Source organism: Rhizobium leucaenae USDA 9039, from assembly GCF_000426285.1.
Taxonomy (GTDB): Bacteria; Pseudomonadota; Alphaproteobacteria; order Rhizobiales; family Rhizobiaceae; genus Rhizobium; species Rhizobium leucaenae.
This window is the reverse complement of the sequence record NZ_AUFB01000007.1, coordinates 169,159-284,125: the sequence shown is the minus strand read 5'-3', so window position 1 is coordinate 284,125 and position 114,967 is coordinate 169,159. Positions and strand designations below refer to the sequence as shown.

General features: G+C 59.5%; 104 protein-coding genes, 1 other RNA gene, 2 pseudogenes and 1 riboswitch (2 of these 108 running past the window's edge). Of the genes and pseudogenes, 71 read left to right on the top strand and 36 right to left on the bottom strand.

Annotation, left to right across the window (positions count from 1 at the left end; translation table 11 throughout):
- The 3 genes in view from K290_RS0113710 to K290_RS0113700 are tightly spaced (at most 50 nt apart) and all read left to right on the top strand, a layout consistent with a single transcriptional unit that may run on beyond the window.
- Positions 1-201 carry the 3' portion of a hypothetical protein gene (locus tag K290_RS0113710; protein WP_028752465.1) on the top strand. Its footprint begins 90 nt before the window's first position, so only the last 201 of its 291 coding nucleotides appear in the window; its start codon lies beyond the left edge, outside the window; it ends in the stop codon at positions 199-201.
- Positions 202-251: 50 nt separating this feature from the next.
- Positions 252-674, top strand: a complete 423-nt coding sequence (locus K290_RS0113705; RefSeq protein ID WP_037135404.1) for a hypothetical protein — start codon at positions 252-254, stop codon at positions 672-674.
- Positions 649-1,314, top strand: a complete 666-nt coding sequence (locus K290_RS0113700) for a DUF6362 family protein (protein WP_028752463.1) — start codon at positions 649-651, stop codon at positions 1,312-1,314. Before K290_RS0113705 ends, K290_RS0113700 begins: the two co-directional genes overlap by 26 nt.
- 40 nt (positions 1,315-1,354) lie before the next feature.
- Here the strand turns inward: K290_RS0113700 and K290_RS0113695 are convergent, their stop codons facing one another.
- On the bottom strand, positions 1,355-2,074 hold the full coding sequence (locus K290_RS0113695) for a class I SAM-dependent methyltransferase (protein ID WP_051264048.1): 720 nt from the start codon (positions 2,072-2,074) through the stop codon (positions 1,355-1,357).
- A 292-nt stretch (positions 2,075-2,366) separates the two neighbouring features.
- Here K290_RS0113695 and K290_RS34200 point away from each other — a divergent pair, with 292 nt between their 5' ends.
- The 4 genes and pseudogenes from K290_RS34200 to K290_RS38940 all read left to right on the top strand — a co-directional run.
- A complete protein-coding gene (locus tag K290_RS34200; RefSeq protein WP_037135402.1) occupies positions 2,367-2,714 on the top strand; it encodes a hypothetical protein in 348 nt (115 codons plus the stop codon).
- Positions 2,671-4,155 carry a phage terminase large subunit gene (gene terL / locus K290_RS0113685; RefSeq protein WP_172831014.1) on the top strand — a complete coding sequence of 495 codons (1,485 nt, stop codon included), beginning with the start codon at positions 2,671-2,673 and terminating at the stop codon, positions 4,153-4,155. The genes K290_RS34200 and terL overlap by 44 nt, the downstream gene beginning before the upstream one ends.
- A gap of 50 nt (positions 4,156-4,205) precedes the next feature.
- Positions 4,206-5,204, top strand: a pseudogene (locus K290_RS34195) (DUF1073 domain-containing protein); the annotation flags it as partial.
- Positions 5,189-5,545: pseudogene (locus K290_RS38940) on the top strand (sugar phosphate isomerase/epimerase); the annotation flags it as partial. The pseudogenes K290_RS34195 and K290_RS38940, both read left to right, overlap by 16 nt.
- A gap of 139 nt (positions 5,546-5,684) precedes the next feature.
- Here K290_RS38940 and K290_RS0113675 read toward each other — a convergent pair.
- The 3 genes from K290_RS0113675 to K290_RS0113660 form a co-directional block, all read right to left on the bottom strand.
- Entirely contained in the window at positions 5,685-5,891 is a 207-nt protein-coding gene (locus K290_RS0113675) for a hypothetical protein (protein WP_028752460.1), read from the bottom strand.
- Positions 5,892-6,193: 302 nt separating this feature from the next.
- Positions 6,194-6,490, bottom strand: a complete 297-nt coding sequence (locus tag K290_RS0113665) for a hypothetical protein (protein WP_028752459.1) — start codon at positions 6,488-6,490, stop codon at positions 6,194-6,196.
- Positions 6,491-6,624: 134 nt separating this feature from the next.
- Positions 6,625-7,596: a polysaccharide lyase family 20 protein gene (locus K290_RS0113660; RefSeq protein WP_037135359.1), complete on the bottom strand. Its 972-nt coding sequence runs from the start codon at positions 7,594-7,596 to the stop codon at positions 6,625-6,627.
- A 315-nt stretch (positions 7,597-7,911) separates the two neighbouring features.
- Between K290_RS0113660 and K290_RS0113655 the strand changes: the two genes are divergently transcribed.
- Positions 7,912-9,084, top strand: a complete 1,173-nt coding sequence (locus tag K290_RS0113655; protein ID WP_028752457.1) for a GumK N-terminal domain-containing glycosyltransferase — start codon at positions 7,912-7,914, stop codon at positions 9,082-9,084.
- Here the strand turns inward: K290_RS0113655 and K290_RS0113650 are convergent.
- The gene (locus K290_RS0113650; protein ID WP_028752456.1) at positions 9,081-10,589 is read right to left on the bottom strand and encodes a lipopolysaccharide biosynthesis protein; all 1,509 of its coding nucleotides are present in this window, start codon (positions 10,587-10,589) and stop codon (positions 9,081-9,083) included. The two genes, K290_RS0113655 and K290_RS0113650, sit on opposite strands and share 4 nt — an antisense overlap.
- Positions 10,590-10,681: 92 nt before the next feature.
- Here K290_RS0113650 and K290_RS0113645 point away from each other — a divergent pair, with 92 nt between their 5' ends.
- Both K290_RS0113645 and K290_RS0113640 read left to right on the top strand, forming a co-directional pair.
- Positions 10,682-11,620, top strand: a complete 939-nt coding sequence (locus K290_RS0113645) for an ATP-grasp fold amidoligase family protein (protein WP_028752455.1) — start codon at positions 10,682-10,684, stop codon at positions 11,618-11,620.
- A gap of 59 nt (positions 11,621-11,679) precedes the next feature.
- The gene (locus K290_RS0113640; protein ID WP_028752454.1) at positions 11,680-12,168 is read left to right on the top strand and encodes a heme-degrading domain-containing protein; all 489 of its coding nucleotides are present in this window, start codon (positions 11,680-11,682) and stop codon (positions 12,166-12,168) included.
- Between the two features lie 43 nt (positions 12,169-12,211).
- On the opposite strand, the gene K290_RS0113635 is transcribed toward K290_RS0113640, so the two are convergent.
- Positions 12,212-13,468 (bottom strand): AGE family epimerase/isomerase, encoded by a 1,257-nt coding sequence (locus K290_RS0113635; protein ID WP_028752453.1) that lies wholly within the window; start codon positions 13,466-13,468, stop codon positions 12,212-12,214.
- Between the two features lie 242 nt (positions 13,469-13,710).
- Between K290_RS0113635 and metH the strand changes: the two genes are divergently transcribed.
- Positions 13,711-17,487, top strand: coding sequence for a methionine synthase (gene metH / locus K290_RS0113630; protein ID WP_028752452.1), 3,777 nt, complete (start codon positions 13,711-13,713; stop codon positions 17,485-17,487).
- 75 nt (positions 17,488-17,562) lie between these two features.
- Here metH and K290_RS0113625 read toward each other — a convergent pair whose 3' ends face one another.
- Both K290_RS0113625 and K290_RS0113620 read right to left on the bottom strand, forming a co-directional pair.
- Complete coding sequence (locus K290_RS0113625; RefSeq protein ID WP_028752451.1) at positions 17,563-18,327, bottom strand: GntR family transcriptional regulator; 765 nt, start codon at positions 18,325-18,327, stop codon at positions 17,563-17,565.
- Complete coding sequence (locus tag K290_RS0113620) at positions 18,324-19,208, bottom strand: glucosamine kinase nucleotide-binding domain-containing protein (protein ID WP_028752450.1); 885 nt, start codon at positions 19,206-19,208, stop codon at positions 18,324-18,326. Before K290_RS0113620 ends, K290_RS0113625 begins: the two co-directional genes overlap by 4 nt.
- A gap of 543 nt (positions 19,209-19,751) precedes the next feature.
- Here K290_RS0113620 and K290_RS0113615 point away from each other — a divergent pair.
- The 7 genes from K290_RS0113615 to phnF all read left to right on the top strand — a co-directional run bounded on the left by K290_RS0113615 (position 19,752) and on the right by phnF (position 26,778).
- Complete coding sequence (locus tag K290_RS0113615; protein WP_028752449.1) at positions 19,752-21,011, top strand: ABC transporter substrate-binding protein; 1,260 nt, start codon at positions 19,752-19,754, stop codon at positions 21,009-21,011.
- Between the two features lie 304 nt (positions 21,012-21,315).
- On the top strand, positions 21,316-22,269 hold the full coding sequence (locus K290_RS0113610) for a carbohydrate ABC transporter permease (protein WP_028752448.1): 954 nt from the start codon (positions 21,316-21,318) through the stop codon (positions 22,267-22,269).
- A 12-nt stretch (positions 22,270-22,281) separates the two neighbouring features.
- Positions 22,282-23,121 (top strand): carbohydrate ABC transporter permease, encoded by an 840-nt coding sequence (locus K290_RS0113605; protein WP_028752447.1) that lies wholly within the window; start codon positions 22,282-22,284, stop codon positions 23,119-23,121.
- Entirely contained in the window at positions 23,118-24,182 is a 1,065-nt protein-coding gene (locus K290_RS0113600; protein WP_028752446.1) for a Gfo/Idh/MocA family protein, read from the top strand. Before K290_RS0113605 ends, K290_RS0113600 begins: the two co-directional genes overlap by 4 nt.
- A 13-nt stretch (positions 24,183-24,195) precedes the next feature.
- Complete coding sequence (locus tag K290_RS0113595) at positions 24,196-25,200, top strand: ABC transporter ATP-binding protein (RefSeq protein WP_028752445.1); 1,005 nt, start codon at positions 24,196-24,198, stop codon at positions 25,198-25,200.
- Positions 25,201-25,361: 161 nt separating this feature from the next.
- Positions 25,362-26,048 carry a class I SAM-dependent methyltransferase gene (locus tag K290_RS0113590; RefSeq protein ID WP_028752444.1) on the top strand — a complete coding sequence of 229 codons (687 nt, stop codon included), beginning with the start codon at positions 25,362-25,364 and terminating at the stop codon, positions 26,046-26,048.
- Position 26,049: 1 nt separating this feature from the next.
- Positions 26,050-26,778, top strand: coding sequence for a phosphonate metabolism transcriptional regulator PhnF (gene phnF, locus K290_RS0113585; protein WP_028752443.1), 729 nt, complete (start codon positions 26,050-26,052; stop codon positions 26,776-26,778).
- 5 nt (positions 26,779-26,783) lie between these two features.
- Here phnF and K290_RS0113580 read toward each other — a convergent pair whose 3' ends face one another.
- The 7 genes from K290_RS0113580 to K290_RS0113550 form a co-directional block, all read right to left on the bottom strand.
- Complete coding sequence (locus K290_RS0113580) at positions 26,784-27,134, bottom strand: VOC family protein (RefSeq protein ID WP_028752442.1); 351 nt, start codon at positions 27,132-27,134, stop codon at positions 26,784-26,786.
- 57 nt (positions 27,135-27,191) lie between these two features.
- Positions 27,192-27,668: a 6,7-dimethyl-8-ribityllumazine synthase gene (locus K290_RS0113575; RefSeq protein ID WP_028752441.1), complete on the bottom strand. Its 477-nt coding sequence runs from the start codon at positions 27,666-27,668 to the stop codon at positions 27,192-27,194.
- 90 nt (positions 27,669-27,758) lie between these two features.
- A riboswitch (FMN riboswitch) is annotated at positions 27,759-27,907 on the bottom strand.
- Between the two features lie 90 nt (positions 27,908-27,997).
- A complete protein-coding gene (locus tag K290_RS0113570; protein WP_028752440.1) occupies positions 27,998-29,059 on the bottom strand; it encodes an ABC transporter ATP-binding protein in 1,062 nt (353 codons plus the stop codon).
- Positions 29,060-29,070: 11 nt separating this feature from the next.
- Positions 29,071-29,859 (bottom strand): ABC transporter permease, encoded by a 789-nt coding sequence (locus tag K290_RS0113565; protein WP_028752439.1) that lies wholly within the window; start codon positions 29,857-29,859, stop codon positions 29,071-29,073.
- Positions 29,856-30,746 (bottom strand): ABC transporter permease, encoded by an 891-nt coding sequence (locus K290_RS0113560; protein WP_028752438.1) that lies wholly within the window; start codon positions 30,744-30,746, stop codon positions 29,856-29,858. The genes K290_RS0113565 and K290_RS0113560 overlap by 4 nt, the downstream gene beginning before the upstream one ends.
- A gap of 72 nt (positions 30,747-30,818) precedes the next feature.
- Complete coding sequence (locus K290_RS0113555) at positions 30,819-31,922, bottom strand: ABC transporter substrate-binding protein (RefSeq protein WP_028752437.1); 1,104 nt, start codon at positions 31,920-31,922, stop codon at positions 30,819-30,821.
- Positions 31,923-32,091: 169 nt separating this feature from the next.
- Positions 32,092-32,982, bottom strand: a complete 891-nt coding sequence (locus tag K290_RS0113550; protein WP_028752436.1) for a MurR/RpiR family transcriptional regulator — start codon at positions 32,980-32,982, stop codon at positions 32,092-32,094.
- A 178-nt stretch (positions 32,983-33,160) separates the two neighbouring features.
- On the opposite strand from K290_RS0113550, the gene K290_RS0113545 reads away from it, so the two are divergent.
- The 8 genes from K290_RS0113545 to K290_RS0113510 all read left to right on the top strand — a co-directional run bounded on the left by K290_RS0113545 (position 33,161) and on the right by K290_RS0113510 (position 41,594).
- Positions 33,161-33,928, top strand: coding sequence for an N-formylglutamate amidohydrolase (locus tag K290_RS0113545; RefSeq protein ID WP_028752435.1), 768 nt, complete (start codon positions 33,161-33,163; stop codon positions 33,926-33,928).
- 125 nt (positions 33,929-34,053) lie between these two features.
- Complete coding sequence (locus tag K290_RS0113540) at positions 34,054-35,625, top strand: amino acid permease (protein ID WP_028752434.1); 1,572 nt, start codon at positions 34,054-34,056, stop codon at positions 35,623-35,625.
- Positions 35,626-35,769: 144 nt separating this feature from the next.
- Entirely contained in the window at positions 35,770-37,140 is a 1,371-nt protein-coding gene (locus tag K290_RS0113535; RefSeq protein WP_028752433.1) for a glutamine synthetase family protein, read from the top strand.
- A gap of 214 nt (positions 37,141-37,354) precedes the next feature.
- Entirely contained in the window at positions 37,355-37,642 is a 288-nt protein-coding gene (locus K290_RS0113530) for a hypothetical protein (protein ID WP_245276529.1), read from the top strand.
- Complete coding sequence (locus K290_RS0113525; RefSeq protein ID WP_028752431.1) at positions 37,635-38,051, top strand: type II toxin-antitoxin system VapC family toxin; 417 nt, start codon at positions 37,635-37,637, stop codon at positions 38,049-38,051. Before K290_RS0113530 ends, K290_RS0113525 begins: the two co-directional genes overlap by 8 nt.
- 21 nt (positions 38,052-38,072) lie before the next feature.
- Entirely contained in the window at positions 38,073-39,458 is a 1,386-nt protein-coding gene (locus K290_RS0113520; RefSeq protein WP_028752430.1) for an aldehyde dehydrogenase family protein, read from the top strand.
- Positions 39,455-40,603, top strand: a complete 1,149-nt coding sequence (locus K290_RS0113515) for an iron-containing alcohol dehydrogenase (protein ID WP_028752429.1) — start codon at positions 39,455-39,457, stop codon at positions 40,601-40,603. The genes K290_RS0113520 and K290_RS0113515 overlap by 4 nt, the downstream gene beginning before the upstream one ends.
- Before the next feature lie 274 nt (positions 40,604-40,877).
- Entirely contained in the window at positions 40,878-41,594 is a 717-nt protein-coding gene (locus tag K290_RS0113510) for a ParA family protein (protein WP_028752428.1), read from the top strand.
- A gap of 69 nt (positions 41,595-41,663) precedes the next feature.
- Here K290_RS0113510 and K290_RS0113505 read toward each other — a convergent pair whose 3' ends face one another.
- Positions 41,664-43,121, bottom strand: a complete 1,458-nt coding sequence (locus K290_RS0113505; RefSeq protein WP_028752427.1) for a L,D-transpeptidase — start codon at positions 43,119-43,121, stop codon at positions 41,664-41,666.
- 227 nt (positions 43,122-43,348) lie between these two features.
- Here K290_RS0113505 and K290_RS0113500 point away from each other — a divergent pair, with 227 nt between their 5' ends.
- From K290_RS0113500 to K290_RS0113490, 3 genes are all read left to right on the top strand, one after another.
- The gene (locus tag K290_RS0113500; RefSeq protein ID WP_028752426.1) at positions 43,349-44,188 is read left to right on the top strand and encodes a DUF4432 family protein; all 840 of its coding nucleotides are present in this window, start codon (positions 43,349-43,351) and stop codon (positions 44,186-44,188) included.
- 74 nt (positions 44,189-44,262) lie between these two features.
- The gene (locus K290_RS0113495) at positions 44,263-44,601 is read left to right on the top strand and encodes a protein tyrosine phosphatase family protein (protein ID WP_028752425.1); all 339 of its coding nucleotides are present in this window, start codon (positions 44,263-44,265) and stop codon (positions 44,599-44,601) included.
- Between the two features lie 92 nt (positions 44,602-44,693).
- Positions 44,694-45,038 (top strand): RidA family protein, encoded by a 345-nt coding sequence (locus tag K290_RS0113490; RefSeq protein WP_028752424.1) that lies wholly within the window; start codon positions 44,694-44,696, stop codon positions 45,036-45,038.
- 43 nt (positions 45,039-45,081) lie between these two features.
- Here the strand turns inward: K290_RS0113490 and K290_RS0113485 are convergent, their stop codons facing one another.
- From K290_RS0113485 to K290_RS0113470, 4 genes are read right to left on the bottom strand one after another with little or no spacing between them, the layout of a single operon-like run.
- Positions 45,082-46,740 carry a thiamine pyrophosphate-binding protein gene (locus tag K290_RS0113485; protein WP_028752423.1) on the bottom strand — a complete coding sequence of 553 codons (1,659 nt, stop codon included), beginning with the start codon at positions 46,738-46,740 and terminating at the stop codon, positions 45,082-45,084.
- Complete coding sequence (gene caiB / locus K290_RS0113480) at positions 46,737-47,939, bottom strand: succinate--glutarate CoA-transferase (protein ID WP_028752422.1); 1,203 nt, start codon at positions 47,937-47,939, stop codon at positions 46,737-46,739. The genes K290_RS0113485 and caiB overlap by 4 nt, the downstream gene beginning before the upstream one ends.
- Positions 47,940-47,957: 18 nt before the next feature.
- Positions 47,958-48,917 carry a DMT family transporter gene (locus K290_RS0113475; protein ID WP_028752421.1) on the bottom strand — a complete coding sequence of 320 codons (960 nt, stop codon included), beginning with the start codon at positions 48,915-48,917 and terminating at the stop codon, positions 47,958-47,960.
- Between the two features lie 19 nt (positions 48,918-48,936).
- Positions 48,937-49,869, bottom strand: coding sequence for an alpha/beta fold hydrolase (locus K290_RS0113470; protein ID WP_028752420.1), 933 nt, complete (start codon positions 49,867-49,869; stop codon positions 48,937-48,939).
- A gap of 171 nt (positions 49,870-50,040) precedes the next feature.
- Between K290_RS0113470 and K290_RS0113465 the strand changes: the two genes are divergently transcribed.
- The 4 genes from K290_RS0113465 (at position 50,041) to metF (ending at position 54,719) form a co-directional block, all read left to right on the top strand.
- Positions 50,041-50,790 (top strand): ribonuclease T2 family protein, encoded by a 750-nt coding sequence (locus tag K290_RS0113465; protein WP_028752419.1) that lies wholly within the window; start codon positions 50,041-50,043, stop codon positions 50,788-50,790.
- A 125-nt stretch (positions 50,791-50,915) separates the two neighbouring features.
- Positions 50,916-52,565, top strand: a complete 1,650-nt coding sequence (ettA, locus tag K290_RS0113460; protein ID WP_028752418.1) for an energy-dependent translational throttle protein EttA — start codon at positions 50,916-50,918, stop codon at positions 52,563-52,565.
- Between the two features lie 224 nt (positions 52,566-52,789).
- Positions 52,790-53,815 (top strand): ArsR/SmtB family transcription factor, encoded by a 1,026-nt coding sequence (locus K290_RS0113455; protein ID WP_037135355.1) that lies wholly within the window; start codon positions 52,790-52,792, stop codon positions 53,813-53,815.
- A gap of 1 nt (position 53,816) precedes the next feature.
- Positions 53,817-54,719 (top strand): methylenetetrahydrofolate reductase [NAD(P)H], encoded by a 903-nt coding sequence (gene metF, locus K290_RS0113450; protein ID WP_028752416.1) that lies wholly within the window; start codon positions 53,817-53,819, stop codon positions 54,717-54,719.
- A gap of 445 nt (positions 54,720-55,164) precedes the next feature.
- Here metF and K290_RS0113445 read toward each other — a convergent pair whose 3' ends face one another.
- The 5 genes from K290_RS0113445 to K290_RS0113425 all read right to left on the bottom strand — a co-directional run bounded on the left by K290_RS0113445 (position 55,165) and on the right by K290_RS0113425 (position 60,507).
- Positions 55,165-56,091, bottom strand: coding sequence for a DMT family transporter (locus tag K290_RS0113445; protein ID WP_028752415.1), 927 nt, complete (start codon positions 56,089-56,091; stop codon positions 55,165-55,167).
- A gap of 162 nt (positions 56,092-56,253) precedes the next feature.
- Positions 56,254-57,498, bottom strand: coding sequence for a lytic murein transglycosylase (locus tag K290_RS0113440; RefSeq protein WP_028752414.1), 1,245 nt, complete (start codon positions 57,496-57,498; stop codon positions 56,254-56,256).
- Between the two features lie 79 nt (positions 57,499-57,577).
- Positions 57,578-58,369 (bottom strand): glycoside hydrolase family 25 protein, encoded by a 792-nt coding sequence (locus K290_RS0113435; RefSeq protein ID WP_028752413.1) that lies wholly within the window; start codon positions 58,367-58,369, stop codon positions 57,578-57,580.
- 219 nt (positions 58,370-58,588) lie between these two features.
- Positions 58,589-59,263 carry a class I SAM-dependent methyltransferase gene (locus K290_RS0113430; RefSeq protein ID WP_028752412.1) on the bottom strand — a complete coding sequence of 225 codons (675 nt, stop codon included), beginning with the start codon at positions 59,261-59,263 and terminating at the stop codon, positions 58,589-58,591.
- Positions 59,260-60,507: a BtaA family protein gene (locus K290_RS0113425; RefSeq protein ID WP_028752411.1), complete on the bottom strand. Its 1,248-nt coding sequence runs from the start codon at positions 60,505-60,507 to the stop codon at positions 59,260-59,262. The genes K290_RS0113430 and K290_RS0113425 overlap by 4 nt, the downstream gene beginning before the upstream one ends.
- Positions 60,508-60,698: 191 nt before the next feature.
- Between K290_RS0113425 and K290_RS34190 the strand changes: the two genes are divergently transcribed.
- Positions 60,699-62,111, top strand: coding sequence for a serine hydrolase domain-containing protein (locus K290_RS34190; RefSeq protein ID WP_051264047.1), 1,413 nt, complete (start codon positions 60,699-60,701; stop codon positions 62,109-62,111).
- A gap of 10 nt (positions 62,112-62,121) precedes the next feature.
- On the opposite strand, the gene K290_RS0113415 is transcribed toward K290_RS34190, so the two are convergent.
- The 3 genes from K290_RS0113415 to K290_RS0113405 form a co-directional block, all read right to left on the bottom strand.
- Positions 62,122-63,315, bottom strand: coding sequence for a transglycosylase SLT domain-containing protein (locus K290_RS0113415; protein WP_028752410.1), 1,194 nt, complete (start codon positions 63,313-63,315; stop codon positions 62,122-62,124).
- 114 nt (positions 63,316-63,429) lie between these two features.
- Entirely contained in the window at positions 63,430-64,065 is a 636-nt protein-coding gene (locus tag K290_RS0113410) for a LysE family translocator (RefSeq protein WP_028752409.1), read from the bottom strand.
- 66 nt (positions 64,066-64,131) lie between these two features.
- Positions 64,132-65,337 (bottom strand): pyrophosphate--fructose-6-phosphate 1-phosphotransferase, encoded by a 1,206-nt coding sequence (locus tag K290_RS0113405; protein ID WP_028752408.1) that lies wholly within the window; start codon positions 65,335-65,337, stop codon positions 64,132-64,134.
- 287 nt (positions 65,338-65,624) lie between these two features.
- Between K290_RS0113405 and K290_RS0113400 the strand changes: the two genes are divergently transcribed.
- From K290_RS0113400 to murB, 17 genes are all read left to right on the top strand, one after another.
- Positions 65,625-66,332: a J domain-containing protein gene (locus K290_RS0113400; protein WP_028752407.1), complete on the top strand. Its 708-nt coding sequence runs from the start codon at positions 65,625-65,627 to the stop codon at positions 66,330-66,332.
- Positions 66,329-67,090 (top strand): N-acetylmuramoyl-L-alanine amidase, encoded by a 762-nt coding sequence (locus K290_RS0113395; RefSeq protein ID WP_028752406.1) that lies wholly within the window; start codon positions 66,329-66,331, stop codon positions 67,088-67,090. The genes K290_RS0113400 and K290_RS0113395 overlap by 4 nt, the downstream gene beginning before the upstream one ends.
- A gap of 265 nt (positions 67,091-67,355) precedes the next feature.
- Positions 67,356-67,913 carry a lytic transglycosylase domain-containing protein gene (locus tag K290_RS0113390; RefSeq protein ID WP_028752405.1) on the top strand — a complete coding sequence of 186 codons (558 nt, stop codon included), beginning with the start codon at positions 67,356-67,358 and terminating at the stop codon, positions 67,911-67,913.
- 82 nt (positions 67,914-67,995) lie between these two features.
- Positions 67,996-69,189, top strand: coding sequence for an NAD(P)/FAD-dependent oxidoreductase (locus tag K290_RS0113385; protein ID WP_028752404.1), 1,194 nt, complete (start codon positions 67,996-67,998; stop codon positions 69,187-69,189).
- A gap of 67 nt (positions 69,190-69,256) precedes the next feature.
- An RNA gene (rnpB, locus tag K290_RS35865) (RNase P RNA component class A) lies at positions 69,257-69,656 on the top strand.
- Positions 69,657-70,085: 429 nt separating this feature from the next.
- Entirely contained in the window at positions 70,086-70,526 is a 441-nt protein-coding gene (mraZ, locus tag K290_RS0113380; protein ID WP_028752403.1) for a division/cell wall cluster transcriptional repressor MraZ, read from the top strand.
- Positions 70,527-70,540: 14 nt separating this feature from the next.
- Positions 70,541-71,566: a 16S rRNA (cytosine(1402)-N(4))-methyltransferase RsmH gene (gene rsmH / locus K290_RS0113375; RefSeq protein WP_028752402.1), complete on the top strand. Its 1,026-nt coding sequence runs from the start codon at positions 70,541-70,543 to the stop codon at positions 71,564-71,566.
- Between the two features lies 1 nt (position 71,567).
- Entirely contained in the window at positions 71,568-72,110 is a 543-nt protein-coding gene (gene ftsL / locus K290_RS0113370; RefSeq protein WP_028752401.1) for a cell division protein FtsL, read from the top strand.
- The gene (locus K290_RS0113365) at positions 72,110-73,858 is read left to right on the top strand and encodes a peptidoglycan D,D-transpeptidase FtsI family protein (RefSeq protein ID WP_028752400.1); all 1,749 of its coding nucleotides are present in this window, start codon (positions 72,110-72,112) and stop codon (positions 73,856-73,858) included. Before ftsL ends, K290_RS0113365 begins: the two co-directional genes overlap by 1 nt.
- Before the next feature lie 64 nt (positions 73,859-73,922).
- A complete protein-coding gene (locus K290_RS0113360; protein ID WP_028752399.1) occupies positions 73,923-75,389 on the top strand; it encodes a UDP-N-acetylmuramoyl-L-alanyl-D-glutamate--2,6-diaminopimelate ligase in 1,467 nt (488 codons plus the stop codon).
- Positions 75,386-76,846, top strand: coding sequence for a UDP-N-acetylmuramoylalanyl-D-glutamyl-2,6-diaminopimelate--D-alanyl-D-alanine ligase (locus K290_RS0113355; protein ID WP_028752398.1), 1,461 nt, complete (start codon positions 75,386-75,388; stop codon positions 76,844-76,846). The genes K290_RS0113360 and K290_RS0113355 overlap by 4 nt, the downstream gene beginning before the upstream one ends.
- Positions 76,847-76,857: 11 nt before the next feature.
- Positions 76,858-77,979, top strand: coding sequence for a phospho-N-acetylmuramoyl-pentapeptide-transferase (gene mraY, locus K290_RS0113350; RefSeq protein WP_028752397.1), 1,122 nt, complete (start codon positions 76,858-76,860; stop codon positions 77,977-77,979).
- Positions 77,980-77,986: 7 nt separating this feature from the next.
- Positions 77,987-79,399 carry a UDP-N-acetylmuramoyl-L-alanine--D-glutamate ligase gene (murD, locus tag K290_RS0113345; RefSeq protein ID WP_028752396.1) on the top strand — a complete coding sequence of 471 codons (1,413 nt, stop codon included), beginning with the start codon at positions 77,987-77,989 and terminating at the stop codon, positions 79,397-79,399.
- Position 79,400: 1 nt separating this feature from the next.
- Complete coding sequence (gene ftsW / locus K290_RS0113340) at positions 79,401-80,555, top strand: putative lipid II flippase FtsW (RefSeq protein WP_028752395.1); 1,155 nt, start codon at positions 79,401-79,403, stop codon at positions 80,553-80,555.
- A gap of 177 nt (positions 80,556-80,732) precedes the next feature.
- Entirely contained in the window at positions 80,733-81,854 is a 1,122-nt protein-coding gene (gene murG / locus K290_RS0113335) for an undecaprenyldiphospho-muramoylpentapeptide beta-N-acetylglucosaminyltransferase (RefSeq protein WP_028752394.1), read from the top strand.
- Complete coding sequence (gene murC / locus K290_RS0113330; protein WP_028752393.1) at positions 81,851-83,266, top strand: UDP-N-acetylmuramate--L-alanine ligase; 1,416 nt, start codon at positions 81,851-81,853, stop codon at positions 83,264-83,266. The genes murG and murC overlap by 4 nt, the downstream gene beginning before the upstream one ends.
- A complete protein-coding gene (murB, locus tag K290_RS0113325) occupies positions 83,263-84,237 on the top strand; it encodes a UDP-N-acetylmuramate dehydrogenase (RefSeq protein WP_028752392.1) in 975 nt (324 codons plus the stop codon). Before murC ends, murB begins: the two co-directional genes overlap by 4 nt.
- Before the next feature lie 92 nt (positions 84,238-84,329).
- Here murB and K290_RS0113320 read toward each other — a convergent pair whose 3' ends face one another.
- Positions 84,330-85,661 carry an MFS transporter gene (locus K290_RS0113320; protein WP_028752391.1) on the bottom strand — a complete coding sequence of 444 codons (1,332 nt, stop codon included), beginning with the start codon at positions 85,659-85,661 and terminating at the stop codon, positions 84,330-84,332.
- A 255-nt stretch (positions 85,662-85,916) separates the two neighbouring features.
- Here K290_RS0113320 and aqpZ point away from each other — a divergent pair, with 255 nt between their 5' ends.
- From aqpZ to ligA, 9 genes are all read left to right on the top strand, one after another.
- A complete protein-coding gene (gene aqpZ / locus K290_RS0113315; RefSeq protein WP_028752390.1) occupies positions 85,917-86,603 on the top strand; it encodes an aquaporin Z in 687 nt (228 codons plus the stop codon).
- A gap of 298 nt (positions 86,604-86,901) precedes the next feature.
- Positions 86,902-87,828: a D-alanine--D-alanine ligase gene (locus tag K290_RS0113310; RefSeq protein ID WP_028752389.1), complete on the top strand. Its 927-nt coding sequence runs from the start codon at positions 86,902-86,904 to the stop codon at positions 87,826-87,828.
- Entirely contained in the window at positions 87,816-88,748 is a 933-nt protein-coding gene (locus K290_RS0113305) for a cell division protein FtsQ/DivIB (protein ID WP_028752388.1), read from the top strand. Before K290_RS0113310 ends, K290_RS0113305 begins: the two co-directional genes overlap by 13 nt.
- Complete coding sequence (gene ftsA, locus K290_RS0113300) at positions 88,745-90,076, top strand: cell division protein FtsA (RefSeq protein WP_028752387.1); 1,332 nt, start codon at positions 88,745-88,747, stop codon at positions 90,074-90,076. Before K290_RS0113305 ends, ftsA begins: the two co-directional genes overlap by 4 nt.
- A gap of 110 nt (positions 90,077-90,186) precedes the next feature.
- Entirely contained in the window at positions 90,187-91,941 is a 1,755-nt protein-coding gene (gene ftsZ, locus K290_RS0113295; protein WP_028752386.1) for a cell division protein FtsZ, read from the top strand.
- Between the two features lie 330 nt (positions 91,942-92,271).
- Positions 92,272-93,228 carry a UDP-3-O-acyl-N-acetylglucosamine deacetylase gene (gene lpxC / locus K290_RS0113290; protein WP_028752385.1) on the top strand — a complete coding sequence of 319 codons (957 nt, stop codon included), beginning with the start codon at positions 92,272-92,274 and terminating at the stop codon, positions 93,226-93,228.
- 288 nt (positions 93,229-93,516) lie between these two features.
- Positions 93,517-94,386, top strand: coding sequence for an outer membrane protein assembly factor BamD (locus K290_RS0113285; RefSeq protein WP_028752384.1), 870 nt, complete (start codon positions 93,517-93,519; stop codon positions 94,384-94,386).
- A gap of 12 nt (positions 94,387-94,398) precedes the next feature.
- Complete coding sequence (recN, locus tag K290_RS0113280) at positions 94,399-96,072, top strand: DNA repair protein RecN (protein WP_028752383.1); 1,674 nt, start codon at positions 94,399-94,401, stop codon at positions 96,070-96,072.
- A 230-nt stretch (positions 96,073-96,302) separates the two neighbouring features.
- Positions 96,303-98,456 (top strand): NAD-dependent DNA ligase LigA, encoded by a 2,154-nt coding sequence (ligA, locus tag K290_RS0113275; RefSeq protein WP_028752382.1) that lies wholly within the window; start codon positions 96,303-96,305, stop codon positions 98,454-98,456.
- Positions 98,457-98,494: 38 nt separating this feature from the next.
- On the opposite strand, the gene K290_RS0113270 is transcribed toward ligA, so the two are convergent.
- A complete protein-coding gene (locus tag K290_RS0113270) occupies positions 98,495-99,031 on the bottom strand; it encodes a GNAT family N-acetyltransferase (protein WP_028752381.1) in 537 nt (178 codons plus the stop codon).
- Between the two features lie 388 nt (positions 99,032-99,419).
- Between K290_RS0113270 and K290_RS0113265 the strand changes: the two genes are divergently transcribed.
- The 5 genes from K290_RS0113265 (at position 99,420) to K290_RS0113245 (ending at position 103,186) form a co-directional block, all read left to right on the top strand.
- Positions 99,420-100,631 carry a glycosyltransferase family 4 protein gene (locus K290_RS0113265; RefSeq protein WP_028752380.1) on the top strand — a complete coding sequence of 404 codons (1,212 nt, stop codon included), beginning with the start codon at positions 99,420-99,422 and terminating at the stop codon, positions 100,629-100,631.
- 17 nt (positions 100,632-100,648) lie between these two features.
- The gene (locus K290_RS0113260) at positions 100,649-101,638 is read left to right on the top strand and encodes an NAD-dependent epimerase/dehydratase family protein (RefSeq protein ID WP_028752379.1); all 990 of its coding nucleotides are present in this window, start codon (positions 100,649-100,651) and stop codon (positions 101,636-101,638) included.
- Positions 101,639-101,757: 119 nt separating this feature from the next.
- Positions 101,758-102,081 carry an ArsR/SmtB family transcription factor gene (locus K290_RS0113255; protein ID WP_028752378.1) on the top strand — a complete coding sequence of 108 codons (324 nt, stop codon included), beginning with the start codon at positions 101,758-101,760 and terminating at the stop codon, positions 102,079-102,081.
- A gap of 52 nt (positions 102,082-102,133) precedes the next feature.
- Positions 102,134-102,580, top strand: a complete 447-nt coding sequence (locus K290_RS0113250) for an SRPBCC family protein (protein ID WP_028752377.1) — start codon at positions 102,134-102,136, stop codon at positions 102,578-102,580.
- Between the two features lie 111 nt (positions 102,581-102,691).
- Complete coding sequence (locus tag K290_RS0113245; RefSeq protein WP_028752376.1) at positions 102,692-103,186, top strand: CreA family protein; 495 nt, start codon at positions 102,692-102,694, stop codon at positions 103,184-103,186.
- A gap of 266 nt (positions 103,187-103,452) precedes the next feature.
- Here K290_RS0113245 and K290_RS0113240 read toward each other — a convergent pair whose 3' ends face one another.
- Positions 103,453-103,917 carry a chemotaxis protein CheW gene (locus tag K290_RS0113240; RefSeq protein ID WP_028752375.1) on the bottom strand — a complete coding sequence of 155 codons (465 nt, stop codon included), beginning with the start codon at positions 103,915-103,917 and terminating at the stop codon, positions 103,453-103,455.
- A gap of 429 nt (positions 103,918-104,346) precedes the next feature.
- On the opposite strand from K290_RS0113240, the gene K290_RS0113235 reads away from it, so the two are divergent.
- From K290_RS0113235 to K290_RS0113215, 4 genes are all read left to right on the top strand, one after another.
- Positions 104,347-104,949, top strand: a complete 603-nt coding sequence (locus K290_RS0113235) for an SCO family protein (RefSeq protein ID WP_028752374.1) — start codon at positions 104,347-104,349, stop codon at positions 104,947-104,949.
- A gap of 9 nt (positions 104,950-104,958) precedes the next feature.
- Positions 104,959-106,107 (top strand): FAD-dependent oxidoreductase, encoded by a 1,149-nt coding sequence (locus K290_RS0113230; RefSeq protein ID WP_028752373.1) that lies wholly within the window; start codon positions 104,959-104,961, stop codon positions 106,105-106,107.
- 20 nt (positions 106,108-106,127) lie between these two features.
- On the top strand, positions 106,128-107,006 hold the full coding sequence (locus tag K290_RS0113225) for a 50S ribosomal protein L11 methyltransferase (protein WP_028752372.1): 879 nt from the start codon (positions 106,128-106,130) through the stop codon (positions 107,004-107,006).
- A 686-nt stretch (positions 107,007-107,692) separates the two neighbouring features.
- Positions 107,693-109,528, top strand: coding sequence for an aminopeptidase P family protein (locus tag K290_RS0113215; protein ID WP_028752371.1), 1,836 nt, complete (start codon positions 107,693-107,695; stop codon positions 109,526-109,528).
- A gap of 151 nt (positions 109,529-109,679) precedes the next feature.
- Here the strand turns inward: K290_RS0113215 and K290_RS0113210 are convergent, their stop codons facing one another.
- Complete coding sequence (locus K290_RS0113210; RefSeq protein WP_028752370.1) at positions 109,680-109,991, bottom strand: AzlD family protein; 312 nt, start codon at positions 109,989-109,991, stop codon at positions 109,680-109,682.
- Between the two features lie 2 nt (positions 109,992-109,993).
- A complete protein-coding gene (locus tag K290_RS0113205) occupies positions 109,994-110,716 on the bottom strand; it encodes an AzlC family ABC transporter permease (RefSeq protein ID WP_028752369.1) in 723 nt (240 codons plus the stop codon).
- Between the two features lie 140 nt (positions 110,717-110,856).
- Here K290_RS0113205 and K290_RS0113200 point away from each other — a divergent pair, with 140 nt between their 5' ends.
- Positions 110,857-111,126, top strand: coding sequence for a DUF2164 domain-containing protein (locus K290_RS0113200; protein WP_028752368.1), 270 nt, complete (start codon positions 110,857-110,859; stop codon positions 111,124-111,126).
- A 52-nt stretch (positions 111,127-111,178) separates the two neighbouring features.
- Here K290_RS0113200 and panB read toward each other — a convergent pair whose 3' ends face one another.
- Positions 111,179-112,000 (bottom strand): 3-methyl-2-oxobutanoate hydroxymethyltransferase, encoded by an 822-nt coding sequence (gene panB / locus K290_RS0113195; RefSeq protein ID WP_028752367.1) that lies wholly within the window; start codon positions 111,998-112,000, stop codon positions 111,179-111,181.
- A 1-nt stretch (position 112,001) separates the two neighbouring features.
- Positions 112,002-112,877 (bottom strand): pantoate--beta-alanine ligase, encoded by an 876-nt coding sequence (gene panC / locus K290_RS0113190; protein WP_028752366.1) that lies wholly within the window; start codon positions 112,875-112,877, stop codon positions 112,002-112,004.
- 183 nt (positions 112,878-113,060) lie between these two features.
- Here panC and K290_RS0113185 point away from each other — a divergent pair, with 183 nt between their 5' ends.
- Entirely contained in the window at positions 113,061-114,458 is a 1,398-nt protein-coding gene (locus K290_RS0113185; RefSeq protein WP_028752365.1) for a polysaccharide biosynthesis protein, read from the top strand.
- Here the strand turns inward: K290_RS0113185 and K290_RS0113180 are convergent, their stop codons facing one another.
- Positions 114,459-114,967: the 3' end of a glycosyltransferase family 4 protein gene (locus tag K290_RS0113180; RefSeq protein WP_028752364.1), read on the bottom strand. The gene runs 577 nt beyond the window's last position; the window shows 509 of its 1,086 coding nt (coding positions 578-1,086); the start codon falls outside the window, past its right edge — the gene reads right to left on this strand; the stop codon is at positions 114,459-114,461.

Here is a 114,967-nt window from a genome sequence, read left to right as displayed (position 1 = left end):
AGGGATCATCGCGGCGAGCCCATCGTCTTCTCGACTGAGGATGCGGCCAAGGCGGCAGCCGGTGAGGCGATGGTTGCCTACCTCAACACGCCGATGCTGCGCGACGGGGCGAGGGTGGAGAGGATGTCAAAGGCGGAAGCCCTCTTCAAGCCGAGGCACCCTTTTGCCGACGCCGGTGCAGCGAGCGGGAAGGTGGCGTGACCAAGCGGTCGCCGTTGATTGCGTTCATTTTTCTTCCGAAAGAGGTCAATATGCCTACGACCAAAGGCAGGCTCGATATTCTTCTCGACGGGCTCGGCATCAAGCTCGTGCCAGTTCATCGCCGCCGCGCGCCGGCGCAAAGCCATGCTCGGGGCACCATGCAGGAAATTCGCGGACAGCACGGTGACGGACATTTGGTGTTCGTATTGCGCTGTATTCGCCAGACGGGCAACAACCGCGACGAACTGTGGTCGGATACGATCGGAGCCGTATCCGACATCCTGGTCCAGCGCCAGGATTGGGCGCTGGCCCGGCCCGGTGATCTGCTCGTCGCCTTCGACGATATCGCGCTTGGCGCTTTGCGCGCCGATGCCGTGGCGCGTCGGCCATGGCCGGTGCGTGCCACACTTCGGATTTTGATCTATCGGGAATTGGAGAAGCGACTTGATGCACCGCAGCGCCTTGCAGTTTGACGATCTTTCCGAACGCGCGGCCGAGATCGCCGATCTGAGCCTCGTCGTTCGTGCCCGCTTCGTCGAGGCTGCCGACACGATGATTCATCTCCATGTGCGGGGCGTGCGCCCGGATCGGGTGCGCACGCTTTGGCCTGATGTTCTTCCGGAATTGACAGACCACGCCGATACCCGCATCCGTTATCGTCCGAACGCGGCGGCTATCAGCCGCTCGGAAGAAGTGCTGCAGGATTGGTTGCTGACCTATGTCAGGGATCAGGAGCGCCGCATCCTGCTTTCCCGGTGGTCGGTCTGTCTTGCCGCGCCTCACATTGTCGGTTCTTTCCGAGATTTCTGCGTTAGGACCGGCCGGGTGAGGCGAACGGCGGAACGACGCATCCAGAGCGAATTTCAAAATGTCGCCAATGCACTGCTTGCAGTTTCGCCCTCGCTGCAGGAGCCCGATTGGTCACGCATATCGCCGATGATGCCGAATTCAGCAGGGAGTTTTGAGCGAGTGAAAACGCCGCCCGTAAAGCACGAGACGCATTGGCTGCCGGAAGATTCAAAGCCGGTCTTCGATGCGGCCAGCCCGGAGCTGGCAGCCTTGGCCAAACGCCTGGAACGAGAGAACCGGCGGCGTGCGAAGATGAAAGCTTAAGTTGGCTATCGGCCACGGTCCACGGCCAGGGTTTTCGTCGTCAGGACTGATCTTCATCGCCTCGGCATTGCCGGGGCGTTTTGCTTTCAAATGCAAAGACCCCGCTCGGTCTCGAGCTGGTTGCGGCGCCAAAATCCGGGACAGCATATTCCGCCAGCAACCGCAGCCGCGACTGCGGCAGATGGGCACGCCAGGGATCGCCGATCAGGACCTCGATGCCTCTTGTCAGGCAACGGTCAAGGAATGCGGTCATGCGCTGGGCAAGCGCTGCTTCATAGAAGAGATCGCCGACGCAGATAATGTCCGTGACGGGAGGCTCGCCCGTCGTCAGATCGGTGAGGATAGGTAGAACCGTCACGCCATTGATGGCGGCGTTCAGCCCTGTCGCTGCGATAGCATAGGGATCCACGTCGGCCGCGATCACCTCCGCTGCGCCCGCCTTTGCCGCTGCGATGCCGACAATACCGGAGCCCGCGCCGAGATCGAGCACGCGGCGGCCAGAGACGACTTCGGGCTGATCGAGAAGATATCGCGCCAGCACCAATCCTCCACCCCAATGATGCGCCCAGTAGGGTGAACCAAACTCCTGATCCTGCTCGGCAAGCCGCCACAAACCGCTTTGCGGTCCGGCCTTGTGCAGGCGAATCTCTTGAATTGAAGGGACCGGCGCGATGGGAAGATTGGCAGAGATGAAATTCTGCGCCGCGGCGATCTTCGCATGATTATGATCGGGCTGATATCGATCTTGCTTCTTAGTCATTCGCTTTGTCTGGCGTTGAAGCCTTTTGAAGGAAAAAGGGGAGCAATCTTGCTCTGATCGTCGGACGACAGAGTGCGATATTTTGATGTAATTTCAAGTGATTATCCGTGGCATCGTCAAAGATTTCCCAATCCTTGCAGCCGCCTCATCGATCAAGGGTGTCGCCAACTGCGACGAATTAGGGTATTGATTTTGGCATGATGAGAACAGTTGCAGCGACGCACTGTTGACCGCAAGCGGCTCCGTTGTCAGCTGCTTTCTTTCTTTCAACGTTCCATCGGAATTCCAAAGCATGTCCACTGCCGACAAGCCTGTCGTGCCGCGCAAGCCGCGTGCGCGCCGGCGAAAAACCGCGTCCGCCGGCGATACGCCGCTCGACTATATGCTGAAAGTCATGCGCGATGACGAGGCGGATCAGAAACGGCGGGATGAAATGGCGAAGATCGCCGCATCCTATGTTCATCAGAAACCAAGTGAACGCCAGAGTGGCGGCGCCAAGGGCGGCCAGAGTTTCACGATCGACTTAACCAACGCCACGGATGAGCAGCTTGCGACACTCGAATCCCTCTTCGGTCCACTTGCCGGATCCGGCGGCGATGATGGCCGCGATACGCGAGGAGAAGACGAGACGGAAAGCTGAGGCGGAGCGGGCGGAACTCGCCCGGCAGATTGCCGAGAATGCCGAGGGTATTCGGGCGCGCTGTCAGTCGCTTGCCGGTTTCGTTCGCGAGGCCTGGCATGTCGTCGAGCCTTCCGTCGAATATGTCTATGGTTGGCATATCGACGCTATCAGCCGGCATCTCGAGGCGGTGACGTCAGGCGAGATCACGCGGCTGCTGATCAACGTGCCGCCCGGCACGATGAAGTCGCTGCTCTGCGGAGTCTTCTGGCCCGCCTGGGAATGGGGGCCGAAGAACATGCCAGAGATGCGCTATCTCGGCTCCTCCTACTCGGAACACTATGCCAAACGCGACAACAGGCGCATGCGCGATCTCGTCGCCTCGGAATGGTATCAGACGCTTTGGGGCGACCGGGTGAAGCTGACGCGAACGGGCGAAATGGCCTTTGCGAATACGCGTACCGGCTTTCGCCAGGGCGTGCCGTTTTCAAGGCTGACAGGTGGGCGCGGCGACCGGGTGATCATCGACGATCCGCATTCGGTCGATGGCGCCGAATCCGAAGCGGAGCGTCTATCGACCATCCGTACCTTCCGCGAATCTGTGCCGACGCGGCTGAACGATCCGCAGCGCTCGGCGATTGTCGTGATTATGCAGCGGCTGCACGAGGCGGATGTCTCCGGCACGATCGTGGCGCTTGGGCTCGGTTATGAGCATCTGATGCTGCCGATGGAATTCGAGCCGGAGCGCCGATGCCGAACGTCGATCGGTTTTGAAGACCCGCGAAGGGAAGAGGGCGAGTTGCTCTTTCCCGAACGCTTTCCGCGCGCGGTGGTGGAGCGGGACAAGGTGCCGCTCGGCTCCTACGCCGTCGCCGGCCAATTTCAGCAGCGGCCGTCGCCACGCTCGGGCGGCTTGTTCCAGCGTGGCGATTTTGAAATCGTCGATGCCGTACCGGCAGGCGCAAAGCGCTGCCGCGCCTGGGATTTTGCGGCCTCCAAGGAACGCCCGGGCCGCCAGCCGGACTGGACAGTCGGCCTGCGCATGGCGCAAGCCAATGGCATCTTCTATGTGGAGACTGTCGCCCGTGGCCGCTGGTCGCCGGCGGAGGTCGAACGCAATCTGAAGAACCTGGCGACGCAGGATGGACCGACGGTGATGATCCGCATGCCGCAAGACCCTGGCGCCGCCGGCAAGGCCGATGCGGAGACGAAGATCAAGCTGCTTGCCGGTTTTCCTATCAAGGTCATGTCTATTACCGGTGATAAGGCGACGCGCGCCAAACCGGCTTCCGCGCAGGCCGAGGCTGGAAACGTCAAATTGTTGCGCGGCGATTGGAACGAGGCGTTTCTCGATGAGATCTGCGCCTTTCCGAATGCGCAGTTCGACGATCAGGTGGATGCCTTTGCCGATGCGCTGAACGAGCTGGCATTGGGTTCCTCCTTCAGCTTCAAGAATTTCTAGACCCCTCTGAACAAGGGTCTCTCCTTCACATAAATGCTAAAGGATACTCCATGGGACACGTACTCTCGATGGTTCGCGATGGGCTGATGAGCCTTGCGTCTCGGATGGGGACGGAGCGCGACAAGGCCGCATCGGCCTTCTATACCCAGCCGATCCTCACCGACGAACAAATCATTGCCGCCTATCGTGGTTCGTGGCTGCCGCGCAAGATCGTCGATATCCCGGCGCTGGACAGTTGCCGCAAATGGCGCAACTGGCAGGCCGAGAGCGACCAGATCGGGGCAATCGAGGCCGAGGAGCGCCGCCTAAACCTGCGTGGCAAAGTGTTGGAGGCATCCAAAAAGGGGCGGCTCTTCGGCGGCGCGGCCTTGTTCATCGGCACCGGCGATACCGATCCCTCGCTGCCGCTCGAGGTCGAGCGTGTCGGAAAAGGCGGGTTGAAGCATCTGACCGTATTGACGCGTCGTCAACTTGCCGCGGGAGAGATCGATCGCGATCCGACGTCGGAATGGTATGGCAGGCCGAAATGCTACACGCTGACGGGGGCGAACGGATCGCAGGTTGCCATTCATCCGTCGCGATTGGTGATCTTCAACGGCGCGATGGCGCCGGACGAAGATTTTGGCGGCACGTTGGGGCAGCGCGGTCACGGCTGGGGCGAGAGCGTGCTCACGGCGACCTTCGATGCCATCAAGAATGCTGACAGCACGGCAGCCAATATCGCCAGTCTCATCTTCGAGGCGAAGATCGACATTATCAAGGTACCGCAATTCTCGGCCAATATCGGCAATCAGGCCTATGAGGATGCTGTACTGCGCCGCTATACGCTGGCCAACACTATCAAGGGCGTCAACGGGACGCTGATCCTCGACAGTGAGGAAGAGTACGATAGCAAGAGCGCGCCGCTGGCGGGGCTGACGGACATCCTCATGGCCTTCATGCAGATCGTCTCCGGTGCCGCCGATATTCCGGTCACTCGCCTGCTCGGCCAATCCCCTGCCGGTCTCAACGCTACCGGAGATGGCGACATGAAGAAAACTGGTTCTCACTGTTACCGGGACCGGTCGAGGTCCATCGTGTGCTTGATGCGCTTGATGGAAAGCTTGGTCTCAACGGCGATTTCGGCAATTGGAGCGGCGCGGGCAAATATGGCGATCTGGCCAACATCATGGGCCGTGCCGAACTCTGTCATGCCAAGGCGCATTATTCGGAAGCCGGCCTCGATGCCGAGGATTATATTCGCTGCGTCGAACTTTCCATTGCCGCCGGCTATAAAGGCCCTTTCACGTTGATCTACGACTCTACGTTTTATGAGGACGAATGGTCGGGCATATTGGAGGAGCGGGATTATATCTTGGGCGTATTGGGAAAGGCCAACGCGGCGGCGTGATCGCACCGTGATCGTGGCGGAGAGCCCTCTTCGGTGCAGGCGTGCTTTTCGTAGACCGAAATCCCGCGCTGCCGCTAAGTGCAGCGAGGCCGCCTTCGACGATGAAGCGCTGATGGCTGTTTGAACCGGCGCTACGATTTCAATGAAATTCGTAGTTGTGAAGGGCGCCGAGCAGTTGATCCTGAGTGTGATAGCCAGCGTCATAGAGGCTGATTGCGACGTTCGCCGCAAACAAGCCTTCCTGGCTTTGCAGTTTGATGCTGCGTTCAGCACACCAGGCATAGAGGGCGCCGGCGAGGATATCGACATCATCTGGATATAGGGGCGAGTTGACCATCATAGACATTCGCTGCACCGTGGTTGGAAGTTCGAACTTGAGCGGAGGCGGAGCAAAGAGTGCTTTGATTCCAAAAGTTTGCAACCGGCTTTTATCGCCGGCGTTAACGGCAGCCTGATATGATACAGGGATAGTTCCGTATCGGCACAGGTGCTTGCTCGAAGGGGATTATTGCGGCGTCTGATCCGGTGCGTGTGGGGCCGGATTTTCGATCTGATCCTTGCCGCTGTGTGGCACAGCGAATAAGAGGGCGCCCAGCGCAAGAGCGAGCGCCACCATGATCAAAAGGATCAGTCTTGGCCGCGAAGGCATCATTGATGAACCGGGTGCGATGCCTCCACCGCCGCTTCAATCAATTCCTCTGCATAAGATAGGGCGGAGGCGGTATCTTCGCCATCAAGTTTCAATTCCCGGCATTTGCGATGCATGGCCCTCCGGATCTCAGAAAGCAAGGTCGCATCGACATCGACATGGCCTTCGAAGAAGACATGCGTCAGGGCAGATTGGGCTACGACTTCGAGGACTGCGACACGCCCTTCGATTTCACCAAGCGAAGGAATGGCATTTTTCTCCACATGGTGTTTGCAGTCACGATGAGTGGTGAGCATTTCAGTGGTCTCCTCTGCTGAGGCAGATAACCAATGACAGGCAAAAAAGTTCACGCAAATCTTACGAAAATCTGGACCGGTGGCAACCGGCTTTTCGCAGTGGTGTCATGGTGGGTAAAACGCTCAGACATCGGTCATTTCAATGGGCAGAGATTTGCATCGGACAAGACATCAGCGCAACGGGGTGAGCGGCGAAAATCGTCGTAATAGAGCGTCCATTCCGTCGTATCGGCAGCACGATAGGGGCCGAACTTGAAATACTGGTTTTTGCCTAGACCTTTGTCGGCATGACCGATGTGTCCCTTGACGGTGACAATCCATTTATCATTGGCGAAGATCTCGATATGGCCTGTGCCGTCAGGGCCAGGCTTGCTGTAGATGGCAAAGTCGATCCAGCCGGAATCTGGCGTCGGCAACTTGTTGCCACGGTTGGTGATGGTAATGGCGCCGGTGCAGCCGGTAAATTCCTTGCCATCCTCCTTGCCCCAATTGCGGTCGGTAGCGACAAGGGCTCGCATCTGGTTGGTGTCCGAGCGGAACCAGACCGGTGTCTGACTGTCGTCACATTTTTTTGTCGCGTCACTCACCTCTGTCGTCGGCGGCGCGACATAGTTGGTTTCGACCGTGGCGAAGAGTTTGCCGTTGTTCAGTCGTAGCGCCAGGAAAGGGCTGAAATCACCCTTTGCCTTCGGCCCGATTTCGCGTTTCCACTGCGCAATCAGATAGCGGTGATCGCCGGCGGGAATGGGGCTGGCGAATTTGACCGAGAAGCCGTACCAGACGCCTTGATCATAAGGGACGCGATACTTGGTGCGTTCCCAAATTTCCGCTCGTTCACTGCAGTTCGCCTTGTCCGGTTGACAGAGCGGTTTGACGCTGAGCTTCAGCGCGCCAGTACCGGTGCGCTTTACTTCCGATTGAAATTCAACCTTGCCAGCTTTCTGTTCGGAATTGTCGCGATAATAGAGACGGCCGGAGGGGGCGAAGTCGGTACCGTCGAAACCGTCGTGCAGAACCAATTGAGCTGGATCCTCGGCCATAGCGGGAGTCAAGACGCAGGTGCAAGTGCAGGCCAGGATGGCGGGCAGTGCATATCTTGCGTTCATGAAAGTAGGCTCCTTCGGCGGATGATTTTGGAACACTATCAATGACCTGTTCGTCTTCGCTGGGCAAGAGGAGGCAGCATTGGTAAGTGATCACCGGCAGACGCCGAAACGGGGATCAATTCACATCGTTACATGAATTGACAATTCCACTTTAACCCCCTGTTAGACGCTTTCCGGTTCAATTTGATACAAATTGGGCTTTGCCTGCGGAAATCCGCGCCCCGGACATGAACGTTCGCCGCCGCAGCTTGAATCAACGTTTTCAATGTCGGTCATGAATGAGGCCGGCCATGAAGCGCCTTTTTGGGGTCGGCCATGACAGACCTGGAGCCAAGGGTCAAGACGGCAAGTGCCGTCGAGCCACGACGAAAGATTGTCATTTTGACATCTCATGTTTTTGTGCGCGGTTATCGCAAGGCGTCGATCCATTTCGTTGCGTCCCAGTGGGCAGAGCAGGGGCACGACGTCCATTTCGTCACCATAGGCCATAGCTGGCTGACATTGCTCAAAGATCGTCCACGGTTTCGAGCGCTGTCGCGGTGTCAAGCGAACCGATTCGAGACAATTGCGGCAAATCTTCAAGCAGGCGCCTACCTGCCGCCGCTGCATGCCTTCAGTTCCGGCAATCGTGTACTCAACGCCGCAAACGAGTTGCTTTTCCAGCTCTACGGCAACTATTTGCCGGGCTTCGCGCGGCGCGTCCTTGCCGCAGCCGACTTGGTGTTGATCGAAAGCGGCTCGGCACTCGCCTTCTTCAAATATGTCAAGAAGCTCAATCCGAAGGCGCTGACCCTCTATTTCTGCCGTGACCTGCTACGAAGCGTCGGTGCTGCCCCTGTATTGCAGCGGATCCAGGCCGCTGCGATCCATCAGTTCGATACTGTTTGCGTGCCATCGGAACGGCTCGGGGCATTGCTGCCGCCGGGTGGGCGCGTACGGGTCATTCAACAGGGCATCGACGCGGTTCTGTTCGACCGCAAACAACCTTCGCCCTATCCATCCGGCAGTCAGAACGCCATCTCGATCGGCAATATGCTGTTCGACGAGGCCGCTGTCGCTGCAATGGCAGCCGCGGCACCGGATGTAGATTTCCATATTTTCGGCGCTGACTGGCGCGATCCGCCGCAATCGAATGTCAAAATCTACGGGGAACGTGATTTTGAAAGCATCGTGCCGTATCTCCAGCATGCGGATTTCGGCATCGCGCCCTACCGCCTGACGGCGGACGAGATTTATCTGGCGGAGTCGAGCCTCAAGCTTGCGCAATATAGCTATTGCGCCCTGCCGATCCTCCTGCCTGATTTGATCCCTTTTACCCGCTCCAATGCCATCGCTTACCGCATGGACGGCGAAACCGCTTGGCGTGAGAAGATCGATGCGGCGCTGTCGATGCGGCGTTCACCATCTTTTCGCAAGGGAATTCTGACGTGGGATGATGTCGCTCTGCAAACGCTGAATGCAGCCTTTGAGGTTAAGCTTGCGCCTTAACCTGGTGCGAGGAAAGCGAGTAGGCCGTTGATCAGCGGACGGGATGGTCCCGGAAGCTTGCCGCCGATCGTGTCCATCAACAGCCGGCTGTCGCCCGATTCCACCAGATGCAAGAGCCGGACTGCAAGCATATAGGCAATGGCGCCGGCGGGAATGGCGCTCGCGATCGCAGCCAGGCCGTCGAGACAGTAGACGGCGAGACCCGCCGCAGCCGCACAAAAAGCTGCCGCAAATATCGTCTTTGCCACTGCGACGAGCGGCACGACGGTGTGGACGTTCTTCCAGGCGGTTCGAGCCAGCAGCAGAAAGGTCAGCGTCGCAATTGTTGCGCGAGCGAGTGCGGCGCCTTCCAAGCCGGCCAGTGGCACCATGGCAGCGAGCAGCAACATCGTCAGCAGACCGCTGGTGATCTGCACGCGTAGTAGCAGATCGCTGCGACCTGAGGCGCTGATCATGCCCCAAGGGATGACCGAGAGACCGGCGAGCCAAACAAACGCAAGCAGCGTGGCTGCAGCCGGGATGGCGGGCTCAAAAGCGTCGCCGAAAATCAGCGGCATCAAATCGGGCATGATCGCCGCGCCACCGAAGCTGATCGGCAGCATGACGAGCGCGACCATGCGGATGACCCGCCCATAGGCAGCCTGCAGTGCCCGTTGATCGCCCTTCGCGTGGGCGTCGGCGAAGCTGACGATCAGGGCCGGCGAGATCTGCAGCATGACTTGCTCGATCAACCCCGCAAGGCCGAGGCCGGCGGCAAAATAGCCGATGCCGGTGGACGAGAAGAAAAAGCCGAGGAAGAGAAATTCGACGCGCGACAGCACGAGGATTTCGATGAGATCACTCAGCCATATGTAGCGGCCATATCGCTGCATTTCCGGCGTCAATGCGTTGCTGGAGGCTGGAACGCTCCGATCGATATAGCCGCGCAATTGCAATGCCTGGGGTAGATAACGGGCGACGTATCCGATCAGCGCCCCGGTCGGGCCGAGGAGCCAAGCCCCGGCGAGAACCAATGGAACCTGCAGCAGGCCGGCAAGCGCTGTGCTGCGGGCAGTCTGTCCAAAGCGATGGCGGCCGCGGGCGACGGCAGTCGAAAGGACGTAGAACGCGTAGCTCAAGAACAGCAGGGCCGTCACGATCCAGAACCAGGCATGTCGCGCATCGCGATACACATAGGTGATGGCTGCGAAGACAAGGATGGCGGCGCCGACCATTGCAACGGATATCAAGAAGCTGCGAAGCGCTGCCCGCACCAATGCCTTCCAGGCATCACCTTCGCCTGAAAGACCACCGGCATTGCGCAGCAATGTCTGCGGCAGGCCCATATCCGCAAGCGCCGTGGCTGACGTCGCGACCCACAGCGCATAGGCGACCTTGCCTGAGCCTGCGGGACCAAGCAGGCGCGCGGCGATGATGCTGCTGGCGAAACCGGCGGCAAGCGAGATCACCGTAGCCGCCAAGCTGATCAGCGAGCTCTTGAGAAGGTTGGATCCAGAGGTACTCATGACTATCAATCATGAGGGTAGTCTCATAACCTTGTGTTAAAGGCGGACTGATACTTCTCACTAGCGTGAAAGTTGAAATTCGAGACGACCACATGACGGACAAAATCGCCGATCGAGACGGATTTCTCATTCCTGGATATTTGCAAAAGGGATTGAGCGAACGCGTGCACAACCTGCTCTGGCGGCTGATGTCGCCATTGCCGGATCGGCCTTATTGCGCGCTCAAATACTTCGTCATCCGTGGCAAGTTTCCGAACCTGAAATCGCCGCAGACTTTCACGGATAAAATTCAGGCCCGCAAGCTTTATGACCGCAACCCCTTGTTTTCGCGCTTCGTCGACAAGGCTGACGCCAAGGCGCTGATAGCGGAGCGTGTCGGCGACCAATATGTCATCCCGACACAATGGGTCGGCACCGATCTGGCGGCGGTTGATTGGTGCCGCATTACTCTGCCGGCCGTCGTCAAACCAACGCATGCAAGCGGGGTCGGCCGGCTTCTCTACGAGCAAAGCGATGTCGGCCGTTTGCTAAAGGATAACCCTTCGGCCGAGTGGCTGGCGATCGATCATGTCATCTATAATAGGGAATGGGCCTACAGCCAACTCGAGCGCCGCATTCTCATCGAGACCATGTTGCTCGCTGACGGGCGCGTTCCCTGGGATTACCGGCTTTTCACCTTCAACGGCAAAGTCTCGCATATCGAGATCGACATTCGTGAAGGTCAGCAAGGCTATTCTTGTAACTACACACCGGACTGGCAGAAATTGCCGTTCTACGATCCGGACTATCTCAGCCTCTATCCCGGCGAAGTGGCTCGCCCGCCGCGGCTCGACGAGATGATTCATATTGCCGAGACGATCGCTCGCGATATCGATTTCGTCCGCGTCGATCTCTATGCCGCGGCCGATTGGGTCTATGTCGGGGAGCTGACCTTCTATCCGGGCGGTGGATTCGAAGCGTTCGAGCCTGAGGAATACGATCTTATGCTCGGCCAAAAATGGCGGCTCGGCTTCGACATACCGAAGAGATAAGTGGACAAATCATCTCGTTCGCGTTTGATAAGCCGGCCAATTTCGGAGGAAGGATTTTCATGACGATCGAACACGACCTCAGCCGCATCGCGCTACAGGAGGAGACGCTGCGCTTCGATGCTTTCGATCTTTCGACCGCCTGGGTGCTTGGCAAGTTGCTGCACGATCTTGCCAGCGAACGCAATTTGGGTGTCGCGATCGATATCACGCTGCATTCTATGCCGGTCTTCTACATCGCGCTACCCGGTTCCACGCCGGATAATTCCAACTGGATCCGCCGTAAGCGTAATATGGTATTGCGCTATTTTCGCAGCAGTTATGCGAGCACCCTGCGGCTGGAACAGCAAGGCAAAAGTATTGAGGACAACGGGCTTTCGAGCGCCGACTATGCTGCATCCGGCGGCAGTTTTCCGATCTTCGTCCACGGCACGGGTTGCATCGGCGCGGTCACCGTGTCGGGACTTCCGCAGCGTGAAGACCACAATCTTGTCGTCGAGGCTCTGGCGCTGACGCTTGGCCACGAACTGCACAATCTCAGCCTGTCATAAGAGAGGATCGCGGCGTCCGGCTTAGCGGACGCCGCCTTTCATCTCAGATTTTGCCGCCAGCCTCGGCGATGACTTTGGTCAGGCTGCCCGTTGCAGGGAAGAGAGGGATGAGGCAGGCCTGTAGGGCGTGATAAATATCGCCCTTGCCCGGGAAAATCGTATGGGCGGGAGCCAAGTCTTCCGTTAGCTCCTCATGCCAGCCGCCGTTTTTGTGGTCGATGAAGTGGCGGCCGATGGTGCCCCAGATCTTGCGATAGCTCTCCTCGTGGAAATCGCTCGGCACGTGTTCGTTGAGATAGTGCGCCGCACCGGCGCCCTCGCATGCCGGCCACCAGAGCTTGTTGCGTTTGGCCGGCACATCAGCCCAATCGAGCGTATAGAAGAAGCCGCCTTTGTCGCTGTCCCAACCTAGTGACATCGATTGGGAGAACAGACCCCTGGCGGCGTCCGGCATCCAGTCGTGCTGCTCGCCGCCGAGAGACCAGAGCTGCAGGATAAGGCGCGCCCATTCCAGCCAGTGGCCGGGCGTCGTGCCCGAGGGGCGGAACATCTCGTTGCCGCGATAGTCCTTGTCCAGCGACCAGTCGGTAGCAAAATGCTCGGCAACGCGCCAACCAACGGATCCTGCCGAGCGGCGGATGACGAGATCGGCGATGCTCTCGGCTTTATCGAGGTACGTTTTGTCGCCAGTCGCCTCGAAGGCCGCCATCAGCGCTTCGGTCAAATGCATATTGGAATTCTGGCCGCGATAGCTGCCGCCGTCGATCGGCGACCAATCCTGGTTGAACTCTTCCGCGATGGCGCCGTGTTTTTCTTCCCAGAATTTCGTGTTCAGAATTTCGGTAACATCGGCAAGCATACCGTCGGCGAGCGGATGGCCGATGGTCTTTGCAGACGAGGCCGCGAGTAGCACGAAGGCGTGGCCATAGCCTTGCTTGCTGGCATCGACGGGGCCGTCATTGTTGAGCGACCAGACATAGCCGCCATGGGTGGCATCGCGGTGATGTTTCCAGAGATAGTCCATGCCGTGATCGACGATATCCTCGGAGCCGGGACGGCCGAGCAGCGAGGCGATCGAGAAGCAATGAACCATGCGTGCGGTCGAATGAATTCCCCGCACGGGATTGACTGCATCGAGCGGCCCGCCTGCGTCGTCCATATCGTAGAATCCCCCCTTGGGATTGATGCCGCGATACTGGAAGAAATCGAAAAGCCCATCAGCCTGATCAAGCAACCAGCGGCGGTGATATGCCCGCGAGCTCCAGTTGCCGAGTGCTGCCGCTTCACGCTGTATGCTCATGCTATCCTCCCAAGACTCTTTGCCATAAGCCCTATAGCGCCGCCTTAAAGTGCTGTCATGGCTTTAATCGACCTGTAGCGTCCGCGCCCGAACGAAGCGGAGTCCCCTCGATAATTTTTGGGAGACAAACCAGAGCGGCATTATCCTTGCATCCCGTCTCGCGAAGATATAGATATGTTGACATAAAGATATCTTTATGTGATCTGAATGCGAAGTCGCAATCAGGCCAATGGAGTTCGCTTATGTTTGACAATCTTTTTGGCTCAAAAACAGCGAAACGCGATGATCGCGAAGTGTTCGCGGCCCTGAAGCAGGCAGCGAGCGAGCGAATCCTTGTGCTTGACGGCGCTATGGGCACGCAGATCCAAGGGCTGGGCTTCGATGAGGATCATTTCCGCGGCGATCGCTTCATTGGCTGCGCCTGTCATCAGAAGGGCAATAACGACCTTCTCATTCTCACCCAGCCCGGCGCGATCGAGGAAATTCATTACCGCTACGCCAAAGCCGGGGCGGATATTCTGGAGACCAATACCTTCTCTTCGACCCGCATTGCCCAGGCCGATTATCAGATGGAGGGCGCGGTCTACGATCTCAACAAGGAGGGTGCGGCCGTTGCCCGCCGGGCGGCAATCCGTGCTGAACGCGAGGACGGAAGGCGCCGTTTTGTAGCTGGCGCAATCGGCCCGACCAACCGTACCGCTTCAATTTCCCCCGATGTCAATAGTCCCGGCTATCGCGCAGTGAGCTTTGATGATTTGCGTCTGGCCTATGGCGAGCAGATCGACGGCCTGATCGACGGCGGCGCCGATATCATCCTGATCGAAACCATCTTCGATACGGTGAACGCCAAGGCGGCGATTTTCGCCTGCGAGGAGCGATTCGAAGCAAAAGGCGTCCGCCTGCCGGTGATGATCTCGGGAACGATCACCGATCTTTCCGGCCGGACGCTCTCCGGCCAGACGCCGTCGGCCTTCTGGAACTCGGTGCGGCATGCCAATCCCTTCACCATCGGTCTCAATTGTGCCCTCGGCGCCAATGCCATGCGGCCGCATCTGCAGGAGCTTTCGGCTGTTGCCGATACCTTCGTTTGCGCTTATCCCAATGCCGGCCTTCCGAACGAGTTCGGCCAATATGACGAAACGCCTAATATGATGGCAGCGCAGATCGAGGAATTCGCGCGCGAAGGTCTCGTCAACATCGTCGGCGGCTGCTGCGGCTCGACGCCGGAACATATTGCCGCGATCGCGCAAGCGGTTTCGAAATACCCGCCGCGCCCGCTTGCGGCGCACCGCCCGTTCATGTCGCTCTCCGGCCTGGAGCCCTTCGAGCTGACCAAAGACATTCCGTTCGTCAATGTCGGCGAACGCACCAATGTCACCGGCTCGGCGAAATTCCGCAAGTTGATCACCAATGCCGACTACACGGCAGCGTTAGCAGTTGCGCGCGACCAGGTCGAGAACGGCGCGCAGGTCATCGATATCAACATGGACGAAGGCCTCATCGATTCCGAAAAGGCGATGGTCGAGTTCCTCAACCTGATCGCCGCCGAGCCGGATATCGCGCGCGTGCCCGTCATGATTGACAGTTCGAAATTCTCGATCATCGAAGCCGGCCTGAAATGCGTTCAGGGCAAACCGATCGTCAACTCGATCTCGCTGAAAGAGGGCGAAGAGAATTTTCTCAAGCAAGCCCGATTGCTGCGCAATTACGGTGCCGCGGTCGTCGTCATGGCGTTCGACGAGCAGGGGCAGGCCGATAGTTATCAGCGCAAGGTCGACATCTGCGCGCGCGCCTATAAGCTCCTGACGGACGAAGCGGGACTGCCGCCAGAAGACATTATCTTTGATCCGAATATCTTCGCGGTCGCGACCGGCATCGAGGAGCACAACAACTACGGCGTCGATTTCATCGAGGCGACGCGGACGATCCGCCAGACGATGCCGCTGGTTCATATCTCGGGCGGCGTGTCGAACCTCTCCTTCTCCTTCCGCGGTAATGAACCGGTGCGCGAGGCGATGCATGCCGTGTTCCTCTATCACGCCATCCAGGCGGGCATGGATATGGGCATCGTCAATGCCGGCCAGCTTGCGGTCTACGACAACATCGATCCCGAGTTGCGGGAAGCCTGCGAAGATGTGGTGCTCAACCGTCGTCCCGATGGCACAGAGCGGTTACTCGATATAGCCGAGCGTTTTCGTGGCGCCGGCGGTCGCGAAGCCAAAGCGCAGGATCTCGCCTGGCGCGAATGGCCGGTCGAAAAACGGCTGGAACACGCGCTGGTCAACGGCATTACCGACTATATCGAAGCGGACACCGAGGAGGCGCGGCAAAAGGCCGAGCGGCCGCTGCATGTCATCGAAGGCCCGTTGATGGCCGGCATGAATGTCGTCGGCGATCTCTTCGGCTCGGGCAAGATGTTCCTGCCGCAGGTCGTGAAGTCGGCGCGCGTCATGAAGCAGGCCGTTGCCGTGCTGCTCCCCTTTATGGAGGCGGAAAAGCTTGCCAATGGCGGTGGCGGTGAACGTCAGGCCTCGGGCAAGGTGCTGATGGCGACCGTCAAAGGCGATGTCCATGATATCGGCAAGAACATTGTCGGCGTCGTGCTTGCCTGCAACAATTACGAAATCATCGATCTCGGGGTCATGGTGCCGGCGATGAAGATCCTGGAAACGGCAATCGCGGAGAAGGTTGATATTATCGGCCTCTCCGGCCTGATCACTCCGTCGCTGGACGAGATGGTGCATGTCGCTTCGGAAATGGAGCGGCAAGGGTTCGATATTCCATTGCTGATCGGCGGCGCGACCACCAGCCGCGTGCATACGGCTGTAAAGATCCATCCGAGCTACGAGAAGGGTCAAACGGTTTATGTCACCGACGCCAGCCGTGCCGTCGGTGTCGTCTCGGCGCTGTTGTCGCCGGAGGCCAAGCAGGGCTATGTCGATACCGTTCGCTCCGAATATGCAAAAGTCGCCGCCGCGCATGCCCGCAGCGAGGCGGAGAAAGTGCGCCTGCCGATCGCAAGGGCGCGCGAGAATTCCGAGAAGCTCGATTGGGCGAATTACAAGCCGGTGAGGCCGCAGTTTTTCGGAACAAAGGTGTTCGAAAATTACGACCTGGCGGAGCTTGCCACCTATATCGACTGGACGCCGTTCTTCCAGACCTGGGAGTTGAAGGGCCGTTTCCCGGCAATCCTCCAAGACGAAAAACAGGGCGAGGCGGCGCGGCAGCTCTATGCCGATGCGCGGGCCATGCTGGAAAAGATCATTGCGGAAAAATGGTTCCATCCGCGTGCCGTCATCGGCTTCTGGCCGGCGGGCACGGTCGGCGATGATATCAGATTGTTCACCGATGAGAGACGCGCCGACGAGCTCGCGACGTTTTGTACGCTGCGCCAGCAATTGTCGAAGCGGGATAGCCGCCGAAACGTGGCCCTGTCGGATTTCGTTGCGCCGGTTTCGAGCGGCGCCGGTGATTACGTCGGCGGCTTCGTCGTCACTGCGGGCATCGAGGAAGTTGCCATTGCCGAACGTTTTGAGCGTGCGAATGACGACTACTCGTCCATTCTGGTAAAGGCACTCGCCGACCGCTTCGCCGAGGCTTTTGCCGAGCGGATGCATGAGCGGGTGCGGCGTGAGTTTTGGGGCTATGCTAGGGATGAAGACCTTAGTGGCGACGAGCTGCTGACTGAATCCTATGCCGGCATCCGCCCGGCGCCGGGCTATCCTGCCCAGCCCGACCACACCGAAAAGGAGACTCTGTTCCGTCTGCTCGATGCGGAAGCGGCGACCGGCGTGAAGCTGACTGAAAGCTATGCGATGTGGCCCGGTTCTTCCGTCTCCGGTCTCTATATCGGCCATCCCGACTCCTATTATTTCGGCGTCGCCAAGGTCGAACGAGATCAGGTGGAAGACTATGCGGCCCGCAAAGGCATGCCGGTTTCCGAAGTGGAGCGCTGGCTCGGGCCGGTGCTCAATTATATGCCGGAAAAGCGCGATGCCGCCGTGGACGACGCGGCATGACGATCTGATTTGAGGCGGAGACGCGATGCGAGGCAGCAGTTCACGCTGCTGCTAAGGCAAACTTTTGAATGATTGCTACGTCGACCCGATCGTCAGCTCCGCAACAAAGTCATAAGCGTCCCCTCGGTAGAGCGAACGGGTAAATTCCACGGCGCGCCCGGAGCCGAGGTAGGAGATGCGTTCGATCGACAGGCCCGCAGCCCCGACGGGGACGCCGAGCAGACCGGCGTCGGCCTCTTTCATGTTGGTTGCGGAAATGCGCTGGACGGCACGAACCGGGCGGACCTGGCGCTTTTCGAGTTCGGCATAGAGCGAAGCGGTCACTGTCGATGGGTCAGGCAGGAACTCGCCGGAGACGCTGGCATGTTCGATGGCGAGCGGCTGGTCATCGGCAATGCGCAGACGGCTGAGGCGGGAGACCTTGGTGCCGGCGGCAAGGCCGAGAATCATCATTTCATCGGGCGAGGGGGTGTGCACGCCTTTGTGCAGCCATTCGGAGCGAGCCGTCATGCCGCGCCGCGCCATGTCTTCGGTAAAGGACGTTAACTGTGAGAGACGCTGTTCGACTTTCGAAACAGGCTTGGCGACGAAAGTGCCGGAGCCATGGCGACGGACAAGGATGCCCTCGGCCACAAGATCGTCGATCGCCTTGCGTACCGTCACGCGGCTGACGGCTGCATATTCGGCGATATCGCGTTCCGGCGGCAAGGCGTCGCCGTGTTTCAGCGTTCCAACCTTGACCGCGTCTTCGAGCGCACGGCGCAGCTTGACATAGAGCGGACCGGTGCCGCCGGCAAGCAGCCGTTCCGGCGAGAAGATATGGCTCAAATCCTCGGTCATCGCGTGCTCCCCAAGTCTTTTTGGAGGAGCTTGGCCGCCAGTTCGACCGCGCCGCGCAATACGTCGCCTTTCGGCTCCGTGAGAAGCGTCTTATGCCGCGGATTGAGCCAGGGATGATATGCCTTCGAGAGGCCGCCGAGCAGGCAGATCGATGGGCACTCGGGCCAGAGCAGCGTATCGAGGCTTTCAGCGATGGCGTTCACCGCCGTCTTGACGATGCCGACGGCGACCACATCCCCTTTGTCGGCATATTCGAAGACCATCGGCGCATAGCGCGCGAAATCCTTCGGTTTGGAAACATGCGCGAATTCGACGACCCGTTCGGGATCGCCTTCGAATTCAGCCATGATCTTTTCGGTGATCGGCGAGGGTGGGTGCACCTTGTCATGCGCCAGCAGCAAGCGTTCCAGCAGATCGCGGCCGAGACGCGCACCGCTGGCCTGGTCGCCGACGACAAAGCCCCATCCACCGACACCCCAGATCATGCCGTTGCGGCGGGCGTTGTAGACCGAACCCGTTCCGAATGCGCCAATAATCCCGTCGGCATCGCCAAGCGCGCCCTGCAGCGCAATCATCGCGTCCGTGACGACATGAACGTTTGCGAAGGGCAGGGCTTTTTCGACGTGCTTGCCATAGTCACCAACATTGGCACCGGCCGTGCCGACAACCGCGGGCAGTGTGTGAGCCAACTCCGAATCAAGACCGGCATCGCTAAGGGCCTGCCGCGCCGATGCGACGATGTTGACCAAAGAGTTTTCGAGATCGGAAAGGATATTGGCGGCCCCCGCCTTGCCGCTGCCGAGAACTTTGCCCATCCTGTCCGTCACAGCAGCACGGCAGCTTGTCCCCCCGCCGTCAATACCGATCGCAAACTCCGCCATCACACCCTCCGGATACCGCTCGTTCCCCGTTTTTTCTACAATACCAAAAAAATACCATTTACCAATAGGCAAGGGCCGGCTTTTTTCTGTGGTGTATCTTGCTGAAAAATAACGGGAAAATTTTTTATCGCGTTTTCTGGCGCGCAAAAGTTAAATTTCGGCTGGACAATTGGTATTTTTTTGGCCTTAATTCTCTCAAGGGAACAGTTCGAACAGGCATCGGCAAAACCGGCAGGATAACAATAGCCGGGGGCCTAGCAGAAGGTGGCGGACCTCTGCCGTTGTCAGGAGCCGCGTGGATCAAAAGAATCTACGCGACGGCGTTCGTCGCGAATTTCCCCTGTGTTGAGTTATGTGTCCTTGGCCGAACGTCCGGGGGTCACGATTGGTCGGGCCGATCAGGCATAGTGCCTTGCGTGCCCTTTGCATTTGGGGCCGGCAATGTTGGCGGTCCTTGTGGAGCGTTGGCTGTTTTCTCATATGGCCGGCGGATTTCAGATCGAGAACAGTGCCTTATTCCGGGCGCTTAAACAGGAGAGGGAAATGAAAAACAATGTTCTGAAAGGCTTGCTCCTCGCATCCAGCCTGCTGACCTCGGTCGGCTTCGCGCATGCGGCGGACGTGACGCTGACGGTTGAAAGCTGGCGCAACGACGACCTGCAGATTTGGCAGGAGAAGATTATCCCGGCTTTTGAAGCCAAGAACCCTGGCATCAAGATCGTTTTCTCGCCGACGGCTCCGACCGAGTACAACGCATCGCTGAACGCCAAGCTTGAGGCCGGTTCTGCCGGTGACATCATCACCTGCCGTCCGTTCGACGCTTCGCTGGACCTCTTCAATAAGAAGCAGTTGACCGACCTGACGACGCTGCCGGGCATGGACAACTTCTCGGCCGTCGCCAAGGCTGCCTGGACTACGGACAACGGCAAGTCGACCTTCTGCGTGCCAATGGCTTCGGTCATCCACGGCTTCATCTACAACAAGGACGCCTTCGACAAGCTCGGCCTCAAGGTTCCGGCGACTCGTGACGAATTCTTCGCGCTGCTCGACAAGCTCAAGGCTGACGGGACCTATATCCCGATGGCCATGGGCACAAAGGATCTCTGGGAAGCTGCGACCATGGGCTACCAGAACATCGGCCCGAACTACTGGAAGGGCGAAGACGGCCGCTTGGCTCTGATCTCCGGCAAGGAGAAGCTCACGGATGCTCCCTGGGTCGATCCTTTCAAGGAACTGGCAAAGTGGAAGCCTTATCTCGGCGATGGCTTCGAAGCCCAGAGCTATTCTGACAGCCAGAACCTCTTCACGCTCGGCAAGGCTGCCATCTACCCCGCGGGTTCGTGGGAAATCGCGCTGTTCAACACGCAGGCTCAGTTCAAGATGGGCGCCTTCCCGCCGCCGGTCGCAAAGGCTGGCGACACGGCTTACATCTCCGACCATCCGGATATCGGTGTCGGCCTGAACGCCAAGAGCAAGCATCCGGACGAAGCCAAGAAGTTCCTGAGCTGGGTTGCTTCCGATGAGTTCGCCAACATCTACGCCAATGCGTTGCCGGGCTTCTTCAGCCTGAATTCGCATCCTGTAAAGATGACCGATCCGCTCGCTCAGGAATTCGTTTCCTGGCGCGACAATCACAAGTCGACGGTTCGTTCGACTTACCAGATCCTGTCGCGCGGCACGCCGAACCTGGAAAACGAAACCTGGACGGAATCCGCCAACGTGATCAACGGCACGGATACGCCGGAAGCCGCTGCCAAGAAGCTGCAGGACGGCCTCGACAAGTGGTACAAGCCGGCCAAGTAATCCGGCTTTGACCCAAATCGGGTGAGGGGCCTCATGGCTCCTCACCTCATTCCACAGCCGATGGATGCGATTGGAAGAAGGACGGAGGCCGTCGGTCGCCACTTTCCCGCTTTTGGGAGCTAAGTGTGTGAGGCGCCATCGTTATTTCCTGCGCCGATGAGCCGCGAGCGGCTGTTGTTGCGACACCAAGTCGCCCGCGCCCGATATCGTTTCTCCACTTTGGCTGAAGAGCCGGAACAGCGGGCGAATTTGAACATTTGCGCTGCCGCCCTAATGAGCAGCCAATACAAACAGGCAGAAAGCCATGAACGAAGCCGATATATCAGCCGCTTTCGATGCGGCCCCGATCAAGCGCCAGATGCGTTGGCATATCTTCGTTTTTCTTCTTCCGGCCTTCATCGTCTACACGGCGGTTATGATCCTGCCTCTGATCGAGACATTGCGGCTGTCGCTGTATAACGTCGTCGATAACCAGTCGACGTTCGTGGGCCTCAACAATTTCAAAGTGTTGTTCGGCGATGATCGCTGGTCGCATGATTTCTGGAATGCGCTGCGCAACAATTTGATCTTTTTTGCCATCCACATGTGCGTGCAGAACCCGATCGGTGTCGCGCTCGCCGCATTGCTGTCGCTGCCGAAGCTGCGCTTCGTCGCCTTCTATCGCACTGCCATGTTTCTGCCGACGCTGCTTTCCTTCGTTATCGTCGGTTTCATCTGGAAACTCATATTGTCGCCGCTCTGGGGGGTGGCGCCCGATTTGATGGGCCTTGTCGGCCTCAAGTCGTTCTTCGCCCCTTGGCTCGGCAAGCCGGGCACGGCTCTCATCACGGTCGCGCTGATCTCTGTCTGGCAATATGTCGGCATCCCGATGATGCTGATCTATGCCGCGCTGCTGAACATTCCTGAAGAAGTCATCGAAGCGGCCGAGTGCGATGGCATTACCGGCTGGAGCCAGTTCTGGAAGATCAAGCTGCCGCTGGTGCTGCCGGCGATCGGCATCATCTCGATCCTGACCTTCGTCGGCAATTTCAACGCATTCGACCTCGTCTACACCGTGCAGGGCGCTTTGGCGGGACCGGACGGTTCCACCGATATCCTCGGCACGCTGCTCTACCGCGTCTTCTTCGGCTTCCAGCTACAGCTCGGCGACCGCTCGATGGGCGCGACGATCGCGACGGTGATGTTCCTGATCATTCTCGCCGGCGTCTCCTTTTATCTTTTCATCATCCAGCGGCGCATCCGCCGCTACCAGTTCTGAGGCGAGGCGACCATGTCCAAGGCACGCACTTCCCTTGTCCGCTCCAGCCTCGTGCATCTGGCGTTGATCGCCTACACGTTGCTTGCCGTTTTCCCGGTGTTCCTAACGATCATCAATTCCTTCAAGGATCGCGCCTCGATCTTCCGTGCGCCCTTGAGTGTCCCGACGCCCTCCAGCTTCAGCCTGATCGGTTATCAGACTGTTCTTAAGCAGGGCGATTTTTTGACCTATTTCGAGAACAGCTTTATCGTGACGATCGTCTCGATCGTTCTGACCCTGCTGTTCGGCGCCATGGCCGCCTTCGCGTTGTCGGAATACCGCTTCCGCGGCAATACGGTCATGGGGCTTTATCTTGCGATCGGCATCATGATCCCGATCCGCCTCGGCACGGTGGCGATCCTGCAGGGCATGGTCGCCGCCGGCTTGGTCAATACGCTGACCTCGCTGATCCTCGTCTACACCGCGCAGGGTCTGCCGCTCGCTATCTTCATCCTGTCTGAATTCATGCGGACCGTCTCCGATGATCTGAAGAATGCGGGCCGCATCGATGGGCTCAGCGAATATGCGATTTTCTTCCGCCTCGTGCTGCCGCTCATCCGTCCAGCCATGGCGACGGTTGCGGTCTTCACCATGATCCCGATCTGGAACGACCTGTGGTTCCCGCTGATCCTGGCGCCCAGCGAGGCGACCAAGACGGTGACGCTCGGATCGCAGATTTTCATCGGCCAATTCGTCACCAACTGGAATGCGGTCCTGGCGGCGCTGACGCTCGCCATCCTGCCGATCCTCATCCTGTACGTCATCTTCTCCCGCCAACTCATTCGCGGCATTACTTCCGGAGCAGTCAAGTGAGCTCATCCCATAAGCCGATCCGCGTCTTGGTTGCCGGCCTTGGCAACATGGGCCGCAGCCATGCACTTGCCTATCACAACAATCCCGGTTTCGAGATTGTTGGCCTCGTCAATCGCTCGAAGCCGAAGCTGGCCGACGAGCTAGAGGGTTATACGATCCATCCTGATTTTGAGACGGCGCTGAAAGACTTGAAGCCCGATCTCTGCTCGATCAACACCTATTCCGACAGCCACGCGGACTATGCCGTCATGGCTTTCGAGGCGGGCTGCGACGTCTTCGTCGAAAAGCCGCTGGCGATGACCGTCGAGGATGCCGAGCGGGTCGTGGCCGCGGCCAAGAAAGCCGGCCGCAAGCTGGTGATCGGCTATATCCTGCGCCACCATCCGTCCTGGATGCGGCTGATTGCCGAAGCGCGCAAGCTCGGCGGTCCTTATGTCTTCCGCATGAACCTGAATCAGCAGTCGAGCGGACCGACCTGGGAGACGCATAAGGCGCTGATGCGCACGACGCCTCCGATCGTCGATTGCGGCGTGCATTATGTCGACGTCATGTGCCAGATCACCGACGCCAAGCCCGTCGAAGTGCGCGGCATGGGCCTGCGCCTGTCGAACGAGATCGCGCCGGATATGTACAATTACGGCCATCTGCAGGTGATCTATGAAGATGGTTCGGTCGGCTGGTACGAGGCCGCCTGGGGGCCGATGATTTCCGAAACCGCCTTCTTCGTGAAGGATGTGATGTCGCCGAACGGCGCGGTATCGATTGTCATGGATCCCAATGCCAAGTCCGATGACATCGATACGCACACCAAAACCTCTGTCATCCGGCTGCACACCGCCGAGACCGGCCCGAACGGCAAGTTCATCCATCCGGATCAGGATCTGCGCATGGACGGCGAGCCGGGTCATCAGGAGCTGTGCGATCGCGAACAGGCTTTCATGCTGAAGGCCATCCGTGAGGATATCGACCTCAGCCGCCATATGGCCGACGCCGTTCAATCGCTGCGCATCTGCCTCGCCGCAGACGAGAGCGTGCGCACTGGCAAGCCCGTTTATTTGTAAGGGATAAGAGACTGTGGGATCGCTTCAACTGAAATCCATTCGTAAGGCCTATGGTACGCATGATGTGCTGAAGGGCATCGACCTCGAGGTGAAGGATGGCGAGTTCGTCATTTTCGTCGGCCCTTCCGGCTGCGGCAAGTCGACCCTTCTGCGCAGCATTGCCGGCCTGGAGGATGTGACCTCGGGCGCAGTCCTGATCAACGGTACGGACGTGACGGTGACGCCGCCCGCCAAGCGCGGCATTTCCATGGTGTTCCAGTCCTATGCGCTCTATCCGCATCTAACGGTGAAGGACAATATGGGCCTTGGCCTGAAGCAGGCCGGCACCGCCAAGGATGAAATCGACAACCGTGTGGAGAAGGCGTCGAGCATGCTTTCGCTGGCGCCCTATCTCGCCCGCCGCCCGGCGGAGCTGTCCGGCGGACAGCGCCAGCGTGTCGCCATTGGTCGCGCCATCGTGCGGGAACCGGAACTCTTCCTGTTCGATGAACCACTGTCGAACCTCGATGCGGCATTGCGCGTTCAGACCCGCCTCGAAATCGCCCGCCTGCATCGCAGCCTGAGGGCCACGATGATCTACGTCACCCACGATCAGGTCGAGGCCATGACGCTGGCCGACAAGATCGTCGTGATGAATGCGGGCGCCATCGAGCAGATCGGTTCGCCGATGGAGCTTTATAATCGCCCCGCGAATATCTTCGTCGCCGGCTTCATCGGTTCGCCGCAGATGAATTTCATCCCGGCGGAAAAGCTCGAACAGAGCGGTGCCAAGATCGTCGGCATCCGCCCCGAGCACATCACATTGTCACGCGAACAAGGCACCTGGGCGGCCAAGGTCATCCATGTCGAACACCTTGGCGCCGATACGATCATCTATCTCGAATCCGACCAGACCGGCCTTCTGACTGTCCGCCTTTTCGGCGAACACAAATATGAACCGGACGATACGGTCTATGCCACACCGGACACGGGGCATATGCATCGCTTCGACGAGAATGATCAGGCCATTCGGGCGTAGGCCTTGGGATTTAGCAAATTGAAGAGGGCTCTGCTTCGGCGGGGCCCTCTTTTTATTTGTCCAGCGACGGCACGAGATAGTCCAGTCGTCCGGACGAATTCATATGTCTGTCACAGGGCTGCTTTATTGCTCGCTCAGTCCACTCCAACAGCGAGCGCATGATGACAAACGCAGCAACCACCTACGCAACGTGGCATACCGAACCGAATGGGGACATCGCGATGGCGGAGTCTCATAGTCCGCTTTGGCGGCATTTCATCGAAACCCTGCCCGAACGGGACTTTTCGTCGAAGACAGTGCTGGATTTCGGCTGCAACCGCGGCGGCTTCCTGCGGCTGCTTCACGCGATGCGGCCGTTCCGCCGCGGCGTCGGCATCGACATCGCCTCGGAATCGGTTGCGGCGGCTGTCGCAGCAAAGGGCAACGTGCCGCTGGAATTTCATGTAACCACTGATCTTTCGCCTTTTGCCGACAGCTTCGATGTCGCTTTCAGCTATGAGGTCGTCTATCTCCTGCCGGAATTGAAGCGGCATGCCGAGCAGATGTTCGAGGTCATGCGCAACGGCGGTATCTATTACGCCGTCACCGGTTGCCACAACGAGATGCCGCTTTGGCCGAAATGGCGCGAGTTGATCGGCGGCAACAGCAATGCGCCGGTCCAGGATCGCTCCCCGCAGGACTATATCGACGCCTTTGTTGCCGCAGGATTCAATGTCTCCGTCCGGCGCTTCGGCTACAACGGCTTCGTCAGCGGCGCAAAGGATCGCAAATATTATCCCAGCATCCTCGATGCGCTCGCCTATCCCGCCGAATACAAGCTATTGTTCCGGCTCGAAAAGCGCGTCTGATATGGAGACGATCGATCGTAAGAGCGGCAGCGCTCTCTGGCATCAGATCGGCGAAATCCTGGCGGCTGATATCGCCGCCGGGACCTTCGCTGCGGGTGCCAAATTGCCGACCGAACCGGAGCTTATGGAACGCTTCGGCGTCAGCCGCTTCACTGTCCGCCAGGCACTCGGCCATCTGGAACAGCGGGGGCTGGTGCGCGCCGAGCAGGGGCGGGGGACCTTCGTGCACCGAGGGGCTCTCGACTATATGCTCTCGAAGAAGACGCGGTTCTCCAAGAATCTGATCGAGCAGGGTTTCGAGCCTGGCGGCGAGCTATTGATCCACGAGGTCGTTGCAGCGTCGGAGCGTGTTGCGGCACGGCTGAAGCTGGCGTCCGGCGCTCCGGTCATCCACCGCCGCGGCGTGATGACGGCAGACGATGTTCCCGTCGAACTCGGCGACAGCTATTATCCGGCCGACCGCTTTCCTGATTTCGATAGAGCGAGGCTGCAATATCAGACCATTAGCGCGGCCCTCGCGAGCTACGGCGTTCACGACTATGTGCGCTTGTCGACCGAGATCGAGGCGCGCATGCCGAGCGCCGAAGAGGCACGACTGTTGCGGCAGCCGAAATCGGCGCCGGTATTGGTCATCCTCAAAGTGGATGTCGATAGTGCCGGCGTGCCCATTGCCTATGCCGAGACACTATGGTCGGCGGAGCGGGTGACCTTCAAGGTCGATTTGGGATGAGCGGCTTATCGATGTGACAGGATATTCACGATCTTGCCGAAGGGATCGCGGACATAAAAGCGACGAACGCCCCAGGGTTCATCGTTCAGATCGTAGACGATCTCGAACTGCATCGATCGGGCGCGCTGATAGATCTCGTCGACATCGTCGACCTCGATCGAAAGATCGGGCACGATCGTGCCCGAGCCACCTTTGCTGGCTATGCTGATCTGCGGCACGGTCTGCGCCTTCGAGGCGAAGGTCATGATCCAGCCGTGGTCCATGACGATGTCCAAGCCGAGCAGGTCGCCATAGAAGACCTGAGCGCTGGCGGGATCGGCGGCATGCAGATTGGACACAATTCGCAGGACGGTCATGCGATGCTCCTTGCCGGAGAAATGGAGGCGAGCCTTTGCCGCCTCCATCATCTTAACTCAGACAGTCACCGATGGCAGCAGCTTGGCGCGTTCGCTGAGAATCTGTCGGCAGGCGTTTGCGACTTCCTGACCCTTAATGACGAAATGCTGCTTGAAGAAATGAATATGCGCTTCCGACTCCTGGAAGTGATGCGGCGTCAGCACGGTGGAGAGAATCGGAACGCCGGTATCCAGTTGCACGCGCATCATGGCATCGAGAACAGTGTCGGCAACGAAATCGTGGCGGTAGATGCCGCCGTCTACGACGAAAGCGGTCGCGATGATCGCGCTATAGCGGCCATTGCGGGCGAGCGTCTGCGCGTGCAGCGGGATTTCCAAGGCACCGGGCACATCGAAAATATCGATGGGGGAGGCGCCTTCGGTCTTCTGCCATTCGGCAACGAAGGAATCGACGCACTGATCGACAATGTCGGCATGCCAGCGGGCCCGGATCAACGCTATGCGGCCCGGCTGTGTCGAAATGGAAATGGTCATTAATTTTGCCTTTCAAGGGTTTAACTCAATATCCCTTGGGCGAACACGCAAGGTCGCAGAAGCCCCCTGCGCGAAGGAGCCTTCGACCTGGCTTGCTCTCTTCCATCCGGACTGTACCGTCGGCTCCGGCCTCTCACCGGATCTGCTGACCCTTCCGGTAGAACCGAAAGGCGCTCGCGGGCTCGGAGACCAGTCTCCATACCGCCGGTGGGGAATTGCACCCCGCCCTGAGAACGGCTGGACTATAGATGCGGTGCAACAGAAATCAAAGAAAAACGCCGGGCGATTTACCCGGCGCTTGCGAAAAATCTGTCCAATTGTTCCGTCGATCAGTCCTGAATGACCAGCAGATCGGAGGAGGCGAAACGCAGCGTGACCCTTTCGCCGACGCTGGGAGGCATCATGCCCGGGCTGTTGAACATGTCGAAGGAGATGGTATTGCCACCGACATTCATGCGCGTGCGGATGACCGAACCCAGGAAGTGAGCCGAGGAGACTTCACCGGTCAAGGCAGTGTCGCCCTTGGCCGATTCTGCCAGCGAGCCGGCTTCCGGACGCAGCGCCAACGACACGGTGTCGCCGGGCTTGTAGGCGGTGACCGATTGTTTCAGGGTTACACCCTGATCGCCAATCATGATGCGGTTGTTGTCCGGGTCGACGACCTTGCCCTCGATGAGGTTCAACGTGCCGACAAAGGAGGCGACGAAGCGGGTGGCGGGCCTGTTGTAGATTTCGAAGGGCGTGCCGATCTGATCGGCGCGGCCGGCATTCATGACGACGATGCGGTCGGAAATCGACAGCGCTTCTTCCTGGTCGTGTGTCACGAAAACGGTAGTGATGCCGAGCTGCTGCTGGATGGCGCGGATTTCTTCGCGCAGCGAAACGCGGATCTTGGCGTCCAGCGCCGAGAGCGGTTCGTCAAGCAGCAGGACCTGCGGCTTGACGGCGATGGCGCGCGCGAGCGCCACGCGCTGCTGCTGACCGCCGGACATCTGGAAGGGATAGCGGCCGGCGAGATGATCGAGCTTGATCAGCCCGAGCATTTCCTTGACGCGCTTGTCGATCTCGGGCTTGGCGACACCAGCGACCTTGAGGCCGAAGGCGACATTGTCATGCACGGTCATGTTCGGGAACAGTGCGTAGGCCTGGAACACCATGCCGATATTGCGCTGGTTCGGCTTCAGCGGACGCTGGTCCTTGCCGTTAATCGTCAGCATGCCGGCTGTCGGACTTTCGAAGCCGGCAATCATCCGCAGCACCGTCGTCTTGCCGCAGCCGGAGGGTCCGAGGAAGGAGATGAACTCTCCCTTCTCGATGTGCATGGTGAAGTCGTGAACGACCTGGACCTCGCCGAAGGATTTTTTGATGTGTGTGAGTTCGAGAAAAGCCATGGTGTGAAGCCTTACGCCTTAATCGGAGCGGATTTGGAAAAGCGGGAAACGAGCTGGAGCAGGCCCATGCTGAGCCAGGTTACAGCGAGCGCGATGATCGCCAGCGCCGACGGCTCATAAGCCTTGTTGGCGCCGATAAGCTGCATATAAGGCCCGAAGGCCGGACGGTTGAGCAGCGACGCCATGGTGAATTCACCCATGACGATCGCAAGCGTGATGAAGGCGCCAGAAAGCACACCGCTCATTACATTCGGGAAGATGCACCGGAACATGATCGTCGTCCATTTTGCACCCAGGCTTTCCGCCGCCTCCGTCAGTGTGCCGACGTCGATGGTGCGCATAGCCGTATCCACCGAACGGTACATATAAGGCAGCGACAATACAATGTAGGAGCAGACGAGCAGGAGGTTCGTCGTCTGGTTGTAGCCGGTCAGCGGCAGGATCGACGACGAATTATAAAGGCGGAGATAGCCGAAGACGATAACGATGGCCGGGATGACGAGCGGCATCAGCGTGACGAATTCGACGACGGGACGGATCTGCGGCAAACGCAGGCGGACCCAATAGGCCGTCGGCACGACGAGCAGCATGCCGAAGATAATGGTCAGCAGCGCCATCAGCATGGAGAAGCCGAAGGCAGTCAGGAAGCCCAAGTCTGAAAAGACCGACCTATAGGCGTCGAAGCTATAAACGTCGCGCCGCATGCGCAGCGAAAATTCCAGCGTACCGATGAGCGGTACGAAGAAATAGATGACGCCGATGGCGACCGCGATCCAGGCAAAGAATTTCTGCAGCTTCATTTTTGCCACCGTTCAGCGCGCATGCGCATCATGATATAGATGACGTTTGAAATACCTGTGATGACGATCATACCGAGCGCCAGGGCATAGCCGAGATTGGCATTGTGGAGGACATCGCCGCGGATCTGCGCGTAGAGAACGATCGGAACGATATTCAGCGAGCTGCCGGTGAGTGCGATCGCGGTTGCGATGGCGCCGAAAGAGTTGGCGAACAGCAGCAGCGTCGTGCCAAGCAGGCTGGGCCAAAGGATCGGCAGGGCGACCATCAACCAATATTGCCTGTTGGTGGCGCCGAGAATAGAGGCAGCTTCGCGCCATTCCCTCTTCATGCCATCCAGTGCCGGCGTGATGATCAACACCATCAGCGGAATCTGGAAATACATGTAGGTGATGGTCAGACCGAAGAAGCTCAGAAGATTGAAGCCGGCAGAGTAAAGATTCAAACCGAAATGGGCGAGCAATATCGTGACGAGCCCCTGGCGGCCCAGCGTTGCGATGAAAGAGAAAGCCAACGGCACGCCTGCGAAATTGGAAGCGACACCGGAGAACGTCAGAAAGGCATTGCGGATCCAGGAGGGGAGACCACCGAGGACGAGCGCCCAGGCAAGATAAAAACCGATGATAGCGCCGCCGAGCGCCGAAGCGACCGAGATTTTGATGCTGATCCAATAGGCGCTCAGGATGGTCGGCGTGAACAGGTCGCCGAGGTTCTTGAGCGTGAAGCTTCCGTCCGGCGTCAGAAACGCGCCCATGACGAGATAGAGCGTCGGGATAATCAGGAACAACAGGGTGAAGATCGCGAAGGGGGCAATGCCCAGCCAATCGACGACGACACGCTTGCTGATCACAGGTGCGGTGCTGATCGTTGATGTTGTGACGGTGCTCATGAGGGACCCAATTTGCGGCGTCGGAAAACGGAAAACCTCCCCGCCGAAACGGGGAGGCTAGGTTAAGTCAGATTACTGAACGTTCGAACCGACGACGCTGTCCCACTGCTTGGTGATGACGCCCTTGCCGGCATCCTGCTCTTGGAGCGTCGGGAAGACGGCTTTTTCGTAGGCGGCAGCCGGCGGCAGCTTGTCGAGAAGTTCCTGAGGAACCTTCTTGTTCTTCGCCAGGTCGTTGAAGCGGATCGGGTGGCAATAGCCCTTCAGCCAGCCGATCTGGCCTTCGTCGGAATAAAGGAATTCCATCCAGAGCTTGGCGGCGTTCGGGTGCGGAGCGAAAGCCGAGATCGCCTGAACGTAGACGCCGGCGATAACGCCCGAAGCCGGAACGGTGACGTCAACCGGCGGGTTGCCGTTCAGGCTGTCGCGCCATGCGAGGCCGTTATAGTCCCAGGCGACGACGATCGGGGTAGAGCCCTGAGCGAGCGAAGCGGACTTGCCGATGATCGGAACGAAGTTGCCGGCCTTGTTGAGCTGGGCGAAGTACTTCAGGCCAGCGTCACCAACCTTGGTTGCATCCTTCTCGCCAGCGGCGAGACCAGCAGCGTAAACGGCCTGAACGGCTTGGTTCGAGGTGCGCGGGTCGCCAGCGAGGGAAACGGTGTTCGCGTATTCCGGCTTCTGCAGGTCAGCCCAGTCCTTCGGCGGGTTCTTTACGACGTCTTTGTTTACGACGAAGGAGAGAACGCCGTAATAGTCGCCATACCAGAAACCGTCAGCATCCTTGGCGCTGTCGGGGATCGAGTCCCAGGTGGAGACTTTGTAAGGCTGCAGCAGGCCGTCCTTCTTGGCGGTCGGGCCGAAGGAGAGACCAACGTCGATCACGTCGGGAGCCTGCGGGCCGGTGTTGCCCTTGTTGGCGCGGATGGCTTCAACTTCATCGCCCGACCCAGCGTCCGGGTTCAGTTCGTTGACGTCGATGCTGTATTTCGCCTTGAAAGCAGCGATTAGGTCGCCGTAACCGCACCAGTTATGGGGCAGAGCGATGGTGGTCAGCGTGCCTTCCTTCTTGGCGGCGGCAATGAGGTCTGCGCTCGGTTCAGCAGCAGCGATTGCAGTCGAAGCGACGAGCATCGCAGTGGAGAGCGTCAGAAGACGATGAATTTTCGAGATCACTGGTATTCCTCCTTTTGGGTTTTCAGTGTCTGGCGTTGCTGTTAATGACGTTGCATGAAGGTTGTGTGACGGGTTCCAATGGGTTGCGTCTTCCGAAAACACCGGCGATTTACTTTTATCCGCCGATGATGACGGGCTCTGTTTTGCTGGCCGATCCTCAGCGTGTATTTTATACTTTCCTTCCCTCCCAACCTAGCTTGCGAAACAGCCTTGTTTGTTCGAACAGCCCTTCGAGCGTTTTCATGCGTTCACTCGTCTCGTCCCAGGTCGAGCTTTGCACGGCTTCGATCAAGGCCTCGATGATGAAGAGGGTGACGACAGAGGAATCCCAGGCCGAAGGTGCTTCGATTTGCACGCGAAAAGTGTGTTTTGCATATTTAACGGCAGGGGTCGCCCATTGGTCGGTGAAGACGATGATCTCGGCTCCGCTGCGGCGAGCGGCGGCGGCGAGGCTGACCATTTCCTGCTCGTAGCGTCTGATATCGAAGATCACGAGTAGGTCGCCGGGGTTCATGTTCAGAACATATTGCGGCCAGGAACTGGAATTGGAGGAGAGCAAGGTCGTGTTCGGACGGATGACTTGCATATGGGTGAAGAAATATTCGGCAAGCGCGCCGGTGATGCGTCCGCCGACGAAATAAAGCCCACGTTTGTGCTCCGACAGCAGCGCAGCGACGCTATCGAAAGTTGCCGCATCGATGTCGGCGAGCGTCTGACGGAGATTGCTCATAATGGCATCTGCGAAGCGATTGAGAATATGTGTACCGGGAGCATTGGATGCCCAGCGATCATGCTTCGTAAGCGGATTTGAGATGGTTGCCTCGACCTCCTGGTGGAGGCGCGACTGAAAGTCCGGATAGCCTTTGAAACCGAGTTTCTGCACCATGCGCGCCACGGTCGGCGTGGACACCCGCGCATTTTCGGCAACCGTCGTAATGCTGCCCAATCCCGAAACGGGATAGTTGTCGAGCAGGCTCTTGGCGAGCTGCTTCTCGGCGCGTGTCAGCGCGTCAAATTGGGCATTGATTACGTCCGAAACTGTTTTCGACGCATTGCTCACTCGATTTTGCTCCCCGGGCCGGTCTGATGCCAAGCTCCTGAAATGAATATAACTACGCTGTCACATTTCGAGTCAATGTCACAAATGAAGAAATAATTTCAGTCCCTAGTTGACAGTCGCCGAAACCTGAAGAATTCTTTTCTTATAAAGATTTTATTAAGAGGGGTAGGGCGCCTTAATGCTTGTCGGGCAAGGCATTCTGACGGAAGCCGATGGCGATTGCGTCGCGGTCGAACGACCGGACGGAAAAAGCGCGGTTTTGATTATCTGCGAACATGCTTCGCGCACATTGCCCCAGTATTTCGGCGATCTCGGCCTTTCAGCCGAAGCGCTTTCCAGCCATATCGCCTGGGACCCAGGTGCGCTGGCTGTCGCCAGGAAGATGTCCGACAGCCTCGATGCAACGCTGGTTTACCAATGCTTCTCGCGTTTGGTCTACGATTGCAACCGTCCACCGGAAAGCCCGGGCGCCATGCCGGAAATCAGCGAGATCTACACGATCCCCGGCAACCAGCATCTGCAAGCCGCCGATCGGCAGGCACGCACAGATGCTCTTTATGTGCCGTTCCATGACCGCATTCGCGCTCTCCTGAAAGAGCGGGCGGTGAGGGCGCAAAAAACGGTACTTGTGACGGTTCACAGTTTTACGCCTGTGTACAACGGCAAGCAGCGGGCAGTGGAGCTCGGTATTTTGCACGATGAAGACCGCTGGCTGGCGGATCGCATGCTTGATGCGGCGGCCCACGCGCCGCTCTATCGTACTGAACGAAACCAGCCTTACGGGCCGGAAGATGGCGTGACCCATACGCTCAAGCTGCATGGGCTCGCCAATAGCTTGCATAACGTTATGATCGAGGTCCGCAACGACCTCATCGGAGATGACATCGGCCAAGGGGTCGTGGCCGATTATCTAACAGGACTTATCCAGAGCAGTCTGGAAGCCTGAGCATAGAAAGAAAAGACCCCGGGGAGCAGTTCAACTGCAATCGGGCCGTATGGCAAAAGCCAACGGCGCATGTGGCACATGGTGGCCCGCAATTCCGTGGGCGATCGGGTTTTAGGGGGAATGACATGTCTGATTACACAGAGTTAGACAAGAAGCAGGACGTGCACATTCTGCACTCCATGGGCTATGCCCAGGAGCTGGAGCGGCGCATGAGTTCGTTCTCGAACTTTGCCGTATCCTTTTCCATCATTTGCATTCTTTCGGGCGGCATCAATTCGCTCGCCCAGGCAACGTCAGGTGCAGGCGGTGCCGCGATCGGCATTGGCTGGCCGGTCGGATGCTTCATTTCGCTGGTCTTCGCCGTTGCAATGGCGCAGATCAGCTCGGCCTATCCAACCGCAGGCGGGCTCTATCACTGGGGCTCCATCCTCGGCAACCGCTTTACCGGCTGGCTGACCGCATGGTTCAATCTGCTCGGCCTCGTTACCGTTCTCGGCGCGATCAATGTCGGCACCTATTATTTCTTCATCGGTGCTTTCGGCGGCTATTTCGGCATGGTCGATACGACATTGATCCGTATCGTGTTCCTAGTGGTCATCACCGGCCTTCAGGCACTGGTGAACCATATGGGTATCGGGCTGACGGCAAAGCTGACCGACTTCTCGGGTTATCTGATCTTCGCGACCTCGATCGCACTTGCGGTCGTGTGCCTGATCGCCGCGCCGTCCTACGATTTCGCGCGGCTGTTCACCTTTACGAACTATTCGGGCGTGGCGACGATTGCCGCCGACGGCTCCGCGACGGGTGCGCCGGTCTGGCCGCAGATTTCCACCTTCTGGGTCTTTGCCCTCGGCCTCTTGCTGCCGATCTACACGATCACCGGCTATGACGCCTCGGCGCATACTTCGGAGGAAACGGTCAAGGCAGCGCATTCCGTTCCGCGGGGCATGGTCGCCTCCGTGCTTTGGTCGGCATTGTTCGGCTACATCATGCTGTGTGCGTTCGTTCTGATGCTTCCGAATATGGACGACGCCGCAAAGCAGGGCTGGAACGTGTTCTTCTGGGCGATGGATGCCCAAGTGAATCCGGTCGTCAAGGATATCCTCTATCTCCTGATCTTCATCAGCCAGTGGCTGTGCGGCCTTGCAACGGTGACCTCCGTATCGCGCATGATCTTTGCGTTCTCGCGTGACGGCGGTCTGCCGGCATCGAAGGCGCTCTCCAGGGTCAGCCCGAAACACCGCACGCCGGTTTCCGCGATCTGGACCGGTTCGATCCTTTCGGTGCTGTTCGTCTGGGGTTCGTCGCTGGTATCGATCGGCGATACGCCTGTTTACACCATCGTCGTGTCGTGCACCGTCATTTTCCTCTTCTTCTCCTTCGCGATCCCGATCACGCTCGGCCTTTTCGCTTGGGGTACGTCGAAATGGGACAAGATGGGTCCCTGGAACCTCGGCGAGGGCATGTTCAAGCTTTTTGCGGTGCTGAGCATCCTCTCGATGATCGTGATTTTCGTTCTCGGCATCCAGCCGCCGAATGACTGGGCAGGCATCATCACCGTCGGCTTCCTTGTCCTGACCGCGATCGTCTGGTTCGGCTTCGAGAAGCGCCGTTTCAAGGGGCCGCCGATTGGCGATGCGATCGCCAAGCGCAAGGCCGAAATCGCAGCGGCGGAAGCGGCCGTCGGCGAAAAGTAAGTATAGGCGAATCTCTCCAACCCTTGGGGTCGCAGACCTGCGGCCCCTTCACCGGCAACGACAAGGCTGCAAAGCGCGGGCTATCCGCTGTGCGGTGTGTTCGTTAGGCCGATGTTCCAATTCATTGTTCAGGCGGACCAAATCATGAACAGCAGCTATACGTTCGACGACCTCAGACGAGATGTGGCCGAAGGGCGCATCGATACGGTTCTGGCATGCCAGGTGGATATGCAAGGCCGGTTGATGGGCAAGCGTTTTCAGGCGGAATTCTTCGTAGAGAGTGCCTGGAAGGAAACGCATAGCTGCAACTATCTCCAGGCGACGGACCTCGAGATGGAGACTGTCTCCGGCTACAAGTCGACGAGCTGGGAGAAGGGCTATGGCGACTATACGATGAAGCCGGATCTCGCCACGCTTCGCCGTATTCCGTGGCTCGAGGGCACGGCGCTGGTGCTTTGCGACGTGCTCGACCATCACACCCACGAAGAAGTGGCGCATTCGCCGCGCGCCATTCTCAAGAAGCAGATCAGGCGGCTGGAGGCGATGGGCATGAAGGCTTTCATGGCCTCCGAACTTGAGTTCTTCCTGTTCGACCAGAGCTATGACAGCGCCCGCGAGTCGGGCTATCGCAACCTGCATCTCGCCAGCGGCTACAATGAGGACTACCACATCTTCCAGACCACCAAGGAAGAGGATGTGATGCGGGCGATCCGCAAGGGCTTGCAGGGCGCCGACATTCCGGTTGAGAACTCCAAAGGCGAGGCTTCGGCGGGACAGGAGGAAATCAACGTCCGTTATGCCGATGCGCTGACCATGGCGGACCGCCATACGATCATCAAAAACGGCTGCAAGGAGATCGCCTGGTCGAAGGGCAAGGCCATCACCTTCCTTGCGAAGTGGAATTACAATTCCGCCGGCAGTTCGTCGCATATCCATCAGTCGCTGTGGAGCGCCGACGGCAAGACGCCGCTGTTCTTCGACAAAGAACAAGAGCACGGCATGACGCCGCTGATGAAGCACTATGTCGCCGGCCTTTTGACGCATGCCAGCGAGATCACCTATTTCCTCGCGCCCTATATCAATTCCTACAAGCGTTTCGTTGCGGGCACCTTCGCGCCCACCAAAGCGATCTGGAGCACCGACAACCGCACGGCGGGCTATCGTCTCTGCGGTGCCGAAACCAAGGGAATCCGCATCGAATGCCGCGTCGGCGGCTCCGACCTCAATCCGTACCTCGCCTTTGCGGCGCTGATCGCGGCCGGTCTCGATGGCATCGAGAACAAGCTTGAACTGGAAGCGCCTTTCGTGGGAGACGCCTATGGCGCCCGCGAGGTTCGCGAAATTCCGCGCACGCTGCGGGATGCCGCGGTGGCGCTGAACGGCTCCGAGATGCTGCGCGCCGCCTTCGGTAACGATGTCATCGACCACTACACCCGCGCTGCCGAATGGGAGCAGGAAGAATATGATCGCCGCGTCACCGACTGGGAGGTGGCGAGAGGATTTGAAAGGGCTTAATTCTCAACGTTGAGATAATTCGTTGACATAATCGCAACTCCATGGAATTCTTAATGTTCAACATGAAGGATCGCTTATGGCACGGAAGAGTTCGATCGATAGGGACTGGTTTCATCAGAAGCTGACGAGCAGAGGCGAAACCATAAGCGGATTGGGCCGGTTTCTGAATATCGATAAGAGTGCGGCTTCCCGGATGCTTACGGGGGAACGCAAGATGAGCGCTGAGGAACAAGATTTAGTCGCCGAGTTCCTGGGTGTGAGTATTGTGGATGTCGCTGCCCATCGGGCTATTTCACGGCAGGGATTTAGGGAAATGAAACAGCCGGATTATACATATGGGCAGATGTCATCGCCGGACATAGGGGCGGGTGGGCCTGCGGACGGCAATCAGAAAGCTCATCCGATCTTCGGGTGCATGAAAGGAACAATGACGATAGCGGCGGATCTTGACCTCACGGTTCCGATAGACGTCGAATGGAGTGATAAACTCTACAATGAGTGAGAGTTTTCTCCTCGACACCTGCGCTGCTATTTGGCTGGCAAATGGGAAGCCGATATCACAAACAGCGGTCGATGCGGTGAATGAAATCACCCCCGGCAGTGATCGGCTTTGTGTTTCCGCAATGACCGCGTGGGAGATCGGGATGTTGATATCGCGAGGTAGAATACACAGCACGAAGCATGCGCTGGCGTGGTTCGAGGATTTTGTGAAGGCCAGCGGAATACATGTGCAGACCGCTACGCCAGCCGTTATGATTGCCGCGTCCTACCTTCCTGAGCCGTTGCACAGTGACCCAATGGATCGCATTATCATCGCTACCGCACGTGAACACGATCTTACGATCATCACCAGAGACCGCGCTATTCTCGCCTATGGAGCCGCTGGTCACGTTAAGACCCTTGCCTGCTAGGCCTACTGGAGCAACAAAAGAATGACCATGATCACATGCGTGTCCCCGGTAAACGGGGAGGTTTATGCCGAGCGTCCGGCGTTGTCGCTAGATGCGGCCAAGGATGTGGTGGCCCGCGCCCGCAAGGCGCAGAAGGATTGGGCGCGCCGCCCGCTGGAAGACCGCGTCCAGCTCGTGTTGAAAGGGGCTGCGCGTCTCAACGAGATGGCCGATCTCGTCGTGCCGGAGCTCGCTTGGCAGATGGGCCGCCCGATCAAATATGGCGGCGAATATCGCGGCTTCAACGAGCGCTCAAATTATGTGGCCTCGATCGCAGCCGATGCGTTGTCGCCGATGGTGGTGGAAGACAGTGCGAATTTTTCGCGTCGTATCGAGCGCGAACCGCATGGCGTCGTGTTCGTCATCGCGCCCTGGAATTATCCCTACATGACCGCGATCAACACCGTTGCCCCGGCGCTGATGGCCGGCAATACCGTTATTCTGAAGCATGCCAGCCAGACGCTTCTGGTCGGTGAGCGACTGGTTCAGGCTTTCGTGGAGGCCGGCGTTCCGGCCGATGTCTTCCAGAACGTCTATCTCGACCATGAGACGACTTCGGCTCTGATCGCCGCCGGCAGCTTCAACTTCGTCAACTTCACCGGCTCGGTCGAAGGCGGGCGATCGATCGAACGCGCTGCCGCCGGCACCTTCACCAACCTTGGACTCGAACTTGGCGGCAAGGATCCGGGCTACGTCATGGAAGACGCCGACCTTGAGGCGGCCGTCGACACGTTGATGGACGGCGCCACTTACAATTCCGGCCAATGCTGCTGCGGCATCGAGCGCATTTATGTGCATGAATCGCTCTACGATGCCTTCGTCGAGAAGTCGGTCGCGTGGGTGTCGAACTACAAGCTCGGCAATCCGCTCGATCCGGAGACCACGCTTGGTCCGATGGCGCACAAGCGTTTCGCCAAGGTGGTGCGCGAACAGATTGCGGATGCCGTCGCCAAAGGCGCCAAGGCGCTGGTCGATCCCAAGCTTTTCCCGGCCGATGATGGCGGCGCCTATCTGGCGCCCCAGGTCCTCGTCGACGTCAATCATTCCATGGCCTTCATGCGCGAAGAAACCTTCGGCCCCGCCGTCGGCATCATGAAGGTGAAGAGCGACGCTGAAGCGCTGGAATTGATGAATGACAGCCCTTATGGCCTGACGGCCTCGCTCTGGACCAAGGATGCCGAGCGTGCCTCTCGAATCGGCCGTGATATCGAGACCGGCACCGTTTTCATGAACCGCGCCGACTATCTCGATCCAGCACTGTGCTGGACCGGCGTCAAGGAAACAGGCCGTGGCGGCTCGCTCTCCGTAATGGGTTTTCACAATCTGACGCGCCCGAAATCCTACCATTTGAAGAAGGTAACAGCATGAGCAATATCTCAGCCAATTGGAGCTATCCCACCGCCGTCAAGCTCGGCCGCGGCCGGATCACGGAACTGGCGGATGCCTGCAAAAGCCTGGGTATCAAGAAGCCGCTTCTGATCACCGACCGCGGGCTCGCCTCGATGGCGATCACCAAGACGGCGCTGGATATTCTCGAAGACGCCGGCCTTGGCCGAGCCATCTTCGCCGATGTCGATCCAAACCCGAACGAGAAGAACCTCGATGCCGGCGTGAAGGCCTTCAAGGACGGCGGCCATGACGGCGTCGTCGCCTTCGGCGGCGGCTCGGGCCTCGATCTCGGCAAATGCGTCGCCTTCATGGCCGGTCAGACACGGCCGGTCTGGGATTTCGAGGATATGGGCGATTGGTGGACCCGCGCCAATGTCGAGGGCATTGCTCCGATCGTCGCCGTGCCGACGACTGCCGGCACTGGTTCCGAAGTTGGCCGCGCCAGCGTCATCACCAATTCCGCAACGCATGTGAAGAAGATCATCTTCCACCCGAAGTTCCTGCCGGGCGTCGTCATTTCTGATCCGGAACTGACCGTCGGCATGCCGAAAATCATCACCGCCGGCACCGGCATGGATGCATTCGCCCATTGCCTGGAAGCCTATTCCTCACCCTTTTATCATCCGATGTCCGCCGGCATCGCGCTGGAAGGCATGCGGCTCGTCAAGGAATTCCTGCCGCGCGCCTATAGGGAAGGGACCGACCTCGAAGCCCGCGCCAACATGATGAGCGCCGCCGCCATGGGTGCCGTCGCTTTTCAGAAGGGCCTGGGCGCCATTCATGCGCTGTCGCATCCGATCGGCGCCGTCTACAACACGCACCACGGCATGACCAACGCCGTCGTCATGCCGGCCGTGCTGCGCTTCAATCGCAAGGCCATCGAGGACAAGATCGCCCGTGCCGCCGCCTATCTCGGCATTTCCGGCGGCTTCGACGGCTTCTATGATTATGTATTGAAGCTGCGGGCCGATCTCGGTGTTCCCGAAAACCTCTCGGCTATGGGCATCACGCCCGATCGCATCGACGAACTCTCGGCCATGGCGATCGACGATCCGAGCGCCGGCGGCAATCCCGTGGCGATGACGCTGGAAAACACCAAGGCACTGTTCCGCGACTGCTTCTAGGCATATTGCCTCAGCCTTTGATCGTGCCGCAAGACGATTGCGGCGCGATTTTTTGTGCCGATTTCGCAGGTTGGCGATCGCAATTTTAGTTCGCAAGTAGAGTGCCGCCAGTGCCGTCGGTTAAGCCTCGCCGAAGCGATACCTTAACGTCCGACAGGTGCCGTTAGGGCTTTATTAACCATATCTCGAAACAATGCGTTAACTGCACCAATGAGTCAGACGGTGCTGAAAAGAGCGATGTTCGTGCTCACCGCCATCTTGCCGGAGACCGACTATGCCAGTTATCACATTTGCAAATACGAAAGGTGGGGCGGGGAAGACGACGGCGGTTTTGCTGTTGTCCACCGAACTGGCGCGGCGCGGTTATCGCGTCACCATTCTCGACGCCGACCCACAGCATTGGATTTCGCACTGGTACGAGATTTCCGGCAACCATGTTCCTAACATCTCGGTCATCGATTTCGTGACCAGCGCGTCCTTGCCTGTGCATCTCTCTGAAAATAGTGCGACGGACTATTTCATCCTGGACCTGCCAGGCGCTCGCACGCCGCTGTTGGCAACGGCGCTCGGTCTTTCCGATCATGTGCTCATACCAATCCAAGGCTGCGCGATGGATGCACGGGGCGGAGCGCAGGTGCTGGAACTGCTGCACTATCTGGAACAGCGGGCGGGCATCCGCATCAATCATTCGGTCGTTCTGACCCGCGTCAATTCGATGGTGACGACCAGAGCGCTGCAGGTGGTGAAAGCGCTATTGTCCGAGCGGAGTGTTGCGGTTCTCGAAACGCCGATCATCGAACGCTCTGCCTTCCGCGATATCTTCGACTGCGGCGGGACGCTCTATACGATGGATTCGACGAGGGTCAGCAATCTGGACAAGGCTCAGGAAAACGCACGCGCCTTTGCCGAGGAAATGATGCGGCTCGTGCCGACGCGGTTAACGGCTTCGGCACGCAGCACTGGTCATGAGGCGATCCGCAGTGCGGCCTAAGATATTCTCACCATAGAAAGGCCGCCGAAGGGCTCATTCGGCCGCCTGTTCTATTTGCGCAAATGCGATTTAATCGACGAATTCGACCACCACGCCGGGCTTGACCATCTTGGCAAGTTCGGTCGCATCCCAGTTGGTGAGGCGCACGCAGCCATGGCTCTGCGACTTGCCGATCTTCGAAGGGTCTGGGGTGCCGTGAATGCCGTAGGTCGGCTTCGATAGCGCCATCCAAACAAGACCGACCGGGCCGTTCGGGCCGGGCGGAATGTCGAGGATCTTGTCGTTGGCGCCCTGCTTGAAGTTGATCTTCGGATTGTACGTGTAGCCCGGATTGAAGGCGACACGCTCGACCGTGACCGTGCCGGATGGCGACGGTGTGTCGGTCGAACCGATGCTGGCGGGATAGGCGGCAATCAGAGCGCCGCTGGCGTCATAGGCGAAAACCTGCTTACGGCCCTTGTCGGCCAAAATCTTGGCGACGGCGCCGGTCTTGCCGGGGCCGGTGTTGACCACTTTGATCGTGCTGCCGGGAACGGTAAAATCGACGCCGGGGTTGAGCTCCTTCAGATAGCCTTCATCCATATGGAAGCGTTCGGCCAGCATCTCCGTGGTGGAGGTGTAACCGAGCGAGGGCATCTGTGCCTTCTCGGCGTAGTCTTCAGGAATCGATGCAACATAAGGGCCGGCGGCATCGGCAGGCGTGATCGTGTAGTTGACAATCGGCATGCCACCCGACAAGCGCAGTTGTTCGAGGATCGAATCCGTGTCGTTGGGGTTCAGCGTCTGACCGGTCATCTGTTGATAGGCGTAGATCGCTTTGGTGACATTGGCGCCCATACGGCCATCGATCGCGCCTGGCGAAATCCCCTGGCGAGCGAGGAAGACCTCAAGCGCCGTGATTTCCATCTTCGACTTACCCTTCAGCGTAATGACGGGCTCGGCAGGGGCCTTGCGTTCGATAGCAGGTGCCTGCTCCTGCGGATCGATCGATGCGTAGTCATTACCGCTCGAATTCTGAGATTGGCCGCTCACGTCCGGCAGCGGTTGATTGTCGAGCGGCTCACGTTGGATGTCGCCGTCGCGCGGAATGCCGCTGGTGACGACACCGCGATCCTGCTGCTGGCCATAGCCGTTATCAACATAACCATCATCATTCCCGTAATCGTTGCTGCGATACTGGCGATAGTCGCGATAGCCGCCATTGTTGGAAAGCTGCGTGTCGCCATAGCGGTTACTATCGTCACTGTAACCGTCACGGCGGGGCGCGCGGGGATAATAGGTGCTGGCGCGCATCTCGGTGGCGACGACATTGCCGTAGCGGTCGATCAACACGCGATGGCCGCGTCCGTCGCGGGCGACCGTCACGACGCCTTGTTCCGGATACTGATCGAGGATGCGTCCATCGGGGGTCACCAGAACGATATCGTTCCCGCCGCGATAATATTGTGCCTGCGCATCAATCGACGCGAGAGCAGATGTCGCGGCTGTCAGGGCCAGAGCAAGGCTGAATTTCAGGAACCGGTTCACGTCTGTCGAATCCTCGGATGGTGGCTGAGCCGACACACACATGGCAATTTTGACGCCAGTGTGGAATTTGAGTGTATCATGCTGAATAAAAGATAAAAATTTGTGTGATCAAGGCGTCAAGTTAACGATCGGTAAGACAAACCACCATTTAATTCGCGGCTGTGCCGTTTCGAGCCAACTTTGACGAGGACGCTCGATCAGGAGCCGACCAGGGAGGACTACAGGAAATGATGGACTTTGCCGCAGCCAGGGGACCGAAACTGACGCTGGATGAGAGTTCGGTGCTGGACATCGGCGCCTGCATCGTGGACGGCAACAATCTCGCGCCGGGACGCGCCATCCCGGATGATGGTGACCCGCGCATCGATCATTCGCTGGAGGGATTTCTCTTCACCTGCGGTCCGGATCATATCCGCCATCCGGAACCGATGTCTGACCCTTTCGGGGGCAAGCGCTATCCGCTGCACGGCTCCTTCTCCTCACATCCAGCCAAGATTCTCTGGACCCGGTTCGAGAACGGCAATGCGGAGTGCCGCGCCGACATCGATATCGTCACCGCCGAACGCCGCACGGCACGGCTCGAGCGCCATTGGCGTATCGACGGCGCGACAGGTGAGGTTTCGCTCTCGGACCGTGTCGTCAATACCAGCATCGAGGCGATGCCGGTCTTCCTGATGTATCATATGAATGTCGGCGGCAAATGGTTCGATGACGGCGTGCGCCTCTCCGGTCAGATGCTGGAGAACGGCGGCTTCCCGTGGACTTTCGGCGAGGAACTGGGCGGTCTTTTCTGCGTGCCGGCAACCGCGAAAGGTGAGGATTGGTCCGAAATAAGCCTCGGGCCGATCGCTGCCATTGGCGGCAAATCGCTGCGGGTCCGCTTCGGCAGGGATACGCTGCCCTTCCTGCAGGTCTGGCGCAACCAGCGCGCGCCGGCTGATGTCCTCGGCATCGAGCCCGTTTCGCATCGTTGGGTCTCACGCGCCGAGCTGGAGGAGGCGGGTGAATTCAATATTCTTCAGCCTGGGGAAGCCAGAAGTTTCGCCCTCAACTTTGCCTTCGTCTGACGGGCGTGAATCGGTTGACGCTTGCTCTATGGCGGCGTAGATCATGGCCCTCGGTTTCACAGAGGAAATAAACCATGGATATCCGCCCGATCGATGATGAATACTCGGTTTCCGGCCAGATCACACTGGAGGATCTCGATCAGATCAAGGCCATGGGTTTCAACTCGATCGTCTGCCATCGTCCGGACAATGAGAGCCCGGATCAGACGCCGTTTTCCGTCATCGAAGCCCGCGCCAAGGAGCTTGGGCTCGAAATCGCGCATGTGCCTGTCGGACCGATGGGCGTGACCGAAGAGGCTGTGCAGGGTATGGTCGACGCGCTCGACGAATTCCCGCGTCCGATGCTTGGTTATTGCCGCTCCGGCGCACGCTCGACCGCGATCTATCAGAAGACGCACCATATCCGCGGCTAAGCGACTACCGCGAAATATGCAAGAGATTGAGGGCGTTGCCGATGGCAGCGCCCGGTTTGTTACCCGTCACAGCACAACATCAGGAGAGAAGCATGAGCATCAAGCGTATCGACGTCGGAACCCGTATGAGCGGCGCTGTCATCCACGGCAACACCGTTTATCTCGCCGGCCAGGTTGGTGAAGGCGAAAGCGTCACGGATCAGTGCAAGTCGGCGCTCGCCGAAGTCGATCGTCTGCTCGCTGCAGCCGGCTCCAACAAGTCGAAGATCCTGCAGACGATCATCTATCTCTCCGATATCGCGTATTTCGCTGAAATGAACGCAGCCTGGGAAGCTTGGGTCGATCCAGCCAACACGCCGGCTCGTGCGACCAGCGAGGCCAAGCTTGCTGCTCCGAAATACAAGGTCGAGTTCATCGTCACCGCGGCGATCGACTAATCTCGGATTTTGATGCATTTTTGAAAAGCCGGTGAGAGCGCTCTCACCGGCTTTTTGTTTGCGAAATTTCCGACAGCGTCCGTGAGGGCGTGATGGCCTCGGGATCGAGCACGATCTCGATGATCGCCGGCTTGCCGCTGTCACGCGCGCGTTCGAAGGCCGGGCCGAATTCTTCCGTCGCTTTTACCGTCTCGCCATGGCCGCCATAGGCACGGGCAAAGGCCGCAAAATCGGGATTGCTGAGCATCGTTGCGCTGACGCGGCCGGGATATTCCCGCTCCTGATGCATGCGGATGGTGCCGTACATGCCGTTGTTGATGACCAGTGCGATCAAGGGCAGGTGATATTGCACGGCGGTTGCAAATTCCTGCCCGTGCATCATGAAACAACCGTCGCCGGCAAAGCAGATCACTTCGCGCTCGGGAAAGAGGTGCTTGGCGGCAACCGCCGCCGGCAGGCCGTAGCCCATAGAACCCGAGGTCGGGGCGGCCTGGGTGTTGAAGCGGCGAAAGCGATGGAAGCGGTGCAGCCAGGTGGCGTAGTTGCCGGCCCCATTGGTAAAGATCGTATCGGGCGCGGTATTGGCCTCGATCCAGTCCATAACCCGGCCCATATGCACGGCGCCGGGGCTCTTCTCCGGTGTCGTCGACCAGGCGAGATAAGCGGCATGCATGCGCTCGGTCCGCTCGGTCCAATACGGGTTTGCCGGGGCTTCCAAATCGGCGAGCGCTGCCATGAAATCGGCGGGGCTGGCGCAGATCGCCAGATCCGCACGATAGACGCGGCCGAGTTCGGACGGATCAGGATGGACGTGCACGAGCTGCTGGCGCGGGTAGGGGATATCGACGAGCGTATAGCCGGACGATGGCATCTCGGAAAGGCGTCCGCCGAGAAGGATCAGCAGGTCCGCTTCCTTGATCTCCTTCGCCAGCGCCGGATTGATGCCGATGCCGACATCGCCGGCATAGTTCGGATGCAGATGATCGAACAGCATCTGGCGGCGGAAGGAGCAGCCGACCGGCAGCTTGAAGCGCTCGGCGAAGCTTCTGACGCCCGCGACCGCATCCTCATTCCAGCGCGTGCCGCCGAGGATCACCATGGGTCGTTCGGCTGCAATGAGACGCGAATGGAGGTCGTCGATCTGGCTACGGCCCGGATGGGCCGCTACCGGCATGTAGCGCTTAGCATGCGGCGCCTCGACCTCGTCGCGCAGCATGTCTTCGGGCAGGGTCAGTACGACGGGGCCGGGCCGCCCTGATGTCGCCACGGCGAAGGCGCGGGTGACGAATTCCGGAATGCGTGCCGCATCGTCGATCTCGCCGACCCATTTGGCGAATTCGGTAAAGGCGCGGCGGAACTCCACCTCCTGGAAGGCTTCACGCTCGCGAGCATCGCGCTGCACCTGGCCGATGAAGAGGATCATCGGTATTGAATCCTGTCGGGCAATATGGAGGCCGGCAGAGGCATTTGTGGCACCTGGACCGCGGGTTACCATGCAGACGCCAGGCTCGCCCGTCAGCCGGCCCCATGCGTCCGCCATCATCGCCGCGCCGCCCTCCTGGCGGCAAACGAGCACGTCGATATCGCTGTCATGCAGCGCGTCGAGCACGGCAAGAAAGCTTTCGCCGGGAACGCAGGAGATGCGATGTACGCCGTTTGCCTTCAAAGCTTCGACGATGAGCTGGCCGCCGGTGCGCTTCATGGTTTTGCCCTTCCTTCCAGTTCTGCCAATTCGGCGAGAACCTCCTCCTGATGTTCACCAAGACGCGGACTTGGCCGCTTGTACGTCAGCGGCGTTTCCGACAGGACGACCGGTGTACGCACGCTCGGGATGACGGTGCCGGCGGCATCCTCGAGATCGATCCGAATTCCGCGAGCCTCAATCTGCGGGTCCGCGAACATGTCTTCGATCGTGTTGATCGCGCCGGCCGGCACAGCATTGTCCTCGCAGGCTTTCAGCAGATCGGCCTTCTTCCAGGAAAGCGTTTTCGCCGAGATGAAGGCGCGGACGTCATTGCGATGGGCGACGCGAGCCTTGTTGGTGACATAGCGCTGGTCGTCCGCATAGGCCTCGATGCCGAGAATTGCGCAGAGACGGCGGAACTGTCCGTCATTGCCGACGGCAAGGATCAGGTAGCCATCTGATGTCGGCACGACCTCATAGGGCGAAATATTAGGATGCGCGTTTCCGAGGCGCCCGGGAGCCTTGCCGGAAATCAGGTAGTTCATGTTCTGATTGGCGAGCACGGCGGATTGCACGTCGAGCAGCGCCATATCGACGAGCTGACCTTCGCCGGTCTTCAGCGCGTGGATCAGGGCCGCTTCTATCGCGGAGACGGCATAGATACCTGTGAAGATATCGGCGATCGCGACGCCTGCTTTCATCGGCTGTCCATCCGGCTCGCCGGTAATCGACATGAAGCCCGACATGCCCTGGACGATATAGTCGTAGCCTGCGAGAGCGGCATAGGGGCCCGTCTGGCCGAAGCCGGTGATCGAACAATAGACCAGTTTGGGATTGATCTTCCTCAAGCTTTCATAGTCGAGCCCATATTTGACCAGGCCACCAAGTTTGAAATTCTCGATCACCACATCGGCGGTCATGACCAACCGTCGAACAAGGTTTTGGCCCTCTTCGGTCTTCAGATCAGCGACAACGGAACGCTTGCCGCGATTGGCGCAGTGGTAGTAGGCGGCCGACAGGTTTTCCCCATCCTTGCCCTCGACGAAGGGCGGACCCCACTGGCGCGTGTCGTCGCCTCCATCGGGATTCTCGACCTTTATGACATCGGCACCGAGATCGGCCAGCATCTGCCCTGCCCAGGGACCGGCAAGAATGCGGGCCAGTTCGATGACGCGAATGCCGGAAAGCGGCGGTTTCTTGGTCCTATGATCGGTCATGTCGGTCCAAATCGGCGGCTACGGCGCGAAAGTGCTCCCAGATGTATCGGATACCGGCTTGGAAGCAAAGCGGCGCTCGCGCCAAAGAATATAAAGGCCGGAGGCGATAATGATGAAGATCCCGATCCATTTGATCAGATCCGGGAAGTTGCCGAAGACCAGCCAACCGAAGATCGTCGCCGAGACGATCTCGAAATACTGCAGCGGCGCCAGCGTCGAGGCCGGTGCTGCGCGATAGGCGTGGACAGTAAGAATGCCGGTGATCGCGGCGGTCAGGCCGACGCCGAGGAGATAGAGCATCGCGGTGCCGTCGGGGATGACGGAATCGATGATCGGCCAGCCCGTGCCATGGCCGATCGAGAGCAGGATGAGGCAGATCACCATGCCCCAGAGACCGGTTTGAAACTGCATCGGCCAAGCATCCTCGCTATGCGAGACGACGCGCGTAATCATCACATAAACAGCGATGCAGAGTGCGGTGACGACGGGCAACAGAGCAACGAAGCCGACTTCCTGGAAACTCGGCTGAATGATCAGCATCGCGCCGAAGAAGCCGACGGCACAGGCCGTATAGCGCCGCCAGCCGATCGTCTCCTTCAGGAAGATGCTGCTGAGGATGGTCAGCATGATCGGTTCAACAAAGAAAATGGCGATGGCGTCGGCCACTTCCATGACTTGCAGCGTTGTTACGAAGGAGATCATCGACAGCGTCAGCACGGCAGCGCGGATCGCATGCACCCCGCTGCGACGCAGCGACCATGTGCCCCATTGGCCGAGCACGGCCATCATCGGCAATGCGAAGAGCCATTGAAAGATGAAGCGAGCGGCGGTGACCTCCGCTGGTGGAACCGTAACTGCAGCAAGCTTTGAGAAGATATCGATGATCGGCGACAGGATGACCGACAGGAACATCATCAACAGGCCGAATGTCAGCTCCGATTGATGCAAACGGGGCCGGGAACTGCCGGTGGCATTCATTCGAACATTCCTTTGGGAATCAGATCTTTGCCGTGACTTGCTGGCACCAGTCGGCAAAATCCGAAATGGCTGCGGCCGCGCCGATCTCGTTCAGGGTCTCATGCCGCATGTCCTGATGGATGGTCATCGTGATATGCGAGAACCCTGCCTTTTTCAAATGGTTTGACAGCCAGGAAATCGCTTTTCCATTGTTCGTCGCCGGGTCTTGCCCGCCGCCGATGAGGTGGATCGGCATGTCGCGCCGAAGGCGATCGAGATGGGTCTTTTGTGGCGCGCGGAAGGTCAGTTCGAAAATATCCAGCCATAGCGAGACCGAGGCATCGAAGCCGCAGAGCGGGTCGGCGATGTACTTATCCACCTCCTCCGGAATGCGCGAAAGCCAGTCGAATTCGGTACGGCGATTGGCAATGGATTGCCCCCAGACGCCGAAGGTCAGCTTCGGTAGCAGTCCGCTGGGGACATCCGAACCCTTCAGCATGCGTTCCGCTTTCAGGATGACCTGCGCGGCGCGCCCGGCGAGGCCGGGATTGAAATTCGCGTTCCAAACGGTGACCGCATCGAACTTGTCGGGATGCGTCACCGCCACGTTGAGGCTGATCAGCCCGCCCATGGAGTGGCCGAAGAGGATAACCGGCAGGCCGGGGTGGGCGGTTGCGACAAGCTCGCGGATCGCGAGGACATCGGCGATGACCGCATCGGCGCCGTTGCGCCTTGCGAAGCGGCCGAGTGGCGCGTCGGTAGCCTTGGTCTCGCCGTGGCCGCGATGATCGTGAGCGTAGACATGAAAGCCGCGCGCCGCCATCGCTCCCGCGAAGCGTTCGTAGCGGCGGGAATGTTCGGCAAGGCCGTGGCTGATGAGAAGGACGCCACGGGCGCCTTCTTGTGCCGGCGCATGATGATAGGCGAGTGTCGCACCCGTCGGGCTATTCAAATGCCTCGTCTCGGCAAACATGATGCACGTTTCCTCCCTGTGAGGACGAAAGGTCATCGCTGACGCGATTGCAATGCGCCGCGAGGGAAGCTCACAGAAATAAATCGTCTTGCCTTTGCGATTCAGGGTTGCGTGCCGCCAATCAAACTGCTTATTTGTTCTCATATTGTTCTGTTTTTTTGGAGGTGTCGAATGAGGCCTTGGCTTCAAGGATTTGCAGTTGCGGTTCTGACTGCGGTGGTGATGGCGACGGGTGCGGTGGCACAGGAGAACAATCGCGGCCGGACGCGATTTATTCTGGCGGCAAGTTGGGAACCCGCGTTCTGTGCGACGAACCAAAAAAAGGCGGAATGCCGAAATCAATCAGCGAATAATTTCGACGCCAAGAATTTTTCGTTGCACGGTCTCTGGCCGATGCGGCAGGAATATTGCGATGTTTCCGATGATCTGAAGCAGTCCGATCGCAGCAGCGATTGGAAAGATCTGCCAGCCGTTCAACTGTCGGCGGAGACCAAGGCATCGCTGGATAAAATCATGCCCGGCACGCAATCCGGTCTGGAACGGCATGAGTGGATCAAGCACGGAAGTTGCACCAAACTCAGCGCCGATGATTATTTCGGGACTGCAGTGGGATTGATCAATGAACTCAATGCTTCCGCCGTGCGCGATCTTTTCGCGCAGAATATCGGCAAGACGCTCGATGCCGAAACCATCAAGGCCGCTTTTAATAAAAGTTTTGGCGAGGGCGCCAGCGATCGCGTGAAGATGAGCTGCCGCCAGGTCGGCAAGGTGCGCGTGATCTCGGAACTGACGATCGGTTTGTCGGAAGATGCCATCCAACCGTCGCCAGACGGTGAGCCCCGGCTTGAGCAACTGATCCAGAGCGCTGGCAAAACATCGTTCGGCTGCGACCAAGGCGTGGTGGACGCGGCAGGTTTCTGACATCCAGCAAGCGCTCGGCGCGGATAAATGCCCTCGGACAAGGTTTCGCCGTTGCCCGAGGGCGGGGTTTCGCCTACATAGCGGCACAATTCCCAATGTTATCCGCCCGTGGAGTAACCCAAGCTATGGCACGTCAGTTCATCTACCATATGGCCGGTCTGAATAAGGCCTATGGCGCCAAGAAGATTCTCGAGAATATTCATCTCTCTTTTTATCCCGACGCCAAGATCGGTATTCTCGGCCCGAACGGCGCGGGTAAGTCGACCGTGCTGCGCATCATGGCGGGCCTCGATAAGGACTATACCGGCGAAGCCTGGTTGGCCGAAGGCGCCACCATCGGCTACCTGGCGCAGGAGCCTCAGCTCGATCCCAACAAAACGGTGTTCGAAAACGTCATGGAAGGCGTTGCCAAGAAAACCGAGATCCTCAATCGCTACAACGAATTGATGATGAACTATTCCGACGAGACTGCGGAAGAGGGCGCCAAGCTCCAGGACATCATCGACAGCCAGAATCTCTGGGATCTGGAAAGCCAGGTCGAGATGGCGATGGAAGCATTGTGCTGCCCGCCGCGCGATGCCGAAGTCACCAGCCTTTCAGGCGGTGAGCGCCGCCGTATCGCGCTTTGCCGCCTGCTTCTCTCGCAGCCGGACCTGCTGCTGCTCGACGAACCGACCAACCATCTCGACGCCGAGACTATCGCCTGGCTGGAAAAGCACCTGCGCGATTATCCGGGTGCCGTGATGATGATCACCCACGACCGCTACTTCCTCGACAATGTTACCGGCTGGATTCTCGAACTCGACCGCGGCCGCGGCATTCCCTACGAAGGCAACTACTCTGCCTATCTGCAGGCCAAGGCTAAGCGCATGTTGCAGGAATCTCGTGAAGAAGCTGGCCGCCAGAAGGCGATCAGCCGCGAACAGGAATGGATCGCCTCCAGTCCCAAGGCCCGTCAGGCCAAGTCCAAGGCGCGTATCAACGCTTACGAACAACTGGTCGATGCCGCCGAAAATCAGCGTCCCGGCGATGCGCAGATCATCATTCCGGTCAGCGAGCGTCTCGGTCAGGTGGTGGTCGAGATGGAAGGCATCACCAAGGGCTTCGAAGGCCGCACGCTGGTCAACCATCTGTCGATCAAGCTGCCGCCGGGCGGCATTGTCGGCATCATCGGCCCGAACGGAGCGGGCAAGACGACCCTGTTCAAGATGATCACCGGGCAGGAAAAGCCGGATTCCGGCTCGATCCGCATCGGCGAGACGGTGCATCTCAGCTATGTCGACCAGAGCCGCGACGCGCTTGACGGCAATAAGACCGTATGGGAGGAAATCTCCGGCGGCGCCGAAATCATCAAGCTCGGCAAGTTCGACATGAACTCACGCGCCTATTGCGGCGCCTTCAACTTCAAGGGCGGCGACCAGCAGCAGAAGGTCGGCAACCTCTCCGGCGGTCAGCGCAACCGCGTTCACCTGGCCAAGATGCTGAAGGCTGGCGGCAACGTGCTTCTGCTCGACGAACCGACCAACGACCTCGATACGGAAACGCTGGGGGCGCTGGAAAGCGCGCTCGAAAACTTCGCCGGTTGCGCCATCATCATCAGCCATGACCGCATGTTCCTCGACCGCCTGGCCACGCATATCCTGGCCTTTGAAGGCGAAGGCCATGTCGAATGGTTCGAAGGCAATTTCGAAGATTACGAGCAGGACAAGATCCGCCGCCTCGGCCCCGATGCTCTCAATCCGGGCAGCCAGGCGCACAAGCGCCTGACACGATAAGTTTGCTGACTTTCTGTTATCGAAAGCCTCGGCATTGAACTGACCCCCGAAAGTTGGACGACAACCTTCGGGGGTTTTTCTTTGCCGCAGGGCGCGAAACACATATTCACCAGCCGACAAAAACTAACAGATTTCCGACGTCGAGTTCTCTTAACCCGCAATTGGGTCTTGCGGTTCGTACCCAAATCACATAAAGATATCTTTATATCTTGATTGGGTGTCGAATGACGGATCTCGTGAAATTCGGTTTGGATGATCTGGTGGACGTGCTGAAGGCGGCAGGTGAGCCGACGCGATTGCGTCTGCTGGCGCTTCTTGCCGCCGGCGATCTTACCGTCACGGATCTTACCGAAATTCTCGGCCAATCGCAGCCGCGCATTTCGCGCCATCTGAAGCTGCTCGGCGAGGCGGGGCTGATTGATCGCTATCAGGAGGGCGCCTGGGCCTATTTTCGTTTGAAGCAGGAGGGCAAGGCGGTCGTCCTCGTACGCACGCTTCTCCGGCACGCGGCAGAAAACGATCCGGTGTTGCTGCGTGACGGCGACCGGCTTTCTGCCGTCAAGCGCATCCGTGCCGAACGGGCGCAGGCCTATTTCAGCCGCAATGCTGCCGAGTGGGATGAACTGCGCCGCCTGCATGTGGCTGACGAAGATGTCGACAAGGCCCTGATCGAATTGATCGGTCCGCAGCAGATCGACTCTTTCCTGGATCTCGGCACCGGTACTGGCCGGATGCTGCAATTGCTGGCAGGTCATTATCGCCGCGCTGTTGGCATCGATGCCAGCCGCGACATGTTGGCCGTCGCGCGCGCCAATCTCGACCGATCGAACATCACCGCTGCTTCCGTCCGGCATGGCGACATTTTCAACCTGCCGCTCGAGGCGCAGGATTTCGACCTGATTACCATCCATCAGGTGCTGCATTTTCTCGATCAGCCCGAGATTGCCATCAATGAGGCGGCGCGAATGCTGAGGCCCGGCGGCAGGCTGGTGATCATCGATCTTGCCCCGCACGGGCTGGAATATCTACGCGACGAACATGCGCATCTGAGACTCGGTTTCTCGCATCAGGCCATATCGGAATGGTTGAAATTGGCGGGACTCGATGTCGAGCAGGTGCGGGACCTTCATTCGGGGAGGGAAGGCGGTCAAGCGCTGACGGTCACGATCTGGCTGGCGCGCGACCCGCGGCTGCTGATCGCCGCCGGACAGGATCGTCAATCGTCCCCCATTCTTGCCGGGAGAGCTTGATATGTCTTCAAAGACTGAAAACGGCCAGCATGGCATCCGTATTTCCTTCGAATTCTTTCCGCCGAAATCAGAGGAAGCCGAGACGCAATTGTGGAACACGGTGGCTGATCTGACCGAGTGGGAGCCGGATTTCGTCTCTGTTACCTATGGTGCTGGCGGTTCGACAAAAGCGCCGACATTGTCTGCCGTGCGCCGAATGATCCACGAGACACCGTTCACGACCGCTTCGCATCTGACATGCGTCGGCGCAACGCGCGAGGACACGCATCGGGTCATCGACGATTTGCTCGCCGCCGGCGTCCGCCGTTTCGTTGCGCTGCGCGGTGATCCGCCGGGCGGCGTCGGCTCCGCCTACCAGCCGCACCCCGGCGGCTATGCCAATGCCGCCGAACTGGTATCGGCTTTGCGCGAGCGCGGTGATTTCGATATTTCCGTGTCCGCCTATCCGGAAAAACATCCGGAAAGCCGTGATACCGCAGCCGATATCGACATGCTGAAGCGCAAAGCGGATAATGGCGCCAACCGGGCACTCACTCAATTCTTCTTCGATAATGACGTCTTTGAGCGTTATCACGACCGCGTGCGTGCTGCCGGCGTCAAGATTCCCGTCGTGCCGGGTATTATGCCGATCCAGAACCTGACGCAATTGAAACGGTTTGCCGGCGCCTGCGGCACCCACATTCCTTCCTGGCTGGATGAGCGTTTCGAAGGCCTCGACGACGATGCCGATAAGCGTGCGGATGTTGCTGCGGACGTCGCCGCGGAGCAGATCGAAGACCTGGCTCGCCGCGGCATCCATGAGTTTCATCTCTACACGATGAACCGCTCGCCGCTGGTCAATGCCGTTCTCGACCGATTGCGCATCCGGCGCAAGACAGATGCGCGCGCCGGCGCCGCTGCCTGACGAGACGTCGCCCGACGGGATTTGAGACGTGAACATGAAAAAGCGCATGTCGATTTCGGCATGCGCTTTTTAAATGGAATAGGTGTTTTGTTAGCTTTCAGGAGTTCGGTTTCCTGCCCTGTTCGCTATTTCGTCAGATGAAAAGCATCGTTACAACGAATAGGAACGCTGCACTGACCACTAGGACGTTGATGGATCGCGTCAATCCCATGTCTTCCTCCTTAGTCAACCGTTAGAGCCTATGTCAGAAATGTGTCGCTTGAAAAGCGAATTCGATGCTGCGGCGCGGTAAGGTGTGCAAGTTTTGAATCGTGATCTCGTGACAAGCTATTGTTTTTTATGGTGAAACTAAAACGATGCGGCGTTCACGAAATTTAATGCATCGTTAATTTAGCTGTGAATAAGGTTAAGGCGGATGTCTTCCGCTGAACCAGGAATCGGGTAGCTACGGGTTGCTCGTTCCCGGGTTCGATCGCATGCGTGCATAGAGACGCCCGTCGAGAATGAGCAGGCCTGTGCCGATCAGCAACATGCCGCCGATTTCGGTAAGCCCCAGTCGCTCGCCGAGGAAGAGAAAGCCGAGCATAATGGCGCTTGGCGGCACGAGCAGGGTGACCAGCGAAGCGTTGGTAGCGCCAGCGAGTGCCATGATCCGGAAATAGAGGATATAAGCGAAGGCAGTCGACAACAGCGCCATGCCGAGAATGGCGGCAAGCGCGGTGGCCGGCGGCATTGCCATAGTCCAGGGTTGATCGAGCAACAGGGCCACCGGCAGCATAAGGGTTGCGGAGCAGGTCAATTGACCTGCGGCAATAACGGGCGGCGCCAAGCCTTTGAACCGTTTTGCATAGATCGCGGCGAAGCCATAGGAGATTGCGGCAAGGATCGGCAGTAGCAGCGCCCAGAGCGGAACTTCGGCACCATCAGTCAAGCTTGGGCCAAGCAGCACGATCGTGCCGACGAGCCCTGTCAGGCACCCGGCGAGCTTGGCGGATGTCAGCCGCTCGTCGGTGGTGAAATGGTTGCCGATCAAGACGGTCCAGATCGGCGTCGTCGCGTTCAAAATGGATGCGAGCCCCGCACCCATTTGGGTTTGGCCGACGAAGATCAGCGCGTGGGGTATGGCGTTATTGATCAGACCCAGCAACAGGAACTGCCGCCAATGCCTTCGCAGCAAATCATAGATCCCGAAGCGACCGGCGATGTAGACATGCAGCGCAATTGCCGCCAGCGACAAGCGGAGGAAGACCAGTGTAAACGGTGGCACATAGTGAACGGCGATGCGCGCGAAGAAGAAGGAGCCGCCCCAGATCAACCCGAGCACCAGCAGCAGGCTCCAGGTCAGTGCGTTCATGCGATTGGTGGTGTTCATCGGATGCGCCTCCGCCATTTCGGTTATTTTGGCGAAAGGAGAGGCGCTTGCCACCCGTTTCTTGCGAACCTCTATTTGTGTGAAAGAGCACCGGATAGTTGCCGGTCCATAAAACGGAAAAAGGCGACCAGAGGCCGCCTTTCTATACCAGGGCAATAGCGCTTAAAGCGCGTTCAGCAATGATTGCGTCGCCCAACCGTCGGCGGGAAGACCGAGGCGAAATTGTTCCTTTTGAACAGCGACTCGCGTGCCCGAGCCGAGAATGCCATCGATCTTGCCGACATCGTAGCCGCGTGCCGTGAGCTTGGTCTGAAGCGCTTTCATATCGCCATCGTTCAGACCCGCTTCCGGTGTGCCCTTATTGTAGGTTGGAGCGCCGGCAAAACGGGTGGCGAAATAGGCTGCGGATGTCGTGTAGATGAACGACTGGTTCCATTCGAGATAGGCGTTGTAGTTGGGATAAGTAAGAAAAGCCGGGCCCTTACGGCCCTGCGGCAGGATGAGGGCAGCCGGCAGCGAACCGAAATTCGTGTTGCCGTCGCGGGGCTTGACGCCGAGCTGGAACCAGTCGGCGGCGGTGAGGGGGCCGCCTAGGCCGGATTTTTCCCAGGGCAGATTATCCGGCACCGTAACCTCCTGCAGCCAGGGTTGGCCGCGCTGGAAGCCCAGGCTCTGGATGTATCGCGCCGTCGTGAGAATGACGTCTGGTGCGCTTGTCTTCAAATTGACATGGCCGTCGCCATCGCCATCAACACCGAAAGCAATGATCGAGGGCGGTAGCATCTGCGTCTGGCCGATTTCGCCGGCCCATGCACCCGTCGTGGTTTCCGGATCGGCGTCGCCGTGCTGCACCATTTCAATATATGAAATCAGGCGCGGGCGGAAAAACTCGGGGCGCCGGCAGTCGTGGGAGAGGGTCACGAGCGCATTGCGGGTGTTGAAATTGCCCTGAACGGCGCCGAAATCGGTTTCCATCGCCCAATAGGCGGTGATGACGCCGGGTGGCACGCCGTAGTCCTGCTCTGCCTTGGCGAAGACATCGGCATATTGCTTGATCTTCTGGCGGCCGATGTCGAGGCGGGCCTGGCTGACGGTGCGCTGCGAGAATTCGAGGAACGTCTGGCGGAAAACGCCCTGGCCGCGGTCCATGGAGAGGACCTTTTGGTCGATCTGAGCACCGGCGAGCGTCTTGTCCGCGGCCGCAGCATCGGCACCGGCGGCGATCGCCTCGGCCTTGACGCCGGCCAGGAAGGACGAGAGGTCGCCGCCGCAAGGCGCCTGTGGGGCGCTGGTTCCACCTGCATTCGGCGCCGCGGTTGGAGTCGCGTTCTCAGCCATTGCCACGCTTGCCATGGCTGAAGCGAAGACCAACGCGAGTGCGCTGCGTCTGATGGTATAGGGGGCCATGAGCGATCCTCTTTGCTGATAGAATAGGGTCGCTTTCACAGAAGATTGTGACAGAAGCAAGAGAGAAGTTCAGGCAGTCTCAAGAATTTCCTTTCTTCTCTACTACCGCCACCCAGTCGTGCCAATTCTGTTCGGAACCGGCAAAAACATTGATGTCCGTCGGCCCCTTGATACCCGGAATCAAACCCGTCGAGGTGTATTGCCAAAAGGCCCAGGGGCGATCGGCATAGGTCACCGTCGGATGCTTGGCGACCGAGCGGACCCAGAAATGATAGTCCTTGAAATAGCCGGCCAGATTGTCACGGTGGAAGTCGACAGACGTGTAGATGATCGGGCGCTTGCCGTAATAGGCTTCCAGGCGGTCCATGAAGCGCTTGATCTCTATGCGTACGGTCTGCGGATCGGGCCGGGTGCGACAGGTCTTGGATTCGGCGTTCCACTCGACGTCGAGCACCGGCGGCAGCATCATCGCATTCTTCGGCACATTGTGGATGAACCAGTCGGCCTGGTCGTCCGCCGTCGAGCAGAAATAGTAGAAATGATAGGGCGCATAGGGAATGCCGGCTGTATTTGCTTCCCGCCAATATTCGTTGAAGCGGTCATCGACCCTATCCTTGCCTTCCGTCGCCTTGATAAAGACGAAGGCGATGCCTGAGCCCTTCACCGACTGCCAGTCGATATCGCCCTGCCATTTCGAAATGTCGATGCCATGGATCGGGTGGCGTTCTGGATGGTCGCGGCCGAAATCCTGCGGCTTCGTGTCCTTGAAACGCGTCTTCGGTATCGAGGCCGTCTGAAAGCTGTCATACCCCATAGTGCAGCTATTCAGAAGAAGGGCGAGCGGCAGTAAGCATGACAGAAGCCTGCGCATGGATATCCCGTTATGGCGCGAGTAATCTTGCTGCCCCAAGACTTGGCTTTCCGTGATGTGTGGTCCCCAAAAATCCAAAAGAGGCAAAGGACCAAGCTGTTTTCAGCCGGCCTCGCCACTTTTTAACCATATCAACGTAAAAAATGCGTTATCTTCAAGTAAATTCTTATACTTGGAATGCGGTATTAGCGGATTCCATGCCAAATTCCGCTCTTTTGGCTAGGCGCTCGGCTTGGTGACGACCGCTCTCCAGGCATAACCCCGCCCGATCTGCTCGAATGCGAGCTTCGCGCCGCGCGCCTGAACCCGCTCTTCCAGTATGTCGCGGAGATCGGCCCGCGGCGTGACGTGAAACTTTTTCAGCCAGCCCTTCAGCATGGTGCGGAACCAACCGGGCAAGCGCTCTTGCTGGCCGAAATCGACGATATGCAGTTCGCCGCCGGGAACGACCGCATCCAGCGAGGCATCGATTGCGCTTTTCCAGTCGGGGATCATCGACAGCGCGTAGGAGATCATCACACGGTCGAAACCGTCGGCACCGAAATCCGCGGCCGAGAAGGCGGTGGCATCGGCGACGCGGAAGTCCGGTACCTGTTTCAGGCCGCGAAAATTGTTGCGGGCCGAGATTAGCATCTCCTGGGAGATGTCGAGGCCGTAAAGCCTGGCCGACGGGAAGCGGCGATGGGCCAGCAACATGTTGCGGCCGGTGCCGCAGCCCACTTCCAGCAGCGAACCGCCATTGGGCACGTTGAGGTTCGCAATGGTGCGGTCGCGGCCGAAGAGGTAATATTTGCGGGTCAGGTCGTAGATGTGCCGCTGGTAGCGGTACATGCCGTCCATCAGTCCGGCATGATTCTCCGAGCTCGTCTGAAGACCTGTATCCGCCTGGCTCACGCTTTTTTCCCGTAGATGTGGAAGCCGCCGTAAATCGCCGAGCGATCGCGGGCGTTAAGCTCTTGCGAGCGCTCTTCGAAATAGACCCACTGTTCGCGAATAGCTGGAGACAGGCGGCCTTCGATGATGCTCTTTTCGGCAGCGGTCCGGAAGATGACGCGAGCGCCTTCACGGGCCGTGCGGGTAATTTCCGCCCAGAGATCGTTGAGCTGTTCGTCGGTCATCCAATCCTGCGCATCGAGCAGGATATAGCGGTCACGCGAAGCGGCGGGCTTGGAGGCCAGGAGTTCGGTGAAGTTGGCATGGTGAACGTCGACGCGGTCGGCATTGGCGCGAATGGCAGCGTAGTGCTCGGGCCGCAGATAGGTTGGTAGCGGCCCCTGGTGCTGGCCGGCATAGCACCGCGCGAAGGCCTGCCAGGCAAAATAATTGTCGCGCATCGGGAAGTGGCACGCCAGCTTTTCCAGACGGTGCTTCAGGACGCCCGATATGGAATCGTCACCGGCGAGGCTTGCAAGTTCGTCATATTGCTGCGGCGGAATGCCGAGGCCGAAAAGTGAGCTCTTGCGGCCGAGCAGCCAGCGCACCATTGGCTTGTCGAAGATCGGCGCAATCTCGTCGTCAAAGAACTGCCGCTGTTCGCGAACGGTGCGTGCTTCCGTCATCTTGGCGAGGCGGACGCCGTGCAGGCGGGCAAGCACATGGGCAGCACCGATGAAGCGGCCGAGCAGGCCGGTCTTGTAGATGTTGCGGTTGAACACGGTGACGCGACGACGACCATACATGTCACGGCCATCCCAGTAAGCGGCGGTTGCCGGATCGAGGCGCGGCGCGATGAACTGGTCGTATGCCTGGCTGTTGGCGCTAACGTTCGGCGTGCCGAAGAAGCGCACCAGATCGGCATGGCCGGGCAGTAGCCGGAAGGCGGCGAGCTTGAGCTTGTTCAGCGCGATATGGTGACGATTGAGGTCGACGACATCGATGGAAGCCGGGTTCTGAGAGAGATAGGCGAGCATGTTGCAGCCGCCGGAGCCGATCGTGACGATGCGGTGGTGCGGCTGAAGCTCCATCGCTTCCATGTCGATATCCGGATCCTCCCAGATCTGCGGATAGACAAGCCCGGAAAACAACATGCCGAACAGGCGCTCGGAAAAGCCGGCCTTCGACAGCGCCTTGTGTTGCAGCAGAGCGTCCTTGAGTTTCCGATTCTTGTGGAGACCGGCATCCGGGGCAAATTCCGTCATCTGAGTCTTGTCACCGATTTGTCAGGTTCAGCGCGTGTAACCCGGCAATGCTACAGTCTGATGACGTGGGCTGTTGGCAGATTCGGCCCAAAGGATGGTCTCGCCGATATTTGCAAAGCTGCGACGAGGATAGGTCTTTCATATTGCAGCGTTTCCTGATTGTCTCCGCAAACCTTCGGAGGGTGTGTGATATGCGTTTGATATCGAGAGTGATCGGGGCTCTTGTTCTTTTGTTGCTGATCATTGTCGCGAGCGGTGCCGTCTGGCTATGGGTCTGGCCGCCGGAATTGCTGAGAGTCGGCGACGGCTACGCCGCCAAGATCGTCTGCTCGAATACTTTTATCGCCAGGCGCGATCCCGAGCGGATAATGGCCGATGACGTGCAGGCGCCAGGTAATCCGGCGCTGAAGCTTGTCCAGGTTTCGGTCAATCGGGAGGAAGGCGTGGTCACCGCGCGTTTCCTCGGCATGTTTGCACCAAACTATGCGCTTTACCGCGGCGCGCTCGGCTGCACGACGGTTCCGGACGGTGATCTGCCGGCGGCGCGTAGCGCGGTATTCCTCAATAAGGTGAGGGCGGCCAAGAGCGATTCTCTTTGGCCGGATGGCGATAGGGTTGCGCTGGGCCAGGATGAAACCGGGCGGGCGCTCTCGAAGCTCCTTGCCAATCAGGACTTTGCCGGTCCCGCCATGCGCGCTATCGTCGTGGTCAAGAACGGCCATATCGTCGCGGAGGCCTATGGCGACGGGTTCGACAAAAGCACGCCGTTGATCGGCTGGTCGATGACCAAGACGGTCAATGCCGCCATCATCGGCCGTCTGATGCTTTCCGGCCGCATGTCCTTCGACGATCAGAACCTTTTGCCGCAATGGAGCAACGATGCCCGCAAGAACATCAAGCTCAGCGATCTCCTCAGCATGGAGAGCGGCCTAGCCTTCAATGAGGGCTATGGTGCCGTCTCCGACGTGACGCGCATGCTCTATCTCGATCCCGACTCGACGAGGGTTGCGGCGAATGCGCCTCAAGAGGCGGCCGCCGGCGAGCGCTTCAACTATTCCAGCGGCACGGCAACGCTGCTCTCAAGGCTTTGGATGAACAAGCTTCCGAATGAGAGTGCTGCGATCGCCTATCCGCGTGAAGCGCTGTTTGCGCCGCTCGGCATGTCCAGCGCTGTGTTGGAGGCCGATGAACGCGGCACCTTCGTCGGCAGTTCCTATCTTTATGCGACGCCGCGCGACTGGGCGCGCTTCGGGCAATTCCTGCTGCAGGATGGTGTCTGGAAGGGCCAGCGCCTGTTGCCGGAAGGCTTTGTCGGCGCGATGCGCACCCCGACGACGGCTTCGGAAGGCATCTATACGCAGGTTCAAGCCTGGCTTGCCGGCCCTGGTGGATCGAACGCGCAGTTCGGCCTGCCGGCGGACACGTTGTGGATGCTCGGACATGATGGCCAAAGCGTCGCCATCGTGCCCTCAGCCAATCTCGTGCTCGTGCGCATGGGCCTGACGCCGGGTTGGCTGGACTACAAGCCGCAACTTCTGCTGAAGAAGATTCTGGATATTACCAGCGCCGGTCAGGAGATGGCCCAACCGGAGCTGGCGGAGTGATCCGCCCGAATCAGTAGTTGCCCTGGGCGACGTCCGAAAGGCCTTTGCGCTTGGCATCATAATAGTAGCCACGCGCATAGAGCTGAACAGCATTCACTTCTTTGTTCTCGGCCTTGTTGTCAGCCACCATCCAGGCGCCGCGCAGATATTTCGCGGCATATTTGATGTTGGTCTCCGCATCGAGCAGGCCTGCAGGCGGACCTTCATAACCCATCGACTTGGCCGTGTTGTATCTGATCTGCATCAGGCCGAAATAACCGCCCCGGTTATAGGCCTTCGGATTGTAGCGGCTTTCGCGATGAACGACGCGATGGATCAAGGATTCCGGAATTTCGTAAAGCTTGGCGTATTTCTGAATGAGCCTCGAAACGTAGCTCTTCTCCTCCGGCGGCACATCGGAATCGTAATTCTGAGGGGTCAGCACCGCCGAAACGACCGTCGGGCCGCTGGCATCGAAGTTGAAATCGTAATGCATGCGCGTGTCCGCATAACCCATGCCGGCAATCTGCATGGGCGCGGCATAAGCGACTTCGGCCGGCGCCATGATCGGCGCATCTTCGCCGGGGCGGGGCGTCGGAACGACGGACTGAATGGCCGCCACGTCCGATGTCATCGGAATGGTTGCTTGACCTTGGGCCGCGGAACCCGACACCGGCAGAAGCGCGGTATCGCCCGGACGTGCCGGATTCGGGATCGGGATGGCGACGACAGAGGGGACCACGGGTTCGTCGGAAGCCGCATAGGCCGCGGCGGCGGATGCGTTTGCTGCCGGTGTGCCGGTCGCTGCCGGTGTGTTCGCTGCTGGCGTACCGGTGACAGCCGCTATGGCGACGGTGCCCTGGTTGGCCGCATTCGGCCCAATAGCCGTCGGAGCACCCATGCGGTTCTGCGCTGACTGGATCTGATTCTGATCGACCGGGCTGGCGCCAACTCGGCCCGATTTCATCATTGCTGCCTGCTGCTGAGGCTGAGTCTGAAGGCTTGTTGCCGGTGTGGTGGAAGAAGCCACCGCTGCGCCGCCCGTGGGCGATGCAGCACCGACCGTAGCCGGGTTTGTATTCGGATGCGGCACGTTGGTTTGTGCCGACGGGAGTTCTGCCTGGGACGTTTGCTGCTGAGTGCTTGCACACCCTGCCAGGACGCCGCACATCATTGCCGAAAAGGCAACGCTACGCTTTAGGCTGGGAAATCCGATCGTTACCATTCTGTCACTTTCGAAAAAACCATACCGCCCTGCGGTGCAAATCAGCCACAGGGTTGATAAATTTATGAATCCCCCATTAACCTATCCGTGATCGCCCCGCAACCCTGGACGGCATTAAGCAGCCATCCGGCGATATCCGGCGGTTACCGCGCCGGCCGCTATCAACAGGGTTCCACCCGTGCGGTTGACGACGCGTTGCACGCTTGCCTTGCGAATAAAACCGCGCGCCATGTCGGCGACGAAAACGTAAACGAGTGAGTTCAGCGCGGCCAGGGTGAGGAAAGTAGCCTCCAAAATAACGGTTTGCTGAAGGAAGGGCTTAGAGAGGTCGAGAAACTGCGGCACGAAGGCGATGAAGAAGACGATGCTCTTCGGGTTCAAGGCAGTCACAACGTAAGCGTGCAGCAAAATCTTCAGCGGTTTTTCTTCGGGAAGATTGTCATTATCGCCCATCGGACCCGTCACGATCGGAGCGCGCCAGAGCTTGATTCCCAGAAACATGAGGTACGCTGCGCCGATCAGCTTGAGAATCGTAAACAGAGTCGCCGAGGTGGCGAGAAGAGCGCCAAGACCAGCGAGCGAAGCAGTCATCGCCGTAAAATCGCCAAGCGTTACGCCGGTTACCGTTGCCAGCGCCGTCTTGCGACCGTGGCCGAGTGCATATGAAATCACAAGGAGAATGGTCGGACCGGGGATTGCCAGCATGATGCAGGATGCGGCGGCGAAAGCGAGCCAGGTTTCGATGGACATGGAATCCTCCCTCTATTCCTATTCGCCGCCAGCAAAGACATTGGATTTGTAATCCGTCAATTAGGACTATGCGTATTTTTGTCCGATATGATCCATGACCTCGGCGAACCATGGCAAGGACAGATCGAAGGGCTTGCCGCCCTTGATGCGCGGGAATTCGATGGTGCGCAGCTTGCCGCCCTGACCTTCGTCATGGCCGGTGACACCGGAGACCTTATTCAATGCGCTTTCGACGGCGAGATCGACCATACCCTGGATCAGGCGCAGGTCTTCGCCGTTGGCGGGCGCCGAGCGGGCAAAGTAGCCCGACTTCTGCACCAGGGAGCGCTCCGCGCCGAGAAGTGTGGCGAACTGCTTCTGGAACCAGTTGCCGACATTGATGGTGTCGATCTTCACATGGCCGAAGGCATCGCGCTTGATGGTTTCACCGGCAGCTTCGCGCTCGGCGACGATGGCCTCGAGGGCGGCGCCTTCCGAAACGAACAGCGTCACCTGGCCGGTCTTATCCATGATGGCCTTCAGGCGGTCGGCTTCCGCTTCAATGTCGAACGCCATTTCCGGCAGGTAGAGGCCGTCGATGCTCTTCATCGCGGCATTCATCATGAAGCCATCTACATATTCATTGCCGCTGGTCTTCTGGATATAGGCGCGGGCTGTCGCTGCCGTCAGCCAGCCGCAGCTTCTGCCCATGACTTCATGGATGACGAGGGTGCGCGGTGCGGCGGTCTGTTCATTGCTGACATTATCGAAGAAATGCGCGCCGACTTCAGCCGCCGTCCAGGCGCCGAGAGACTGGCGGATCGGCACGACGTCGTTGTCGACCGTCTTCGGCAGGCCGACCACGGTCAGGTTGTAGCCGTTGGCGCCGAGATAGGCGGCAAGATCGGCCGCTGTCGTGTTGGTGTCGTCGCCGCCGATCGTGTGGAGAATGGTGACGCCGTCGGAGGCGAGGCGCTCGGCGGCGACGCGCAGCGGATTTTCGCCTTCCTTGACAAGGCCGCGCTTGACGCAATCGGCGGCGTTGGTGAGCTTGACGCGGCTGTTGCCGATCGGGGAGCCGCCGTAGCGGTGCAACAAATGTGCACGCTCGCGCATGCCAGGCGTCACCTCGATGCGATCAGCCAGCAGAACGCCCTGATAACCGGAGCGATAAGCTATAATGTCGAGATCGGGCGCCACGTCGCTGTAGCGCTGGATCAGACCGCCGACAGCAGAAGAGAGACAGGGCGCCAATCCGCCGGCGGTGAGCATTGCGACTTTCTGTTTGGCCATGGGGATCCTCCTTGCAGCGGGACTGCTTCATTTCGGTGATTGCCGCCCGAATGGATGCGACAGGCGGGCATGGCTGTAAAGTAAAGAATTTAAGAAACGTGCGCTTGTTTTTTCATCCGGGCGGCGAGCCGCCCGGTCGCGCCACATCGCAAATCGCGGCCTCAAAACACGCCATCATTACCGAATTGTGAAAAGTGTTTTCGATTATGCGACCAATGGACTCCTTGCAATCGCAACCATTATTTGATCAACGTGTTTCCTATTCAGAAGGGGTAGTCGAGACCATCATGTCGTTTTGGGAAAAATTGCTGAATGCTGTTGGTGGCACCGCTGGCAATGCCCTGTCGGCGGTGGTTGAAGCCATCCGCACGCTGTTCGAAGGCGATCCGGAGACCCGCCGAAAGGTGGCTTTTTCCGTCGCGATCATCGCGCTTTCCGCCAAGATGGCGAAGGCGGACGGCGTGGTGACGGAAAACGAGGTGAATGCCTTCCGCGAGATCTTCGAATTTCCGCAGGATCAGGCGAAGAATGTTGCACGTCTTTACAATTTGGCGCGCCAGGATGTCGCCGGGTATGAAGCCTATGCGGAGAAGCTATCGTCGCTGTGCGTCACCTGTGCGAAGAACTGCCCGGTGCTGGAAGACGTGCTTGACGGTCTCTTCCATATCGCCAAGGCAGACGGCCTGATCCACGAGAAGGAAATGGCGTTTCTGCAGCACATTGCGCAGATCTTCCACATGAGCGAGCAGCGGTTCGAGCAGATCATGGCGCGCCATGTCAGCGCCGGCAGGGATCCCTACAAGGTGCTTGGCGTGTCGCCGCAGGACGATTTCACGACCATCCGCCGCCGCTATCATGGCCTGGTCTATGAGAATCACCCCGACCGTCTCGTCTCGCGCGGCGTGCCGGAAGAATTCCATCTGATTGCCAACGAGCGCATGGCGGCGCTCAACGCAGCCTACGCGGAAATCGAGAAAGAACGCCGCGCCGCATGAGTTCCTTCGCGGCCGATTTTTCCGGCGCCACCGTGCAGCCGTCGCCGAACCATGGCGAGCGGCGGGACGGGCGCAAGCCGGACATGATTCTTCTGCATTATACGGGCATGGGTACGGCCGAAGGCGCGCTTGACTGGCTCTGTCGTAGCGAGAGCCAGGTGTCGAGCCACTACTTCGTCTTTGAGGACGGACGTGTGATCCAACTCGTGCCGGAGGAACGCCGTGCCTGGCATGCCGGCAAGAGTGTCTGGCAGAGGGAGGTCGACATCAATTCCCTGTCGATTGGCATCGAAATCGCCAATGCCGGCCACCCTGGCGGACTGCCGGACTTCCCCGATGCGCAGATCGAAGCGGTCATCGAACTGTGTCGTGATTGCGGCCATCGCTGGGCAATTGCACCTGAGCGTGTGCTTGCACACTCCGATGTAGCCCCTGTCCGCAAGGTTGATCCGGGCGAGAAATTCCCATGGGCACGATTGGCCGCAGCAGGCGTCGGCCACTGGGTCGAACCGGCGCCGATCACCGGCGGGCGGTTCTTCCAGAGGGGCGATGTCGGCCAGCCCATCGAGGCTTTGCAATCCATGCTCTCGCTCTACGGTTACGGCACGGAAATTACAGGGGAATTCTCCACGAAACTGGAGGGAGACGTCGAAGCTTTCCAGCGCCATTTCCGTCAGGAGCGGGTGGATGGAATCGCCGATTTTTCGACCATCGATACGCTGCATCGTTTGCTGTCCGCGCTGCCTCGCTTTTCCTAAGGGAAGGCAAGCTGTCGTTTTGTGTTGATAGAGGTGCCGTCACGCTCAAAATGCGTAACGTGCTGCAACGCCACATCATTTCCCTATTATCTCCGCATTGCGCTGGTCTAACCACGCCGCTGAACGGCGGTCGCGCAAATTAGTTTGTGTGTCGCGCGGCCGTAAAGACTAACGGGGATCGTGCACTCCGGCGGCTCTTTTTGCCTCCCGCCGGACTGATGGCTTAGTGCTGTCCGCGGTTCCGCGCCCGGAGACAAAAGACTACATGAAAAATCTGATCGTTGCGGCAGCAGCATGCCTGAGCGTGCTGCTGACAGGATATGATTGCGCCTTTGCCGACCCGCACGGCGAAAAAACCACGACCCTTCCTTTGCAGATCATCACGCGTACGAGCGGCTATCCGATGCCGGGTGTCCCTGCCGAATTGCGTGATGTGCAAAATTCCTCCACGACACAAAATCCCTATTCGGCGTTGATTGCCAAATACGCCAAGCAGAATGGCGTGCCGGTCGAATTGGCGACCGCGGTCGTTCAGATCGAAAGCAATTTCAATCCAAAACGGCGCGGCAGCGCCGGCGAGATCGGCCTGATGCAGATCAAACCTGCCACCGCGAGGCTGATGGGCTATTCGGGCAGTGCCAAGGGACTTTACGACCCCGAGACGAATATCAAGTTCGGCATGAAATACCTCGCCGCGGCGCAGGAACTTGGCGGCGGCCCGACTTGCAATACCATCCTCAAATATAATGCCGGCCACGCGGCGACGCGCATGAATCCGGTCTCGCAGAAATATTGCGGTAAGGTGCTGGCGCTCCTTGATTAACCGGAGCTTTTGAGAGGATTGCGGATAGGGAGTAACCGCTTTTCATGTTATCGAATTTGCGATCATTTGCGAGGGGCATGACATGGCAGCGGATTTCAGGTTCATCGTCGTCGGCCGGGGGATGATGGGGGCGGCTGCCGCCCGCCATCTGGCCAAACGAGTGAAGGGTGTCGCCGTCATCGGCCCGGATGAGCCGGAGGATCGCGCGAACCATCAGGGTGTTTTCGGCAGTCATTACGACGAAGGTCGGATCACCCGCACCATCGATCCCGACGCCGATTGGGCTCGGCTCGCTAACCGCTCGATCGCTCGCTATGCCGAGATCGAGCGCGACAGCGGCATCCAGTTCTATGCTCCGGTCGGTTGCCTTGTGGTCGGTTCGAAACGAGGCGGCAGAGATGCCTATGTCGGCAATGTCGTCGACGCGGCAGCTCGGCTCGGCGTCCGGACTGAGCTTCTGGACGATGCCGGGCTGAAAGCGAAATTCCCCTTCTTCTCCTTCGCTGACGGCAGCGAGGGAGTCTATGAGCCGCACGGTGCCGGACATATCAGCCCGCGGCGGCTGGTAAAGGCGCAGTCGTTGCTGGCGGAGAAGGCCGGGGCTCGCATCATCAAGCAGACCGTTGTCTCCATCCGCGACGAGGGTGGACTGGCGGTGGTCACGACGGCGGAAGGCGAGACGTTCCGGGCGGAGAAAGTCCTGCTCGCCGCCGGCGGTTTCTCCATTGCCGAGAGTCTCTTGCCGCAGCCGGTTGAGATGAAGGTTTATGGTCGCACGGTGACTTTCTTCGAAGTGAGCGAGACGGAGGCCGAGGCGCTTTCGGCCATGCCGTCGCTGATATCGTCTAAGCCTGACGATATCGACAGCATCTATCTACTGCCGCCAATCCGCTATCCCGATGGAAAATACTACATCAAGATCGGCGGCGATCCGGACGACCTCCAATTCGAAAGCGAACCGGATCTGCGTTGGTGGTTTCGAACCGCCGGCCGCGACAAGGCACGCGATCACCTGACGCGGATCATCCATGAACTGGTTCCCAGCATCACAGGGCCGTCGGCCTTCACCAATTCCTGTGTCGTTTCCTATTCGCCGACCGGCTATCCCATGATCGGTTACACGTCGTCACCACGCATTGCGGTGCTGACCGGCGGCTGCGGCACGGCGGCAAAGAGTTCGGACGAGATCGGCAGGCTCGGTGCAGAGCTGCTGCTCGAAGGCCGAATCAAGGACGACGGCTACCGCACGGATTTTTCTGCACATTTCCGCGCTTAGGTCCGAACCGGGATAAAGCTGCATATTTCGATGGCAATTGCCGGCGCTCTCGGCTAAGGGAGCCCTGCCAGTTGGCCGGGCAGCCGCGCCTCACCAATGCCGAAAGGCGGTGGGGTGAGGAAAGTCCGGGCTCCACGGAAACACGGTGCCGGATAACGTCCGGCGGGGGCAACCTCAGGGAAAGTGCCACAGAAAGCAAACCGCCGGGTCTTCGGATCGGGTAAGGGTGAAAGGGTGGGGTAAGAGCCCACCGCGTCTCTGGCAACAGCGGCGGCACGGTAAACCCCACCGGGAGCAAAACCGAATAGGGATGACGCGGATCGCGAAAGCGGTCCAGCCCGTTTCCGGGCCGGTCATCCGGGTGGGTTGCACGAGGCGGCGCGCAAGCGTCGTCCCAGATGAATGGCTGCCACGTTCCGGCCTCGGCCGGAGCCATACAGAACCCGGCTTACAGGCCAACTGGCAAATTTTCCTTCGCTGATCTCGGTGCTCTCCATTCGCCCCTGTGCAAACAAATTCTCGGACCGCCAAAAGCGTTGGTTTTCAGTCTCCCAAGCATGTCGGAGGGAGCGTTTTCGGCTGTGAAAACAATCCGCTTTGGCTCCTCGGTTTAGGCAATCCTAACCTTTCGTTAAACTTAACGGGTTATGAATATTAAGGCTGTGGCCACGTCTCCGTGGCTTCATCCCATTGACGCCCAAATGGTCCCATGGTATCCCAAAAGCACACTGCACAAGGGCAAATCAGCGCCCATTCATCGCAAAGCCATGATCCCTCCATTCTTGGAGGTGTCGGAAGAGCATTCTCTCTTTCGGCTTGCGAAGCTGTGTCCGATTTTGGCTATGTCTGCGGGCGAATGATCGCCCGTATGTCATGGGAAACGGGTGTTTCGCGTCATGAACCGCTTCCTATCGAATGCAACCAACAGGATCGATGCCAAGGGCCGGGTTTCAGTGCCGGCGGCATTTCGGTCCGTGCTGGCGGAGCGCAATATCCAGGAGCTATATTGTTTCCAGGATTTTGTGTTTCCGGCGATCAGTGTCGGTGGTCTCGATCTGCTCGATCGGTTCGAGCGGCAGATTGCGGCGGACGATCCTTTTTCGCCGCCGGCGAACGAGATGTCGCTCCTCATTCACGGGGGCGGGGTCTTCATGAAGCTCGATGCGGAAGGGCGGCTGATGGTCACGGATTTTATCCGCGGCTTCACCGGCATCGCCAACGAGGTGACCTTCGTCGGGCGAGCGGATCATTTTCAATTATGGCAGCCGGAGGCCTTTCAGGCCTTGCAGGCGCAGGCACGAGAGGGGCGCAAGCTGGCGGGCCGGCGCTCGGAATAGAACGGGGAAACGGAATGGCGGCGAATCCTGGCGGAGGCTCGACTGATGCCGGTGGCGGACCGGTTCGCCACATTCCGGTTCTTCTTGCGGAGGTGCTTGAGGCGTTGGCGCCAGCCCCCGGCAAGCTCATTCTGGACGGCACGTTTGGCGCGGGCGGCTACACTTCGGCTATTCTGGCTGCTGGCGCGGATGTGATCGCACTCGACCGTGATCCGACGGCGATCGCGGCGGGGCAGGTAATGGTTGCCGCGCATGCCGGTCACCTTTCTCTCATTCATTCGCAGTTTTCGCAGCTTGCAGATCATGCGCCGCAAGGCGGGCTCGATGGTGTCGTGCTCGACATCGGTGTCTCATCCATGCAGCTCGATGAAGCCGAACGCGGCTTCTCGTTCAACAAGAGCGGCCCGCTCGACATGCGCATGTCGGCAAGCGGCGTATCGGCGGCAGATGTCGTCAACCGTGCCAAGCTGGCCGATCTCATTCGCATCTTCGCCTTCCTCGGTGAAGAAAAGCAGGCGCCGCGCATTGCGCATGCGATCGAAAAGCGTCGGGCGGAGACGCCGTTCGTCACGACGCGCGATCTTGCCGGGCTGATCGAAATCGTCACGCCGCGAAAGGCCAAGGATAAGATCCATCCCGCGACCCGAGTTTTCCAGGCGCTACGCATCTTCGTCAACGACGAGCTTGGCGAGTTGGCGCAGGCGCTGTTTGCCGCCGAGCGCGTGCTGAAGCCGGGCGGGCGCCTGGTTGTCGTCACCTTCCATTCGCTGGAAGACCGGATCGTCAAGAAATTCTTCGCCGATCGCTCCGGCCGCGCCGCCGGTTCCCGCCATATGCCGATGGTTCATGAGCGCCTAGCGACCTTCGATCCGATCGGTAAGTCGATGATTTCCGCGAGTGATGCGGAGGCGGAAGCTAATCCGCGGGCGCGTTCGGCGAAGCTGCGCGCGGGTCTTCGTACCGCGGTGCCGGCTGAGGCGGCCGATCTCTCGATCTTCGATCTGCCCAATCTCGCCAGTCTCGGAAAGCTCGGAGGTTGATATGCTGAAGACTTTTGACATCGTTCTGATTGGCGTCATGACAGCGATGGCCACTGTCACCTACACGATCAAGCACCGTGCCGAGCTGAAACTCGAAGAGGTTCACCGTCTCGAATCGGAAATCAAGCTGGAGAAGGACACGATCGAGCTTCTGAAGGCTGATTGGGCACTGGTTGTGCAGCCGAACCGCTTGGAACGATTGGTCAACAATTACAGCAACGAGCTCAAGTTGCAGCCGACGCTGTCGACCGCGATTGTGCAGCCGAGCGAATTGCCGATGCTCCGTTCACAGCTTCCACCGGAAACGGTTGCCGATGCCAAGGATGCGGTCGAGCCCGGCAAGGCCAAGGCCGGAAGCGCGAAGCCCCACGCAAGTGCCGGCGCAGCATCGAAGAACGGAGACACGACGGATGCTGAGATCAGGAAGGCGATTGCCGATGTCGCCGCCGCTCCCGCGCCGCGTCCGGTCGCCAAAGCGCCATCGCTGCTGAAGCGCAAAAAACAAGAAGTCGACAATATCGCAACGGGATCGGTGGACGAGTGATGTCTTTTCTTTCGCGCATCATGGTCTTGAAAAGCAAGGCGCATTTCTCCACCGACGGCAATAACCGGCCGAACGACGGCGGCAGCTCGACCTTCGAAGGCGCCCGTAAACGCAAGTCCAATCAGGCCAAGAGCCGCGTCGTTCTCTTGGTCGCAAGCTTTACCGTCGTCTACTGCATCATCGGTGGCCGCCTTGCCCAATTTGCGATGACGCCGCCGGATACGACGTCGAGCATTCTGCCGCCGGACCGGCTGATGGCATCGCGCCCCGATATCGTCGACCGCAACGGTGCCCTGCTTGCGACCGATATCCGCACGGTGTCGCTATTTGCCGAACCGAACAAGATCATCGATCCCGACGAGGCGGTCGAGGAATTGCGCACCGTCCTGCCCGATCTCGACACCAAGGGCACCTATAAGAAGCTTGCTGTCAAAACCTCGCATTTTGCCTGGCTTCGCCGCCAGTTGACGCCGAAACAGCAGAGCCAGATCCTGGCGCTCGGCATTCCCGGCATCGGTTTCCGTCCGGAAAAGCGCCGCTTTTATCCCGGCGGTTCGACCGCTGCCCATATTCTCGGCTACGTCAACATCGACAATCGCGGCGTTGCCGGCATGGAGAAATACATCGACGACCAGGGGCTCGCCGATCTCGCGGCGGCCGGCATGACCAATGACCAGCCGCTGCAGCCGGTAAAGCTGTCGATCGATCTGCGCGTGCAGGACATCGTCCATGACGCCGTCGTCAACGCAGTCAATAATTTCCAGGCAAAGGGTGCGGGGGCCGCGGTGCTCGACGCGCACACCGGCGAAGTGCTGGCCATGGCGTCGGCACCTGATTTCGATCCGAACTATCCGAACGAAGGCGCTGCGGAAGGCTGGCTCAACCGTATGACGAACGGCACGTTCGAAATGGGATCGACCTTCAAGACCTTCACCATGGCGATGGCGCTTGATTCCGGCAAGGTGACCCTGCGCGACGCCTTCGACGCCACCAATCCGATCCGTATCGGCGGCTTCACCATTCATGACTTCCATGGACAGCATCGTGTGCTGACCGTTCCGGAAATTTTCCAATATTCGTCCAACATCGGCACGGCAAAGATTGCCGACCTCGTCGGTATCGACGCGCATAAGGAATTCCTGACCCGGATGGGGCTGCTCACCAAGATGGACACCGAGCTGCCCGAATTGAAGATGCCGACGCAGCCGCACGTGTGGAAGAAGATCAACTCGATCACCATTTCCTTCGGTCACGGTGTCTCCACCACGCCGCTGCAGACGGCGGTTGCCGGTGCGGCCCTCGTCAATGGCGGCAAGCTGATCGAACCGACTTTCCTGCCGCGCAGCCGCGAGCAGGCTGATGCGATCGCCAAGACCGTCGTCAAGAAGAGCACCAGCGACGACATTCGCTTCCTGCTCGATTTCAACGGCTCCAAGGGGTCCGGCCGCGCCGCCCGCGTACCCGGCTACGACGTCGGCAGTAAAACCGGCACGGCCGACAAGGTCGTCAACGGCCGTTACTCGCATACGCTGAATTTCAACACCTTCCTGGCTGCGTTCCCGATCGACAATCCGCGATATGTCATCATGACCTTCTGCGACGAGCCGAAGACCGGTGAACATGGCGGTACGATTTCGGCATACACGGCCGCGCCGATCGCTCGCGACATCATCGCCCGGGCAGCGCCCATCCTTGGAATACAGCCCAGTTTCGGAAACGGTAACTCCGCCTTGCTGGTGTCTTATTAAGCGTGAAAGAATACACGGGTCGATTCGCGAGGGGCGGACTGATCAAGAACGAAAAGTATATTCGATGAACTTGCGGGATATTGCCGGAAATGCGTTTCCGGAACTCAACGAACAAATCGGCGGGGCACTTGGCGATCTTGAGATAACAGGCCTTTCCGCCGATAGCCGTAAGGCTGCACCCGGCATGGCTTTCGTAGCTGTCGCCGGCACGAAGGCTGACGGCGCAAGTTTCATTGCCGATGCCATTTCGCGTGGCGCGTCTGTGGTCGTCTCCGGCCACGGCGCTGCCGCCGCCGGTGTGCCGCTGTTGTTGACCGTTGCGGAACCCCGCCGTTTCCTCGCTATCGCTGCTTCGCGCTTTTATGGTCGGCAACCGGAAACGATGGTCGCCGTCACCGGCACGGCCGGCAAAACCTCGGTCGCTTCCTTCACCCGTCAGATCTGGGCGCATGCGGGCCATCCGGCGGCAATGATCGGAACAACCGGCGTCATATCGCCGAGGCGCAATGACTACGGTTCGCTGACGACGCCCGATCCGGTGTCGCTGCACCAGTTGCTCGCCGAGCTTGCGGACGAGGGCGTCACCCATGCGGCGATGGAAGCCTCCAGCCATGGTCTCGACCAATTCCGCCTCGATGGCGTCAGGCTCGCCGCTGCCGCCTTCACCAATCTTGGCCGCGATCATATGGACTATCATCCGACAGTCGAGGACTACATGGCCGCCAAGATGCGGCTGTTCAGGGATCTGCTGCCGAAAGGCTCGCCGGCGGTGATCTTTGCCGACGATGCATGGTCGGAGCAGGCGATCGCGGCTGCGCGCGACGCCGGTCAGGAGATACGTACCGTCGGACGCAAGGGCGATTTCCTGGCGCTGAAGCGCGTCGAGCATTTCCGTCATAAGCAGATCGCGGAAGTGCATGTGGGCGACGATATTTTCGAGGTTCACATTCCGCTTGCCGGCGATTTCCAGGTCGCCAATGCGCTCGTTGCCGCGGGTCTTGCCATGTCCACCGGCGTTGCCGCGCCGGTTGCGATGGCGGCGCTGGAAAAGCTCACTGGTGCTCCCGGGCGATTGGAGCTTGTGGGTCATACCCATGACGGCGCGCTGGCCTATGTCGACTATGCGCACAAGCCGGACGCTTTGGAAAATGTGCTGAACTCGGTGCGGCCGTTCACCACCGGCCGCGTCATCGTGGTCTTCGGCTGCGGCGGCGACCGCGATCGCGGCAAGCGGCCGATCATGGGTGAAATCGCCTGTTGTCTGGCCGATGTGGTTGTCGTCACCGACGATAACCCGCGCTCGGAGGAGCCGGCGGCAATCCGTGCCGAGATCATGGCCGCAGCACCCTGCGCCACCGAGATCGGCGATCGCGCCAAGGCGATCCGTGAGGCAGTAGGCATGCTGAAATCCGGCGATACGCTGATCGTCGCGGGCAAGGGGCATGAGGAAGGTCAGACGATCGGCAGCGTGACGCTGCCCTTCTCCGACCATGCCGAACTGCGCAAAGCACTGGAGGAGGTAAAGTCTTGAGCTGGCTATGGACAACTGAAGACATGATCGCCGCCATTGCGGGCCGCTCCTTCGGAGCGCTGCCTGAGGGCGTCACGGGGATTTCCATCGACAGCCGCTCGATCAAGCCGGGCGAGGCATTCTTTGCCATCAAGGGCGATCGCGTCGATGGCCATGACTATGCCAACCTGGCGATGGCGAACGGTGCGGCGTTGATCGTGATCAGCGAGGCGCGGCTGCCTGCGATGGGCCGGCTGACCGTGCCGAAGATCGTGGTCGACGACGTATTGGCTGGGCTCGCCAGGCTAGGTGTTGCCGCTCGCCAGCGCACACATGCCCGCATCATCGCCGTCACTGGTTCCGTCGGCAAAACCACTACGAAGGAAATGCTGCGCCGGACGCTTTCGCCCTCTGGCACGGTGCATGCTTCCGTCGCTTCCTTCAACAATCATTGGGGTGTGCCGCTGAGCTTGGCGCGAATGCCTCAGGATACGGATTTCGGTGTTTTCGAGATCGGCATGAACCATCCGGAGGAGATACGTCCGCTGACCGGGATGGTGCAGCCGCATGTGGCGATCATCACCACGATTGCGCCGGCTCATCTCGGCAATTTCAAGAACATCACCGAGATTGCCGCCGCCAAGGCGGAGATTTTCGATGGCGTCGTGCCGGGCGGTCACGTCATCCTCAATCGCGACAACGATCAGTTCGAGTTCCTGGAGCGCGCTGCGTTGGCCGCCGGCGTCGAGCATGTGCACAGTTTCGGCCAGCATGCCAAGGCAGACGTGAGGCTCGCGGAATTCAATGCTTCGGAAGAGAATTCGACACTGTGGCTGACGATCGGCGGCGAGACGATGGAAGTGGCGATCGGCGCGCCCGGGAGGCATATCGCGGAAAACGCGCTTGCCGTTCTCGGGGCGGTGATGCTCGTCGAGGCCGATCTCGACAAGGCGGTCGATGCCTTGGCGACGCTGCAGGCGGAAAGGGGCAGGGGGCAGCGCCACAAGCGCGCGCTCGCCAATGGATATTTCACGCTGATCGATGAAAGCTACAACGCCAACCCCGCATCCATGCGCGCGGCCATCGCGCTGCTTGCGACATCTTCGCCGGACGCCAATGTCGGCGTCAGAGCGGGCAGGCGCATCGCCATCCTCGGCGACATGTTGGAAATGGGGGATTATGCCCAGAGGGTGCATGCCAATCTTGCCGGTCCGCTGCTGGCGGCCGGTATCGAGCATGTCTGGCTGGCTGGTCCGGAGATGGCAGCGTTGAGGGATGCGCTGCCGGAAAGTGTTCATGTCGAATACCGTGAGACTACGGAGGAGCTCTCGGCATTCGTGCTCAACTCGGTCGCTCCTGGCGACGTTTTGATGGTGAAATCGTCGTTGGGGATAGGATTCGGGAAGATCGTGGCAGCTTTGCTTGACAAGTTTCCAGCATTTTCCGACACGGAGCCCCACTCCCATCAGGGGCTTTAGAAAGGGCTCTTATGCTGATCTGGCTTGCCGAACTGTCGGACCATGTTCATTTTTTCAATACTCATTTCAGATTTCTCAATCTGTTCAGATACATCACGTTCCGTACCGGCGGCGCTCTGTTCACTTCGGCATTGATCGTCTTCCTCTTCGGGCCGCGAATCATCTCTTCCCTGCGTGTACGCCAGGGCAAGGGCCAGCCGATTCGCGCCGACGGTCCGCAGACTCATTTCAAGAAGGCCGGTACGCCGACGATGGGCGGGCTGATGATTTTGGCCGGCATTGTCGTGTCGTCAATGCTGTGGGCTGATCTTGCCAACGTCTATGTGGTCGCAACGCTGCTGGTGACATTGGGCTTCGGTGCCATCGGTTTCTATGACGATTATCTGAAGGTCACGAAGCAGAGTGACAAAGGCTTTTCCGGTCGCGCCCGTCTTGGCATTGAATTCGTCATCGCCGCCATCGCCGTCTATTTCATGATGAGCACGGCGCTATCCTCGGGCACTGCCGGTTCGACCTTCGGTTCGTCGATCGCGTTCCCGTTCTTCAAGAATTTCATGCTTAATCTCGGCATGTTTTTCGTGCTGTTCGGTGCGTTCGTCATTGTTTCCGCGGGTAATGCCGTGAACCTGACCGACGGCCTTGACGGGCTTGCCATCGTGCCGGTCATGATTGCGGCCGCCTCCTTCGGTGTCATTGCCTATCTCGCGGGCAACTTCGTCTTTGCGGATTACCTTGCGATCAATTTCGTGCCCGGCACCGGTGAATTGGCCGTAGTGCTCGGCGCTGTCATCGGCGCAGGTCTCGGCTTCCTTTGGTTCAACGCGCCGCCGGCGGCCATTTTCATGGGCGACACCGGTTCTCTCGCGCTCGGCGGCATGATCGGTTCGGTAGCCGTCGCCACCAAACATGAGATCGTCATGGCGATCATCGGCGGCCTGTTCGTGCTGGAGGCGCTTTCGGTGATCATCCAGGTCGGCTTTTTCAAAATGACCGGCCGCCGCGTCTTCCTGATGGCGCCGATCCACCATCACTTCGAAAAAAAGGGCTGGACGGAGAGCCAAGTGGTGGTTCGTTTCTGGATCGTTGCGGTCATCCTGGCGATGGTCGGCCTCTCGACCCTGAAGCTGCGGTGAGGCGGCGATGATCCCTGTCACCACGCTCAAGGGGAAAAAGGTCGCACTGTTCGGCCTCGGCGGCTCAGGTTTTGCCACCGCGCGGGCGCTTGTCGCCGGTGGCGCAGAGGTGACCGCCTGGGACGATAATCCCGACAGCGTGGCGAAGGCTGCAGCCGAAGGTATTCCGGCCGCCGATCTCAGAACGATCGACTGGAATAGGCTTTCGGCCTTCGTGCTGTCGCCTGGCGTGCCGCTGACGCATCCGAGGCCGCACTGGACCGTCGATCTCGCTCACGCAGCCGGCGTCGAAGTCATCGGCGACGTCGAGCTCTTCGTTCGCGAGCGGCGGGCACATGCGCCGGATTGCCCTTTCATTGCCATCACCGGCACCAATGGCAAATCGACCACGACGGCATTGATCGCCCATATCCTGCAATCGAGCGGCAGGGATACGCAGCTGGGCGGCAATATCGGAACGGCCATCCTGACGCTGGAGCCGCCGAAGGCCGAGCGCTACTACGTCGTCGAATGCTCTTCCTATCAGATCGATCTCGCCCCGACGCTCAATCCTTCCGCCGGCATTCTGCTCAATCTGACGCCCGATCATCTCGATCGCCACGGGACGATGCAGCATTATGCCGATATCAAGGAACGGCTGGTGGCCGGCAGCGGCGTTGCCGTCATCGGCGTTGACGACAGCTATTCCTCGCTGATCGCTGACCGCGTTGAGCGGGCGGGCGGCAAGGTGAGCCGCATCTCGCGCCGGCATGCGCTGGCCGATGGGCTCTATGCCGAGGGTAGCCGCATCGTCCAGGCGTCAACCGGCGCGACGGCGGAGATTGCCGATCTCGACGGCATCCAGACGCTGCGCGGCGGCCATAACGCGCAAAACGCCGCGGCAGCGATTGCCGCATGTCTGGCCGTCGGCGTTTCCGCTGACGATATCCGTGCCGGGCTCAAATCCTTTCCCGGTCTCAAGCACCGCATGCAGCCGGTCGGCCGCCGCCGCCGCGTCGTCTTCGTCAACGATTCCAAGGCGACCAATGCGGATGCCGCCGCACCGGCGCTTTCGAGCTACGACCACATCTACTGGATCGCCGGCGGCTTGCCGAAAGAGGGCGGCATCACCACGCTGGCGCCGCTCTTCCCGCGCATCGCCAAGGCCTATCTGATCGGCGAAGCGGCACCAGCCTTCGCAGCGACCCTCGGCGAGCAGGTTCCTTACGAGATATCGGGCACTTTGGAGCGCGCGGTCGCGCATGCTGCAGCCGATGCCGACAAAGACGAACATGAGACGGCGGCGGTGATGTTGTCACCGGCTTGCGCAAGCTTCGATCAGTACAAGAATTTCGAGGTCAGGGGTGATGCCTTCGTCAGCCACGTGGCTGCGATCGAAGGTGTCACCATGCTGGTCGGTTCAGCAACAGGAGGCGATTGATATGGTAAGCCGCGTCGAGCGTGGGGCCTTGGCCGAATGGTTCTGGACCATCGACCGTGTATTCCTCTCTCTTTTCATCCTATTGATCGGCATTGGCTTCATGCTTTCCTTTGCGGCTTCGCCGGCAGTGGCGGAACGCATCGGGCTCGAGCCTTTCCACTTCGTCAAGCGCCACGCCCTTTTCCTTGTTCCGGCGATCGCGGCGATGATCGGCATTTCCTTCATGACACCGCGGCAGGTGCGGCGCACGGCTGTGATCCTGCTGATCGTCTCGCTGGCGATGATGCTTTTCGCGTTGTTCTTCGGTGTCGAGGTCAAGGGATCGCGGCGCTGGGTGAATATCGCGGCGCTTTCCATCCAGCCCTCCGAATTCATGAAACCGGCCTTCGTCGTCGTCTGCGCCTGGCTGTTTGCCGAGCATGCGCGCCAGCCGGAAATTCCGGGCAATCTCTTCGCCATCATCCTCTTCGGCATTGTTGCGGCGCTCCTCGTTGCGCAGCCCGACCTCGGGCAAACGATCCTTACCACCGCTGTCTGGGGCGGCATGTTCTTCATGGCCGGCATGCCGTGGCTGTGGATCGGAGTGCTTGGCGGCCTCGGTGCCGGCGGCTTCGTGGCGGCCTATTACGTCTTTCCCCACGTGGCGCTTCGCGTCGACAAGTTCATGACCGGCGAAGGCGATACGTTCCAGGTCGATACGGCCAAGGAGGCGATCATCCACGGCAACTGGTTCGGCGTTGGTCCGGGTGAAGGCATCGTCAAGCGCATCATTCCGGATGCCCATACCGACTTCATCTTCTCGGTGGCTGCCGAGGAATTCGGTGTCGTCTTCTGCATGGTGCTCGTCTGCATCTTCGCCTTCTTGGTTCTGCGTGGCCTGTCGCATGCCTATAAGGAAAAGAACGATTTCAACCGCTTTGCCGTCGCAGGGCTGGTGCTGCAGATCGGTATTCAGTCGATCATCAATGTCGGCGTGAACCTGCAGTTGCTGCCGGCCAAGGGCATGACCCTGCCGCTGATCTCTTATGGCGGGTCGTCGATGACCGCGATCTGCGTGACGGCGGGCTTCATCCTGGCCCTGACGCGTCATCGGCCGGAAAAGAGAGCGCAGGACCGCAGCCTCTTTCGCGTGACGCATGGATTGCCGGCGGAGTGATCGAGTTGGACCTATCTGCGCTTCGTCCCTATCTCCCGGATTACGCTCATTCTTCGTTCGCTTTCGTAAAGACGGGGATCTATGAAGGAAGCTTGACGCGCTCCGGTGACGCGGAAGAGGCGGCTTCCTATATTAGGGAGATGCCCCATGCAGGGGCTATTCGCGGGAGCGAAGATCATGAGTAAAGGTATTATCCTGCTTGCCGCCGGCGGAACCGGCGGCCACGTTTTTCCGGCCGAAGCGCTGGCCTACAAGCTGAAGGAGCGCGGTTATTACGTGCACCTCGTCACCGACAGCCGCGCTGAACGCTATGCCGGCAAGTTTCCGGCGGATGAGATTCATGTGGTGCCGTCGGCAACGATCGGTTCCAAGAACCCAATCAAGGTCGCAAAGTCGCTTTGGACGCTGTGGACGGGCATGCGCGCCGCCCGCAAGCTGATCCGCAATATCAAGCCGCTCTGCGTCGTCGGTTTCGGTGGTTATCCGACCGTGCCGCCGCTGCTTGCCGCCACCCGCATGGGCGTGCCTGCGATGCTCCATGAGCAGAACGCCGTGATGGGACGCGCGAACAAGGCACTTGCTGCCCGCGTTCAGGCGATCGCCGGGGGCTTTCTGGAGAAGGGCGGCGCGTTTCCGGAGAAGACGGTAACTACCGGTAACCCGGTGCGACCAGCCGTAATCGAAGCGGCCAAGCGGCCCTATGTGCCGTCTGGCCCGGATGATCCTTTTAATCTGGTCGTCTTCGGCGGCAGCCAGGGTGCTCAATATTTCTCCAAGGCGGTCCCGACAGCGATCAGCCTGTTGGAAGAGCCGCTGCGCAAGCGCCTGCGGATCACGCAGCAGGTGCGCCCCGAGGATATGGAGACGGTCAATAGCTGTGCCAGGAGGCTGGAGATGGGCGCCGATGTGGCGCCGTTCTTCACCGACATGGCAGAGCGCATCGGTGCTGCCCATCTCGTCCTCTGCCGCTCCGGTGCGTCGACCGTATCGGAACTCGCCGTCATCGGCCGTCCGGCGATCCTCGTGCCTTATCCATACGCGCTCGATCACGACCAAGCGGCCAATGCGGCCGCCCTAGCGGCAACGGGCGGCGTCAAGGTCATAGCGCAAGCAGAACTGACACCGGAGAAGCTCTCGACGATCCTGCGCGGCGCGATGACGATGCCGGAGAAACTGGCGAAGATGGCGGCTGCGGCCAAACAGGCCGGCAAACCGGATGCGGCGAGCTTGCTCGCCGATATGGTTGAGGCTATTGCCGCAAAACGTTCAATTCAGGAATTCAAGGGGGCGGGCGTATGAAGCTGCCGAAGGCTATCGGCCTCGTACATTTTATCGGTATCGGCGGTATCGGGATGAGCGGCATTGCCGAAGTGCTGCATAATCTCGGCCATCGCGTGCAGGGGTCGGACCAATCGGAGAGCGCCAACGTGCAGCGGCTGCGCGATAAGGGCATCGCGGTCCATATCGGTCACAAGGCGGAGAATCTCGGCGACGCCGAAGTCGTGGTGGTCTCCACCGCCATCAAGAAGAGCAATCCGGAACTTGCCGCCGCCCGCGAAAAGCTGCTGCCGGTGGTGCGTCGCGCCGAGATGCTGGCCGAGCTGATGCGCTTCCGCAACGCCATCGCCATCGGCGGTACGCATGGCAAGACGACGACCACCTCGCTGGTCGCGACCCTGCTCGAAGCCGGCGGACTTGACCCGACCGTTATCAACGGCGGCATCATCAACGCCTACGGTACGAATGCCCGCATGGGCGAGGGCGAGTGGATGGTGGTGGAGGCCGATGAATCGGACGGCACGTTCCTGAAGCTGCCCGCCGATGTCGCCGTCGTCACCAATATCGATCCGGAGCATCTGGATCACTACGGCAATTTCGACGCCGTGCGTGCCGCCTTTCGGCAGTTCGTCGAGAATGTGCCGTTCTACGGCTTCGGCGTCATGTGCCTCGACCATCCGGAAGTGCAGTCGCTGGTCGGCCGCATCGAAGACCGCAAGGTCATCACTTACGGCGAAAATCCACAGGCGGATGTGCGCTTCATGAATGTGCGCATCGACGGAACGCGCTCGCTGTTCGATATCCAAATTCGCAGGCGCCGAACGGGGAAGGTCTTCGAGATCAAGGATCTCGTCATGCCGATGCCCGGCCGGCACAATATTTCCAACGCGACTGCGGCGATCGCCGTTGCCAACCGGCTCGGCATCTCCAATGAGGCGATCGCCAGGGGGCTCGCCTCCTTCGGCGGCGTTAAGCGTCGTTTCACGCTCACGGGCGAATGGAACGGCGTGAAGGTCTTCGACGATTACGGCCACCATCCGGTGGAGATCAAGGCCGTGCTTAGGGCGGCGCGCGAGGGCTGCCAAGGCCGCATCATCGCCGTTCACCAGCCGCACCGCTACACGCGCCTGTCGAGCCTGTTCGAGGAGTTCGCTGCCTGCTTCAACGATGCCGACAGCATTTTCCTGGCGCCGGTCTATGCAGCCGGCGAGGACCCGATCGAAGGCGCGGATTCGCAGGCTCTGGTATCGCGCATCAAGGCAGGTGGCCATCGCGACGCGCGCTATCTGCAGTCGCAGGAGGATCTTGCCCGCATGGTCGCGGAGATTGCACGACCGGGTGATTTTGTGGTTCTCTTGGGGGCTGGGAGCATCACGTATTGGGCAGCTTCATTGCCAAAGGAATTGGAAGGCCTCTCGGGTAAGTCCGCATGAAACAGGTGAATGGGGAAAAACTTCTGGCGTCGCTCGGCGACAGCGTAAAGGATATTCGCGGCCGGTTGACGCCGGACGCGCCGATGGATCGCGTCACATGGTTTCGCGCCGGCGGGCTGGCGGAGCTGATGTTCCAGCCCCATGACACCGACGATCTGATTGCTTTCCTGAAGGTCCTGCCGGCCGAAGTGCCGTTGACGGTGGTGGGTGTCGGTTCGAACATCCTGGTGCGCGATGGCGGCATTCCTGGCGTTGTCCTGCGTCTTTCGGCCAAGGGCTTCGGCTCGGTCGAGCTCGCCGGCGAGAACCGCATCATGGCCGGCGCTATTTGCCCGGATAAGCATGTTGCCGCCATGGCCATGGATAACGGTATCGGCGGCTTTCATTTCTACTACGGCATCCCGGGCGGCATCGGTGGCGCGGCGCGCATGAATGCCGGCGCCAACGGCTCCGAGACCCGTGATCGCGTCGTCGAGGTGCATGCCGTCGACCGCAAGGGCAAGAAGCATGTGCTGACCAATGCCGAGATGGGCTACACCTATCGTCATTCGACCGCATCGGACGATCTGATCTTTACCCATGTTCTTTTCGAGGGGTATGCCGAGGACCGTGCCAAGATTCGGGCCGAGATGGACGCCGTGCGGGCGCATCGCGAGACTGTGCAGCCGATTCGCGAAAAGACCGGCGGTTCGACATTCAAGAACCCCGAAGGGCATTCCGCCTGGAAGCTGATCGATGAAGCCGGCTGCCGCGGCCTCGTGATCGGCGGCGCCCAGATGTCGTCGCTGCATTGCAATTTCATGATCAATATGGGGCAGGCGACCGGCTACGATCTCGAATATCTCGGCGAGCAGGTGCGCCGCGAGGTTTTCGAGAAGTCCGGCATCAAGCTGGAATGGGAAATCAAGCGCCTCGGTTGCTTCATGCCCGGCCGGGAAGTGCGCCCCTTCCAGGGTGTGACCACGGAGTAGGTTTGCTCTGCAATTGGCTCAAACTTCATAAAATGATTCAACAAAAAGGCCGGGTTTTCATCCGGCCTTTTCAATTGATTATCGTGAAGTCTTCAGACTTCGTCATTGCCTGAAAGCAGGATACCGATCAACGAGAGCAGTGCTGCGCCCGCCAGATAGTAGCCGACATAAACGAGGCCGTAGGTCGTCGCGAGCGATGTGGCGATGTAGGGAGCCAGGGACGCACCGACAATGCCGGCAAGATTGAAGGTCATCGACGCGCCGGTGTAGCGCACGGTGGTCGGGAAGGGCGCGGCCAGCGCGGCGCCGATAGGGCCATAAGTGAAGCCCATCAGAGCGAGACCAATGATCGAGCAGGCGAAGGCACCGGCAAGGCCGGCCATCAGCAGCGACGCATAGAACAGGCCGAAGATGAAAATGCCGATCGTCGTCAGGATCAGAACCAGCTTGCGCGAATAACGATCCGATAGCAGGCCGGAGACCGGAATCATCAGGCCGAAGAACACGACTCCGACGAGCTGGACGACGAGGAACTGACCTTGCGAGTAGCCAAGACCTGCCGGCAGTGGCCCGGAGCCCGGAGGCCTGGTGCCCCAGCTCAGGGTGAAGGCGGTCATCAGATAGAACAGCACGAAAGTCGCAACAGCGATGATGGTGCCGAGAATCAGACTGCGGAGGTGCGAACGGAAGATGACCGCGATCGGAACCGAGACGCGTTCTTCCTTCTCGATTGCGCGCTGGAATTCCGGAGTTTCCGTGATCTTCAGACGAACATAGAGACCGACGGCAACAAGCACGACGCTGATCAGGAAGGGAACGCGCCAACCATAGTTGAGGAAGTCCGCATCAGCCATGCTTTCGCGCAGAATCAGGAAGAGGCCGGCCGACAGGATGAAGCCGATGGGGGCGCCGAGCTGCGGGAACATCGCGTACCAGCTTCGCTTGCCTTCTGGAGCGTTTTCCGTCGCAAGCAATACTGCGCCGCCCCATTCGCCGCCGAGACCCAGACCCTGACCGAGGCGGCAAAGCGCCAGCAGTATCGGTGCGAGAACGCCGATCGACTCATAGGTTGGCAACATGCCGATTACGACCGTCGAAAGACCCATGGTCATCAGAGCCGCGACAAGCGTCGCCTTGCGGCCGATTCGGTCTCCGAAGTGACCGAAGATCATCGCGCCGATCGGCCGCGCGAAGAACGCGATCGAGAACGTTGCAAAGGACTGCAGCGTCGCTGAGGTCGGATCGCTGGCAGGAAAAAACAGCTTCGGGAAGACGATAACAGCCGCCGTTGCGTAAACGTAGAAGTCGAAAAATTCGATTGTCGTACCGATAAGGCTCGCGATCAGAACGCGTGCCGGGGAATTCGCAACAACGCTGTTCGAAGACGAGGGTGTCGGCGATAAAGGAGATATCGCGTCAGTCATGGTCCCACCAATTTAGATAATGCTAAGGTTGCCTTAGCGGCAAGGGGTGTCCTTAGCGCAATTTTTGTTCGGCGCAAACGTCTAAGAAGCAAGAAATCGACGAGCCTACTGATCTTCGTAGCAATCATTGGTTTGAAAGCGAGAGATCGTGCGTCTGCCGTCCTGGCGGGCGTTTGTCCCGCAAAGTCTTGACCGGAATCTTTTTCTCGTAGATGGCTGACTTTCGCTCTGGTTGAGAGCGGAGGAGATAGTTTTATGCAGAAAAAATTGATTGCGGAATTTTTTGGAACGTTTTGGCTGGTATTTGGCGGCTGCGGAAGTGCAATTTTTGCGGCGGCTTTTCCGAGCCTCGGTATCGGTTTTCTGGGTGTTGCCTTCGCGTTCGGGTTGACGGTGCTCACCATGGCCTTTGCAGTTGGCGGTGTGTCGGGCGGCCATTTCAATCCAGCGGTTTCAGTGGGACTTGCGGTTGCCGGCCGCTTCCCCGGCTCGCATCTCATTCCTTACATCATCGCTCAGGTCATCGGCGCGATCGTCGCTGCGGTTGTTCTTTACCTTATTGCCAGCGGCAAGGCTGATTTCCAGCTTGGCGGCTTTGCGGCTAATGGTTATGGCGAGCATTCTCCGGGCGGCTATTCGCTGACATCCGCGTTGGTTGCCGAAATGGTGCTGACGCTATTCTTTCTGATCGTGATACTCGGCTCGACTAGCGGCAAGGTGCCGCCCGGATTCGCGCCGATCGCCATTGGCCTTGCGCTGACGCTGATTCACCTGATCTCGATTCCGATCACCAATACTTCGGTCAATCCGGCCCGTTCCACCGGCCAGGCCTTGTTTGTCGGCGGATGGGCGCTGCAGCAGCTTTGGCTGTTCTGGGTGGCCCCGATCGTCGGTGGCGCGCTCGGCGGTATCATCTGGAAACTGCTCGGCGATCGCGACTGATTCAGCGAGCCAATAAGCCTAAGGAAGGCCCGCGCCGGAGACCCCGCCGTGGGCCTATTTGTTTAAAAATTTCTAAAAGTCGATATTCAAACATAGCAACTCCATGATTCTAATGGCAGAATTCGTTAAGTCGATTTGATTCGTGAAAATTGGCCGCCATGAGAGCTGTCGAAAGTTAACGAAAGTAAACGCTTCATTAACCTTAATGTTGTTCTAATGGAGCCTACAAGATGTGGCGAGAATCGCTGCTCAGCGTATCGAGCAAATGTCGATTGCAGATGGTGAATTGGGGGTATTGATGGGTGGCAAGCATGTGGCTGTCCTTTTGGGCGGATTTTCCTCGGAGAGGCCGGTTAGCCTGTCTTCGGGAAAAGCATGCGCTGATGCCCTCGAAGCCGAAGGCTTTCAAGTCACCCGCGTCGATGTGGAGCGCGATGTCTCTGCGCGCCTTGCCGATCTAAAGCCTGATGTCGTTTTCAATGCTCTGCATGGTCCGTTCGGCGAAGACGGCACCATCCAGGGCATCCTTGAATATCTGCAGGTCCCTTACACCCATTCCGGCGTGCTCGCCTCGGCACTCGCCATGGACAAGGCTCGTGCCAAGAGGGTGGCTGACGGCGCCGGCATTCCTGTGGCCGATTCGCGCGTGATGAACCGCTTCGCCATTACCGGCGAACATCCGATGCGGCCGCCTTATGTCGTGAAGCCGGTGCGTGAGGGTTCGAGCTTTGGTGTCGTGATCGTCAAGGAAGATCAAACGCATCCGCCGCAGATCATTACCTCTTCCGAATGGCGGTACGGCGACGAAGTGATGGTCGAGCGTTACATCTACGGTCGGGAACTGACCTGTGGCGTCATGGGCGATACGGCTCTGGGTGTAACCGAGATCGTGCCGCAGGGGCATAGCTTCTATGACTATGATTCCAAATACGCGGAAGGTGGATCAAAACACGTCATCCCTGCTAGAATTTCACCGAATCTTTACCAAAAGATACAAACATTGGCGCTAAGGGCGCATCAAGCTATCGGCTGCCGTGGCGTCAGTCGATCTGACTTCCGTTATGACGATCGCTTTTCCGAAGAGGGCGAGCTTATCTGGTTGGAAATCAATACCCAACCAGGCATGACGCCTACCTCGCTGGTGCCCGAAATGGCCGCTCACGCCGGCTACTCTTTTGGCGAATTTCTCCGGTGGATGGTGGAGGACGCGTCTTGTTTGCGCTGACGGTCAAAAATATGAGGCGGTCCCGCCACCGCGTCCCGCTCGCGATCGACGATGTCGAGGATGCGTTCGTATTGCCGCGGCCGCTGCGCCGTGCCGTGCGTTTCCTCGTGAGCCTCGGCTCCGGACGCGTCAATATTCCGGCCCATACGGGTACGGTTTCGGCTCTCGCTCTTTTTGCTGCGACGGGCCTTTACGGCATGTCGATCGGCGGCCATACGCAGGATGTCGCCCAGGCGACGACGTCGGCTGCGGGCTTTGCCATCGAAGACGTGAAGGTTTCCGGCAACGATCAGACTTCGGAAATCGAAATCCTGCAGCTTCTCGGTCTCGACGGCACGACCTCGCTGGTGGCGCTCAATGTTGATGCGGCTCGTCAGAAGATCGCAAGCCTGCCTTGGGTGCAGGGCGTCGAAGTCCGCAAGGTTTATCCGAAGACGGTCGAAGTGAAGCTCACGGAGCGCAAGGCTTATGCCATCTGGCAGCATGGCTCTGAACTCTCGCTGATCCAGAAAGACGGCAGCGTGATTGCGCCGCTGCGCGACAACAAATTCGCCAAGCTGCCGCTTTTCGTCGGCCGCGATGCCGAAACGGCTGCGGCGTCCATCGATGACGAGTTTGCCAACTGGCCGGATGTTCGCGGGCATGTGAAGGCATTCGTGCGCGTCGCCGGCCGCCGTTGGGATCTCTATCTCGATAATGGCGTGATCATCAAATTGCCGGAAGACAATATCGACGGTGCGCTCGCTCGGCTCACCAAGCTCGATAAAGACGAGAGCCTTCTGCAGCGCGATATTGCAGCCGTCGACCTTCGTCTTGACGACCGCACCGCCATAGAATTGACCCCGGACGCAGCGCTTCGCCGCCAGGCGGCGTTGGATGCCAGAACCAAGGCTTTGAAGAAAGCAGGGCAGGATACATGAGCTTATTCAGTTCGTCCCATTTCGGTCTGCCGCGCCTGAAGCCGCTGTCCTCCAAGCGGTCGCACATCGTATCCGTCCTCGATATCGGCTCGACCAAGGTCGTCTGCATGATCGGCCGGCTGACGCCGCGCGAGGAAAGCCAGGTTCTGCCGAACCGGACGCATAATATCGAGATCATCGGCATCGGCCATCAGCGTTCGCGCGGTATCAAGACCGGTGTCATTGCCGATCTCGATGCGCTGGAAAACGTCGTCCGTCTCTCGGTCGATGCCGCCGAGCGCATGGCAGGGCTTACTGTCGACAGCCTGATCGTCAATGTTTCGGCTGGTCGTCTCGGCAGCGACATCTATACCGCCACCATCGATCTGGGCGGCCAGGAAGTCGAAGCAAACGATCTGAAGAAGGTGCTTGCTGCCGCCTGCCAGCAGTCGCTCCGTCAGGAGCGCGCCGTGCTGCACTCGCTGGCAACCGGTTATTCGCTCGATGGAGAACGTGGCATCCGCGATCCCCTGGCGATGTTCGGCGATGCGCTGGGCGTCGACATGCATGTGGTCACCGCGGAGCGTGCGGCCCTTCGCAATCTCGAGCTCTGCATCAACCGGGCGCATCTTTCGGTCGAGGGCATGGTGGCAACACCTTATGCCAGCGGTCTCGCCGCTCTCGTCGATGATGAGGTCGAGCTCGGTTGCGCCGCAATCGACATGGGCGGCGGCACGACGACGATCTCGGTCTTTGCCGAAGGCAAGCTGGTGCACACGGACGCCGTCAGCCTCGGCGGCCATCATGTCACCACAGACCTTGCGCGCGGTCTTTCGACCCGCATCGAGGATGCCGAGCGGCTGAAGGTGGTCCACGCCTCGGCGCTCGCGAATTCTTCGGAAGAGCGCGAGCTGATTTCCATCCCGCCGATCGGCGAGGATGAACGCGACCAGCCGACACAGGTGCCGAAGGCGCTGGTGTCGCGCATCGTCAAGGCACGCATCGAGGAGACGCTGGAATTGATCAGGGATCGCATTCAGCGTTCCGGTTTCAGCCCGATCGTCGGCAAGCGTGTCGTGCTCACGGGCGGAGCCAGTCAGTTGACCGGTCTGCCGGAGGTGGCGCGGCGTATTCTTGCCCGCAACGTCCGCATCGGCCGCCCGATGGGCGTATCTGGTCTGCCGACTGCGGCCAAGGGGCCCGCCTTTTCGACGGCAGTGGGACTGATGATCTACCCGCAGGTCGCGGACATGGAGACACATGCGGCGGGCAGCGGGCTGCTCTCGTCGCTTGGGGGTAACAACAGCCGTATCGGCCGCGTCGGCCAATGGCTGAAGGAGAGTTTTTGAGTGCCTGATCCCGGATCGCGGCAAGCGCTTTCCGGGCAGGGGTCAGGCAAGTGAAATATAGTGAATTGGCCGGCGTGGCGATGCGGCCATAAAGAGAAGGAACGGGTACCATGACTATCAAGCTGCATAAGCCAGATATCACCGAGCTGAAGCCGCGGATCACCGTGTTCGGTGTCGGTGGTGGCGGCGGCAATGCCGTCAACAACATGATCACGGCAGGCTTGCAGGGCGTCGATTTCGTCGTCGCCAATACGGACGCACAGGCTTTGACGATGACGAAGGCGGAGCGGATCATCCAGCTCGGCGTCAATGTCACCGAAGGCCTCGGCGCCGGTTCGCAGCCGGAAGTCGGCCGCGCGGCTGCTGAAGAGTGCATCGACGAAATCATCGATCACCTGAACGGTACCCATATGTGCTTCGTCACCGCCGGCATGGGCGGCGGCACGGGCACGGGTGCTGCGCCGGTCGTCGCGCAGGCCGCCCGCAACAAGGGTATCCTGACCGTCGGCGTCGTCACTAAGCCGTTCCACTTCGAAGGCGGCCGCCGCATGCGGCTTGCCGAAATGGGCATCCAGGAACTGCAGAAGTCGGTTGACACGCTGATCGTCATTCCGAACCAGAACCTGTTCCGTATCGCCAACGACAAGACGACCTTCGCGGACGCCTTCTCGATGGCCGACCAGGTTCTCTATTCGGGCGTTGCCTGCATCACCGACCTGATGGTGAAGGAAGGTCTCATCAACCTCGACTTCGCCGACGTCCGTTCGGTCATGCGCGAAATGGGCCGCGCCATGATGGGTACCGGCGAGGCTTCCGGTCAGGGCCGCGCGATGCAGGCTGCCGAGGCCGCCATTGCCAACCCGCTGCTCGACGAAACCTCGATGAAGGGTGCCCAGGGCCTGCTGATCTCGATCACCGGCGGCCGTGACCTCACCCTGTTCGAAGTCGACGAAGCCGCGACCCGCATCCGCGAAGAAGTCGATCCGGACGCCAATATCATCCTCGGCGCCACGTTCGACGAATCGCTGGAAGGCATCATCCGCGTCTCCGTCGTCGCAACCGGCATCGATCGCGCAATGAACGAAGCGGCCGACAAGGCCATGGAATTCCGTCCGGTCGCAAAGCCGGCTGTCCGTCCCTCCGCGGCCGTTGCTCCGGCAGCGGCCGCAGCTCAGCCTGCCCATGTCGCGCAGGCACCGAAGGCGGCCGTCGATCCTGTCGCGCAGACCATTCGCATGGCGGAAGCCGAAATGGAGCGTGAACTGGAAATCCAGATGACCCGCCAACAGCAGCCGGTCATGCAGCAGCAGCCGGTCGCCCAGGAGGAGAGCTTCCGTCCGCAGAGCCGCATCTTCGCAGCACCCGAGGCACAGCCTGTGCGTCAGGCTCCGCTTCAGCCGCAGCCAGCCCCGGTCATGCATCAGCAGCCTGCGATGCAGCATCAGCCGGCGCCCATGCAGATGCAGCAGCCTGTGCGCCAGGAGCCGATCATCCGGCAGGCTCCGGAGCAGGTCCGTATGCCGAAAGTCGAGGATTTCCCTCCGGTCGTGAAGGCCGAGATGGAACATCGCGCCCAGCCGGTCGCTACTCAGGCGACTGAAGAGCGTGGTCCGATGGGCTTGCTGAAGCGAATCACCAATTCGCTCGGCCGCCGCGACGAGGACCCGGCTTTCAACGACATGACGGCTTCCGCTCCGAGTGCCGCTTCGCAGCAGCGCCGTCCGCTGTCGCCGGAAGCAAGCCTCTACGCACCGCGTCGTGGCCAGCTCGATGATCAGGGCCGTCAGGTTCCGCAGGCGCGCATGGCAAGCCAGGAAGACGACCAGCTCGAAATCCCCGCCTTCCTGCGCCGACAATCGAACTGATCCGGTATAAAGCATCCTTTTAATAGGATACTAACCATGTTTATCGAATCCGGGACTTAGCGGTCCCGGATTTCCTTATTTTCGAGCTTTCTTTAATTCAAAGATTACCCAATAAATTCAATGATCTGGTTTCGTAACAAAGCGAAAGAAACAGTGATTTGGAATGCGGTGCCCTCGCGCGTATTTAGGTAGCAAGCGAGCCAGCGGAATCGCATTCGGCAATCCTTGCATGTGGATTTCGCGGCGTGGGTAACAGACTGAACCAGCAATGAGGGCAGGATCCAAAGATGACCGCCCGGTCTGGGACAGATAGACGAAGGCAGAATTTATATGGCAATCGGATTGCTGGGTTTTCAGACCACCATTGCAAGCCCTGTGACACTTTCGGGTATCGGCGTTCATTCCGGCGCCAATGTGTCCATTACGCTCTATCCAGCCGAAGCCGACACGGGTGTCGTCTTCCAGCGCATGCATGACAATGGCGATGTGACGGAGCTGCGCGCCGTTTCTTCGCAGGTCGGCAACACCGATCTTTGCACAGTTCTCGGCTTCTCGCCGGCGCGTTCCGTCGCGACGGTCGAGCATGTCATGGCGGCGATCTATGCGATCGGCCTGGACAACGTCATTGTGGAAGTCTCCGGTGCGGAAATGCCGATCATGGACGGCAGCGCGTATCCCTTTATCGAAGCGATCGAGCAGGTCGGTACCGTCTCCCTCGGCGTCAAGCGCCGCTATATTCGTGTGACCAAGCCGGTGCGAATCGAAGCCGGCGGTTCCTGGTGCGAGTTCCGGCCCTATGATGGCACGCGTTTCGAAGTCGAGATCGACTTTGAATGCCCGCTGATCGGCCGGCAGAAGTGGGAAGGCGATCTGACCGCCAAGACCTTCAAGTCCGAGCTGTCGCGCGCGCGCACCTTCGGCTTCATGCGCGATGTCGAGCGTCTGTGGGCCTCGGGCCATGCGCTCGGCTCCTCTCTCGAAAATTCCGTTGTCATCTCGGACGACAACACGGTGATCAATGTCGAAGGCCTGCGCTATGCCAAGGACGAATTCGTCCGTCACAAGACTTTGGATGCAGTTGGCGATCTGGCGCTGGCCGGCGCGCAGTTCATCGGCTGCTACCGCTCGTATCGCGGCGGTCACCGCATGAATGCGAATGCGCTGAAGGCATTGCTGAGCGATCCCTCGGCTTACGATGTCGTCGAGACTTCCGCACCGCGTCAGCGCGCGCATAGCCGCGAATTCGTCGCCGTCAATGCTCCCGAATTCGCCCCCTGGTCTGCATGACCTCCAGAAACCCAGGTGGCCAAGTCGCCGCTCCCGAAAGGGGGCGGCTCTTTTTTTGACGGAGATTCGTCGGTGATGGTTTCAAAGCCGGTCGGAGCGTCGCGTTCGAGCGGACCGGAAAGGAAATCTCTTGTCAATACAGCGGTTAAAGCCTGTCATCGTGCAGTCTTTGCCACAAAAATGCGTTAATGCATCATCATTGCGTTGCCCTGATGGTGCTTTTGCGGCTAGAAACGCCAGCGAGAGAACGCCGTTTCCGCAATAACGGCTAGTGGGACAAGTCATCCGATGGGTTTTGCAGGGTCTGAAAGCATGAAGATTACAGCACGGGCTTTGCTCGTATCGCTTCTCCTGGCCGGTACCGGTGCGGTGGTAACGGGTTGTAATACGGACAAGGATATCGACATCACCAAGCTTGGTGTCGAGACCGATCCGCCGGAAACCCTCTACAATCAGGGCTTGGCCAACATCAAGGCCGGCAATATGACGGAAGCCGGCAAGAAGTTCGATGCCATCAACCAGCAGCAGCCCTTTTCCGAATGGGCGCGCAAGGCGCTGGTAATGAGCACCTTCGTCAAATATCGCACCGGCCGATATGATGATGCCGTCCAGTCGGGCAATAGCTACCTCAAGCAGTATCCTGGCTCGGAAGATGCCGATTACGTTCAGTATCTCGTCGGTTCGTCCTACGCCAAGCAGATCGTCGACGTGACGCAGGATCAGCGCGCCGCACAGCAGACGATCGAGGCGATGTCCAAGCTCGTCAGCACCTATCCGAATTCGCAATATGTCAGCGACGCGCAGGCCAAGATCCGCTTTGCCCGCGATCAGCTCGCCGGCAAGGAAATGCAGGTCGGCCGCTATTATCTTGAGCGCAAGGATTACCTTGCAGCCATCGCCCGCTTCCGCATTGTCGTCGAGCAATATCCGACGACGAATCAGATCGAGGAGGCGCTGGCACGCTTGGTCGAAGCCTACTACGCCATGGGCATCGTTCCGGAGGCGCAGACGGCAGCCGCCGTTCTCGGCCACAACTATCCTGACAGCCGCTGGTATGCAGATTCCTACAAGCTTCTGAAGACCAGTGGTGTCGAGCCACGTGAAAGCGAAGGCTCCTGGATTTCGAGAGCGGGCAAGAAACTTCTTCTTGGGACGTGAGATTGAGCGCACATGCTGGTCCAGCTTTCGATCCGCGATATCGTTCTGATCGAGCGGCTGGATCTTGCCTTCGAGACCGGCCTTTCGGTGCTAACCGGCGAGACGGGCGCGGGCAAATCCATTCTGCTTGACAGCCTTTCGCTGGCCCTCGGCGGGCGCGGCGATGGCGATCTCGTGCGTCACGGCGAAGATCGCGGCCAGGTGACGGCGGTCTTCGACGTCGGTATGCAGCACGCCGCCCGCAAGCTCTTACGCGAAAATGGCATCGACGATGACGGCGACCTGATTTTCCGCCGCATTCAGTCCGCGGACGGCCGCACCAAAGCTTTTGTCAACGACCAACCGCTCAGCGTCCAGTTGATGCGCCAGGCGGGGCAGCTTCTCGTCGAAATCCATGGACAGCATGACGACCGCGCCTTGGTCGATACCGATGCGCACCGCATGCTTCTTGATGCCTTCGCGGGTATCGCCGAGGAAACCCAGGCGGTCGGGCGGCTTTATAAGATTTGGCGTGACACCGAGCGAACGCTGAAGAAGCAGCGAGAGCAGGTGGAAAATGCTGCGCGCGAAGCCGATTATCTGCGGGCTTCTGTCGAGGAGCTGGAAAAGCTGTCGCCACAGGATGGAGAAGAGGACGAGCTGGCTGACCGTCGCTCGCGGATGATGAAGGCGGAGCGCATTGCCGGCGACATTTCCGAAGCCTCGGAGTTCCTGAACGGCAATGCCTCGCCTGTGCCGCACATCGCCTCACTGGTGCGGCGGTTGGAGCGCAAGAGCCATGAGGCCCCCGGCTTGCTGGAAGACACCGTAGCGCTGCTCGACGCGGCGCTGGATCAGCTTTCCAATGCGCAGATGGAAGTGGAGACAGCACTCCGCAAGACCGAGTATGATCCGAGGGAGCTGGAGCGCGTCGAGGAGCGGCTGTTTGCGCTGCGCGCCGCCTCACGCAAATATTCGGTGCCGGTAACCGGTCTGCCGGCGCTGGCGGAGAAGATGGTCGCCGAGCTCGCCGATCTTGATGCCGGGGAAGAGAGACTGGCGCGGCTGGATGGCGAGCTCGCGGTTGCCAAGGCGGACTATGATGCTGCGGCGCGCAGCCTTTCCGGCAAGCGCCATCACGCCGGCGAGGCGCTTGCCGCCGCCGTCATGGCCGAGCTGCCGGCACTCAAGCTGGAGCGGGCGCGCTTCATGGTGGAGATCACCACCAATGCCGATGAGGCTACGGCCGAAGGTATCGATATCATCGAATTCCATGTGCAGACCAATCCGGGGACGCGGCCGGGACCGATCATGAAAGTGGCCTCCGGCGGCGAGCTTTCGCGTTTTCTGCTGGCGCTCAAGGTGGCGCTTGCCGATCGCGGTTCGGCTCCGACCTTGGTGTTCGATGAAATCGATACCGGTGTCGGCGGCGCGGTGGCCGACGCCATCGGTCAGCGGCTGAAGCGCCTCTCCGAACGCGTGCAGGTGCTCTCCGTCACCCATGCACCGCAGGTCGCGGCGCGCGCCGCAACACATCTGCTGATCTCCAAGGGCCCGGTTTCTGACGGTTCCGAGAAGATCTCCACCCGCGTCGCCACCATGGCCCACAAGGACCGCACCGAGGAAATCGCCCGCATGCTCGCCGGCGCTTCGGTCACGGAAGAGGCGAGGGCGGCAGCTAAGCGGCTGTTGGCGGGCAACGGCTGATATTTCCCTTCTCCCCGTCGGGGAAAAGGGCCCCCAAAGGGGCGGATGAGGGGCCTTACAAGCGGTTCCCACGCCATAATTCTTTTGCGGTTCAGACTATTGCAATGCCCTATAGCGCCCCCTCAACCCGCGCTACGCGCGACCTTCTCCCCGCTGGGGCGAAGGTGCAACGCTCTTCCCATTCCCCAATTTTTCTCTAAAACATCTCGGAAATCCGGGAGTGCGAATCCATGAGCAGCGAGCAGAAGCCTGTCGAAGATTTGACCGAAGAAGAGGCGGCCGCGGCGCTTGCCTACTTGGCCGCCGAGGTTGCGCGTAATGACGCGCTCTACCACGGCCAGGACGCTCCGGAGATTTCGGATGCGGAATATGACGCGCTGAAGCGGCGCAACGATGCCATCGAGGCACGCTTCCCAGCGTTGGTTCGCGCCGACAGCCCATCGCGGCGGGTAGGCGCTGCGCCATCGGAAACCTTTGCGCCTGTCGTGCATGCAAGGCCGATGCTCTCGCTCGACAATACCTTCTCTCAAGAAGACGTGCAGGATTTCGTCGCCGGCGTCTACCGCTTCCTCGGCCGGCTGCCCGATCAGTCGATCGCCTTTACCGCAGAGCCGAAGATCGACGGGCTTTCCATGTCGATCCGCTATGAGAACGGCCGGATGGTGAACGCGGCCACCCGCGGCGACGGCACGACCGGCGAAAATGTTACCGCCAATATCCGCACCATCAAGGAAATCCCGCAAACCTTGCCTGCCGGCGCGCCTGCGGTCGTCGAAGTGCGCGGCGAGGTCTATATGGCCAAGAGCGATTTCCTGGCGCTGAATGCACAGATGGAAGCGGAGGGGAAGCAGACCTACGTCAACCCGCGCAATACCGCCGCCGGCTCGCTGCGCCAACTCGATGCGAAGGTGACGGCCAGCCGCAAGCTGAAATTCTTCGCCTATGCCTGGGGAGAGATGTCAGACATGTCGGCCGACACGCAGTTCGGCATGGTGCAGACATTCGGGAAATGGGGTTTCCCGGTCAATCCGCTCATGAAGCGGCTGAATTCGGTCGCCGACATCCTCGCGCATTATGATGAGATCGGCCTCCAGCGTCCGGACCTCGACTATGATATCGACGGCGTCGTCTATAAGGTCGACAGCCTGGAACTGCAGGCTCGCCTCGGTTTCCGGTCGCGCTCACCGCGCTGGGCGACAGCGCATAAATTCCCGGCAGAGCAGGCCTTCACCCGCCTGATAGGCATCGACATACAGGTCGGCCGTACGGGCGCCCTGACGCCGGTTGCGCGACTGGAGCCGATCACGGTCGGCGGCGTGGTGGTGACGAATGCGACGCTGCACAATGCCGATTACATCAAGGGCATAGGCAATAAGGGCGAGCCGATCCGCGAGGGCCGAGACATCCGCGTCGGCGACATGGTGATCGTGCAGCGCGCGGGCGATGTCATCCCGCAGATCGTCGACGTCGTGATGGAGAAGCGGGACGCATCAAGCGTTCCTTACGAATTTCCCAAGGTGTGCCCGGTCTGCGGCAGCCATGCGGTGCGCGACATCAACGAGAAGACCGGCAAGGTCGACGCAGTAACGCGGTGCACCGGCGGCTTTATCTGCCGGGCTCAGGCCACGGAGCATTTGAAGCATTTCGTGTCGCGCAATGCCTTCGACATCGAGGGTCTGGGCTCGAAGCAGATCGATTTCTTCTTCGAGAACGACGATCCGGCGCTGCAGGTGCGCACCGCGCCCGATATCTTCACGTTGGAAAAGCGCCAGCAGTCTTCGCTCGCCAAGCTGGAGAATATCGAAGGCTTCGGTAAGGTCAGCGTTTCCAAGCTTTATGCGGCAATCAACGAGCGGCGCGATATCGCCCTGCACCGCTTCATCTTCGCGCTCGGCATCCGTCATGTCGGCGAGACGACAGCAAAGCTCCTGGCGCGCTCCTATGGCACCTATGAAGCCTTCGAGGTGGCGATGAAGGAGGCGGCGGCGCTTGCGGGAGACGCATGGAACGATCTCAACGATATCGAGGGCATCGGCGAGGTCGTAGCGCGCGCCATCGTCGAGTTTTACAAGGAGCCGCGCAACATCGCGGTAATCTCGAAGCTGCTCGAAGAGCTGCGGCCACAGGAGGCAGAACGGCCGGCCACATCAGGCAGTCCGGTCGTCGGCAAGACGGTGGTTTTCACCGGTTCTCTCGAGAAGTTCACCCGCGACGAAGCCAAGGCCAAAGCAGAAAGCCTCGGCGCGAAGGTTTCCGGCTCGGTTTCGAAAAAAACCGACATTGTCGTCGCGGGACCCGGTGCGGGCTCGAAGCTGGACAAGGCGCGGGAATTCGATGTGCAGGTCATGACCGAGGATGAGTGGCTGGCGTTGATTGGGGGGTGATCGACGGCGGCGGACCGAAGGACCGCCGCCGTCGCGATTTACATCCTCACGCGCGCCATCGCGAATGCATCCACATATTCGCCGTTGCGAAATGCAAAGGCTCTGAGCCGCCCCTCGGTCTCAAAACCGAATTTCTCGTAAAGCCGGATCGCCGGTCCGTTGTCGACATAGACGGTCAGTTCCAGGCGCTTGATCGCCAGCCAATTGTCGGCGGTGTCGACCAAGGCGGCGAGCAACGCCGAGCCGATGCCGCGGCCGGTAAAATCGTCATGAACGCCCATGCCGAGGTGGCCGGTGTGAATCTGCCGGCCGGCATGGCGCCGCATTCCGGCATTGCCGACGACTTGCCCGTCGAGCACGGCGACGAGGTTGATCGAGCCGGGTGCAGGCTTCTCCATCCACTGCTGGGTTTCTTCGACGCTTTGAAAGGGTAGCCGCAGCGTGCCGGCGCGATAGCCGGGCAGATTTGCATTAAGGGTTATCGCTTCGGCGTCCGACAGTCGCGCGACGCGGATTTCCACCCCGCCTTGTTTTCGCGATCGTCGCTCGTCTGAAGCTGGTGATTCGGGGGTCATGTTGCTCTCCTTGAGGTTCACGAGGAGAGCAGAGCCTTCAAACCCTGCTCGCCTCGGCAGGGTGAAGGGGATCGCAGTCAGCTCAAAGCAATGCCGCTCCCACTCGCCCTGCTAGGGGTGAGGTCGTGAGAATATGCATCACGATGGTGCGGTTTGCGATCATTCGCGGAGCTTTCAGAATTTTTTTACAGAAGTCAACTCTCCCAACGGGAGCAATCGGAGTACAAGCCTACTCGCGCATGCCGTGCGACCGCTCGCCTTAATACCAAAGGATGAATTGTATTCTCATCGGAACAGGCCGCTGAATACCGCACAGTGGCATGATGTAAAAGGCGAATCCCTTTTCTCCGGCCCTGCATAAAATAAGGTTGGTGAGTGTCGAGGTTTCATGCGTCTAATACTTGTCAACGATGTCTCGATCATTCGCGGCGGTGCGACAAAGGTGGCATTGCAATGCATCGATGCGAGCAGGCAGGCGGGATTGAATTGCGCCATTCTGGTTGGTGATGACGGCGAAGGACTGAAGCCTCGCTTTGCGGGCGTCCGAACGGTGGCGCTTGGCGAACGTCCCCTTCGCGATGGTCCTACCTTCACCGACGTCTTCGAGAAAAATTATAACAAGCGAGCCTACGACGCGCTGGACGGATTGTTGAAAGAAACGGACGAAGAGACCGTGGTGCATGTGCACGGCTGGTCACAGATTCTCTCGCCGTCGATCTTTTACGCACTTGCCAAACATAAGGCCAAGGTGATCGTCACGGCGCACGATTTTTTCCTCAGTTGTCCGAACGGAGGGTTGATCAATTTCCAAAGCGGGACGGTCTGCGATGTCCGCCCGCTATCGGCAACATGTCTGACGACCAATTGCGACAAGCGAAACTATCTCCACAAACTCTGGCGCTTTCGCCGCACTATGACCCAACGAGGCGTCGGTGAAGAGTTCTGGAGCCGCGTCGGCATCGTGCTGGCGCATGAGAGCATGGAGACCTATCTACACTCGGGTCCGCTGCAACATTTTGTGACCTTGCGCACACCGACCGAGCCGTTGACGCCCGCGCCTGTCGAGGCCTGGCGCAATCACCGCACCGTCTTCTTGGGACGCATGTGCTGGGAAAAGGGCGTCCGCACGCTCGCCGACGCGTTGAATAAGACCGGGCGCACGGCAACATTGATCGGCCGCGGACCGCTGCTCAACGAGATGCAACGAGCCTTGCCGCATTGCTGGGTGCCAGGCTGGCTAGCCGATGAAGAGGTAACGGCGCTGGCGGGGGAGGCGCGCGTCTTCATTATGCCCTCCCGCATGCCCGAACCCTACGGCCTTGTGGCCGCCGAGGCGCTGATGTCCGGCATTCCCGTCATCGTCAGCAGCAATGCGCTGATTGCCGCCGAAGTAGAGCGGAACGGCGCGGGGCTGGTCTTTAAAAGCGGCGATGCCGGCTCGCTGGCGGAACGCCTGGCGAGCACCGACGACGACAGACTGATGCAGAAATTATGCGAAGGCGCGCTAGCGCTTGGCCAGCGGATTGCACCCAGCAAAGCAGAATGGGGTCGGCGCATGGTCGATATCTATACAGGCAGGAGTGGCTTTTTCGCTCAATAAGAAAAGGGGGCAATGACATGGCGCGGGCTTTGGTAACGGGAGGCTGTGGTTTTGTCGGGAGGCATCTGATCAGGCGGCTTTTGGCCGAGGGGTTGGATGTCGTCTGCGTCGATCAACTGGTGGAAGGGACGGGGGCACGGCATCCCGATCTGTGGCAGCGCTTCCCCGGATCGCGCTTTGCGTTTTTCGAGGAGGATTGCCGCTCTTTCTTTCTCCGCCCTTTGGAACATTTCGATTATGTTTTCCATCTCGCCGCGCTGGTCGGCGGCCGCGTGACGCTGGAGGCGCGGACGCTCGACGTTGCCGAAGATCTGGCGGTGGATACGGAATTGTGGAAATGGGCGGCGCGTGCCAAACCCGCCTGCGTCGTGTTCTTCAGCTCCAGCGCCGCCTATCCTGTCTCGCTACAGACGGTCGCCAATCATCGGCTACTTTCGGAGGATATGATTTCTTTCGAGGCCGCCATTGGCGTGCCCGATCTCAGCTACGGTTGGGCAAAACTGACCGGCGAATACCTGATGAAGCTCTATGTCGAGCGCTACGGCAACCGGGCGGTCGCCTATCGGCCATTTAGTGGCTATGGCGAGGACCAGGATCTAGCCTATCCATTCCCGGCTATTTGTCGCCGCTTGCTTGACGAAAGAGGGGCTGCGGAAGTTTTCGTCTGGGGTTCGGGCCGGCAATGCCGGGACTTCATCCACATTGATGATTGCATCGATTTTATCTGGCAAACCAAGGAACTATTGCCGGATGGCGCAAGCCTCAATCTTTCGACCGGTCGGGCCACCTCCTTTATGGAGCTGGCGGAAACCATTTCCCGGCAAATTGGCTGGAATCCTGTCGTGAAGGGACGCTGCGATCGCCCTGAAGGCGTCTTCTATCGCTGCGGCGACACGGCCCTGCAGCGCTCCTACGGACTGGCGCCACGCATCAGCTTGGAGGAGGGAATTGCGCGGATGCTCAATCATCTGCGCATGGAGCAGGGGCAGTACGACATCGCTATCTGACGGACGGCGTCGATTTCCCGTGGATTTTTCGCCGCGATCTCAAATTATGGCCCTTGACATGCAACCAAATAGTTGCCTATTAGATTCCTAACAGGCAACTAAATGGTTCCATGTTTGGCATGAATGACGATGCGGTTTTTCGAGCTCTGGCGGATGCAAGCCGGCGGCAATTGCTGGACCGGCTTTATGAGCAGAATGGCCAGACGCTCGGCGAGCTCTGCCAGGGCTTGGAGATAACGCGCCAGGCCGTGGCGAAACATCTTGCCATCCTGGAAGAGGCGAACCTGGTATCCGCGCAGCGGCAAGGCCGGGAGAAGCTGCATTTCATCAATCCCGTTCCGATCAACCACATCGCCGAACGTTGGATCAACAAGTTCGAGCGCCGCCAATTAAGCGCTCTTTCCGCCCTCAAGAAAGCACTGGAGGGCGATGGCGGCCAGTAGCTGTCGCCGGATCACCATGCGCAGGAAATCACCTGACAAGAGGAGAAATATCATGACCGGAAGCAGCTTCGTTTATGTGACCTTCATCCGCACCACGCCCGACAAGCTCTGGTCGGCGCTGACGACGCCGGAGTTCATCAAGAAATATTGGTTCAACATCCAGCACGAGACCGATTGGAAGGTCGGCTCGCCATGGAAGATGACCTACCCGGACGGGCGGGTTACCGACACCGGCGAGATCTCGGAATTCGATCCGCCGAAGCGGCTCGCCATCAAATGGCGCAACGAATTCATGCCTGAGCTGAAGGCAGAAGGCTGGTCGCGTTGCGTCATGGATATCGAGCCGGTGGAGGATGCGGTAAAGCTCACCGTCACCCACACCATGGAGCTGGAAAACGCGAAGTTCATCGGCGCCGTATCCGGCGGCTGGCCGAAAATCCTCTCCAACCTCAAATCGCTCCTGGAAACAGGCGAGGTCGTGTTGAAGGAAATCAGATGAGCGGCAGTGGGGCACCCATAGAGCGGCCCGGCTCCCTTGCATCCATCCATTGCCATCTTACCTTAGCGGGGCCGCCGCAGCTCCATCGGCGGCGATGTTGGAGGATGTTCGATGACGTCACTGAAATTGCATGCCGCTATTGTTGCGTCGTTCCTGGCGCTGGCGCCCGTTTCGGCTTCGGCCGAGATTGTCGGCAAGGTTGGGGTGGATTGGACCGGCAACGACATTCTAGTCGATGCCGTGCCGGATCCGGAAGTGTCCGGCGTTACCTGTCACGTCACCTATTTCGATCGCAGCGTCATCGACCGGCTGAGGAAAGGCAACTGGTTCGAGGATCCTTCCAACAACTCCATCGCCTGCCGCCAGACAGGGCCGATCGAGATCGGCAATATCAGCCTGTCGGAGGGCGGCGAGGAGGTGTTTCGCGCTGGGTTGTCGCTGATCTGGAAGAAGCTGGTGGTCGACCGAATCTACGACAAGAAGAACGACACGCTGATCTATCTCGTCCATTCGCGCGAATTGACCAATGGCTCGGCGAAAATGGCGATCTCGACCATTCCGCTGTTCGGCCAAAATGTCACCTGGAAAAACGGCAAGCCTAAATAAGATTACCGGGATACCGCATTGATAACCGTCAAGGGGTTTGTACCAAAAAAAGTCCTGCTCTTTGGTTGCTGAATACCTATCGGTCGCTTTCGAATTGCGTCGTTTTGGTGCAGTTCTAGGGACGAACGTGGAAGTGCCACTTCCATCTGTTCACGGCCTGCGTGACCGGCGCACCGGCAACACCCCTGCCGACGACGGTCCTATAAACACAATCGCCCTGGAGCTCGTACTCCAGGGCGATTTTCGTTTGCGGTATTATCTTGAAATCAAGCCGCTTGCGCGAGCTCGTCTGCGATCACCGTATCGAGATTCAGGAAGCAGACCATGGTCTTTTCGAGCGCGACGATGCCGCGGCAGAAGGCGCGCTGCGCTTCCGGAATGATTTCCGGCGGCGGCTGCAGATCTTCGCTCTTGATGCTCATCATATCGGAGACCTGTTCGACCAGCAGGCCGACGAGCTTGCCGGCGATATCGGTGACGATGATGGCGGAGCGTTCGGACGGTTCGGTCATTTTCATGCCGAGGCGGCAGGCCATGTCGATGACGGGGATCACCGCACCGCGCAGATTGATGAGGCCAAGCACATAGGGCGGCGTGTGCGGCATCGGCGTTACCGGCGCCCAGCCGCGGATTTCGCGGATGGCCATGATGTCAATGCAGAATTCCTGATCGCCAAGGTGGAAGGAGACGATCTCCAGATAGGCGCCCGATTGTTTGATGGCATTCGTCATGGTCAAGGACTTCCCGTTTGGCGCCGGCGGCAGGCGGCGGTAGCGATTGAAATGGGATCGGCTGGAGCGGCTGAGGGCTGCGACAGCATCCGGTGGCTTTCGCGCTTGAAACGCTTCGCTCCGGCGGGCGTCATGCCCTTCTGGAAGAAGATCTGTTTGCCGCATGTCCGGCGGCTGGCGAGTCGGACTTCGCCTCTATGTTTCGATGTTGGCGCGGAGTGGTTAGGATTGGTTTAACGCGAAGATGGATTCCGCATCTTTGCGCCTGGTTCGCATTCTCCGATGCAGAACTGATCGCGGACCTCGATCGCGGGAGCTCAAAAACATCTTCTTGAATTGCGTCCCCTATTTCAACCGGCTACACCCTCGAAATGATCGCCTGCGCGTCCCACATATCGAGCCGCGGCCGGCGTGGTGAGGAAAGCAGCGATGAAGAGCGTGCGGATTGTTGTCTGGGTAGCCGTGGTGATCGTAGCCGGGCTGTTGGGTTGGTTGAGCTTTGGCATCACCAAGTCGCCGGAAGCTGCGAGTGACGGGCCGTACGGAGTGCCGTTCACGCTGGTTGCGCAGAATGGACAGCCAATCAGCGATCAGGCGTTTCGTGGAAAGCCGACGGCGCTTTTCTTCGGCTATACGCATTGTCCCGATGTCTGCCCCACGACCTTGTTCGAGCTGAACGGCTGGATGCAGCAGGTCGATCCCGACGGGACGAAGCTCAACGCCTATTTCGTGACCGTCGACCCGCAGCGCGATACGCCGGCGATCATGAACCAGTATGTGTCCAACGTCTCCAGCCGCATCACCGGCATCTCGGGTGACCCCGACAAGGTGATGGATATGGTCAAGGGGTTCAGGGTCTATGCCAAGAAGGTGCCGCTCGACGAGAAGGATCCGAACGGCGATTACACTATGGATCATACCGCCTCTGTTTTCCTGCTCGATTCCGCCGGCCGGTTCGCCGGCACGATTGCCTATCAGGAAGATCCGGATATAGCGGTCAAGAAGCTACAAAACCTGATCAAGAAGGGCTAGGGAGTGCCGATGGCGGACGGAACCGGGGGAGAGAGGAAATCCAGATCCGTCCTGATCGCGGGGGCAGGTCCGGCCGGCCTGACTGCGGCGCTGGAGCTTGCCCGGCGCGGCTTCGTTCCGCGCATCGTCGATGACGGCCAAGGGCCGGCGCCCCTGGAAGAAAGCCGGGCCCTCGGCATCAACGCCCGCACATTGACGCTACTTTCGCCTTCTGGCGTCACCGAGCGCATCCTTGCGGCCGCTCAGCCGATCGTCCATTTCCGCGTCCGCTCTGCAACCAGGGTCCTTGCCGATGTCGACACACGACAGACGCCTGGCCGCTTCGGTGCTGTTCATGGTCTGGCGCAGGGAGTAACCGAGCGGTTGCTGATCGAGGCGCTTGCGGTCCACGGCATTGCACCGGAGTGGCAGACCTCGGTCGTGGCGGAAGCCATCGCCGATGTTGACAAGCCGGAGGTTATGCTCCGACGCCCGGACGGGTCTATGGAGGCGGTTCGTCCCGATATCCTGATCGGCGCCGACGGTGCCCATTCCGCCGTTCGAAAAGCGCTCGGCGCCGGTTTTCCTGGCGAGGCGTTGGAGGCCTATTTCTATCTCGCCGATTTTCGCTATGCGAAACCGGTCGACACGCATTTTGCCGAGATCACGCTTTGCGATCCCGGCATGATCGGGCGCTTGCCCGTATCCACCGATGTGCTGCGCTATATCTCGACTTTGGAGGATTTCGGAAGCCGCATCGTTCATCCCGAAGCGGTTGCCGAAAAGACCTGGGTCTCGCAGTTTCGCATCAACTTCCGCCATGTCGAGCCGATGGCCAGGGGTAACGTGTTCCTGGCCGGCGATGCGGCCCATATTCATTCTCCAGCCGGCGCACGCGGCATGAACCTCGGCATAGAGGATGCCTGCTGGCTCGCCTGGCTCATTGCGGAAGGCCGCGAACAGGAGTATTCGGCGCTCAGAATTCCAGCCGTGAAACAGGTGCTGAAGCAGACCTATGGCCTGACCCGCCTGGTCACCATGAAAAATCCGCTGGCGATTGCCGCACGCAATCTGTTCGCGCCATTGCTTTTGCGTTTCGGACCGGCGCGGCGCGAGCTGCTTCATAATATCGCCGGCTATGACACGCCGAAGCCATCGTGGATCGACTGGGCCGAATAAGAGTAAGAAAGAGCGACGACTTGAGTGAAATCCGCCTGTACGTAACGACGACCGAGAAAAAGGCCGAGCAGATTCTCGATCTGATGACGCCGGTGTTCGAAGACGAAGAACTGCCGATCGCCACCACCGAGATCGATGAAAAGAAGGATATCTGGGAAGCTTCGATTTATCTCTACGCAGACGACGAAGATGATGTGCACGCCCGTTTCGCGAGCGTGCTGAAGCCGGCATTTCCGGAGCTCGTTATCGAAAGGGAAGTCATTCCCGATGTCGATTGGATCGCAAAGTCGCTGGAGGGACTCAAGCCGGTTCGGGCAGGGCGCTTCCTGGTGCACGGCTCGCATCACCGCGACAAGGTGAAGCCCAGCGATATCGCGATCGAGATCGATGCCGGCCAAGCCTTCGGCACGGGCCATCACGGCACGACGGCGGGTTGCCTGGAGACGATCGAAAAGGTGCTCGCCAGCCGGCGGGTGCGCAACGCGCTCGATCTCGGCACGGGCAGCGGGGTGCTGGCGATCGGCGTACGTAAGCTGCGAAATATTCCGGTTCTCGCCACCGATATCGATCCGGTTGCGGTTCGTGTTGCCCGCGAAAACGTTCGCGGCAATGGCATTGCCTCCGGTATTACGCTGGAAACGGCGCCCGGATTTCATTCCACGGCCTTTTCCCGCCACGGGCCGTTCGATCTGATCATCGCCAATATTCTTGCGAGGCCGCTGATCAAAATGGCGCCGCAACTGGTGGCACATCTTGCTCCCGGCGGTTCGGTGATTCTGTCCGGCATTCTCGCCCAGCAACGTTGGAAGGTGCTCGCCGCCTATAATGGCGCTAGGATGCGCCACGTGCGCACCATCTGGCGCAACGGCTGGGTCACGATCCATCTCGACCGGCCATAGAATCCTTTACCCCTCGGGAGAGGGGACTTTGGGCGTAAAATGCAAAAGGCGGTGCCGAGGCACCGCCTTGCAGATCGGTATTTGACCGATCCTGCCCGCGAGCGTGTGGAGGAGTGCTCAAGCGGGCTCTACCGTTCAGGTCTCGATCCGGAGAGGGAGGAGGAGTTCCGGACCGCGATCCAATACGAACGCGTAGTCTTGTGATCGTTAGTGGCGACCGCCACGGTTTGCGCCGATTGCCTTCGACGTTTCGACTTCGAGCTGACGAAGTGCGCCGATGGAGTGACGTACGGTGCGACGCTCACCTGCCAGCGCCGGGCTAACATATACGGAGCGAGAGATTGGCATTTTCATAGTCCTTTTCGAGTGGGTTCGCCGTGAACCCCGTTTGATGCGCTCCATATAGCGACTCGCCTTTTCGCGTGGCAGGGGGCATGCTTCATGGGAGCTATGCAGTTGATGCATATTGCGCGTCGTGATGATGTCACAATTCATCCCGCCTGCTCACGAAATGGGCGAATTCGTTAACGCCCGATTCTCTCACCCTAAGGGCGTCGATCTGAACTCCTCTCGGATCAATAGTACACAATCTGGCCCGAAAATTGTTTCACACTTCTCGGGCTCATGCTCTAACATGCTGTCGCCGCTCAGTTTCGCGGATTCTCGGGTCATATTCGGATTAAGCCATGTTCCAGTCTTTCGACGTCACTTCCACCCCGCAATTCGGCCGCGAGCGCGTCACCGGTCTGCGGGCCGCCTTCAGCGATCTCGGCATTGACGGCTTCCTCGTGCCCCGTGCCGATGAATATCAGGGCGAGTATGTGCCCAAGTGCTCGGAGCGTCTGGCCTGGTTGACCGGATTCACTGGCTCTGCGGGTGTTGCGCTTGTGACACAGTCGCAAGCCGTGGTCTTCGTCGACGGCCGCTATGTGACGCAGCTTGCCGAGCAAGTGGACGGATCGGTCTTCACCGGCGGCGATCTGGTCGACGAGCCGCCGCATGTCTGGCTGCCGCGGCATGCGCCCAAGGGCTTCAGACTCGGCGTCGATCCGTGGCTGCATACCGGCGCCGAAGTCCGGCGGCTGGAAAAGGCGCTGGCGGAAATCGGAGGTAAGCTTGTCTTCCTGCCGCACAATCCGCTCGACAAGCTCTGGAGCGACCGGCCGGCCGAACCGCTGGGCGCCGTTATTATCCAGGATATCGCGCAGGCTGGTGTTCTCGCCAAGGACAAGCTGACAGCAATCGCGGCCGATCTGAAGGCCAAGAAGCGGAAAGCCGCATTGATCACCGATCCGTCTTCAGTCGCCTGGATCTTCAATATTCGCGGCAACGACGTGCCGCATACGCCGCATCCTCTGGCCCGCGCCATCATCTATGCGGAGGGTGAAGCGGAGCTCTTCCTTGACAAGCGCAAGACTAAGGTCGAGGCGGAGGCCTATCTGGCGCAGATCTGCAGACAATTGCCGCCTGCCGATCTCGGCAAGCAATTGGCTGCCGCCTCTGCAAATGGCGGACGCATTCTCGTCGATCCCGATCTCGCCTCCTATGCGCTGACCGACCTCATCCGCCGTGAGGGCGGCGAGGTGGTGGAGAGCACCGATCCGGCCCGGCTGCCGCGGGCGCGCAAGAATGCCGCCGAAATCAATGGGTCGGCCGCCGCCCATCTGCAGGACGGCGCCGCTATGGTCGAATTCCTCTATTGGCTGGAGACTAGCAAGCCGGGCACGGTCACGGAAATCGCTGCCGCCGAGCGGCTGGAGGCGAGCCGCGCGCGCGTCGGTCAGAGCATGCAGAACCCGCTCAAGGATATCTCCTTCGACACCATCGCTGGTGCGGGCGAACACGCGGCGATCATGCACTATCGCGTCACGACGGCGAGCGATCGGCTGATCCAGGCCGGCGAGCTGTTTCTGATCGATTCCGGTGCTCAATATATCAACGGCACCACCGACATTACCCGCACCGTGGGCATTGGTGCTGTTTCCGAGGAGCAGAAGCGCCTGTTCACGCTGGTGTTGAAAGGCATGATCGCCATCAGCACGGCGCGTTTCCCCAAGGGCTCGCGCGGCTGCGATCTCGATCCGCTGGCGCGTATCGCGCTCTGGAAAGCCGGTGTGGATTTCGCCCACGGCACCGGCCACGGTGTTGGCTCGTACCTTTCCGTGCATGAGGGTCCGCAGCGTATCTCGCGGCTATCGACGCAGGAGCTGTTGCCCGGCATGATTCTGTCGAACGAACCAGGCTACTATCGCCCCGGCCATTTCGGCATCCGCATCGAGAACCTGATCTACATTCGCGATCCGGAGGAGATCGAAGGTGGCGACATGCCGATGCTCGGCTTTGAAACGCTGACCTTCTGCCCGATCGACCGTAGCCTGGTTCTGCCGGAACTGCTGACCCGCGACGAATTGCAATGGCTGAACGATTATCACGCCAAAACCCGTGAAGCGTTGATGCCGCTGATCCATGACGGGGATCTCCGCACCTGGCTGGAGAACGCGACTCTGGAACTAAGTCACTGAGGGTCTTACCTCTCCCCGGCGGGGAGAAGGTGCCTCGAAAGGGGCGGATGAGGGGGCCGGCATTTCTATTCCGTAGCTATCTCAGGGCAGCCTTACGGTGCAACGCCCCCTCAACCTTCGGGCATCCTTCTCTCCGTCGGAGAGAAGGTAGCTAAACGCCGAGGAAATGTCTCCAGACCATTACGACCACCCAACCGGCGATGAGCATGAACGTCGCCGAAAAGCGCAAGCCTACCAGCATCGCCACGGCCATCGCCACCTTCGTATCCCAGCCGCCGATAAAAAAGGCCGGTGCGACGAGTGTGGTGAGGACGGCGGCCGGCACCGCGTTCAGCGCCGCTTCGACGCGGGGAGGAATGCGGGTCATCTTAGTAATGAGGATGTAGCCGCTAATGCGCGTGAGAAAGGTGACGACGGCGGCAGCGAAAATCAGCAGAACCATATGCGGATCGAAATCGGTCATGGTCAGACCTCGTGATTTTCGGTTGCGAGGTCGGGTTTTCGGTTCGATCTGACCGGCGGCAGCATGGCAGCGAGGGCAACACCGGCAAAGGCGCCGATGCTGACATGCCAGGGCGAACCGACATAGCGATAGGCGATGGCCGAGGCGGCGGTGCTGGCAATGACCACCGGCAGGAAATTGTCGCGTTTGCGGAAACCGATGACGATGCCGAGGAAATAGATCGGCAGCAAAATATCGAGACCGATCGTCTTGGGATCGCCGACCAGACTGCCAAGCATGCCGCCGACGAGGCTGATCAGCACCCAGGGAACGTAGATCATCGCAGCGAAACCGAAGTACCAGGCAAAGGTGACCGGCTTGCCGCTTTCGGCGCGCTTGATCGTTTCGGCAAATTGCGGATCGACCAGCAGGAAGAAGGTGAAGAATTTTTCGACGGGCGAGAAGCGCCTGATGTAACGGGCGATCGCGGCCGAATAGAGCACATGGCGGAAATTGACCGCCAGGATCGACAGAACGATCAGCCACGCCTGAACATTATGGCCAAATAGATCGATGCCCACCATCTGGCTGGCGCCGGCATAGACGGTACCGCTCATCAGGGTGAGTTCGCCGAGCGACATGCCCTGATCGCTCGCCAAGGCCCCGAACAATGCGCCGAACGGCGCGGCCGCGAGGCCGATCGGGATACCGCCCTTCAAGCCTTCAAAAAAATCCGCGCGACTCATGGCCCGCTCTGTCCTTTATGGAAAACTGATGGAGCTGTAAGCTGCGGGCGGAGTGTCGGCAATTCAATTTCCTTGATAGGACAATTGATTTCGTTGATCTAGCCGATTGGATTTGCTCGTAAAACACCGGGGTATCATAGATGAAAAAGATTGCCTTTTCGAAAGAGGAAAAAGCCGCGATCGTCGGCCGCCTTCAGCAATATTTCTCCGATGAACTCGACCAGACGATCGGCGCATTGCCGGCGGAATTCCTGCTCGATTTTTTCACGACCGAGATCGGGCCGCATTTCTACAATCAGGGCCTGCGCGACGCCCATGCGGCGCTGATGACGAAGATGGAGGATTTTGGCGAGGCGATCTATTTGCTGGAAAAGGAAGCAGTAAACCATTCACAGCCGGGGAGGCGGTGAGCAATAGCGGCCGGTTGAGCAGCGCGCGTCTGACGACCAGTAACTTGTCTCGCTACTTTTTCACCTGGAACGTATGCTCCGGACCTGGGAACGTCCGCGCCTTCACTTCCTCCGCATAGGCTTCCGCCGCCTTGGAAATGGTCGGCGCCAGCTCGGCAAAATGCTTCACGAAGCGGGGTTTGAAATCGTTGAAGAGGCCGAGCATATCGTCCGAGACGAGGATCTGGCCGTCACAGGCCGCCGACGCGCCGATGCCGATGGTGGGGACGGCAATCGACTGGGTGATCTCTCGGGCAAGCGGCTCGACCGTTCCCTCGACGACGATGGCGAAGGCGCCGGCCTCGGCGATCGCTTTCGCGTCTTGCCGGATCTTATCGGCTTCCTTGTCCGAGCGACCGAGTGAGCGATAGCCGCCTGTGGTGTTGATCAGTTGCGGCATCAATCCGATATGGCCAAAGACCGGCACGCCACGGTTAGTAAGGAAGGCAACGGTCTCGGCCATTTCTTCGCCACCCTCCAGCTTGACGCCGTTGCAGCCGGTTTCTTTCAAAATGCGTGCCGCATTGCGAAAGGCCTGTTCCTTCGATTCCTGGTAGGAACCGAAGGGCAGGTCGACGATGACGCAGGCCTTTTGGGCGCCGCGCATGACGCCTTGGCCATGGGCGATCATCATCTCCAGGGTGACCCCGACCGTCGTTTCCATGCCGTAGAGGACCATGCCGAGGGAATCGCCGACGAGAAGCAGGTCGCAATGCGGGTCGAGAAGCCGGGCGACCGGCGTCGTATAGGCCGTGAGGCTGACGATCGGGCGCGTGCCCTTCATCGCCTGGATCTGGGCGGGTGTTGTGCGCTTAGGCTGTCCGATCGTGCTCATTTCAGGCGGCCTTGTCGCTGGCGGCCTGCGTGAGGCCAATGACGCGGTTGTCGAGCAGGCGGGTGGTGCCGATGCGGACGAAGAGGGCGACGAGGATAGGCTGTCCCTGCAGTCTCGTCAGCGGCTCCAGGGTATCAGGATGGCGGACGGCGGCGACTTCGGGCGTCGCCAACGGCTCGTTGGCGATGAAGGCGCGCAGCGCTGCCTCAAAAGCGGCTGGATCGTCGGCGCCTTCCGCGTAGAGCCGTTCAGCCTCGGCCAGCGCTTTCGGCACGATGACGGCGGCGGCGCGCTCTTGCTTCGAGAGGTAGACGTTGCGCGAAGACAGCGCCAAACCGTCGGCATCGCGCACAGTCGGCACGGGTACGATGCGGACCGGCTGAGCCAGATCGTCCGCCATGCGGCGGATGATCGCCACCTGCTGATAGTCTTTCTCGCCGAAATAGGCGCTGTCGGGTTGCACGATGTTGAAAAGCTTGGTGACGACCGTGGCGACGCCGGCGAAATGACCGGGGCGAACCGCGCCCTCCAATTCCACGCCGAGCTTTGGGACATCGACTACCGTTTCCATCGGGCGCGGATACATGTCGGCCACAGTCGGAGCGAAGAGGAAGTCGACCTTGGCAGCGCGCAGCATGGCGCTGTCGCGCTCCAGATCGCGCGGATATTTTCCAAGATCCTCGTTGGCGCCGAATTGCAGGGGATTGACGAAGATCGATACGACGACGATCTCATTTTCGGCCCTGGCGCGGGCAACCAACTCCACGTGGCCGGCGTGCAGATAGCCCATGGTTGGCACCAGGCCGATACTTTTCCCTGTCTTGCGATAAGCGGAAAGGCGCTCGCGCAATGCGGCTATTGTGCTGATGGTTTCCATGCTGACGCTCCTCCACGGACCGGCGCCGCCCAACGCCCTTCCGTCTCCCCTTTGATTTCGCGGGTTCTTCTAACGTGTGCGGTGCAAAAAGGCAATTCACGCGAGGCCCCTACAGCCCAAGTCCATTATATGTTGCGCATATAGCTTAGCGCTTTTCTCAGCTTTTTGCTGTTAGCTGCCGGCATGGCAAAGATCATAGCATTGGCGGCATATTTTTATCAGGCGGCGGTGGCTTTCGGGCTGCTGATCGCCGTCGCGCATTTACTGTTGCCGGCGGATTATGCCGCTTATTCGTTGTTCATCTCCATCAGCCAATTTGCGGCGATTTTCTGTTTCGAATGGGTGCGTTTTGCCTGCAGCCGCTTCTATCCCGGTCAGGCGCCGGGCAGCGAGGCAGCGGAGCGTACGGCTCTAACCGTCGAATTCGCCACTTGCTCTGTGATCTGCATCCTGGCTGCCCTTGCATCGACCTTCTTCGCCGTGCCGAAGGAGATCGCGGTGCTCGGCGGGCTGGTTGCGATCTTTCAGGGCGGCAGCGACCTGCATCTGACCATGCTGCGCTTCCGCCAGGAGTTTCGCGCCTTCTCGCGCTTGCAGGGCTCACGGGCCACCATTCTGGCGGTCGGCACGCTTGGCGGCGCGGCGATAATGCCGAGTTTTGCCTATGCGGTGGCCGGTCTGCTTGCCGGGTATGTCGCCTATAGCGCGCTCGCAATGTTCCTGACCCGCAACAGCCTGAGAGAGGCGGCCGGTTTCCAACTGCCGCTGGTGCGAAAGCATTTTGTCTATGGCAGCGTGGCGGCTGGTGCCTCGGTCATCGGGCTGTTGGCGCCGCTTGGGTTGAAATCGATCCTGACGGCGGCATTGGGCGCCGGCGGGGCTGCGGGCGCGCTGCTGGCGCTCGACCTGCTGCAGCGGCCTTTCGTGCTCATCGTCTCGGCTCTTCAGGCCATCCAATATCCCGATGTGGTCGCAACCTACGACCGCGAGGGCGCAACAGCGGCGTTCCGGCGGCAGCTCGGCGGCTACTATTCGCTTCTCACGGGTTTCACTTTGATGACGGCCGCAGGGATCTTCGCACTGCTGCAGCCGGTCGGTCATTTCGTTATTGCACAGGGCTTGCGCGATGGTTTTCTGAGTGCGGCGCCGTTCGTCACCGGCCTGTCGGTCTGCCGTGCCTTGACGCTCAACATGCTGCCGACCCCAGCGCATCTGCGCCATCGGCTGCTGGCGATCTTTCTGCTGGCCGCCATAGATTGCGCACTGCTCAATGCCGGCGCTTTGGCGGGCGGCTATCTCGTTTTCTTCAGCGATGGTGCACTAATGGCCGGCGCCATGGTCGGAGCGCTGTTCGCGATGGCGGTCGGCGTGAAAGTGCTCATGGCGCTTCCCTTCGATTTTGTCTGGCAGCCGGTCGCGCTGTCCGCTGCCGGGCTGGCGGTGCCGGTGCTGGCGACCGCTGGGTTCGATTATTCGCTCTGGGTATCAGTCGGCGCCGGAATGGCCGGCGGCGCTGCCTTTTGTCTGCTGGGTCTCTATAGCTATTTCGTCAAGATGTTCCGCCGGGAGGCCGCATCCTAATCAGAGATCTTCCAGCATGGTCAGTACGCGGTCGGCGCTGCGGTCCCAGGAGAAACGGGCGACGTTCTCGCGGCCCCTTTGCCGCAGGTCTGCGCGCAATGCTTCGTCGCCGGCGATCCGGCGCATGGCGGCAACCAGTTCATCCTGCCGCGTTGGATCGAAATAGAGTGCGGCGGTGCCGGAGGCTTCGCGTACCGCAGGGATATCGGCGGCGAGCACCGGGCAGCCCTGCGTCATCGCCTCCAGCGGCGGTATGCCGAAACCCTCATAAAGGCTCGGGAAGACGAAAGCGGTGGCGTGGCGCTCGAGGGCCGCGACTTCCGCATCGCTCAATCGTCCAGGGAAGAGCATCTGATCATTCGATTCAGGGCCGTCCGATTTGAACACGGTCGGCGCGGTGCCGCCGACAACCACCAGCTTCTGACCGGGATCACCGAGCGCTTCGAAGGCGCGGATGGCGAAATCGAGATTCTTGTTCGGCTTCATCGTGCCGACCAGCAGGAAGAAGC

Coding starts and splice junctions, on each gene's coding strand:
- K290_RS0113705 (WP_037135404.1), top strand. CDS start 252: ATGCCTACGACCAAAGGCAGGCTCGATATTCTTCTCGACGGGCTCGGC.
- K290_RS0113700 (WP_028752463.1), top strand. CDS start 649: ATGCACCGCAGCGCCTTGCAGTTTGACGATCTTTCCGAACGCGCGGCC.
- K290_RS0113695 (WP_051264048.1), bottom strand. CDS start 2,074: ATGACTAAGAAGCAAGATCGATATCAGCCCGATCATAATCATGCGAAG.
- K290_RS34200 (WP_037135402.1), top strand. CDS start 2,367: ATGTCCACTGCCGACAAGCCTGTCGTGCCGCGCAAGCCGCGTGCGCGC.
- terL (WP_172831014.1), top strand. CDS start 2,671: ATGATGGCCGCGATACGCGAGGAGAAGACGAGACGGAAAGCTGAGGCG.
- K290_RS0113675 (WP_028752460.1), bottom strand. CDS start 5,891: ATGTCTATGATGGTCAACTCGCCCCTATATCCAGATGATGTCGATATC.
- K290_RS0113665 (WP_028752459.1), bottom strand. CDS start 6,490: ATGCTCACCACTCATCGTGACTGCAAACACCATGTGGAGAAAAATGCC.
- K290_RS0113660 (WP_037135359.1), bottom strand. CDS start 7,596: ATGAACGCAAGATATGCACTGCCCGCCATCCTGGCCTGCACTTGCACC.
- K290_RS0113655 (WP_028752457.1), top strand. CDS start 7,912: ATGACAGACCTGGAGCCAAGGGTCAAGACGGCAAGTGCCGTCGAGCCA.
- K290_RS0113650 (WP_028752456.1), bottom strand. CDS start 10,589: ATGAGTACCTCTGGATCCAACCTTCTCAAGAGCTCGCTGATCAGCTTG.
- K290_RS0113645 (WP_028752455.1), top strand. CDS start 10,682: ATGACGGACAAAATCGCCGATCGAGACGGATTTCTCATTCCTGGATAT.
- K290_RS0113640 (WP_028752454.1), top strand. CDS start 11,680: ATGACGATCGAACACGACCTCAGCCGCATCGCGCTACAGGAGGAGACG.
- K290_RS0113635 (WP_028752453.1), bottom strand. CDS start 13,468: ATGAGCATACAGCGTGAAGCGGCAGCACTCGGCAACTGGAGCTCGCGG.
- metH (WP_028752452.1), top strand. CDS start 13,711: ATGTTTGACAATCTTTTTGGCTCAAAAACAGCGAAACGCGATGATCGC.
- K290_RS0113625 (WP_028752451.1), bottom strand. CDS start 18,327: ATGACCGAGGATTTGAGCCATATCTTCTCGCCGGAACGGCTGCTTGCC.
- K290_RS0113620 (WP_028752450.1), bottom strand. CDS start 19,208: ATGGCGGAGTTTGCGATCGGTATTGACGGCGGGGGGACAAGCTGCCGT.
- K290_RS0113615 (WP_028752449.1), top strand. CDS start 19,752: ATGAAAAACAATGTTCTGAAAGGCTTGCTCCTCGCATCCAGCCTGCTG.
- K290_RS0113610 (WP_028752448.1), top strand. CDS start 21,316: ATGAACGAAGCCGATATATCAGCCGCTTTCGATGCGGCCCCGATCAAG.
- K290_RS0113605 (WP_028752447.1), top strand. CDS start 22,282: ATGTCCAAGGCACGCACTTCCCTTGTCCGCTCCAGCCTCGTGCATCTG.
- K290_RS0113590 (WP_028752444.1), top strand. CDS start 25,362: ATGACAAACGCAGCAACCACCTACGCAACGTGGCATACCGAACCGAAT.
- phnF (WP_028752443.1), top strand. CDS start 26,050: ATGGAGACGATCGATCGTAAGAGCGGCAGCGCTCTCTGGCATCAGATC.
- K290_RS0113580 (WP_028752442.1), bottom strand. CDS start 27,134: ATGACCGTCCTGCGAATTGTGTCCAATCTGCATGCCGCCGATCCCGCC.
- K290_RS0113575 (WP_028752441.1), bottom strand. CDS start 27,668: ATGACCATTTCCATTTCGACACAGCCGGGCCGCATAGCGTTGATCCGG.
- K290_RS0113570 (WP_028752440.1), bottom strand. CDS start 29,059: ATGGCTTTTCTCGAACTCACACACATCAAAAAATCCTTCGGCGAGGTC.
- K290_RS0113565 (WP_028752439.1), bottom strand. CDS start 29,859: ATGAAGCTGCAGAAATTCTTTGCCTGGATCGCGGTCGCCATCGGCGTC.
- K290_RS0113560 (WP_028752438.1), bottom strand. CDS start 30,746: ATGAGCACCGTCACAACATCAACGATCAGCACCGCACCTGTGATCAGC.
- K290_RS0113545 (WP_028752435.1), top strand. CDS start 33,161: ATGCTTGTCGGGCAAGGCATTCTGACGGAAGCCGATGGCGATTGCGTC.
- K290_RS0113540 (WP_028752434.1), top strand. CDS start 34,054: ATGTCTGATTACACAGAGTTAGACAAGAAGCAGGACGTGCACATTCTG.
- K290_RS0113535 (WP_028752433.1), top strand. CDS start 35,770: ATGAACAGCAGCTATACGTTCGACGACCTCAGACGAGATGTGGCCGAA.
- K290_RS0113530 (WP_245276529.1), top strand. CDS start 37,355: ATGAGCGCTGAGGAACAAGATTTAGTCGCCGAGTTCCTGGGTGTGAGT.
- K290_RS0113525 (WP_028752431.1), top strand. CDS start 37,635: ATGAGTGAGAGTTTTCTCCTCGACACCTGCGCTGCTATTTGGCTGGCA.
- K290_RS0113520 (WP_028752430.1), top strand. CDS start 38,073: ATGACCATGATCACATGCGTGTCCCCGGTAAACGGGGAGGTTTATGCC.
- K290_RS0113515 (WP_028752429.1), top strand. CDS start 39,455: ATGAGCAATATCTCAGCCAATTGGAGCTATCCCACCGCCGTCAAGCTC.
- K290_RS0113510 (WP_028752428.1), top strand. CDS start 40,878: ATGCCAGTTATCACATTTGCAAATACGAAAGGTGGGGCGGGGAAGACG.
- K290_RS0113500 (WP_028752426.1), top strand. CDS start 43,349: ATGATGGACTTTGCCGCAGCCAGGGGACCGAAACTGACGCTGGATGAG.
- K290_RS0113495 (WP_028752425.1), top strand. CDS start 44,263: ATGGATATCCGCCCGATCGATGATGAATACTCGGTTTCCGGCCAGATC.
- K290_RS0113490 (WP_028752424.1), top strand. CDS start 44,694: ATGAGCATCAAGCGTATCGACGTCGGAACCCGTATGAGCGGCGCTGTC.
- K290_RS0113485 (WP_028752423.1), bottom strand. CDS start 46,740: ATGAAGCGCACCGGCGGCCAGCTCATCGTCGAAGCTTTGAAGGCAAAC.
- caiB (WP_028752422.1), bottom strand. CDS start 47,939: ATGACCGATCATAGGACCAAGAAACCGCCGCTTTCCGGCATTCGCGTC.
- K290_RS0113475 (WP_028752421.1), bottom strand. CDS start 48,917: ATGAATGCCACCGGCAGTTCCCGGCCCCGTTTGCATCAATCGGAGCTG.
- K290_RS0113470 (WP_028752420.1), bottom strand. CDS start 49,869: ATGTTTGCCGAGACGAGGCATTTGAATAGCCCGACGGGTGCGACACTC.
- K290_RS0113465 (WP_028752419.1), top strand. CDS start 50,041: ATGAGGCCTTGGCTTCAAGGATTTGCAGTTGCGGTTCTGACTGCGGTG.
- ettA (WP_028752418.1), top strand. CDS start 50,916: ATGGCACGTCAGTTCATCTACCATATGGCCGGTCTGAATAAGGCCTAT.
- K290_RS0113455 (WP_037135355.1), top strand. CDS start 52,790: ATGACGGATCTCGTGAAATTCGGTTTGGATGATCTGGTGGACGTGCTG.
- metF (WP_028752416.1), top strand. CDS start 53,817: ATGTCTTCAAAGACTGAAAACGGCCAGCATGGCATCCGTATTTCCTTC.
- K290_RS0113445 (WP_028752415.1), bottom strand. CDS start 56,091: ATGAACACCACCAATCGCATGAACGCACTGACCTGGAGCCTGCTGCTG.
- K290_RS0113440 (WP_028752414.1), bottom strand. CDS start 57,498: ATGGCCCCCTATACCATCAGACGCAGCGCACTCGCGTTGGTCTTCGCT.
- K290_RS0113435 (WP_028752413.1), bottom strand. CDS start 58,369: ATGCGCAGGCTTCTGTCATGCTTACTGCCGCTCGCCCTTCTTCTGAAT.
- K290_RS0113425 (WP_028752411.1), bottom strand. CDS start 60,507: ATGACGGAATTTGCCCCGGATGCCGGTCTCCACAAGAATCGGAAACTC.
- K290_RS34190 (WP_051264047.1), top strand. CDS start 60,699: ATGCGTTTGATATCGAGAGTGATCGGGGCTCTTGTTCTTTTGTTGCTG.
- K290_RS0113415 (WP_028752410.1), bottom strand. CDS start 63,315: ATGGTAACGATCGGATTTCCCAGCCTAAAGCGTAGCGTTGCCTTTTCG.
- K290_RS0113410 (WP_028752409.1), bottom strand. CDS start 64,065: ATGTCCATCGAAACCTGGCTCGCTTTCGCCGCCGCATCCTGCATCATG.
- K290_RS0113405 (WP_028752408.1), bottom strand. CDS start 65,337: ATGGCCAAACAGAAAGTCGCAATGCTCACCGCCGGCGGATTGGCGCCC.
- K290_RS0113400 (WP_028752407.1), top strand. CDS start 65,625: ATGTCGTTTTGGGAAAAATTGCTGAATGCTGTTGGTGGCACCGCTGGC.
- K290_RS0113395 (WP_028752406.1), top strand. CDS start 66,329: ATGAGTTCCTTCGCGGCCGATTTTTCCGGCGCCACCGTGCAGCCGTCG.
- K290_RS0113390 (WP_028752405.1), top strand. CDS start 67,356: ATGAAAAATCTGATCGTTGCGGCAGCAGCATGCCTGAGCGTGCTGCTG.
- K290_RS0113385 (WP_028752404.1), top strand. CDS start 67,996: ATGGCAGCGGATTTCAGGTTCATCGTCGTCGGCCGGGGGATGATGGGG.
- mraZ (WP_028752403.1), top strand. CDS start 70,086: ATGAACCGCTTCCTATCGAATGCAACCAACAGGATCGATGCCAAGGGC.
- rsmH (WP_028752402.1), top strand. CDS start 70,541: ATGGCGGCGAATCCTGGCGGAGGCTCGACTGATGCCGGTGGCGGACCG.
- ftsL (WP_028752401.1), top strand. CDS start 71,568: ATGCTGAAGACTTTTGACATCGTTCTGATTGGCGTCATGACAGCGATG.
- K290_RS0113365 (WP_028752400.1), top strand. CDS start 72,110: ATGTCTTTTCTTTCGCGCATCATGGTCTTGAAAAGCAAGGCGCATTTC.
- K290_RS0113360 (WP_028752399.1), top strand. CDS start 73,923: ATGAACTTGCGGGATATTGCCGGAAATGCGTTTCCGGAACTCAACGAA.
- mraY (WP_028752397.1), top strand. CDS start 76,858: ATGCTGATCTGGCTTGCCGAACTGTCGGACCATGTTCATTTTTTCAAT.
- murD (WP_028752396.1), top strand. CDS start 77,987: ATGATCCCTGTCACCACGCTCAAGGGGAAAAAGGTCGCACTGTTCGGC.
- ftsW (WP_028752395.1), top strand. CDS start 79,401: ATGGTAAGCCGCGTCGAGCGTGGGGCCTTGGCCGAATGGTTCTGGACC.
- murG (WP_028752394.1), top strand. CDS start 80,733: ATGAGTAAAGGTATTATCCTGCTTGCCGCCGGCGGAACCGGCGGCCAC.
- murC (WP_028752393.1), top strand. CDS start 81,851: ATGAAGCTGCCGAAGGCTATCGGCCTCGTACATTTTATCGGTATCGGC.
- murB (WP_028752392.1), top strand. CDS start 83,263: ATGAAACAGGTGAATGGGGAAAAACTTCTGGCGTCGCTCGGCGACAGC.
- K290_RS0113320 (WP_028752391.1), bottom strand. CDS start 85,661: ATGACTGACGCGATATCTCCTTTATCGCCGACACCCTCGTCTTCGAAC.
- aqpZ (WP_028752390.1), top strand. CDS start 85,917: ATGCAGAAAAAATTGATTGCGGAATTTTTTGGAACGTTTTGGCTGGTA.
- K290_RS0113310 (WP_028752389.1), top strand. CDS start 86,902: ATGGGTGGCAAGCATGTGGCTGTCCTTTTGGGCGGATTTTCCTCGGAG.
- ftsA (WP_028752387.1), top strand. CDS start 88,745: ATGAGCTTATTCAGTTCGTCCCATTTCGGTCTGCCGCGCCTGAAGCCG.
- ftsZ (WP_028752386.1), top strand. CDS start 90,187: ATGACTATCAAGCTGCATAAGCCAGATATCACCGAGCTGAAGCCGCGG.
- lpxC (WP_028752385.1), top strand. CDS start 92,272: ATGGCAATCGGATTGCTGGGTTTTCAGACCACCATTGCAAGCCCTGTG.
- K290_RS0113285 (WP_028752384.1), top strand. CDS start 93,517: ATGGGTTTTGCAGGGTCTGAAAGCATGAAGATTACAGCACGGGCTTTG.
- recN (WP_028752383.1), top strand. CDS start 94,399: ATGCTGGTCCAGCTTTCGATCCGCGATATCGTTCTGATCGAGCGGCTG.
- ligA (WP_028752382.1), top strand. CDS start 96,303: ATGAGCAGCGAGCAGAAGCCTGTCGAAGATTTGACCGAAGAAGAGGCG.
- K290_RS0113270 (WP_028752381.1), bottom strand. CDS start 99,031: ATGACCCCCGAATCACCAGCTTCAGACGAGCGACGATCGCGAAAACAA.
- K290_RS0113265 (WP_028752380.1), top strand. CDS start 99,420: ATGCGTCTAATACTTGTCAACGATGTCTCGATCATTCGCGGCGGTGCG.
- K290_RS0113260 (WP_028752379.1), top strand. CDS start 100,649: ATGGCGCGGGCTTTGGTAACGGGAGGCTGTGGTTTTGTCGGGAGGCAT.
- K290_RS0113255 (WP_028752378.1), top strand. CDS start 101,758: ATGAATGACGATGCGGTTTTTCGAGCTCTGGCGGATGCAAGCCGGCGG.
- K290_RS0113250 (WP_028752377.1), top strand. CDS start 102,134: ATGACCGGAAGCAGCTTCGTTTATGTGACCTTCATCCGCACCACGCCC.
- K290_RS0113245 (WP_028752376.1), top strand. CDS start 102,692: ATGACGTCACTGAAATTGCATGCCGCTATTGTTGCGTCGTTCCTGGCG.
- K290_RS0113240 (WP_028752375.1), bottom strand. CDS start 103,917: ATGACGAATGCCATCAAACAATCGGGCGCCTATCTGGAGATCGTCTCC.
- K290_RS0113235 (WP_028752374.1), top strand. CDS start 104,347: ATGAAGAGCGTGCGGATTGTTGTCTGGGTAGCCGTGGTGATCGTAGCC.
- K290_RS0113230 (WP_028752373.1), top strand. CDS start 104,959: ATGGCGGACGGAACCGGGGGAGAGAGGAAATCCAGATCCGTCCTGATC.
- K290_RS0113215 (WP_028752371.1), top strand. CDS start 107,693: ATGTTCCAGTCTTTCGACGTCACTTCCACCCCGCAATTCGGCCGCGAG.
- K290_RS0113210 (WP_028752370.1), bottom strand. CDS start 109,991: ATGACCGATTTCGATCCGCATATGGTTCTGCTGATTTTCGCTGCCGCC.
- K290_RS0113205 (WP_028752369.1), bottom strand. CDS start 110,716: ATGAGTCGCGCGGATTTTTTTGAAGGCTTGAAGGGCGGTATCCCGATC.
- K290_RS0113200 (WP_028752368.1), top strand. CDS start 110,857: ATGAAAAAGATTGCCTTTTCGAAAGAGGAAAAAGCCGCGATCGTCGGC.
- panB (WP_028752367.1), bottom strand. CDS start 112,000: ATGAGCACGATCGGACAGCCTAAGCGCACAACACCCGCCCAGATCCAG.
- panC (WP_028752366.1), bottom strand. CDS start 112,877: ATGGAAACCATCAGCACAATAGCCGCATTGCGCGAGCGCCTTTCCGCT.
- K290_RS0113185 (WP_028752365.1), top strand. CDS start 113,061: ATGGCAAAGATCATAGCATTGGCGGCATATTTTTATCAGGCGGCGGTG.